This window comes from Actinomadura parmotrematis (assembly GCF_019458805.1).
GTDB lineage: Bacteria > Actinomycetota > Actinomycetes > Streptosporangiales > Streptosporangiaceae > Spirillospora > Spirillospora parmotrematis.
Map to the genome: position 1 here is coordinate 57,672 of NZ_JAIBOA010000003.1, position 109,314 is coordinate 166,985.

Annotated in this window: 117 protein-coding genes, 3 tRNA genes and 1 riboswitch (2 of these 121 running past the window's edge); of the genes, 62 read left to right on the plus strand and 58 right to left on the minus strand. The window is 74.9% G+C overall.

Features of this window, described 5'->3' with window-relative positions; translation table 11 throughout:
- Together K1Y72_RS05270 and K1Y72_RS05275 are read right to left on the minus strand one after the other, a co-directional pair.
- Positions 1-1,862 carry the 5' portion of a sensor histidine kinase gene (locus tag K1Y72_RS05270; RefSeq protein WP_308286912.1) on the minus strand. Its footprint begins 100 nt before the window's first position, so 1,862 of the gene's 1,962 nt are visible here — the first part of the coding sequence; its start codon is at positions 1,860-1,862; its stop codon lies beyond the left edge, outside the window.
- Between the two features lie 108 nt (positions 1,863-1,970).
- Positions 1,971-3,320 (minus strand): purine-cytosine permease family protein, encoded by a 1,350-nt coding sequence (locus K1Y72_RS05275; RefSeq protein ID WP_220163768.1) that lies wholly within the window; start codon positions 3,318-3,320, stop codon positions 1,971-1,973.
- A riboswitch (TPP riboswitch) is annotated at positions 3,313-3,431 on the minus strand. (Overlaps the previous gene by 8 nt.)
- Positions 3,432-3,487: 56 nt before the next feature.
- Here K1Y72_RS05275 and K1Y72_RS05280 point away from each other — a divergent pair.
- Positions 3,488-3,874 (plus strand): hypothetical protein, encoded by a 387-nt coding sequence (locus K1Y72_RS05280; protein WP_220163769.1) that lies wholly within the window; start codon positions 3,488-3,490, stop codon positions 3,872-3,874.
- Positions 3,875-3,883: 9 nt separating this feature from the next.
- Here K1Y72_RS05280 and K1Y72_RS05285 read toward each other — a convergent pair whose 3' ends face one another.
- Entirely contained in the window at positions 3,884-4,216 is a 333-nt protein-coding gene (locus tag K1Y72_RS05285) for a rhodanese-like domain-containing protein (protein ID WP_220164468.1), read from the minus strand.
- A gap of 61 nt (positions 4,217-4,277) precedes the next feature.
- On the opposite strand from K1Y72_RS05285, the gene K1Y72_RS05290 reads away from it, so the two are divergent.
- Complete coding sequence (locus tag K1Y72_RS05290) at positions 4,278-4,715, plus strand: SSI family serine proteinase inhibitor (RefSeq protein WP_258571984.1); 438 nt, start codon at positions 4,278-4,280, stop codon at positions 4,713-4,715.
- A 25-nt stretch (positions 4,716-4,740) separates the two neighbouring features.
- Here the strand turns inward: K1Y72_RS05290 and dapD are convergent, their stop codons facing one another.
- Positions 4,741-5,712, minus strand: coding sequence for a 2,3,4,5-tetrahydropyridine-2,6-dicarboxylate N-succinyltransferase (dapD, locus tag K1Y72_RS05295; RefSeq protein WP_220163771.1), 972 nt, complete (start codon positions 5,710-5,712; stop codon positions 4,741-4,743).
- A gap of 51 nt (positions 5,713-5,763) precedes the next feature.
- Positions 5,764-6,627 carry an Fpg/Nei family DNA glycosylase gene (locus K1Y72_RS05300; protein WP_220163772.1) on the minus strand — a complete coding sequence of 288 codons (864 nt, stop codon included), beginning with the start codon at positions 6,625-6,627 and terminating at the stop codon, positions 5,764-5,766.
- Positions 6,628-6,991: 364 nt separating this feature from the next.
- Here K1Y72_RS05300 and K1Y72_RS05305 point away from each other — a divergent pair, with 364 nt between their 5' ends.
- From K1Y72_RS05305 to K1Y72_RS05320, 4 genes are all read left to right on the plus strand, one after another.
- Positions 6,992-7,198, plus strand: coding sequence for a heavy-metal-associated domain-containing protein (locus K1Y72_RS05305; RefSeq protein WP_220163773.1), 207 nt, complete (start codon positions 6,992-6,994; stop codon positions 7,196-7,198).
- 7 nt (positions 7,199-7,205) lie between these two features.
- Positions 7,206-8,084 (plus strand): DUF8832 domain-containing protein, encoded by an 879-nt coding sequence (locus tag K1Y72_RS05310; RefSeq protein WP_220163774.1) that lies wholly within the window; start codon positions 7,206-7,208, stop codon positions 8,082-8,084.
- Between the two features lie 26 nt (positions 8,085-8,110).
- Positions 8,111-10,420, plus strand: coding sequence for a heavy metal translocating P-type ATPase (locus K1Y72_RS05315; protein ID WP_220163775.1), 2,310 nt, complete (start codon positions 8,111-8,113; stop codon positions 10,418-10,420).
- A gap of 130 nt (positions 10,421-10,550) precedes the next feature.
- A complete protein-coding gene (locus tag K1Y72_RS05320; protein WP_220163776.1) occupies positions 10,551-11,108 on the plus strand; it encodes a GPP34 family phosphoprotein in 558 nt (185 codons plus the stop codon).
- 7 nt (positions 11,109-11,115) lie between these two features.
- Here K1Y72_RS05320 and K1Y72_RS05325 read toward each other — a convergent pair whose 3' ends face one another.
- The 3 genes from K1Y72_RS05325 to K1Y72_RS05335 form a co-directional block, all read right to left on the minus strand.
- Complete coding sequence (locus K1Y72_RS05325; RefSeq protein ID WP_258572023.1) at positions 11,116-11,325, minus strand: hypothetical protein; 210 nt, start codon at positions 11,323-11,325, stop codon at positions 11,116-11,118.
- Between the two features lie 134 nt (positions 11,326-11,459).
- Positions 11,460-11,879: a hypothetical protein gene (locus K1Y72_RS05330; protein WP_220163778.1), complete on the minus strand. Its 420-nt coding sequence runs from the start codon at positions 11,877-11,879 to the stop codon at positions 11,460-11,462.
- A gap of 120 nt (positions 11,880-11,999) precedes the next feature.
- Positions 12,000-12,416 carry a MarR family winged helix-turn-helix transcriptional regulator gene (locus tag K1Y72_RS05335; protein WP_220163779.1) on the minus strand — a complete coding sequence of 139 codons (417 nt, stop codon included), beginning with the start codon at positions 12,414-12,416 and terminating at the stop codon, positions 12,000-12,002.
- An 86-nt stretch (positions 12,417-12,502) separates the two neighbouring features.
- Here K1Y72_RS05335 and K1Y72_RS05340 point away from each other — a divergent pair, with 86 nt between their 5' ends.
- A complete protein-coding gene (locus K1Y72_RS05340; protein WP_220163781.1) occupies positions 12,503-13,579 on the plus strand; it encodes an oxidoreductase in 1,077 nt (358 codons plus the stop codon).
- A 404-nt stretch (positions 13,580-13,983) separates the two neighbouring features.
- On the opposite strand, the gene K1Y72_RS05345 is transcribed toward K1Y72_RS05340, so the two are convergent.
- Both K1Y72_RS05345 and K1Y72_RS05350 read right to left on the minus strand, forming a co-directional pair.
- Positions 13,984-14,592 carry a GNAT family N-acetyltransferase gene (locus K1Y72_RS05345; protein ID WP_220163783.1) on the minus strand — a complete coding sequence of 203 codons (609 nt, stop codon included), beginning with the start codon at positions 14,590-14,592 and terminating at the stop codon, positions 13,984-13,986.
- Positions 14,593-15,753: 1,161 nt separating this feature from the next.
- Complete coding sequence (locus K1Y72_RS05350; protein WP_220163785.1) at positions 15,754-16,365, minus strand: TenA family protein; 612 nt, start codon at positions 16,363-16,365, stop codon at positions 15,754-15,756.
- A 366-nt stretch (positions 16,366-16,731) separates the two neighbouring features.
- Here K1Y72_RS05350 and K1Y72_RS05355 point away from each other — a divergent pair, with 366 nt between their 5' ends.
- Positions 16,732-17,163, plus strand: a complete 432-nt coding sequence (locus tag K1Y72_RS05355) for a hypothetical protein (RefSeq protein ID WP_220163787.1) — start codon at positions 16,732-16,734, stop codon at positions 17,161-17,163.
- A 93-nt stretch (positions 17,164-17,256) separates the two neighbouring features.
- Positions 17,257-17,679 (plus strand): STAS domain-containing protein, encoded by a 423-nt coding sequence (locus K1Y72_RS05360; protein ID WP_220163790.1) that lies wholly within the window; start codon positions 17,257-17,259, stop codon positions 17,677-17,679.
- Positions 17,680-17,787: 108 nt separating this feature from the next.
- Here the strand turns inward: K1Y72_RS05360 and K1Y72_RS05365 are convergent, their stop codons facing one another.
- A complete protein-coding gene (locus K1Y72_RS05365; RefSeq protein ID WP_258571985.1) occupies positions 17,788-18,789 on the minus strand; it encodes a GlxA family transcriptional regulator in 1,002 nt (333 codons plus the stop codon).
- 129 nt (positions 18,790-18,918) lie between these two features.
- Between K1Y72_RS05365 and K1Y72_RS05370 the strand changes: the two genes are divergently transcribed.
- A complete protein-coding gene (locus K1Y72_RS05370) occupies positions 18,919-19,848 on the plus strand; it encodes an NADP-dependent oxidoreductase (RefSeq protein ID WP_220163794.1) in 930 nt (309 codons plus the stop codon).
- Here the strand turns inward: K1Y72_RS05370 and K1Y72_RS05375 are convergent, their stop codons facing one another.
- The 3 genes from K1Y72_RS05375 to K1Y72_RS05385 form a co-directional block, all read right to left on the minus strand.
- The gene (locus K1Y72_RS05375; RefSeq protein ID WP_220163796.1) at positions 19,849-20,346 is read right to left on the minus strand and encodes a DinB family protein; all 498 of its coding nucleotides are present in this window, start codon (positions 20,344-20,346) and stop codon (positions 19,849-19,851) included.
- Positions 20,347-20,374: 28 nt separating this feature from the next.
- Complete coding sequence (locus K1Y72_RS05380) at positions 20,375-20,539, minus strand: hypothetical protein (RefSeq protein WP_220163798.1); 165 nt, start codon at positions 20,537-20,539, stop codon at positions 20,375-20,377.
- A 140-nt stretch (positions 20,540-20,679) separates the two neighbouring features.
- Positions 20,680-22,011, minus strand: a complete 1,332-nt coding sequence (locus K1Y72_RS05385; RefSeq protein WP_220163800.1) for a cytochrome P450 — start codon at positions 22,009-22,011, stop codon at positions 20,680-20,682.
- Positions 22,012-22,102: 91 nt separating this feature from the next.
- Here K1Y72_RS05385 and K1Y72_RS05390 point away from each other — a divergent pair, with 91 nt between their 5' ends.
- The gene (locus K1Y72_RS05390; protein ID WP_220163802.1) at positions 22,103-22,837 is read left to right on the plus strand and encodes a MerR family transcriptional regulator; all 735 of its coding nucleotides are present in this window, start codon (positions 22,103-22,105) and stop codon (positions 22,835-22,837) included.
- Here the strand turns inward: K1Y72_RS05390 and K1Y72_RS05395 are convergent.
- A complete protein-coding gene (locus tag K1Y72_RS05395; protein ID WP_220163805.1) occupies positions 22,782-23,648 on the minus strand; it encodes a hypothetical protein in 867 nt (288 codons plus the stop codon). The two genes, K1Y72_RS05390 and K1Y72_RS05395, sit on opposite strands and share 56 nt — an antisense overlap.
- Positions 23,649-23,736: 88 nt before the next feature.
- Positions 23,737-24,234 (minus strand): GNAT family N-acetyltransferase, encoded by a 498-nt coding sequence (locus tag K1Y72_RS05400; protein WP_220163806.1) that lies wholly within the window; start codon positions 24,232-24,234, stop codon positions 23,737-23,739.
- A 244-nt stretch (positions 24,235-24,478) separates the two neighbouring features.
- Between K1Y72_RS05400 and K1Y72_RS05405 the strand changes: the two genes are divergently transcribed.
- From K1Y72_RS05405 to K1Y72_RS05420, 4 genes are all read left to right on the plus strand, one after another.
- Entirely contained in the window at positions 24,479-25,057 is a 579-nt protein-coding gene (locus tag K1Y72_RS05405) for an NADPH-dependent FMN reductase (protein WP_220163809.1), read from the plus strand.
- A complete protein-coding gene (locus tag K1Y72_RS05410; RefSeq protein ID WP_220163811.1) occupies positions 25,054-26,496 on the plus strand; it encodes a DHA2 family efflux MFS transporter permease subunit in 1,443 nt (480 codons plus the stop codon). The genes K1Y72_RS05405 and K1Y72_RS05410 overlap by 4 nt, the downstream gene beginning before the upstream one ends.
- 56 nt (positions 26,497-26,552) lie before the next feature.
- On the plus strand, positions 26,553-27,032 hold the full coding sequence (locus K1Y72_RS05415; protein WP_258571986.1) for an RrF2 family transcriptional regulator: 480 nt from the start codon (positions 26,553-26,555) through the stop codon (positions 27,030-27,032).
- Positions 27,033-27,108: 76 nt separating this feature from the next.
- On the plus strand, positions 27,109-27,549 hold the full coding sequence (locus K1Y72_RS05420; RefSeq protein WP_220163813.1) for a carboxymuconolactone decarboxylase family protein: 441 nt from the start codon (positions 27,109-27,111) through the stop codon (positions 27,547-27,549).
- A gap of 88 nt (positions 27,550-27,637) precedes the next feature.
- Here the strand turns inward: K1Y72_RS05420 and K1Y72_RS05425 are convergent.
- Positions 27,638-27,720 (minus strand) — tRNA-Leu (locus tag K1Y72_RS05425).
- Positions 27,721-27,848: 128 nt separating this feature from the next.
- Between K1Y72_RS05425 and K1Y72_RS05430 the strand changes: the two genes are divergently transcribed.
- The 7 genes from K1Y72_RS05430 to pknB all read left to right on the plus strand — a co-directional run bounded on the left by K1Y72_RS05430 (position 27,849) and on the right by pknB (position 37,083).
- Positions 27,849-28,604: an FHA domain-containing protein gene (locus K1Y72_RS05430; RefSeq protein WP_220163814.1), complete on the plus strand. Its 756-nt coding sequence runs from the start codon at positions 27,849-27,851 to the stop codon at positions 28,602-28,604.
- Positions 28,605-28,615: 11 nt separating this feature from the next.
- Positions 28,616-29,110 carry an FHA domain-containing protein FhaB/FipA gene (locus K1Y72_RS05435; RefSeq protein ID WP_220163815.1) on the plus strand — a complete coding sequence of 165 codons (495 nt, stop codon included), beginning with the start codon at positions 28,616-28,618 and terminating at the stop codon, positions 29,108-29,110.
- Positions 29,107-30,678, plus strand: coding sequence for a Stp1/IreP family PP2C-type Ser/Thr phosphatase (locus K1Y72_RS05440; protein ID WP_220163816.1), 1,572 nt, complete (start codon positions 29,107-29,109; stop codon positions 30,676-30,678). Before K1Y72_RS05435 ends, K1Y72_RS05440 begins: the two co-directional genes overlap by 4 nt.
- The gene (locus K1Y72_RS05445; protein WP_220163817.1) at positions 30,679-32,325 is read left to right on the plus strand and encodes an FtsW/RodA/SpoVE family cell cycle protein; all 1,647 of its coding nucleotides are present in this window, start codon (positions 30,679-30,681) and stop codon (positions 32,323-32,325) included.
- Between the two features lie 129 nt (positions 32,326-32,454).
- Positions 32,455-33,936, plus strand: a complete 1,482-nt coding sequence (locus K1Y72_RS05450) for a penicillin-binding transpeptidase domain-containing protein (RefSeq protein WP_220163818.1) — start codon at positions 32,455-32,457, stop codon at positions 33,934-33,936.
- Complete coding sequence (locus tag K1Y72_RS05455; RefSeq protein WP_220163820.1) at positions 33,933-35,252, plus strand: serine/threonine-protein kinase; 1,320 nt, start codon at positions 33,933-33,935, stop codon at positions 35,250-35,252. Before K1Y72_RS05450 ends, K1Y72_RS05455 begins: the two co-directional genes overlap by 4 nt.
- Before the next feature lie 22 nt (positions 35,253-35,274).
- Positions 35,275-37,083 (plus strand): Stk1 family PASTA domain-containing Ser/Thr kinase, encoded by a 1,809-nt coding sequence (pknB, locus tag K1Y72_RS05460; protein ID WP_220163822.1) that lies wholly within the window; start codon positions 35,275-35,277, stop codon positions 37,081-37,083.
- A gap of 182 nt (positions 37,084-37,265) precedes the next feature.
- Here pknB and K1Y72_RS05465 read toward each other — a convergent pair whose 3' ends face one another.
- From K1Y72_RS05465 to K1Y72_RS05475, 3 genes are all read right to left on the minus strand, one after another.
- Positions 37,266-37,847: an anthranilate synthase component II gene (locus tag K1Y72_RS05465; RefSeq protein WP_308286913.1), complete on the minus strand. Its 582-nt coding sequence runs from the start codon at positions 37,845-37,847 to the stop codon at positions 37,266-37,268.
- 47 nt (positions 37,848-37,894) lie between these two features.
- Entirely contained in the window at positions 37,895-38,740 is an 846-nt protein-coding gene (locus K1Y72_RS05470; protein ID WP_220163824.1) for an acyltransferase, read from the minus strand.
- A 128-nt stretch (positions 38,741-38,868) separates the two neighbouring features.
- Positions 38,869-39,291: a hypothetical protein gene (locus K1Y72_RS05475; protein WP_220163826.1), complete on the minus strand. Its 423-nt coding sequence runs from the start codon at positions 39,289-39,291 to the stop codon at positions 38,869-38,871.
- Positions 39,292-39,498: 207 nt separating this feature from the next.
- Here K1Y72_RS05475 and K1Y72_RS05480 point away from each other — a divergent pair, with 207 nt between their 5' ends.
- Entirely contained in the window at positions 39,499-40,029 is a 531-nt protein-coding gene (locus K1Y72_RS05480) for a peptidylprolyl isomerase (protein ID WP_220163828.1), read from the plus strand.
- Positions 40,030-40,074: 45 nt separating this feature from the next.
- The gene (locus K1Y72_RS05485) at positions 40,075-40,983 is read left to right on the plus strand and encodes a rhomboid family intramembrane serine protease (RefSeq protein ID WP_220163830.1); all 909 of its coding nucleotides are present in this window, start codon (positions 40,075-40,077) and stop codon (positions 40,981-40,983) included.
- 141 nt (positions 40,984-41,124) lie between these two features.
- Here the strand turns inward: K1Y72_RS05485 and K1Y72_RS05490 are convergent, their stop codons facing one another.
- A complete protein-coding gene (locus tag K1Y72_RS05490; RefSeq protein ID WP_220163832.1) occupies positions 41,125-41,382 on the minus strand; it encodes a cell division protein CrgA in 258 nt (85 codons plus the stop codon).
- A gap of 136 nt (positions 41,383-41,518) precedes the next feature.
- Here K1Y72_RS05490 and K1Y72_RS05495 point away from each other — a divergent pair, with 136 nt between their 5' ends.
- The 4 genes from K1Y72_RS05495 to K1Y72_RS05510 all read left to right on the plus strand — a co-directional run bounded on the left by K1Y72_RS05495 (position 41,519) and on the right by K1Y72_RS05510 (position 44,186).
- Positions 41,519-42,202: a DUF881 domain-containing protein gene (locus K1Y72_RS05495; protein ID WP_308286914.1), complete on the plus strand. Its 684-nt coding sequence runs from the start codon at positions 41,519-41,521 to the stop codon at positions 42,200-42,202.
- Between the two features lie 48 nt (positions 42,203-42,250).
- Positions 42,251-42,913, plus strand: a complete 663-nt coding sequence (locus tag K1Y72_RS05500) for a class E sortase (protein WP_220163852.1) — start codon at positions 42,251-42,253, stop codon at positions 42,911-42,913.
- Positions 42,914-42,972: 59 nt separating this feature from the next.
- On the plus strand, positions 42,973-43,161 hold the full coding sequence (locus K1Y72_RS05505) for a hypothetical protein (RefSeq protein WP_220163854.1): 189 nt from the start codon (positions 42,973-42,975) through the stop codon (positions 43,159-43,161).
- 365 nt (positions 43,162-43,526) lie between these two features.
- Complete coding sequence (locus K1Y72_RS05510) at positions 43,527-44,186, plus strand: NAD(P)H-binding protein (protein WP_220163855.1); 660 nt, start codon at positions 43,527-43,529, stop codon at positions 44,184-44,186.
- 72 nt (positions 44,187-44,258) lie between these two features.
- Here the strand turns inward: K1Y72_RS05510 and K1Y72_RS05515 are convergent, their stop codons facing one another.
- Positions 44,259-45,845 carry a DEAD/DEAH box helicase gene (locus tag K1Y72_RS05515; RefSeq protein WP_220163857.1) on the minus strand — a complete coding sequence of 529 codons (1,587 nt, stop codon included), beginning with the start codon at positions 45,843-45,845 and terminating at the stop codon, positions 44,259-44,261.
- A gap of 260 nt (positions 45,846-46,105) precedes the next feature.
- Positions 46,106-46,564: a rhodanese-like domain-containing protein gene (locus tag K1Y72_RS05520; protein ID WP_220163859.1), complete on the minus strand. Its 459-nt coding sequence runs from the start codon at positions 46,562-46,564 to the stop codon at positions 46,106-46,108.
- A 106-nt stretch (positions 46,565-46,670) separates the two neighbouring features.
- Here K1Y72_RS05520 and K1Y72_RS05525 point away from each other — a divergent pair, with 106 nt between their 5' ends.
- Entirely contained in the window at positions 46,671-47,651 is a 981-nt protein-coding gene (locus K1Y72_RS05525) for a helix-turn-helix domain-containing protein (protein ID WP_220163861.1), read from the plus strand.
- On the opposite strand, the gene K1Y72_RS05530 is transcribed toward K1Y72_RS05525, so the two are convergent.
- Entirely contained in the window at positions 47,618-48,175 is a 558-nt protein-coding gene (locus tag K1Y72_RS05530) for a hypothetical protein (protein WP_220163863.1), read from the minus strand. The genes K1Y72_RS05525 and K1Y72_RS05530 overlap by 34 nt on opposite strands.
- 211 nt (positions 48,176-48,386) lie before the next feature.
- On the opposite strand from K1Y72_RS05530, the gene K1Y72_RS05535 reads away from it, so the two are divergent.
- A complete protein-coding gene (locus K1Y72_RS05535; protein ID WP_220163865.1) occupies positions 48,387-49,292 on the plus strand; it encodes a PrsW family intramembrane metalloprotease in 906 nt (301 codons plus the stop codon).
- Positions 49,293-49,301: 9 nt separating this feature from the next.
- Here K1Y72_RS05535 and K1Y72_RS05540 read toward each other — a convergent pair whose 3' ends face one another.
- The 5 genes from K1Y72_RS05540 to K1Y72_RS05560 all read right to left on the minus strand — a co-directional run bounded on the left by K1Y72_RS05540 (position 49,302) and on the right by K1Y72_RS05560 (position 53,659).
- Positions 49,302-51,737: a tetratricopeptide repeat protein gene (locus K1Y72_RS05540; protein WP_220163867.1), complete on the minus strand. Its 2,436-nt coding sequence runs from the start codon at positions 51,735-51,737 to the stop codon at positions 49,302-49,304.
- A gap of 233 nt (positions 51,738-51,970) precedes the next feature.
- On the minus strand, positions 51,971-52,453 hold the full coding sequence (locus K1Y72_RS05545) for a hypothetical protein (RefSeq protein WP_220163869.1): 483 nt from the start codon (positions 52,451-52,453) through the stop codon (positions 51,971-51,973).
- Between the two features lie 245 nt (positions 52,454-52,698).
- Positions 52,699-52,771 (minus strand) — tRNA-Ala (locus K1Y72_RS05550).
- A gap of 14 nt (positions 52,772-52,785) precedes the next feature.
- Complete coding sequence (locus tag K1Y72_RS05555) at positions 52,786-53,493, minus strand: HAD family hydrolase (protein ID WP_220163871.1); 708 nt, start codon at positions 53,491-53,493, stop codon at positions 52,786-52,788.
- Positions 53,494-53,539: 46 nt separating this feature from the next.
- Positions 53,540-53,659, minus strand: coding sequence for a DLW-39 family protein (locus K1Y72_RS05560; RefSeq protein ID WP_220163873.1), 120 nt, complete (start codon positions 53,657-53,659; stop codon positions 53,540-53,542).
- A gap of 195 nt (positions 53,660-53,854) precedes the next feature.
- Here K1Y72_RS05560 and K1Y72_RS05565 point away from each other — a divergent pair, with 195 nt between their 5' ends.
- The 4 genes from K1Y72_RS05565 (at position 53,855) to K1Y72_RS05580 (ending at position 56,967) form a co-directional block, all read left to right on the plus strand.
- Positions 53,855-54,061, plus strand: coding sequence for a hypothetical protein (locus K1Y72_RS05565; RefSeq protein WP_220163875.1), 207 nt, complete (start codon positions 53,855-53,857; stop codon positions 54,059-54,061).
- Positions 54,062-54,079: 18 nt separating this feature from the next.
- A complete protein-coding gene (locus tag K1Y72_RS05570; RefSeq protein ID WP_220163877.1) occupies positions 54,080-54,871 on the plus strand; it encodes an SDR family NAD(P)-dependent oxidoreductase in 792 nt (263 codons plus the stop codon).
- Between the two features lie 59 nt (positions 54,872-54,930).
- Positions 54,931-55,800 (plus strand): aldo/keto reductase, encoded by an 870-nt coding sequence (locus K1Y72_RS05575; protein WP_220163879.1) that lies wholly within the window; start codon positions 54,931-54,933, stop codon positions 55,798-55,800.
- Between the two features lie 237 nt (positions 55,801-56,037).
- Positions 56,038-56,967, plus strand: coding sequence for a nitroreductase family protein (locus K1Y72_RS05580; protein ID WP_220163881.1), 930 nt, complete (start codon positions 56,038-56,040; stop codon positions 56,965-56,967).
- On the opposite strand, the gene K1Y72_RS05585 is transcribed toward K1Y72_RS05580, so the two are convergent.
- Entirely contained in the window at positions 56,954-57,727 is a 774-nt protein-coding gene (locus tag K1Y72_RS05585) for an SDR family oxidoreductase (RefSeq protein WP_220163883.1), read from the minus strand. The two genes, K1Y72_RS05580 and K1Y72_RS05585, sit on opposite strands and share 14 nt — an antisense overlap.
- Before the next feature lie 152 nt (positions 57,728-57,879).
- Here K1Y72_RS05585 and K1Y72_RS05590 point away from each other — a divergent pair, with 152 nt between their 5' ends.
- Positions 57,880-58,131, plus strand: coding sequence for a cell division protein SepF (locus K1Y72_RS05590; protein WP_258572032.1), 252 nt, complete (start codon positions 57,880-57,882; stop codon positions 58,129-58,131).
- Positions 58,132-58,158: 27 nt separating this feature from the next.
- Here K1Y72_RS05590 and K1Y72_RS05595 read toward each other — a convergent pair whose 3' ends face one another.
- Complete coding sequence (locus K1Y72_RS05595; RefSeq protein ID WP_220163887.1) at positions 58,159-59,079, minus strand: M56 family metallopeptidase; 921 nt, start codon at positions 59,077-59,079, stop codon at positions 58,159-58,161.
- A gap of 8 nt (positions 59,080-59,087) precedes the next feature.
- On the minus strand, positions 59,088-59,462 hold the full coding sequence (locus K1Y72_RS05600; protein WP_220163889.1) for a BlaI/MecI/CopY family transcriptional regulator: 375 nt from the start codon (positions 59,460-59,462) through the stop codon (positions 59,088-59,090).
- Positions 59,463-59,586: 124 nt separating this feature from the next.
- Between K1Y72_RS05600 and K1Y72_RS35960 the strand changes: the two genes are divergently transcribed.
- Genes K1Y72_RS35960 through K1Y72_RS05615 form a run of 3 tightly spaced genes read left to right on the plus strand, consistent with a single transcriptional unit; the run spans position 59,587 to position 61,167 of the window.
- On the plus strand, positions 59,587-59,865 hold the full coding sequence (locus K1Y72_RS35960; protein WP_258571987.1) for a hypothetical protein: 279 nt from the start codon (positions 59,587-59,589) through the stop codon (positions 59,863-59,865).
- Entirely contained in the window at positions 59,862-60,698 is an 837-nt protein-coding gene (locus K1Y72_RS05610) for an undecaprenyl-diphosphate phosphatase (RefSeq protein ID WP_220163891.1), read from the plus strand. Before K1Y72_RS35960 ends, K1Y72_RS05610 begins: the two co-directional genes overlap by 4 nt.
- 49 nt (positions 60,699-60,747) lie before the next feature.
- Positions 60,748-61,167, plus strand: a complete 420-nt coding sequence (locus K1Y72_RS05615; protein WP_220163893.1) for a DUF5959 family protein — start codon at positions 60,748-60,750, stop codon at positions 61,165-61,167.
- 128 nt (positions 61,168-61,295) lie between these two features.
- On the opposite strand, the gene K1Y72_RS05620 is transcribed toward K1Y72_RS05615, so the two are convergent.
- The 3 genes from K1Y72_RS05620 to K1Y72_RS05630 are packed head-to-tail and all read right to left on the minus strand — an operon-like array spanning position 61,296 to position 62,827.
- Positions 61,296-61,838, minus strand: a complete 543-nt coding sequence (locus tag K1Y72_RS05620; protein WP_220163895.1) for a YciI family protein — start codon at positions 61,836-61,838, stop codon at positions 61,296-61,298.
- A 42-nt stretch (positions 61,839-61,880) separates the two neighbouring features.
- Positions 61,881-62,555 (minus strand): NUDIX domain-containing protein, encoded by a 675-nt coding sequence (locus K1Y72_RS05625; RefSeq protein ID WP_220163897.1) that lies wholly within the window; start codon positions 62,553-62,555, stop codon positions 61,881-61,883.
- Positions 62,552-62,827 carry a hypothetical protein gene (locus tag K1Y72_RS05630; RefSeq protein ID WP_220163899.1) on the minus strand — a complete coding sequence of 92 codons (276 nt, stop codon included), beginning with the start codon at positions 62,825-62,827 and terminating at the stop codon, positions 62,552-62,554. The genes K1Y72_RS05625 and K1Y72_RS05630 overlap by 4 nt, the downstream gene beginning before the upstream one ends.
- Before the next feature lie 48 nt (positions 62,828-62,875).
- Here K1Y72_RS05630 and K1Y72_RS05635 point away from each other — a divergent pair, with 48 nt between their 5' ends.
- Positions 62,876-63,634 (plus strand): DeoR/GlpR family DNA-binding transcription regulator, encoded by a 759-nt coding sequence (locus K1Y72_RS05635; RefSeq protein WP_220163901.1) that lies wholly within the window; start codon positions 62,876-62,878, stop codon positions 63,632-63,634.
- Positions 63,635-63,808: 174 nt separating this feature from the next.
- Here K1Y72_RS05635 and K1Y72_RS05640 read toward each other — a convergent pair whose 3' ends face one another.
- Positions 63,809-64,549, minus strand: a complete 741-nt coding sequence (locus K1Y72_RS05640) for a dienelactone hydrolase family protein (RefSeq protein ID WP_220163903.1) — start codon at positions 64,547-64,549, stop codon at positions 63,809-63,811.
- Between the two features lie 782 nt (positions 64,550-65,331).
- Between K1Y72_RS05640 and K1Y72_RS05645 the strand changes: the two genes are divergently transcribed.
- On the plus strand, positions 65,332-65,874 hold the full coding sequence (locus tag K1Y72_RS05645; RefSeq protein WP_220163905.1) for a hypothetical protein: 543 nt from the start codon (positions 65,332-65,334) through the stop codon (positions 65,872-65,874).
- An 83-nt stretch (positions 65,875-65,957) separates the two neighbouring features.
- Here the strand turns inward: K1Y72_RS05645 and K1Y72_RS05650 are convergent, their stop codons facing one another.
- Positions 65,958-66,638 (minus strand): hypothetical protein, encoded by a 681-nt coding sequence (locus tag K1Y72_RS05650; protein ID WP_220163908.1) that lies wholly within the window; start codon positions 66,636-66,638, stop codon positions 65,958-65,960.
- A gap of 821 nt (positions 66,639-67,459) precedes the next feature.
- Positions 67,460-67,549, minus strand: a tRNA-Ser gene (locus K1Y72_RS05655).
- A 64-nt stretch (positions 67,550-67,613) separates the two neighbouring features.
- Between K1Y72_RS05655 and K1Y72_RS05660 the strand changes: the two genes are divergently transcribed.
- On the plus strand, positions 67,614-68,471 hold the full coding sequence (locus tag K1Y72_RS05660; protein WP_220163910.1) for an alanyl-tRNA editing protein: 858 nt from the start codon (positions 67,614-67,616) through the stop codon (positions 68,469-68,471).
- Here the strand turns inward: K1Y72_RS05660 and K1Y72_RS05665 are convergent.
- Genes K1Y72_RS05665 through K1Y72_RS05675 form a run of 3 tightly spaced genes read right to left on the minus strand, consistent with a single transcriptional unit; the run spans position 68,438 to position 71,747 of the window.
- The gene (locus tag K1Y72_RS05665; RefSeq protein WP_220163912.1) at positions 68,438-70,258 is read right to left on the minus strand and encodes a WD40 repeat domain-containing serine/threonine protein kinase; all 1,821 of its coding nucleotides are present in this window, start codon (positions 70,256-70,258) and stop codon (positions 68,438-68,440) included. The genes K1Y72_RS05660 and K1Y72_RS05665 overlap by 34 nt on opposite strands.
- 56 nt (positions 70,259-70,314) lie before the next feature.
- Positions 70,315-70,908, minus strand: a complete 594-nt coding sequence (locus K1Y72_RS05670) for a class F sortase (RefSeq protein WP_220163914.1) — start codon at positions 70,906-70,908, stop codon at positions 70,315-70,317.
- A complete protein-coding gene (locus K1Y72_RS05675) occupies positions 70,905-71,747 on the minus strand; it encodes a DUF4397 domain-containing protein (protein ID WP_220163916.1) in 843 nt (280 codons plus the stop codon). Before K1Y72_RS05675 ends, K1Y72_RS05670 begins: the two co-directional genes overlap by 4 nt.
- Before the next feature lie 192 nt (positions 71,748-71,939).
- Between K1Y72_RS05675 and K1Y72_RS05680 the strand changes: the two genes are divergently transcribed.
- On the plus strand, positions 71,940-72,113 hold the full coding sequence (locus tag K1Y72_RS05680; RefSeq protein WP_220163918.1) for a hypothetical protein: 174 nt from the start codon (positions 71,940-71,942) through the stop codon (positions 72,111-72,113).
- Between the two features lie 6 nt (positions 72,114-72,119).
- On the opposite strand, the gene K1Y72_RS05685 is transcribed toward K1Y72_RS05680, so the two are convergent.
- Positions 72,120-72,875, minus strand: coding sequence for a M15 family metallopeptidase (locus K1Y72_RS05685; protein WP_220163920.1), 756 nt, complete (start codon positions 72,873-72,875; stop codon positions 72,120-72,122).
- An 82-nt stretch (positions 72,876-72,957) separates the two neighbouring features.
- Between K1Y72_RS05685 and K1Y72_RS05690 the strand changes: the two genes are divergently transcribed.
- Positions 72,958-73,368, plus strand: a complete 411-nt coding sequence (locus K1Y72_RS05690; RefSeq protein WP_220163923.1) for a hypothetical protein — start codon at positions 72,958-72,960, stop codon at positions 73,366-73,368.
- A 25-nt stretch (positions 73,369-73,393) separates the two neighbouring features.
- On the opposite strand, the gene K1Y72_RS05695 is transcribed toward K1Y72_RS05690, so the two are convergent.
- Positions 73,394-73,852, minus strand: coding sequence for a MarR family winged helix-turn-helix transcriptional regulator (locus K1Y72_RS05695; RefSeq protein WP_220163925.1), 459 nt, complete (start codon positions 73,850-73,852; stop codon positions 73,394-73,396).
- A gap of 170 nt (positions 73,853-74,022) precedes the next feature.
- Here K1Y72_RS05695 and K1Y72_RS05700 point away from each other — a divergent pair, with 170 nt between their 5' ends.
- The 3 genes from K1Y72_RS05700 (at position 74,023) to K1Y72_RS05710 (ending at position 77,245) form a co-directional block, all read left to right on the plus strand.
- On the plus strand, positions 74,023-75,033 hold the full coding sequence (locus tag K1Y72_RS05700) for a pirin family protein (protein WP_220163927.1): 1,011 nt from the start codon (positions 74,023-74,025) through the stop codon (positions 75,031-75,033).
- A 34-nt stretch (positions 75,034-75,067) separates the two neighbouring features.
- Positions 75,068-75,697, plus strand: a complete 630-nt coding sequence (wrbA, locus tag K1Y72_RS05705; RefSeq protein ID WP_220163929.1) for an NAD(P)H:quinone oxidoreductase — start codon at positions 75,068-75,070, stop codon at positions 75,695-75,697.
- 354 nt (positions 75,698-76,051) lie between these two features.
- Entirely contained in the window at positions 76,052-77,245 is a 1,194-nt protein-coding gene (locus K1Y72_RS05710; protein WP_220163931.1) for an ATP-binding protein, read from the plus strand.
- A gap of 198 nt (positions 77,246-77,443) precedes the next feature.
- Here the strand turns inward: K1Y72_RS05710 and K1Y72_RS05715 are convergent, their stop codons facing one another.
- The 8 genes from K1Y72_RS05715 to K1Y72_RS05750 form a co-directional block, all read right to left on the minus strand.
- Positions 77,444-79,027 (minus strand): fused response regulator/phosphatase, encoded by a 1,584-nt coding sequence (locus K1Y72_RS05715; protein WP_220163933.1) that lies wholly within the window; start codon positions 79,025-79,027, stop codon positions 77,444-77,446.
- Entirely contained in the window at positions 79,024-80,760 is a 1,737-nt protein-coding gene (locus tag K1Y72_RS05720; RefSeq protein WP_308286915.1) for an ATP-binding response regulator, read from the minus strand. Before K1Y72_RS05720 ends, K1Y72_RS05715 begins: the two co-directional genes overlap by 4 nt.
- On the minus strand, positions 80,757-81,794 hold the full coding sequence (locus K1Y72_RS05725; RefSeq protein WP_220163935.1) for an ATP-binding SpoIIE family protein phosphatase: 1,038 nt from the start codon (positions 81,792-81,794) through the stop codon (positions 80,757-80,759). Before K1Y72_RS05725 ends, K1Y72_RS05720 begins: the two co-directional genes overlap by 4 nt.
- A complete protein-coding gene (locus tag K1Y72_RS05730) occupies positions 81,782-82,192 on the minus strand; it encodes an anti-sigma regulatory factor (protein ID WP_220163937.1) in 411 nt (136 codons plus the stop codon). Before K1Y72_RS05730 ends, K1Y72_RS05725 begins: the two co-directional genes overlap by 13 nt.
- A complete protein-coding gene (locus K1Y72_RS05735) occupies positions 82,189-82,566 on the minus strand; it encodes an STAS domain-containing protein (RefSeq protein ID WP_220163939.1) in 378 nt (125 codons plus the stop codon). Before K1Y72_RS05735 ends, K1Y72_RS05730 begins: the two co-directional genes overlap by 4 nt.
- Positions 82,566-83,402 carry an STAS domain-containing protein gene (locus tag K1Y72_RS05740; RefSeq protein ID WP_220163941.1) on the minus strand — a complete coding sequence of 279 codons (837 nt, stop codon included), beginning with the start codon at positions 83,400-83,402 and terminating at the stop codon, positions 82,566-82,568. The genes K1Y72_RS05735 and K1Y72_RS05740 overlap by 1 nt, the downstream gene beginning before the upstream one ends.
- Positions 83,403-83,469: 67 nt before the next feature.
- Positions 83,470-84,450, minus strand: coding sequence for a MauE/DoxX family redox-associated membrane protein (locus K1Y72_RS05745; RefSeq protein ID WP_258571988.1), 981 nt, complete (start codon positions 84,448-84,450; stop codon positions 83,470-83,472).
- A 10-nt stretch (positions 84,451-84,460) separates the two neighbouring features.
- Positions 84,461-85,333 (minus strand): hypothetical protein, encoded by an 873-nt coding sequence (locus K1Y72_RS05750; protein ID WP_308286916.1) that lies wholly within the window; start codon positions 85,331-85,333, stop codon positions 84,461-84,463.
- A 363-nt stretch (positions 85,334-85,696) separates the two neighbouring features.
- Here K1Y72_RS05750 and K1Y72_RS05755 point away from each other — a divergent pair, with 363 nt between their 5' ends.
- The 4 genes from K1Y72_RS05755 (at position 85,697) to K1Y72_RS05770 (ending at position 90,045) form a co-directional block, all read left to right on the plus strand.
- Positions 85,697-86,236, plus strand: coding sequence for a SigE family RNA polymerase sigma factor (locus K1Y72_RS05755; protein ID WP_308286917.1), 540 nt, complete (start codon positions 85,697-85,699; stop codon positions 86,234-86,236).
- 96 nt (positions 86,237-86,332) lie between these two features.
- Positions 86,333-87,955: a long-chain fatty acid--CoA ligase gene (locus tag K1Y72_RS05760; RefSeq protein WP_220163946.1), complete on the plus strand. Its 1,623-nt coding sequence runs from the start codon at positions 86,333-86,335 to the stop codon at positions 87,953-87,955.
- 72 nt (positions 87,956-88,027) lie between these two features.
- On the plus strand, positions 88,028-88,447 hold the full coding sequence (locus tag K1Y72_RS05765; RefSeq protein WP_220163948.1) for a hypothetical protein: 420 nt from the start codon (positions 88,028-88,030) through the stop codon (positions 88,445-88,447).
- A 116-nt stretch (positions 88,448-88,563) separates the two neighbouring features.
- On the plus strand, positions 88,564-90,045 hold the full coding sequence (locus tag K1Y72_RS05770; RefSeq protein ID WP_220163950.1) for a sigma-70 family RNA polymerase sigma factor: 1,482 nt from the start codon (positions 88,564-88,566) through the stop codon (positions 90,043-90,045).
- Here K1Y72_RS05770 and K1Y72_RS05775 read toward each other — a convergent pair.
- Positions 90,042-90,824, minus strand: a complete 783-nt coding sequence (locus K1Y72_RS05775; protein WP_220163953.1) for a MerR family transcriptional regulator — start codon at positions 90,822-90,824, stop codon at positions 90,042-90,044. The two genes, K1Y72_RS05770 and K1Y72_RS05775, sit on opposite strands and share 4 nt — an antisense overlap.
- A 90-nt stretch (positions 90,825-90,914) precedes the next feature.
- Here K1Y72_RS05775 and K1Y72_RS05780 point away from each other — a divergent pair, with 90 nt between their 5' ends.
- The gene (locus K1Y72_RS05780) at positions 90,915-91,922 is read left to right on the plus strand and encodes an adenylate/guanylate cyclase domain-containing protein (RefSeq protein ID WP_220163955.1); all 1,008 of its coding nucleotides are present in this window, start codon (positions 90,915-90,917) and stop codon (positions 91,920-91,922) included.
- 27 nt (positions 91,923-91,949) lie between these two features.
- On the opposite strand, the gene K1Y72_RS05785 is transcribed toward K1Y72_RS05780, so the two are convergent.
- Complete coding sequence (locus K1Y72_RS05785) at positions 91,950-93,707, minus strand: alpha/beta hydrolase (protein ID WP_220163957.1); 1,758 nt, start codon at positions 93,705-93,707, stop codon at positions 91,950-91,952.
- Positions 93,708-93,950: 243 nt separating this feature from the next.
- Between K1Y72_RS05785 and K1Y72_RS05790 the strand changes: the two genes are divergently transcribed.
- The 5 genes from K1Y72_RS05790 to K1Y72_RS05810 all read left to right on the plus strand — a co-directional run bounded on the left by K1Y72_RS05790 (position 93,951) and on the right by K1Y72_RS05810 (position 99,644).
- Positions 93,951-95,015, plus strand: a complete 1,065-nt coding sequence (locus tag K1Y72_RS05790) for a serine hydrolase domain-containing protein (RefSeq protein ID WP_220163959.1) — start codon at positions 93,951-93,953, stop codon at positions 95,013-95,015.
- 323 nt (positions 95,016-95,338) lie between these two features.
- Positions 95,339-95,512, plus strand: a complete 174-nt coding sequence (locus K1Y72_RS05795) for a hypothetical protein (protein ID WP_220163961.1) — start codon at positions 95,339-95,341, stop codon at positions 95,510-95,512.
- 63 nt (positions 95,513-95,575) lie between these two features.
- Positions 95,576-96,550, plus strand: a complete 975-nt coding sequence (locus tag K1Y72_RS05800; protein WP_220163963.1) for an MvdC/MvdD family ATP grasp protein — start codon at positions 95,576-95,578, stop codon at positions 96,548-96,550.
- Positions 96,547-97,527, plus strand: coding sequence for a TIGR04500 family putative peptide maturation system protein (locus tag K1Y72_RS05805; protein ID WP_220163965.1), 981 nt, complete (start codon positions 96,547-96,549; stop codon positions 97,525-97,527). Before K1Y72_RS05800 ends, K1Y72_RS05805 begins: the two co-directional genes overlap by 4 nt.
- An 8-nt stretch (positions 97,528-97,535) precedes the next feature.
- A complete protein-coding gene (locus K1Y72_RS05810) occupies positions 97,536-99,644 on the plus strand; it encodes a peptidase domain-containing ABC transporter (protein ID WP_220163967.1) in 2,109 nt (702 codons plus the stop codon).
- 9 nt (positions 99,645-99,653) lie between these two features.
- Here K1Y72_RS05810 and K1Y72_RS05815 read toward each other — a convergent pair whose 3' ends face one another.
- On the minus strand, positions 99,654-100,484 hold the full coding sequence (locus K1Y72_RS05815; RefSeq protein WP_220163969.1) for a DUF5954 family protein: 831 nt from the start codon (positions 100,482-100,484) through the stop codon (positions 99,654-99,656).
- A 422-nt stretch (positions 100,485-100,906) separates the two neighbouring features.
- Here K1Y72_RS05815 and K1Y72_RS05820 point away from each other — a divergent pair, with 422 nt between their 5' ends.
- Both K1Y72_RS05820 and K1Y72_RS05825 read left to right on the plus strand, forming a co-directional pair.
- Entirely contained in the window at positions 100,907-101,662 is a 756-nt protein-coding gene (locus K1Y72_RS05820) for an SAM-dependent methyltransferase (protein WP_220163971.1), read from the plus strand.
- Positions 101,663-101,719: 57 nt separating this feature from the next.
- Entirely contained in the window at positions 101,720-102,790 is a 1,071-nt protein-coding gene (locus K1Y72_RS05825; protein WP_220163973.1) for an AI-2E family transporter, read from the plus strand.
- Here the strand turns inward: K1Y72_RS05825 and K1Y72_RS05830 are convergent.
- Together K1Y72_RS05830 and K1Y72_RS05835 are read right to left on the minus strand one after the other, a co-directional pair.
- Positions 102,787-103,701 (minus strand): YhjD/YihY/BrkB family envelope integrity protein, encoded by a 915-nt coding sequence (locus K1Y72_RS05830; RefSeq protein WP_220163975.1) that lies wholly within the window; start codon positions 103,699-103,701, stop codon positions 102,787-102,789. The genes K1Y72_RS05825 and K1Y72_RS05830 overlap by 4 nt on opposite strands.
- A 3-nt stretch (positions 103,702-103,704) precedes the next feature.
- The gene (locus K1Y72_RS05835) at positions 103,705-104,193 is read right to left on the minus strand and encodes an LURP-one-related/scramblase family protein (RefSeq protein WP_220163978.1); all 489 of its coding nucleotides are present in this window, start codon (positions 104,191-104,193) and stop codon (positions 103,705-103,707) included.
- Positions 104,194-104,391: 198 nt separating this feature from the next.
- Here K1Y72_RS05835 and K1Y72_RS05840 point away from each other — a divergent pair, with 198 nt between their 5' ends.
- Positions 104,392-104,841 (plus strand): DUF7144 family membrane protein, encoded by a 450-nt coding sequence (locus tag K1Y72_RS05840; RefSeq protein WP_220163980.1) that lies wholly within the window; start codon positions 104,392-104,394, stop codon positions 104,839-104,841.
- 4 nt (positions 104,842-104,845) lie between these two features.
- Here K1Y72_RS05840 and K1Y72_RS05845 read toward each other — a convergent pair whose 3' ends face one another.
- The gene (locus K1Y72_RS05845) at positions 104,846-105,271 is read right to left on the minus strand and encodes a nucleoside deaminase (RefSeq protein WP_220163982.1); all 426 of its coding nucleotides are present in this window, start codon (positions 105,269-105,271) and stop codon (positions 104,846-104,848) included.
- The gene (locus K1Y72_RS05850; RefSeq protein WP_220163985.1) at positions 105,268-106,104 is read right to left on the minus strand and encodes an LLM class flavin-dependent oxidoreductase; all 837 of its coding nucleotides are present in this window, start codon (positions 106,102-106,104) and stop codon (positions 105,268-105,270) included. Before K1Y72_RS05850 ends, K1Y72_RS05845 begins: the two co-directional genes overlap by 4 nt.
- Positions 106,105-106,198: 94 nt before the next feature.
- Here K1Y72_RS05850 and K1Y72_RS05855 point away from each other — a divergent pair, with 94 nt between their 5' ends.
- The 3 genes from K1Y72_RS05855 to K1Y72_RS05865 form a co-directional block, all read left to right on the plus strand.
- Positions 106,199-106,711: an Lrp/AsnC family transcriptional regulator gene (locus tag K1Y72_RS05855; RefSeq protein WP_220163986.1), complete on the plus strand. Its 513-nt coding sequence runs from the start codon at positions 106,199-106,201 to the stop codon at positions 106,709-106,711.
- A complete protein-coding gene (locus K1Y72_RS05860) occupies positions 106,701-107,606 on the plus strand; it encodes an RICIN domain-containing protein (RefSeq protein WP_220163988.1) in 906 nt (301 codons plus the stop codon). The genes K1Y72_RS05855 and K1Y72_RS05860 overlap by 11 nt, the downstream gene beginning before the upstream one ends.
- Before the next feature lie 177 nt (positions 107,607-107,783).
- Positions 107,784-109,314: the 5' portion of a thioester domain-containing protein gene (locus K1Y72_RS05865; protein WP_220163990.1), read on the plus strand. Its footprint extends 167 nt past the window's final position; only the first 1,531 of its 1,698 coding nucleotides appear in the window; its start codon is at positions 107,784-107,786; the stop codon falls past the right edge of the window.

Consider the following 109,314-nt stretch of genomic DNA (forward strand, 5'->3'; position numbering starts at 1 on the left):
GGACCGCCCTCCGGGCCCGCCGGGAGCGCGGTGACGGCGCCGCCCTGCGCCTCGGTCAGCCGCTTCACGATGTAGAGGCCGAGCCCGACGCCGCCGAACCGGCGCCGGTCGCCCGCCTCGCCCTGCACGAACCGCTCGAAGACGCGCTCGTGGTCGCCCGGCGCGATGCCGATCCCCTCGTCCTCCACGGTGACGACGAGGCCGTCGCCCTCCGCGCGGGCCCGCACCCGGACGGCGCCGCCGTCCGGCGAGTACTTGAACGCGTTCTCCAGCAGCTGCCCGAGCACGATGTCGGTCGCCATCGCGTCGCCGCGCGCCGCCGGCAGCCCCGGCTCGACGTCCAGCTCCACCCGGTGCAGCGCCGACAGCGACCGGAAGCCCGCGACGACGCCCTCCAGCACCCGCGCGAGGTCGAACGGCTCGATCGCCACCCGCGGCTCCTCGGCGCCCGCCCGCGACCCGAGCAGCAGGTGCTCGACGAGCCGGCCGAGCGAGCTGGCCCGCTCGGCGATCGTCGCGACGGCGTCGCGGCGCGCGTCGTCGGCCATCTCGTCCCAGCGGCCGACGAGCGTCGCCGCGAAGCCCTGCACGACGGTGATCGGGGTGCGCAGCTCGTGGCTGGTGGTGGCGAGGAACAGGTCCTTGGCGCCCTCCAGGGCCTTGGCCTCCGACACGTCGCGGAAGTCCACGACGAGCTCGCCGGTCTCCTCGATCTCGGCGGCGAGCACGTTCAGCCAGACGCCGGGCGCGTACTCCAGCGTCCGCATGCGCCCCGGCTCGGGCGGGTCGAACGGCAGCCGCCGCCCGAGCGCCTCCCCGGACGGGACGCCCGTCAGCAGGTGCGCGGCCGGGTTCCACTGGCAGACGCGGCCGCCGGGGTCCAGCACCGCGATGCCGTCGGCACTGGAGTCGATCACGGCGCGCTCGTGGGCGCGCTGCCGCACCACCTCGGCGTAGGCGACGGCGTTGCCGACGGCGACGCCGGCGTGCCCGGCGAGCAGCTCCAGCAGCTCCAGCTCGACGTGCCCGACGCGGCGGCCCGAGAACAGCGCGTACAGCGCGCCGTACGGCCGGTTCTGCAGGTAGGACAGGCCGAGCGCGACCGTGTGCAGGCCGGGCAGCTCGGACCAGACGAGGTCGCCGAGGAGCCGCTCGCCGCCCGCGAGCTTCACCGTCTTGCCGGTGCGGAGCAGCTCCCCGACGAGGCTCGGCCGCAGCTCGGCGACCGTGCCGCGCATCCGCTCGGGCAGCCCGGCCAGGCTGACCAGCCGCAGCCGGTCGCCCTCGATCCGCACGAACCCGGCGGCGTCCGCGCCGGTCAGCTCGATCAGCGCGGCGGTGATGCGGTCCAGCACCGTCGCGAGGTCGAGCTCGGTGTTCAGGTCGGCGACGATGTCGTTCAGCCGCCGCACGAGGCGAGCCCGCTCGGCCATGTGGTGCTGGACGGCCTCGTCCTCGCGGACCGGGTGGTAGACGCCGACCCAGCCGAGGTGGCCGCCCGCCGCGTCCTTCAGCAGCGCGGTGTCGATCCGCACGTCCACGAGGCGCCCGTCGCGGTGGAAGCGGCGGGTCGCGATGGAGATCCGCCCGCCCTCGCCGGAGCGGCGGGTGAGCAGCCGCTCCTGCACGGCGTTGTGCTCGGCCTTCAGCTCGTGCGGGACGAGCGGCGGCACCCGCCCGAGCATCGCGGCGGCGGGCCAGCCGAACATCCGCTCGGCCGCCGGGTTCCACACCGTGACGCGGCCCCGCCGGTCCACCGCGATGATCGCGTCCGCCGCGCTCTGCAGGACGGCGCGGGCGATCGGGTCGTGATCGTCGGGCGGGTCGCCGGGGGCGTCGTCGGGGGCGTCGTCGGGAGGCACGCCTGTCATCGTGCCACCGGATCGGGGGGCGGCGCGGGGCAACCGCGAGGGAAAGGTTTCTCCGCGCGACCGGGCGGCGCCGGAAAAACACCACCATGTCGCCCCTGGTCAGTGCGGTGCGTCCGCTCGCCGCCCGCCGATCCGGCCGGCGGCGAGGGCCGCCAGCCCGGCCGCGAGGAACGACAGCAGCGACGCGCTCATCCACGACTGCGGCGTGAAGTGCAGCGCCTCCTGCGCGCGCGTCCAGAGGTCGGTCCACCAGCCGGCCGCGCCCGGGTAGACGAGCTGGTAGACCGCGACGCCCGCCGCCCACGCCGCGATCATGCCCCAGCGGGCGGGGGCGTTGCGGCCCGTGTCCCAGCCGCGCCGCCCGCGGCCGAGGAAGAAGTCCGCGGCGAGGACGCCGAGCATCGGCACGAACACCGACCCGATCAGCGACAGGAACCCCGCGTAGTCGCCGATGTCGAGGACGAGCGCGAGGACCGTGACGCCCGCGCCGAGCGCCAGCGTGAGGACGCGCCGGTCGGCGCGCGGCACCAGGTTCTGGATCGACACCGCCGTCGAGTAGACGTTGGCGAACGACTGGTCGGCCTCGCGCAGCACGAACACCGCGAAGAACACCGCGCCCAGCGTGACGTGCAGGAACGGGTCGAACACCTTGGACGAGTCGCCCGCCACGAGCGCGAGGGCGAGCAGCCCGAGCACGTAGGCGACGATCTGGGTCAGCGAGTAGCCGACGGCCGCCGCGCCGAACGCCGCCTTCGAGCTCCGCGCGTGCCGGGTGTAGTCGGCGGCGACCGGCACCCAGGAGATCGACACCGCCAGCGCCGCGTCCGCGCCGACCCCGAACCCGCTCCACGACCCCGCCGTGAGGTCGGGCAGCGGCTCGCGCAGCAGCTGCACGTAGAAGTAGACGAGCGCGACGAGCACCGCCGCCGTGACGTAGCGGCGCAGCACCCGCACCGACCCGAGCGGCCAGAGCGTCAGCACCGTCGTGAGGACGCCCGCCGCGACGACGTACCCCCAGCGCGGGACGCCGCCCCACAGGGCGCGCGCCGCGTCCGCGATGACGATCAGCTCGAAGGTGCCCCAGCCGACGAGCTGGGCGACGTTCAGCACCGTCGGCGCGTACGACGGGCGGGCGCCGAACAGGCCGCGCAGCAGCACCATCGCGGGCTGCCCGGTGCGCGCGCCGGGCACGGCGGCGAGCCCCAGCATGAGCCCGCCGAGGGCGGTGCCGACGGCCATCGCGACGATCCCGGCGACGATCGACAGCGTCGGCCGGCCCGCCTCGTCGGGCGCCAGCACCGTGTAGGCGCCGGAGAACGCGAACAGGCTGACGCCGAGGTTGCCCCAGAACGCGGCCTGGTCCCAGAAGCCGAGCACCCGCGGGGCGGGTTCGTCCAGCGTGTACGGCGCCTCCGCGCCGCTCGCACGATCATCGACGACGGACGCCATGGCCCACACTCCCTACGCCGGCATTACCCGGACAGGTTCATGCGGTCGGCAGCACCGTCGGACGGCTGCCCTCTCAGCCCGGCTGTGGCCCGAGCTCCCGCGGAAAACGGTCGCACGCATCGTACAACGCCCGGAAAAGACCCGATCGCGGGCTCTATGCTCCCCGGGTGACCGCCCGTCCCCTTCTCGCGCTCGCCGTGCTCGCCTGCCTCGCCGCCGGCTGCTCCTCCGCCCGGCAGCTCGGCAGCGACACCCGGCAGGGCCTCGCGGACGGCAAGCGGCTCGGCATGCTGCAGGCGCACGGCCGCGAGGAGATCGCCGGCCGGGCGCACGTGTCCATCCCCGACCGGCTGCGCTGCCGCGTCACCGGCTCGGGCGGCGGCACGCCGGTGAGCTGCGCGGGCCGCACCGCCGACGGCCGCCCGGTCGCGCTCACCGGCGTGATCACCGAGTCCGGGCCGCTGGACAAGGCCGACTACGTGCGCGGCGACTTCACCGCCACCGTCGCCGGCCGCACCGTCCTCCGGGCCGCCTGCATCGGCCCCGGCTGCTAGCCCGGCCGGTCAGGCGACGCGCGGCGGGCCGTCCTGCGCGGCCTCCATCGGCCGCCCCGCCGCGGCCCAGCCCTGCATGCCGCCGCCGACGTTGCGGGCGGTCCAGCCCGACCGGTTCAGCGCGGCCGTCACCTGCGCGGACCGGCCGCCGGAGCGGCAGATCACGAAGACCTCGCGGTCCTGCGGGATCTCCCCGGCGCGGGCGTTCAGCTCCGTCATCGGGATGTGGACGGCGTCCGGGGCGTGCCCGGCGTCCCACTCGTCCTGCTCGCGGACGTCCAGCAGGTAGCCCTCCTCGGGCACCGCCGCCGCGTCGATCGCCGGGACGTCGTTTCCGTACATCATCGCACCTTCCGTGGAACCGTGCCGGGCCGTACCGCGTCGAACCCTCATGCGGTACCGGATGCTTCTCCTCGCAACGCCCGCCCTCGCCGCGATCCTTTCATCGGCGGCGTGCGGCTCCGAACAGGCGGGCGGCTCCGCCGGCGCGGTGCGCCCGAGCACGGCCGCCGCGTCCCCCGCCGAGACGCTGACCGTCCAGGTCAAGGCATCGCCGGAGGCGCCCGCGAAGAGGTGGACGCTGACGTGCGACCCGGTCGGCGGGGACCACCCGAAGGGCGCCGCCGCCTGCGCGGCGCTCGCCAAGGCGGCCGACCCGTTCAAGGCCCTCCCCAAGGACCGGATCTGCACCAAGATCTACGGGGGCCCCGAGACGGCCACCGTCACCGGCACCTGGAAGGGCGAGCCGGTCGACGCCCGGTTCGCGCGCGCCGACGGCTGCCAGCTCAGCCAGTGGACGGAGCTGAAGCCCCTCTTCGGCGACGTCCCGCCGGTCCGGTAGCACCGGCGGGACGCCCCGCGGCGGTTCAGTCGTTGGCGTGCAGCGCCGCGTTCAGCTCGACGGTGCGGCCGCCGCGGCCGACGGCCTCGACGGCGCCGGACTGGGAGTTGCGGCGGAACAGCAGCCCGGACCGCCCCGACAGCTCCGCGCCCTTCACGACGGCGCCGTCCGGCAGCGCGACCTTCGTGCCGGCGGTCACGTAGAGGCCGGCCTCCACGACGCAGTCGTCGCCGAGGCTGATGCCGATGCCGGAGTTCGCGCCGAGCAGGCAGCGCTCCCCGACCCTGATCACCTCGCTGCCGCCGCCCGACAGCGTCCCCATGATCGACGCGCCGCCGCCGACGTCGGAGTCCGGGCCGACGACGACGCCCGCCGAGATGCGGCCCTCGACCATCGACGCGCCGAGCGTGCCCGCGTTGAAGTTGACGAACCCCTCGTGCATGACGGTCGTCCCGGCCGCGAGGTGCGCGCCGAGCCGGACCCGCGACGCGTCGCCGATCCGCACGCCGGACGGCACCACGTAGTCGGTCATCCGCGGGAACTTGTCCACGGAGTGGACCGTCACCGGGCCGCGCGCCCGCAGCCGCCGCCGGACGTCCTCGAAGCCCTCGACGGCGCAGGGGCCCTGGTCGGTCCACACGACGTTGGCCAGCAGCCCGAAGATGCCGTCCAGGTTCAGGCCGTGCGGGCGGACCAGCCGCGCCGACAGCAGGTGCAGCCGCAGGTAGACGTCGTGGGCGTCCAGCGGCGCCGCCGCCAGGTCGGCGATCGCCACCCGCACCGCGACGGTCTCGACGCCGCGCGCCTCGTCGGCGCCGAGGCGCGCGCCGCCGAACGCCTTCGCCGCCTCGTCCGCGTCCAGCCTTCGGGTGCCCGCCGGGCCGTCGCCGCCGAGGGCGGGCTCGGGGAACCACACGTCCAGGACGGTGCCCTCGCTCGTCAGGGTCGCGATGCCCTCGCCGTACGCGCCGCCGGAAGTCTTCTCGTTCTCGCTCACGCCGTGACCGTACCTACTCCGCCCCGCCGGGGCACACCGGACCCGGCGGCGTCACTTGAGGAGGCGGGACATGCGGCGGTCGGCGAGGGGCGCGCCGCCCGTCTGGCATGAGGGGCAGTACTGGAGCGAGGAGTCGGCGAACGCGACCTCGCGGACGGTGTCGCCGCAGACGGGGCACTTCTCGCCGGTGCGGCCGTGCACGCGCAGGCCGGTCCGCTTCTCGCCCTTCAGGTCCTGCGCCTCCAGCCCGGCCGAGCGCGCGACGGCGTCGCGGAGCGTCCCGACGATCGCGGCGTGCAGGGCGGCGACGTCCTCCCCGGCCAGCGAAGAGGCGATCTTGAAGGGGGACATCCGGGCGGCGTGCAGCACCTCGTCGGAGTAGGCGTTGCCGATGCCCGCCACCACCTTCTGGTCGCGCAGCAGCCCCTTGATCCGCGTGCGGCGGCCCGCGACGATCGCGGCGAGCGCCTCGGGCGTGAACTCCGGCGCGAGCGGGTCGGGGCCGAGCGCGGCGATCCCCGGCACGTCCGCCGGATCCCGGACGACGTGCACGGCGAGGCCCTTGCGCGTCCCGGCCTCGGTGAGGTCGAACCCCGAGCCGTCGTCCAGGTGCACCCGGAGGGCGAGCGGGTTGCGGCCGCCGGGCTTCGCGGGACGCTGCGGCATCTCCTCGCGCCAGCGCAGCCAGCCGGCGCGCGCCAGGTGGACGACCAGGTGCAGGCCGTCCACGTCGACGTCCAGGAACTTGCCGTGCCGGGCGGCGCCCGTCACGGTGAGGCCGCCGAGCGCGGTGACCGGCGGGTCGTAGGTCTTCAGGGCGGAGATCGCGAGAACATCGACGCGGGCCACGGCGTGGCCGGTCGCGCGCTCCCGCAGGAACCCCGCGAGCGCCTCCACCTCGGGCAGTTCGGGCATGCCCCCAGTATCGGTCACGCGGTTGTCCACAGGGCTGTGGAAACCTGTGGACAGAGCTGTGCACAACTTCGGGGAGCGCCGGTTTTCCGCGACGCCCGTCACAACATCCCAGGTGGAAGCGGTCATATGAGGGCATCGTCACCGTCCCCCGGTCCGCCGCGGCCTGTGGATAACTTTGCGCAATATCCCCGTCAAGAGCGCCCGGGCGGGCCGGCCGGCCGGGGTCCGCGCCGGCCGTCGCGCGCTGTGACGTGGATCATGCAATAACCCCTAGGGGGTAGGGGTTGAAGGGGCGGGGGCGGTATGGCAGCATGACGACCCAAGATACCCCCCTGGGGTAAAAGCCGCACAAGGAGGACGCGCCATGGCGACCGCTGTTTACACCGTCACCGGGATGACCTGCGGGCACTGCGAGAGCTCGGTGAAGGAGGAGGTCGGCGGGATCGACGGGGTGACCGGGGTCGACGTCGACCTCGCGTCCGGACGCGTCACCGTCACCTCCGCCGCCCCCGTCGACGACGCCCTGGTCAGGGCCGCCGTCGACGAGGCCGGCTACAAGGTCGAGGAGTGAGGGCGCGGTGAACACCGCGACCCGGCTGGGGGCCTTCGCGGCCGGCCTGGCCGCCGTCTTCGGCGCCGCCCTCGGGCTCGGCGGCCTCGTCGGCCCGGTCGGCGCCACCGCCGAAGACGGCCACGGGTCCGAGCACGGGTCCGGCCATGAGTCAGGGACGCCGGCGGCGGCCGCGCCGCCCGGCGGGCTGCAGATCTCCGCGGGCGGCTACACCTTCCACCCGCGCGCCACCGAGATCGCCGCAGGGCGCCGCACCGACTTCCGGTTCACGATCGACGGCCCGGACGCCCGGCCCGTCACCCGCTACGAGCCGCTGCACGGCAAGCCGCTCCACCTCATCGTGGCGCGCCGCGACCTGTCGGGCTTCCAGCACCTGCACCCGGTGCTCGGCGCGGGCGGCGTCTGGAGCGTTCCGGTCACGCTGGCGGACCCGGGCACCTACCGGTTCTTCACCGACGTCAAGCCCGCCGGCGCCGCGCAGGCCACGCTCGGCGCCGACGTCACCGTCCCCGGCGACCAGCGGCCCGCGCCGCTGCCCGCCGCGTCCCGCACCGCCACCGTGGACGGCTACGAGGTGCGCCTGGACGGCGACCTCGCCGCCGGCCGCTCCAGCGCGCTCACGTTCACCGTGACGCGGGGCGGCGCGCCCGTCACCGACCTGCGGCCCTACCTGGAGGCGTACGGCCACCTGGTCGCCCTCCGCCGGGGCGACCTCGCCTACCTGCACGTGCACCCCGACGGGGAGCCCGGCGACGGCCGCACCCGGCCGGGCCCGCGGATCGCCTTCCACGCCGAGGTCCCGAGCGCCGGGACCTACCGGCTCTACCTGGACTTCGAGCACGGCGGGACGGTGCGCACCGCCGAGTTCACCGCCACCGCCCGATGACGGCGCCGAAAGAGAGGAGCACCGCGATGAGCGACGGCGACCCGGCCGCCCGGATCGAGCTGGCGATCGGCGGGATGACGTGCGCCTCGTGCGCCGCCCGCGTCGAGAAGCGCCTGAACAAGCTGGACGGCGTCACCGCCACGGTCAACTACGCGACCGAGAAGGCCACCGTCGCCTACCCCCCGGGGGTCACCCCGGAGGACCTGGTCGCGACGGTGGAGAAGGCGGGCTACACCGCCGACCTGCCCGCCCCGCCCGCCGGCGGCGACGGCGGCGACGGCGGCGACGGAGAGCCCGACGACGCGCTGCGGCCGCTCCGGCAGCGGCTCGTCACCGCCGTCGTGCTGGCCGTCCCGGTCATCGCCATGGCGATGGTCCCGGCGCTGCAGTTCACCAACTGGCAGTGGCTCTCGCTGACCCTGACCGCGCCCGTCGTCGTCTACGCGGGATGGCCGTTCCACAAGGCCGCCTGGACGAACCTGCGGCACGGCGCCGCGACCATGGACACGCTCGTCTCGCTCGGCACCCTCGCCGCGTTCGGCTGGTCGCTCTGGGCGCTGTTCTTCGGCACCGCGGGCGAGCCCGGCATGCGGCACCCCTTCGAGCTGTCGATCTCCCGGACCGACGGGTCCGGCGCCCTCTACCTGGAGGCGGCCGCGGGCGTCGTCGCGTTCCTCCTCGCCGGCCGCTACTTCGAGGCCCGCGCCAAGCGCCGCGCCGGGTCCGCGCTCCGCGCGCTGCTGGAACTCGGCGCCAAGGACGTCGCGGTCGTCCGCGACGGCCGCGAGCGGCGCGTCCCGATCGCCGACCTGCGGGCCGGCGACGTGTTCGCGGTCCGCCCCGGCGAGCGGATCGCCACCGACGGCACGGTGCGCGAGGGCTCGTCCGCCGTGGACGCCTCGCTGCTCACCGGCGAGTCGGTGCCCGTCGAGGTCGGGCCGGGCGACGCCGTCACGGGCGCGACCGTGAACGCGGGCGGGCGGCTGCTGGTCGAGGCCACGCGCGTCGGCGCCGACACCCAGCTCGCGCGGATGGCGCGGCTGGTCGAGGAGGCGCAGACCGGCAAGGCGCGGGTGCAGCGGCTCGCCGACCGCGTCTCGGGCGTGTTCGTGCCGATCGTGATCGCGCTCGCCGCCGCCACCCTGGGGTTCTGGCTCGGCACCGGCGCGGGCCCGGCCGCGGCGTTCACCGCCGCCGTCGCCGTCCTCATCATCGCCTGCCCCTGCGCGCTCGGCCTCGCCACGCCGACCGCCCTCATGGTCGGCACCGGCCGCGGCGCCCGCCTCGGCATCCTGATCAAGGGGCCGGAGGTGCTGGAGTCCACCCGCGCCGTCGACACCGTCGTGCTCGACAAGACCGGCACCGTCACCACCGGCCGCATGGCGCTGGCCGCCGTCACCGTCGCGGACGGGACCGGCGAGGACGAGGCGCTCCGCCTCGCCGGGGCGCTGGAGCACGCCTCCGAGCACCCGATCGCGCGGGCGATCGCGCGCGGCGCCGCCGAGCGCGCCGGCGCCCTGCCGCCCGTCGACGGCTTCGCCAACGTCGCGGGGCTCGGCGTGGCGGGGACGGTCGAGGGGCGCGCCGTCGTCGTCGGCCGCCCGCGGCTGCTCGCCGACCGGTCGCTGCCGCTCCCGCCCGAGCTGGAGCGGGCCGTCGAGGACGCGCGGCGGCACGGCGTCACCGCCGTCGCCGCCGGCTGGGACGGCGCCGCCCGCGCCGTGCTCACCGTCGCCGACCAGGTCAAGCCGACGTCGGCCGAGGCCGTCGCCCGGCTGCGCGCCCTCGGGCTCCGCCCGGTGCTGCTCACCGGCGACGGGGCGGCCGTCGCCCGCACCGTCGCCGCCGCCGTCGGCATCGACGAGGTGATCGCCGACGTGCTGCCGCAGGACAAGGTCGCGGTGGTGAAGCGGCTCCAGGGCGAGGGCCGCACCGTCGCGATGGTCGGCGACGGCGTCAACGACGCCGCCGCGCTCGCGCAGGCCGACCTCGGCCTCGCCATGGGAACCGGCGCCGACGTGGCGATCGAGGCGTCCGACCTCACCCTGGTCCGCGGCGACCTGCGCGCCGCCGCCGACGCGATCCGGCTGTCGCGGCGCACGCTCCGCACCATCAAGGGCAACCTGTTCTGGGCCTTCGCCTACAACGTGGCGGCGCTGCCGCTCGCCGCGGCGGGCCTGCTCAACCCGATGATCGCGGGGGCGGCGATGGCGTTCTCGTCGGTGTTCGTGGTGAGCAACAGCCTGCGGCTGCGGCGGTTCGCGCCGCTCCCGGACGGCGCGGCGCCCGCCGCCGAACGGACCGCCGGCCCGCGCCCCCAGGTCACCGCCCGCTGATCGCCCCGCCGGACCCCGGCGCCCGGATCCGGACCCCGCCGCGGGACCGGCTCCGGGCGTTTTTTACCTTTGGTAGGGGAACTTCCGTACCGCTGTGCGCCGTCTCACTCCCCGGAACCAGGGAGGCCGGATGAGGATCGCCGACGAGGTGCTGCTGCTCGCCCTGCACGCGAGCGGCGGCCGGCCGCCGGGCGGGGGACCGCTCGGCCCCGCCCTCGGCGCCGCGCTGCTGGCCGAGCTGGCGCTGGCCGGCCGCGTGAAGATCGTCGCGGGCCGCGTCGCCGTCGCGGCCGGCGACCCGACCGGCGACGCCGAGCTGGACGCGGCGCTCGCCCGCGTCGCCGCCGCCCCGGAGCGCGACGCGGCCCGCTGGGCCGCCGAGCTCGGCGACGGCGCGCTGCGCGGCCGCCTCGCCGAGACCCTCGTCGAGGGCGGCATGGTCGCGGCCGAGGAGCACTGGGTGGACGGCGTGCTCGCCTCGTCCGGGCACCCCGAGCTGAACCCGCGCCCGCGCCGCGAGGTCGCCGCCCGGCTCGCCGCGGCGCGCGGCGGCCGTCCCGACGACCGCACGGCGGCGCTGCTCGCCGTCGCCGCGGCCGCCGGGCTCGTCGAGCCGGACGGCGACGGCGACGGCCCCTACGCGTGGGCGGCCGAGGCCGTCGCCGTCGCGGCCGCGCCCGGCGGCTGACCGGCCGTCAGCCGCCCGCCGGCAGCACCTTCACCCGGGTGCCCCGGCAGCCGGGGCAGGACGGGTCGATCCACGGCGGCATGCTCGCCTGGCCGCCGCGCTCCCAGGCCACCTGCCCGGCCCCGCCGTGCCGCGCCCGGAACGGGCGCTCCCACCGGTGCAGGCAGCCGAGGCAGTGGAACCGCCAGAGCTCGTCGACGATCTGGACGTCCTTCATCTTCACGGGTCGCTCCGCTTCTCGATCACGAACGGACGGATCGCGAAAGGGGCGGATTCCGGGCAGGCCGGACGGGCCGGAGAACGCGCGGCCCCGCCCCGGCCCCACCGGAAGGGGCCGCCCCGCGGAGCGGCCTACGTCCGCGAGACGCCGAGCACGACGAGCAGCCGCGCACCGGACGCCCGCCCGGCCGGACCGGCCTGCGGGCCGGCCGCGCGGGCGGGGTGGGCGGCGAAGTCCAGGGCGAGGCGGCGGGCCGCCGCGTCCTCGTCGAGCAGGCCGCGCGGCAGGACGGGCCGCACCACGGCGCGCCGGACCGGCGTGCGCGCCGCCCCGGCGATGTCGGCGGACCCCGCCGCCGGCTGCTCGCGCTCCGGCGCGCCGCCCGCCCGCTCGCCGGACCGCTCCGGCGCCCGCTCGCCCGCGACGGCGTCCGGGACCGGGCCCGCCCCGTCCGGCGGGGGCGCCGCGAGACCGGCGATCACCCCGGCGAGGAGCAGCAGCGCGGCGAGCAGGACCGGCCCTGGCCCGCCGGCCGGCCGACCGGTCGGCACGCGTCGGTACCGGCTCGTCCGCACCCCACCGACCTTACTTCACGCTACGCGCACGGAACATGACTTAAAGTAATCAAAGACCTTCCCGTCCCAGTTCAGGGGCGGTGCGGGGTCGGCGCGTCAGGGGCGCAGGGCGGCGACGAGCGGGGCGACGGCCGTGTCGGCGGCGGCGTCGTCGAGCGCGGCGTGCAGCGCGCCGTCGTAGGTGGGCCCGGCCTCGGCCCGCACCAGGCGGCCGGTGTCGGTGATCACGGTGTAGACGCCGCGCCGGTCCTTCGGGCAGTGCGCGCGGCGGGTGAGGCCGGCCGACTCCAGGCGGGCGACGAGGCGGGTGACCGAGCTCTGGTTCAGGCCGATCGCGTCGGCGAGCTCCTGCATGCGCAGCTCGCCCTCGTCGGCGGCCTCCAGGGCGCAGAGGGCGCGGAAGTCCGACAGCCCGAGCCGGTGGTGCTCCTGGAGCGCCCGGGCGAGCGCGTGCTCGACGCGGCCGTGCAGCGTGACCACCTGGTCCCAGCCGGGCGCGCCGGCGGCGTCCATCACCGAAAGTCCCCTCCCTCGTCCTGTTGACATCAGGATACTCGCTCGTGCAATCTATGTATGTACATGCAAAGAAAGGACGCGCCATGACCGTCTCGCTGCTCGACCCCTACACCGGCCCGCACCTGCGCCTGCCCAACCGCGTCGCGATGGCCCCGGTCACGCGCGGCCGCGCCGACGACGCCACCGGCGTCCCGCACCCGGCCGCCCGCGACTACTACGCGCAGCGCGCCTCCGCCGGGCTGATCGTCACCGAGGGGATCTGGCCGCACCGGCTCGGCAAGGGGGAACCGGGCGTCCCCGGCCTCGTCACCGCCGAGCAGGCGGCGGGCTGGCGCGCCGTCACCGGCGCGGTGCACGCGGCCGGCGGCCGGATCTTCGCGCAGCTCTGGCACGTCGGCCGGATGAGCCACCCGCTCGTCCTGGACGGCGCGGCGCCGGTCGCGCCCTCGGCCGTCCGCATCGAGGGCGAGTACCTCCACACCGCCGCCGGGCGGCGCGACCACGTCACGCCGCGCGCCCTGGAGACCGCCGAGGTCGAGGAGCTCGTCGGAGCGTTCGCCGCGGCCGCCCGCGCCGCCGTCGGCGCCGGCTTCGACGGCGTCGAGGTGCACGGCGCCAACGGCTACCTCATCCAGCAGTTCCTCGGCACCAACACCAACCGGCGCACCGACCGCTACGCCGAGCCCACCCTCTTCGCGCGCGAGGTCGTGCGCGCCGTCGCCGCCGCCGTCGGCCCGGAGCGGACGGCGCTGCGCATCTCGCCCGGCAGCACCGACCACGCGATCGACGAGGCCGACCCCCGGACCGTCTACCGGGCGCTGCTCGCCGACCTCGACCCGCTCGGGCTCGCCTACCTGCACATCGTCGAGCGCGGCGCCTACTGCGCCCTCGCCGACCTGCGGCCCCGCTGGTCGGGCACCCTCATCGGCAACCTCGACGGCCCCGAGCCGACCACCCGCGAGGCGGCCGAGCGCGCCGTCCAGGCCGGTCTCGCCGACGTCTTCTCCTTCGGCCGCCTGTTCATCGCCAACCCCGACCTGCCCGCCCGCTTCGCCGCCGGAGCCCCCCTCAACCCCCTCCGCCCCACCCTCATCTACGGAGGCGGCCACGAGGGCTACACCGACTACCCGCCCCTCCCCACCCCGGCCCACACCCCCTAACGCCCGCGCCTAACCCCCACGCCGCACCGGGCGCGCCCTCACCCGCACACCGCGCCGGGCGCGCCCTCACCCGCACACCGCGCCGGGCGCGCCCTCACCCGCACACCGCGCCGGGCGCGCCCTCACCCGCACACCGCGCCGGGCGCGCCCTCACCTTGCACGTCCTGACGCGAGCGTCTTCACCCCGCGCCGTGCCGGGTGCGCCCTCACCCGCACACCGTGACCGGAACGCCTTCACCGTGCACACCCTGCCGGGCGCACCTTCACCCTGCACACCCTGCCGGGCGCGCCCTCACCCCGCGCGCCGTGATGGGAGCGCCCTCACCCTGCACGTCCTGCCGGGCGCGCCTTAACCCCACCCCTACCGAAGGCACCTTCACCCCCACACCCTGACGGGCGCGCCTTCACTCTCCCGGCGGGAGGTCGTAGACCATCGAGTCCACTGCCGCGAAGCCGAGGAGCCTGCTCAGGTAGGGGGTGCGGACGGTCCGCTCGACGCGGAAGCCGAAGCGCTCGTAGAGGGCTTTGGCGCGCGGGTTGGTGTCGATGACCTCCAGCCGGACCCGGCGCAGCCCGCGCCGGCGCGCCTCCCCGGCGGTCGCGCCCAGCAGCGCCGTGCCGACGCCCAGCCCGCGCGCCGCCGGCGACACCGCGAGGATCTCCAGCAGCAGCTCCCCGTCACCCGGCGCCGCCGAATCGAGAAACCGGGCGAGCAGGCTGCGCCAAGTACCACGCAGCGGCCCGAACGCCCGGCGCAGCAACGCCCCGTCCAGCACCGACGCGGACCCGTCCGCGTCCCGCAACGCCGCGATCCCGACCAGCCGGTCACCGTCCCACGCACCGAGAACCCGCTCCGGCACCAGCGAAGCCCCGAGCAACCGCGCAGGCTCCCCGCCTCCAACAACCGGTGCGAGCTTCCGTGAGAATCCCTCCCAGTACAGCTCGCCCGCCGCCTCGCGAGCCTCCTCGCCCAGCCCGAGCCGGATGTACAACGTGCCGCTCTTGGCGCCCATACCGGAAGAATGCCCCCTGGTCAGGCAGCCAACTCCACCCCCGCCCGCCCCCTCAAGTCACAAAACCACCAAAAACTCCCCCACTGTTCGTCCCCCGTCTCCCCGAACAGAACAGCCGCACCCCCCTTCCCGCCCGCGCTCCGTCCGCGCCCGTCCCGCACTCCGCCAGCGATGACCGCCCGGTCGCCGCTCGTTGAGATGCGGCGTGTTGCGCACTTTCGATCTTCGAAGTGCGCAACACGCCGCATCTCAACTTTGGATGACCGGGCGGTCACGGGCGGCGGGGCATTCAGTTCGTTCATGCACGGTCTGTCCGTCAGCGCTTTGGAACGTCGGCAATCTGGTCGGCTCGGGGCGTACGGGCGTACGGGCGTACGGGCGTACGGGCGTGAACGTGTGTAGGCGTGCGGGGCGCGTGGAGCAGAGGGTGCAGGTTGTGTGGAGCGGGGTGGCATGAGTCGTGTGAGGTGCGGGGCACGCAGGGCGGGCGGGGTGCGCGAGGTGCGCAGGGCATGCAGGGCACGCGGGGTGCGTGGGGCGAGCAGGGCACGCGGAGAGTGCGGGGCATGCGAGGCACGCGGAGTGCGCGGGGCACGCGGGGTGCGCGGGGCGAGCAGGGCACGCGGGGTGCGCGGGGCGAGCAGGGCGAGCAGGGCACGCGGAGTGCGCGGGGCATGCGGAGTGCGCAGGGCGAGCAGGGCACGCGGAGTGCGCGGGGCATGCGGAGTGCGCAGGGCGAGCAGGGCATGCGGAGTGCGCGGGGCATGCGGGGCGCGCGGGGCACGCGGGGCACGCGGGGCGCGGGGGGCGCGGGGGGCACGCGGGGCACGAAGGGCGGGCGGGGTGCGCGGGGCGCGCGGGGCACGCGGAGTGCACGGGGTGCACGGGGCACGCAGGGTGCGCAGAGCGAGCAGGGCACGCGGAGTGCGCGGGGTGCACGGGGCACGCGGGGCACGCGGGGTGCGCGGGGCATGTGAGGCACACGGCGTGTGCGGGGCGTGAAAGGCAGACGGGGTGGGCGAGGTGTGAGACAGGCGGGGCGCGCGGGGTGTGCGAGGCAGGCAGGGTGTGTAGAAGGCGCGGGGGCGTGGGGGTGTGTGGGACGCGTGGGGTGTGAGGTAGGTGGGGGTGCGAGGTGAGTGGGGCTTGTGGGGTGGGGGGTCAGGGGAGGGGGACGGTCCAGAAGGTGAGTTCGTGGCGCATGCCGAGCAGGAAGGCGTCTTCGGCGGCGGGGCGCGGTGGGGCCGCTTCGTCGATCATTTCGCCGATGCGGCGGGCCAGGGCGGCGAAGCCGGGGTCGGCGTAGGTGTCCACCCAGCGGCGGTAGCGGGGTTCGGCGGGCGGGTCCTCGGCCAGGCGCGCGCCGAGGCGGGAGTAGCCCCACATGCACGGGTACAGCGCGGCCAGTCCGGTGCCGTAGTCGGCGGCGGCGTCGAGCAGGAACGCGGTGTAGGCGGCGCACGCCGGGCCCTTGCGGGCGCCGTTCAGGTCGGCGCCGAACTCCGCCGACAGCGTCCGGTGCAGGTCGAGTTCCACGTGGAACGTCGAGTGCGCCAGGTCCACGAGGTCGCCCAGGTGAGCGGTGGGGGCCTGCCAGGCGAGGCGGGAGAAGACGCGCACGTAGTCGAGCAGGAACAGGTGGTCCTGCTCCAGCCAGGAGCGGAACACCGCCTCGTCCAGGTCGCCGCGGGCGATGCCCGCCACCGTCGGGTGGGCGAGCTGCTCGGCGACCAGCGGTTCGCCGAGTTCCTCCAGGTGCGCCGCGAGACTCATGGGCCCAGTGTTCCAGCCGGCCGGCGGCTCCGGGAGGCCAGGAAAGACCTGGGCCCCGTCCGCGAAAGCGGAGCGGGGCCCAGGGTCACGACCGATGCGGGGCCGCCTCTCGGCGAAAGGCACGACACGGCTCCAGCCGGACGGTATTCCGTGAAGGCGATGGGTGAAGCCCGGGGGCACCATCGCATCGGCTGACAGGTGTAACCGGCGGGCGCCGCGGGTTGTTCCCGCCCGGCTAGCACACGGGCGGGATCCGGCGCACGGCCCCGGCGCCACATCCCGCAGGCCGGAGTTCGCCACAGGCCCTCTGGCGCGGCGCGGCGGTCAGCCTCTACGGTGGCGGCGCCACCCCGAAAGGATCTCCCGATGAAGCCGACCCGCCTCGCCGTCCTGGCGCTCGTTCCTGCCCTGGCCCTCGCCGCGTGCGGCGGCGGCGACAAGAAGGACGGCGCGGCGAGCGCCTCGCCGTCCGTGTCCGCGCCCTCGGGCGACGCCTCGGCCCCGGCCGGTGCCGGCGGGCCGACCGGCGCGTCCCCCGCCCCCGGCGCGCCCGCGCCCGGCACGAGCAACGGCGCGGGCGGCGGCACCGGCGGCGGCGCGGGCGGCGGCGGCACCGGCGGCGGCGCGGGCGTCCCGAGCCCCACCCCGACCGCGATCACCCGGTTCATCGCGTGCATGCACCAGCACGGCGTCGACATCAAAGCCGGTCAGACCACGCCCCCGAACGTCGACCAGAACAAGCTGAAGCTCGCGACCCTCGCCTGCGTCCAGTACATCACCGCGACGCCGAAGAGCTGACGCCCGCGGCGGGCCCGCGGATCCCCCGGCGATCGCTATAGAGCGGGCGAACGCGGGTAGAGCACCCAGCACAGCCAGCAAGGCCGACTGGGGGTGATCACATTGCTGGACGACACGCCGCCCGCCGACGCCATGGGCCTGCGCCAGCGGGTCGACGGGCGGTGGGTGATCGTGACGGTGACCGGCGACCTCGACCTGTCCACCGCGCCGCGCCTGGAGGCGGTGCTCGACGTGCCCGAGCTGCCCGGCGGGCGGCGGCACGTCGCGGTCGACGCGGCCGGTCTGGAGTTCTGCGACTCCACCGGAGTGAACGTGCTGATCAGGGCGTGGAAGCGGTTGAAGGCCCTGCAGGGCCAGCTCATCCTGCTCCACGTGCCCGAGCCGATCCGCGAGCGGATCGGCTGGATGGGGCTGGACAAGGTGTTCAGCCTGCGCGACTCGCTGCCCGAGCACACCATCAAGATCAGAGGGCCGGAGTGGGAGCGGACCGGCCCGAGCATCCCCGAGGACGCCTGACGAAGGCCGGCGACGCCTGACCGGCGGGCGCCGCGCCGCCTCCCCATCGCCTCCGTGCGGGCGATGCCGGCGGCCGGTCCCGATCGGCGCGGCCAGGGTCCGGCCCGGCTACGGCAGGGCCGCCGCCCCGCCGCGGAAGGTGTGCCGGTAGGCCGACGGCGGCACGCCGAGCGCCGCCACCACGTGCTGGCGCATCGACGCCGCCGTCCCGAACCCCGCGCGCTCGGCGACGACGTCGACGGGCAGGTCGGTGGACTCCAGCAGCCGGCGCGCGTGCTCGACCCGCTGCCGGGCCAGCCACTGCCCCGGCGTCATCCCGACCTCCTGCCGGAACCGCCGCGAGAACGTCCGCACGCTCATCCGCGCGTGCGCCGCGAGGTCGGCGAGCGACAGCGGCCGGTCGAGCCGCCCGAGCGCCCAGTCCCGCGTGGCGCCCGTCGCCGATCCCGCCTCCGCCGGCACCGGCCGCTCGATGAACTGGGCCTGGCCGCCGTCCCGCCACGGCGCCACCACGCAGCGCCGCGCCACCCGGTTGGCGACCTCGCCGCCGTGGTCGCGCCGCACCAGGTGCATGCAGAGGTCGACGCCGGACGCGACGCCCGCCGCCGTCAGCACGTCGCCGTCTTCGACGAACAGCACGTCGGCGTCCACCCGCACGCGCGGGAACGTCGCCTGGAAGTAGGCCGCCTCGTTCCAGTGCGTGGTGGCGCGCCGCCCGTCCAGCAGCCCGGCGGCGGCGAGCGCGTAGGACGCCGTGCAGATCGACACGATGCGGGCGCCGGGCCGCAGCGTGGCGAGCGCCGCCGCGAGCGGCGCGGGCAGCCACTCGCGCGGGCTGTCGTAGCCGCATCCGAACGGCGGCAGGACGAGGGTGTCGGCGGTCGCGACCGCCTCGGCGCCGTGCTCGACGGTGACGGTGAAGTCGGCGGACGTCCGCACCGGCCCGGCGGCGAGCCCGCAGGTCACGACCTCGTACAGGGGGCGGTCGTCCGCGCCGGCGGCGGTGCCGAAGATGCGGACCGGGATGCTCAGCTCGAACGGGTAGACGCCGTCGAGGGCGAGGACCACGACGCGGTGCGCGGCCCGAGCCGGCGCGGCCTGATCATGCATGGCCGGATTCTTGCACATGATGGCCGTCCGGCCACTCGCCGCTCCCGCCGCCCCCGGCCAGGCTGGACGCGTGCACATCCCCGGGAACGTTCCACCGGAACGTCCCGCGAGCCGGAAAGGGGCGCGGCCATGCGCGCTGTCGGTCAGGACGGGTTCGGCGGACCCGAGGTCCTCGAAATCGTCGAGGTGGAGCGGCCGGTGCCGGGCCCGGCGGAGGTCCTCGTCCGGGTGCGGGCGGCGGCCGTCAACCCGACCGACCTCTGGCACCGCGCGACGGGCGGCCTGCTCGGGGAGCCGGTCCGGCTCGGCTGGGACGTGTCGGGCGTCGTCGAGGAGGTCGGCCCGGGGGTGACGCTGTTCGACCCGGGCGACGAGGTGTTCGGCATGCCGCGCCTGCCCGCGCCGGCCGGCGCCTACGCCGAGTACCTGGTCGCGCCCGCGCGGGACCTGGCGCGCAAGCCGACCGCGCTGACGCACGTGCAGGCCGCGGCGCTGCCGGTCGCGGGGCTCACCGCCTGGCAGGCCCTCGTGGACACCGCGGACGTGCGGGCGGGGCAGCGGGTCCTCGTGCACGCGGCGGCGGGCGGCGTCGGCCATCTCGCCGTGCAGATCGCCGCGCTGCGCGGCGCGCACGTGACGGGCACCGCGCGCGCCGCCAAGCACGCCTTCGTGCGCGGCCTCGGCGCCGCCGAGGTGATCGACCACACGGCCGCCGACTTCGCCGGGCCCGCCCGCGACATGGACGTCGTGCTGGACGCGGTCGGCGGCGAGTACGGGCCGCGCTCGCTCCGCACGCTGCGCCCCGGCGGCCGCCTCGTCGCGCTCGCCTCGCCCGCCGAGGCCGCGCTGGCGCCGGTCGCCCGCGCGCAGGGCAAGCGCGCCGACTTCATGATCGTCCAGCCGGACCGGGCCGCGCTGCGCGAGCTCGGCGACCTCGCCGCCGCCGGCCGGCTGCACGTGGAGATCGCCGCCGAGCTGCCGCTGGCGGAGGCCGCGGCGGCGCACCGGCTGGTCGAGTCGGGCCGCACCGTCGGCAAGGTCGTCCTGACGGTCCCCTGATCACTCGCCGGTGGCGCCGTCGATCCGCTCGCGCAGCAGGTCGGCGTGGCCGTTGTGGCGGGCGTACTCCTCGATGAGGTGGCAGAGGACCCAGCGCAGCGTGAACACCTCGCCGCGCCGCTCGCCGGTGGCGTCCAGGGAGGGCGCCTCCAGGACGGCCCGGTCGGTCGCCGCCCACTCGTCCTTCAGCAGGGCGAGGGCCTCGGCGGGGTCGGCGCCGTCGACGTCCCACTCGCCGGGCTCGCCGTTCACCGTCTCCCAGTAGGGGACGGTGCCGGGGGCGTCGCCCATGACGGCGCGCAGCCACATCTGCTCCACCCGGGCCAGGTGCCGGACGAGGCCGAGCAGCGACATCTCCGAGGGCGGGACCGCCCGCTCCCGGAGCTGCTCGGGGCCGAGGCCGTCGCACTTCAGCAGCAGGGTCTCGCGCTGGTAGCGGAGGAAGGCGAGGAGCATGGTCCGCTCGCCGGCGGCGAGCGGGGGTTCGGTGCGGATCATGGCCCCATCCTGCCGTGGCCGGGTCCGGTCAGGTGCTCGGCTCCTGGCGCCGCCAGAACGCCAGCAGGTCCCGCGCCCGCGGCGGCGCGGCGGCCTCGGCGCGCAGCGCGCGGTTCTGCTGCACGAGCACGATGACGAGGCCGGCGAGCGCACCGGCGGTGACGACCATGAAGGTGACGGCGAGTTCCAGCATGGTCCGCTCCTTTCGGGGACGACCGGGGTGGGCACCGGGGTGGGCAAGGGATGCCCCGCCGGGGAACCGGCAAACCGTGCGAAGTATTCCCCATGCGGGCCTTCCTCGCGCGGCCCTCCCCGGCCGGCGCCCCGCCCGGTTCAGCGCAGCGCGACGGGCAGCCGCGCGAGCCCCCGCAGCGCGCTGTTGGTGTTCCAGACCGGCGCCCCCGTGACCTCGATGCGCTCGGTGCCCGCGACCAGCTCCCGCAGCACCGCCTGCCCCTCGGCGCGCGCGAGGTGCGCGCCGAGGCAGAGGTGGATGCCCGAGCCGAACGCCACGTGCCCCGAGGCGTCGCGCTCGACGTCGAAGGCGTCGGGCGCGTCGAACCGCCGCGGGTCGCGGTTGGCGGCGGCGAACAGCAGCAGCACCCGCGACCCGGCCGGGATCGTGGCGTCCCCGACGGTGTGGTCCTGGACGGCGGTCCGGTAGAAGCCCTGGATGGGGGAGCTGTAGCGGAGCTGCTCCTCGATCGCGGCGGGGACGAGCTCGGGCCGCCGCCGCAGCAGCGCGTACTGCTCGGGGTGCCGCGCCAGCGTGAGCAGCATCGTGGACAGCAGGTTCGTCGTCGTCTCGTTGCCCGCGACGAGCAGCAGCGTGGTGAACCAGAACAGGTCCTCGCCGCTCAGCCGGTCCTCGCCGGGCGCGGCGAGGATGCGGCCGAGGATCCCGTCGCCGCGGGTCAGCGCGCCGGACCGGATCTGCCGGTCCAGGTAGCCGCTCAGCTTCAGCAGCGACCGGGTGGTGCGGGTGAACTGGACCGGCAGCCGCGGCCCGAACTCCAGCTCGAACCCCTCGACGATGGCGTCCGACCAGGTCCGGAACATCGCCTGGTGCTCGGCCGGGACGCCGAGGATGTGCGCGATCATCCGCACCGGCATCGGCACCGCCAGCCGCGCCACCGCGTCCGCGCCGGGCGCGCCGCGCAGGCCGCCGACGAGCTCGGCGGAGAGCCGCTCCATCGTCGGGTTCCAGCCCTGCAGCGCGGGGCGGGTGAAGGCGGGCAGCGCGGTGCGGCGGAGCCGGGTGTGGTCGGGCCGGTCCATGGTGATCATCATGGGCAGCGCGACCCGGAACCGGGTGATGCCCTGCGCCGACGACAGGGCGGCGTCGGCGCGGGCGGCCTCGCGCACCGCTTCGTGGTGGCTGATCACGTACAGGTCGCGGCGCCGGTTGTAGGCGACCGGGCCGTCGGCGAGGAGCCGCCGGTACGCCGGGTACGGGTCGGCGATCACGGCCGGATCGAGCGGGTCGTAGGCGGTCTCGGCGATCCCGCGCGGCAGCGCGCCCGACCGCCGGCGGCGCCGGGCCGCGGCCGCCGCGCGGCCGTTGACCACGGCCATCTCGGTGGCGCTGACCATGATGGTCCGCATCTTGTCGGTCCGGGTGACGGGCACGCCCACCCGGATCTCCGGACGGCTCAGCAGGCGCATGGCGACCTCCTCGCGGCAACGTTCCGGAAAGGAACGTAACAGAAATTTCCGTAACAGAGGAGGCCGCAGTCCGGGACGGTAGTTTGGGGCGATGGACGACGAGGAGCTGACCGTCGAGCAGCTCGCCCAGCGGACCGGCATGTCCGTCCGCAACCTGCGCGAGTGGCAGTCGCTCGGCCTGCTGCCGCCGCCGGAGCGGCGCGGCCGGTCCGGGGTGTACGGCACCGGGCACATCGCCCGCGTCCTGCGGATCAAGCAGCTCAAGGCCGACGGCTTCCGGCTCGACCTCATCCGCCGCATCCTCCAGGACGCCGGCGGCGAGCCCGGCGGCACCGTCCGCCGCGCCGCGACGACGCTGCTGGAGCCGTTCACCGTCGAGGAACCGCTCGTCCTCGGCGCGGACGAGCTCGCCGCCCGGCTCCGCGGCGGGCCCGCGCTGATCGACGGCCTCGCCGCCGCCGGCCTCGTGCGGCGCGCGGACGGCGGCGACGTCCTCGTCCGCAGCCCCCGCCTGCTCGCCACCCTGGAGCGGCTCGCCGCCGAGGGCCTGGACCTCGCCGGGGCGCTGGCCCCGCTCACCGAGATCGCCCGGCACAACGAGGCCATCGCCGCGAACCTCGTCGGCGTCTACCGCGAGCAGGTGTGGGAGCCGTTCCTGGCGTCCGGGATGCCCGCGCAGGGCTGGCCCGCCCTCATCGCCACCACCGAGCACCTGCGCCCGCTGCTCTACGACGTCGTCCTCGGCACGCTGCGGCTCGCCCTGGACTCGGTCACCCACCAGGCCCTGATGGAGAACGCCGGACGCGTCCCGCCCCACCTGCGCTGACCGCCGGCCGCCAGACCGCCATCACCGCCAGCAGCGTCCCGGCGGGCAGCGCGAAGGCCAGTGCGGAGAGCGGCAGGACGGCGGCGACGTCCAGCGCGCGGCCGCCGAGCATTCCCGCGACGCCGAGGTTGTCGCCCTGCCCGCCCGCCGCGAGCGGCACGGCGGCGACGGCGGCGCCGACCGCGGCGAGCGCCGCCGGGACGGCGACCGCCCGCCGCCGCGCCAGGAACGCGACCGCCGCCCCCGCCGCGCCGAGCACCGGCAGCGCCATCACCCCGAACCAGCGCGCCGGCTCCGGCCTCAGCTCGACGTCCAGGACGGGCGGCGGCGCGCCCGCGCGCACCCGCCACGCCCGCGCGCCGGCCGGCCGCGCGCCCGGCGACGTCCGGACGGACGCCGGCACCGAGGGCAGCCCCAGCCGCACCACCGCCTCGCCGAAGCCGAGCGCGGCGAGGCGCCGCCAGGCGGGACCGGTGTCGATCCGCAGCGCCACCGCCGCGCCGGGACGGTAGGCGCGCGCCACCTCGGCCCGCCCGTACGGCAGGCCGCGGCCGTCGCCGGTGCGCAGGCCGATCCGCGCCGCGCCGGGGAAGGTCTCCCGGGCGATCCGGCCCGCCAGCTCCCGCACCTCGGCGTCCGACCTCAGCCGCCCGGCGGCGTAGAGGTCGACGCGGGCGCCGCCGCCGGCCAGCACCGCGATCTCCACGCGGGCGCCGGACCCCGGCCGCTCCCGCGGCGCCGCCCCGCAGGACACCGCCGCACCGAGCACCAGGAGCAGCAGGCCGCACACGACGAGGCGCCGGACGCGCACGACCACCTCCCACCCCCGCCACCGAGATCTCCAGCATCGGTGCGACGGGTCGCGGCCCCGTCTCGTTCCGGTCGCGATGGGATCCGCGTCAGGCGGCGGTCTCGAACAGGATCTCCAGGCCGTCCTCCTCGTCCCACTGCTCGCCGACCCGCACGAAGCCGGCGCCGGCGATGGTGGCGAGGGACGCGGCGTTGCCGGGGGAGATCTCGGCGCGCACGATCCGCACCGCCGGCTCCGTCCGGGCCCGCTCCAGCAGGGCCGCGAGCATCGCGCGGGCGTGGCCGCGCCGCCGGTGCGCCGGGTCGACCGCGTAGGAGATCGACACCCGCCCGTCGCCGTCGGGCGGCAGGTGGAACCCGGCGTGCCCGACGACCGCGCCGTCCACGACGGCCGGGCGGGCGATCCAGTCCAGCGTGCCGGGGTCCGCGGCGATCTGGACGAGCCGCCGCTCCCAGAGGGCGCGCGCCTCGCCGGTGACGAAGTAGTCCGTCAGCGGAAGCCCCGACAGCGTCCGGGCGGCCTCCAAGTCCCCGGCGGCGAGCGCCTCCACCACGGGAACGGCCACCGGAACAAGCACAAGCGTCATGCCCGGACCCTAACCACCGCCCGTCCCGGCCCACCGCCCATGACCACCCGCCCACCCGACGTCGACGTGCGGCGTGTTGCCTTCCTGGAACGTTCCAGGAAGGCAACACGCCGCACGTCAACGAGTGGCGACCGGGTGGTCATCGCGGTTCGCCGACCGGTCACGTGACGGATCCGGCGGGCCTTGCGCCCTTCCTAGCGTTCTTGGTGCCGCACCAACGCGGCGCCGCGAGGAGGGGAACCCCATGCAGGAAGCACGTACGGACGGCCCGCTGAAGCTCGCCGTCATCGTCGGCAGCGCCCGCGCGGGCCGGTTCGGGCCCACGGTCGCCGACTGGTTCGTCGCCCAGGCCCGGACCCGCGCCGACATGGACGTCCGCGTGGTCGACGTCGCCGACACCGTCCTCCCCCATTCCCTGGGCGCGCCGACCGCGCCCGCGCACGAGGACGCCGTCCGCGACGCCACCGCCGCGCTGGGGGAGGCCGACGCCTTCGCCGTCATCACCCCCGAGTACAACCACAGCTACCCCGGGGCGCTGAAGAACCTCATCGACTCCCACTTCACGCAGTGGCAGGCCAAGCCCGTCGGGTTCGTCTCCTACGGCGGGATGTCGGGCGGCCTGCGCGCGGTCGAGCACCTGCGGGCGGTGTTCGCCGAGCTGCACGCGACGACCGTCCGCGACACCGTCAGCCTGCACGACCCGTGGGAGTGGGCCGAGCAGGACGCGGGCCGCGACGCCGCCGCCAAGGCCGTGCTCGACCAGCTCGCCTGGTGGGGGACCGCCCTGCGCGCCGCCCGCCTCGCCCGGCCGTACGGGGCATGACGGTGGTGACGGCGACCGCGCCCGCCGGCCGGGCGCTCCCGAAGGACACGACCGTCGCGCTGGTCCTGGTCCTCGGGTCGATCATGGTGTCGCTCGACATGACCGTGGTGAACGTCGCGCTGAACGGCCTGTCCCGCGAGTTCGACACCTCCCTCACCGCGATCGGCTGGACGGTCACCGGGTACACGCTGGCGCTCGCCGCCGTCGTCCCGGCGAGCGCCTGGGCGGCCGGCCGGTTCGGCGCCAAGCGCCTCTACCTCGCCGCGATCGCGCTGTTCACCGCCGGCTCGGTGCTCGCCGGGCTGGCCTGGGACGTCCCGTCGCTGGTCCTCTTCCGGGCCGTGCAGGGCCTCGGCGGCGGCCTCGTCATGCCGACCGGCATGACGATCCTGGTGCGCGCGGCGGGCCCGGACCGGCTCGGCCGCCTCATGGGCACGCTCGGCCTCGCCATCCTCGTCGGGCCGCTCGCCGGCCCGGCGCTCGGCGGCCGGCTGCTCGACGCCGTCTCGTGGCGGGCGCTGTTCCTGATCAACCTGCCGATCGGCCTCGCTGTCCTGCTGATCGGCGGCCGGATCCTGCCCGCCGACGGCCCCGCCGAGCGGCGCCCCCTCGACCGGGGCGGCCTGCTCCTGCTGCCGCCCGGCCTCGTCCTGCTCGTCTACGGCGTGACGACGGGCGGCGAGCGCGGCGGCTTCACCGCGCCCGGCGCCCTCGTCCCGCTGCTCGCCGGCGCCGTGCTGGTCGCGGCGTTCGCGGTGCGCCGCGTCCCGCACCCGCTGATCGACGTCCGGCTGTTCCGCGAGCGCGGGTTCGCGGCGGCGGCGGCCACCCTCGCCCTGTTCTCGGCGGGCTACTTCGGCACGATGCTGTTCGCGCCGCTCTACCTGCAGCTCGTGCGGGGCGAGAGCGCCACCGTGGCGGGCCTCGTCGGCATCCCGGCGGCGCTCGCGTCGGGGACGGCGATGCAGGTCGCGGGCCGCGTCGCCGACAAGGTGCCGCCCGGCCGCCTCGTCCCGGCCGCCGTCGCGACCGCCCTCGCCGGGTACGCGCTGTTCACCGTGCAGCTCACCGCGGACGCCTCCTACTGGGGGCTGTGGGCCGCGATGCTGCTGATGGGCGCGGGCGGCGGCGCGACGATGATGCCCGCCATGACGGCCGCCGCGCGCGCCGTCCCCCGCGAGCAGGCGGCGGCCGCGAGCACCGCCGTCAACCTCCTCAACACCACGATGAACGCGGTGGGGACGGCGGTCGCCTCGGTCGTGCTGACGGCGCTGCTGCCCGTCGCGGGCGGCCTCCAGGGCCTGCACCGGCTGCCGCCCGGGGCGCGGGACGCGATCGCGCCGGACCTCGCGGCCGCGTTCCGGCACTCCTACGTCCTGGCGCTCGTGCTGATGGCGCTCGCCCTCGTCCCCGCCCTGCTGCTGCCCCGCCGCACGTGAGCGGCGCCCCGCCGTTGCGCCGCATATCCTGGACGTGTAATGTCCAGGATATGCGGATGAGCGAGGGCGTGGAATGGGCGCTGCACACCTGCCTCAACCTCTCCTGGGCGCCGCCCGGCGAGGCGGTGACGGCGGGCCGGCTCGCGGCCTTCTACGACCTGCCCGCCGCCTACCTGAACAAGCAGCTCCAGGCGCTCGCGCGGGCGGGCGTCCTCACCTCCGCCTCGGGTCCGCGCGGCGGCTTCCGGCTGGCCCGCGAGCCCGGGCGGATCACCCTGATGGACATCGTCGCCGCCATCGAGGGCGGCGAGGACGCCTTCCGCTGCGAGCAGCTCGCCGGCAAGGGCCCCGGCGGCCGCGACGACGTCGACTACCGCGCGACCTGCTTCATCTCCCGCGAGATGCGGCAGGCCGAGCTCGCCTGGCGCCGCCACCTGGCGTCCCGCACGCTCGCCGACATCAGGGCGGCGGTCGAGCGGAGCTTCCCCGAGACCCCCGAGAGCACCCGGAACGGCTTCGCCAACGCGCGGGCCTGACGGGGCCCTCCCCACGACCCGATTCTGGACGTCCGAACTCCAGAACGACCGGAAAGGCACCGCCGTGCAGGCACGCATGACCAGCTTCCCCACCCACGCCGCCGACGCCTACAAGGGCCTGCTCGCCGTCGAGAAGTACCTCGCCGCGAGCCCCGTCCCGGACGCGACCCTGGAGCTGGTCCGGCTCCGCGTCAGCCAGATCAACGGCTGCGGCTTCTGCGTCGACATGCACGCCCGCGCCGCCAAGGAGGCCGGCGAGACCGACGAGCGCCTCTGGTCGGTCGCGGCCTGGCGCGAGGCGCCGTACTACACCGACGAGGAGCGCGCCGCCCTGGCGCTCGCCGAGGCCGCCACCCGCATCGCCGACGACCCCGGCGGCGTCCCCGACGAGGTGTGGGACGCCGCCGCCGACCACTACGGCGAGGCCGAGCTCGCCGCGCTGATCGCCGCCATCGCCGCCATCAACGCCTGGAACCGCATCAGCGTCACCCAGCGCACCCCCGCCGGCTCCCGCTGACGCCCGCGGAACGGAAAGAGCCCCGGCGCTACCGCGCAGGGGCTCGTTTCGTCACTGTGAGAAGGCGGCTCGCGTCGCTACTCTGGAGTGGGCGAGGAGGGATTTGAACCCTCACGTCCTTTCGGACACACGGACCTGAACCGTGCGCGTCTGCCGTTCCGCCACCCGCCCGGGTGGTGCCCCCGTTTCCGGGTGCAGGGAAGAGATTAGCACGGTCGCGCGGGTGGTTAGGTATCCAGATACTTCGAGCGAACCATCGCACCGATACGATCGTCTATCACTGGGGAAGGGAGGTGCCCGTGGGCGTCATTCAGCGCTTCGAGCGAAGGCTCGAGGGCATGGTCGAAGGGGCCTTCGCCCGGGCCTTCAAGTCCGAGCTCCAGCCGGTCGAGGTGGCCAGTGCTGTGCAGCGCGAGATGGACGACCGGGCCGCCATCGTGGCGCCGGGCCGCACGCTGGTGCCGAACGACTTCGTCGTCGAGATCTCGCAGACCGACGGGCAGCGGCTGCAGGTGTACGCCGACAGCCTGAGCCAGGAGCTGGCGAACCTGGCCCGCGAGTACGCGAAGGAGCAGGGGTACTCCTTCGTCGGCCCCGTCCGGGTGCGGTTCGAGAACGCCGGCGACCTCGCCACGGGCATGTTCCGCATCAGGTCCGGGGTGATCCGCGGCTCCACCGTGGAGGGCGGCGAGATCCGCCGGCCGGTGAGCGACGTGCCGCAGGGCGGCCGGGGCGGCGCCTTCGGCGGCCATCCGCGGCTGCTGGTCACCACCGCCGTCGAGGGCGCCGACGCCACCCAGCGCACCTACGACATCACCACGCCGGTGACGCTGCTCGGCCGCGGCACCGACTGCGATCTCCGGCTTGTCGATCCGGGCGTGTCACGGCACCATGCCGAGATACGCGTAGAAGGTCCCGAAATCGTTCTTGTGGATCTAGGGTCGACCAACGGCTCCTTCGTGAACGGACAGCCGATCCGGCGGGTGACGCTCGTCGACGGTTCCCGCGTCACGATGGGCCGGACAACCCTGGTCTTCCGCCGCGATAGGGAGTAGCCCCCACTCCGATGTCCGAATTCACCCTCACGCTGATCAAGCTGGCGTTCCTCGCGGTGCTGTGGCTCTTCGTCATCGCGGCCGTCGGCGTGATCCGGGCCGACCTGTTCGGTTCCAAGGCCGCAGCCAGGGCCGCCGACCGGGCCGCGCAGCCGCGCCCGGCGCGCGCGCCGAAACCCCCCAAGCCGCAGCGGGCGCAGTCCTCCGGCGGCGGCGCACCGAGCAAGCTCGTCGTGGTCCAGGGCGAGCGGGCCGGCACCGTCATCGACCTGTCGGGGGCGCCCATCACCATCGGCCGGGCCGGGGACGCCACCCTCGTCGTGACCGATGACTACGCGTCGAGCCGGCATGCGCGGATCTTTCCGCAGGACGGACAGTGGATCGTGGAGGACCTCGGGTCGACCAACGGCACCTACCTCGGGCGCACCAAGGTGAGCCGGCCGATGCCGATCCCGCCGGGCGTCCCGGTCCGGATCGGCAAGACCGTGATCGAGCTGCGCAAATGACCCTGGGAATCCGCTACGCCGCGCGCTCCGACGTCGGGATGCTGCGCGAGGGCAACGAGGACTCGGCCTACGCGGGCACCCACCTGCTCGCGGTGGCCGACGGCATGGGCGGCCACGTCGGCGGCGAGATCGCCAGCGCCGCCGCCATCGACGCGCTGCGCCGCCTGGACACCGACCTGCCGGCGAACGAGCTGCTCGCCGCGCTGGAGCACACCGTCCGCACGGCCAACGACGACCTGCACCGCATCGTGGAGTCCGACCCCGCGCTGCAGGGCATGGGCACGACGCTGACGGCGATGCTGTGGGCGGGCGACCAGGTCGCCCTCGTGCACATCGGCGACTCGCGCGCCTACCTGCTGCGCGACGGCAGCCTCTTCCAGATCACCCACGACCACACGCTGGTGCAGTCGCTGGTGGACGAGGGCCGGATCAGCCCCGACGAGGCCGCCTCGCACCCGCAGCGGTCGCTGCTGCTGCGCGCCCTGGACGGCCGGAGCGAGGTCGAGCCCGACCTGTCGCTGCGCGAGGCCAAGGCCGGCGACCGCTACCTGCTCTGCTCCGACGGGCTGTCCGGCGTGATCACCGCCGAGACGATCTTCCAGGTGCTGACCGAGGTGGACGAGCCCGACCAGGCCGTCCGCCAGCTCATCGACCTCGCCAACCGCGGCGGCGGACCCGACAACATCACCTGCGTCGTCGCCGACGTCGTCGACCTCGCCCACCACCAGGTGCCGCAGGGCCCCGGGCGCGCGGTCGGCGCGGCCGCGAACTCGGGGGGCCCCGGCGCCCCGGGCGGCGGCCCCGCCGCCGCGACCACGGCCGTCGACACCCCCGCCGGGCGCGCCGCGCAGCTGCGCGACACGATGCCGCAGCCGCCCGTCGCGCTGGAGGACCGCCCGAACCCGCACGCCCAGCACGAGGCGCAGCACGGGCCGCAGCACGGGCCGGCGGGCGCGCCGCCCGCCGCCGCGCCGGGGCGCCGCCGCCGCGGCCTCGGCAAGTGGACGTGGCTGGTCGTCGCGGCCGGCGTCGTCGTCGTCGGCATCGCCGCGACCGGCTTCTTCGTGGTCAAGGACATCCGCAGCGGCTACTACATCGGCGCGGACAAGGGCGAGGTGGTGCTGTTCCGCGGCACCTCCGACGACGTCCCGCTGATCTCGCTGTCGCGCAGGGCCGACGCGGACCAGCAGTCCAAGCCCCCGATGAAGGTCGCCGACCTGCCGCAGGCGCAGCAGGAGGCCGTCCGCAAGACCTACGTGGTGAAGGGCCCGTCCGGCATCACCGACCTGCAGAAGATCGTCTGCCGGTACGCGCTGGTCGACGAGGGCGGCAAGGTGGCGGTCGTGCGCGGCCGCGACCAGCCGAACTGCCAGGAGACCAAGGTCAAGGGCAGCGAGGTCGCGCTCGCCGACCTGCCGCCCGCCGACGTCCAGTCCGTCCGCGGCTTCAAGCCCGTCATCGGGCAGGCGGCCGCGGAGGCGGCGCTGAAGACCCTCACCGACCACCAGGCCAAGTGCAAGGCCGGCGACACCTCGGTGAAGGACTGCCCGCAGGGGGCGAAGTCCTAGATGCCCTCCCTCGGCGACCAGATCCGCGCCCACCTGCCCTACCAGCGCCGCAACGCGGCCACCCTGGCCCTGCTGATCTTCGCGATGGTGCTGACGCTGTCGGCGTTCGCCGAGGTCGGCCTCGCCCGCGACGGCCACATCCCGCAGGGCCTGTTCCTGTACGGCGGCGGCCTGGTGGTGCTGGCGATCGGCGCCTTCCTCGCGCAGGCGAGGTTCGCGCCCTACGCCGACCCGCTGCTGCTGCCGCTCGCGGTCGGGCTGAACGGCCTCGGCCTCGCGATGATCTACCGGCTGGACCTGGACACCTCCAACGACCGCAAGATCGCCGAAGCGGCCGGGAAGACCTTCCTGAAGGACGCGGCGGACGCGTCCGGCCAGCTCATGTGGACGTTCATCGGGATCGCGCTGTTCGTCGTCGCGGTGTTCATCATGCGCGACACCAGCGACCCCGACGCCAAGCTGTCGTTCACGCCGAAGACCGCGCAGCGCTACACCTACCTGATCGGCCTCGGCGCGATCGTCCTGCTGCTGCTGCCGGTGGTGCCGGGCATCGGCGCCGAGATCAACGGCGCCCGGGTGTGGATCAACGTGGCGGGCTTCTCGGTGCAGCCGGGCGAGTTCGCCAAGCTGCTGCTGGTCGTGTTCTTCGCCGGCTACCTGGTCAACAAGCGGCAGGCGATGTCGCTGATCGGCAAGAAGATCGGCCCGTTCAGCCTGCCGCGCGGCCGCGACCTCGGCCCGATCCTGGTGATCTGGTTCCTCTGCCTCGGCGTGCTGTTCATGCAGAAGGACCTCGGCACCGCGCTGCTGTACTTCGGCCTGTTCGTGTCGATGCTCTACATCGCGACGCAGCGGGTGTCCTGGGTCGCGATCGGCCTCGGCCTGCTCGCCGTCGGCGTGACGATCGCCACGATGCTGCCGTTCATGGGGCACGTGAACCAGCGCATCGACATCTGGCGGAACCCCGGGCCCTACTTCGACGGCGGCTGCCTGGTCGCCGGCAAGGTCGTCCCGGTCAACCCCGACACCGACATCTTCAAGCGCACCAAGCTCGTCCTGCAGGCCAAGGCCGAGGAGTACGAGAAGGCCGGGCAGAAGGCCAAGGCCGCCAACGCCCGCCTGATCGGCCCCGGCTTCTACGCCTGCACCAACACGCTGAAGGGCGAGTACTCCGACAGCGCCCAGCTCATGAAGGGCCTGTTCGCGCTCGGCCAGGGCGGGGTCCTCGGCACCGGCCTCGGCCAGGGCGAGCCCTGGCGGACACCGCTGTCGTTCTCGGACTTCATCTTCGACTCGATGGGCGAGGAGCTCGGCCTCACCGGCCTGATGGCGCTGCTGCTCTGCTACGCGCTGATCGTGCAGCGCGGCATGAAGACCGCGGTCGCGGCCCGCGACCCGTTCCTGAAGCTGTTCGCGGGCGGCGTCTCGTTCGTCCTCGGCCTCCAGGTCTTCGTGATCGTCGGCGGTGTCACCCGGATGATCCCGCTGACCGGTCTCACCACACCGTTCCTGTCCCAGGGCGGCTCGTCGCTGATGGCCAACTGGATCCTCATCGCGATCCTGGTCCGGATGAGCCACGACGCCCGCAAGCCCGCGCCGCAGGCCATCCAGGACGAGGGCATGACCCAGATCGTGAGCACGAGGTGACCCTCCTTTCATGAACACCGAGCGCGCGGGCGTGCCCTGGACTGAGGAGCGCCGGGAGCCTGCGACCAGAGCGACGAGGGAAGGGCGCGCCTGCCAAGGCGCGCTCGCGGCCGACCGGAGGGAGGCCAAATGAACATGGACAAGCCGGTCCGGCGCGTCGCGATCTTCGGCATGCTGCTGTTCTTCGCGCTGATGGCGCAGATCAACTACGTGCAGGGCAGCCAGGCCGAGAAGCTGCAGACCGACAAGAACAACACCCGCCGGTTCGCCGAGGTGTTCAACTCCCCGCGCGGCGAGATCATCGCGGCGAACGGGGAGGTGCTCGCGCTGTCCAAGCCGACCGGCGACGACAACCCCAAGTACGGCCGCACCTACAAGGACGGCCCGGTGTTCTCCCCGGTCACCGGCTACTTCAACGGCGGCGCGAGCAAGGTCGAGCTGGCCTACAACTCGCTGCTCGGCGGCACCGACAAGCGCATCACCCACCAGCGCTGGTTCGACACCTTCATCGGCAAGAAGGCCGAGGGCGCCAACGTCGAGCTCGCGCTGAACCCGACGGCGCAGCGCATCGCGCACCGCGAGCTGAAGTCCAGCACCTCGCGCCGGGCCGGCGCCGCGGTGATCGACGTCAGGACGGGCGCGGTCGTCGTCCTCGCCACCTCCCAGGACTTCGACCCGAACGAGGTCGCGCCGCAGACCGGCAGCAAGGGCGGCACCCGCCTCGCCCAGCTCGACAACGCGCAGGGCGTCATCAAGCCGCTGATCGACAACGCGATGAGCCAGACGTTCCCGCCCGGCTCCTCCTTCAAGATCGTCGCGACCGCGCTGGGCATCGAGGACCTCGGCCTGAACGCCTCCAGCACCGTCGACACGAGCCCGCTGACGCTGCCCGAGTCCGGCCAGCTGCTGCCGAACTCCCACGACGGCGGCAGCTGCGCGGGCCGCGCCCCGCTGAGCGGCGCGTTCGCCGAGTCCTGCAACACCTCCTTCGGCCGCATCGCCCTCGACCTCGGCATCGACAAGCTGAGCGACGGCGCCAAGCGGTTCGGGTTCGGCGAGCCGGTCCGGCTCGACCAGGACATCCGGGTCGCCACCAGCGACGTGCCCAAGTCGATCAAGGACGTGGCGTCCGGCAAGGACATCCCGACCGGCAAGGACGGCACCGCCCGCTCGGGCATCGGCCAGGAGAACGTGCGCGCCACCCCGCTGCAGATGGCCATGGTCGCCGCGGCCGTCGCGAACAAGGGCAAGATCATGCAGCCGTACCTGGTGCAGAACGTCCGCGCCAAGGACCAGAGCTCGCTGTACGAGGCCAGCCCGAAGCTGTTCTCGACGGCGATGAAGTCCGACACCGCGAGCCAGATCGCCGACATGATGCGCGAGGTGGTGTCCAAGGGCACCGCCACCAACCTCCAGGGCCACGACATCGCCGGCAAGACCGGTACGGCCGAGCAGGGCGCGGGCATCCCGAACGCCCGCTGGTTCGTCGGGTTCGGCCCGTCGGAGAACCCCCGCTACGCGTTCGCGGTGATGACCGAGGGCACCGGCGACGGCGCGCACGGCGCCGGCCCGGTCGCCGCCGCGATCATGGATCAGGTGCTGAAGAAGTGACGTCCGGCCTCGTCCTGAACGACCGGTACCGCCTGCTGGAGTTGCTGGCGACCGGTGGGATGGGCGAGGTCTGGCGGGCCGTCGACGACGCGCTGGCCCGCGAGGTCGCGGTGAAGCTGCTCCGCGAGGAGCTCGTCACCGACGAGGCCGCGCGGCGCCGCTTCGCGTCCGAGGCCCGCTACGCCGCCGCGCTCCGGCACGGCGGCATCGCCGCGCTGTTCGACGCCCGCGAGCACGACGGGCGCGCCTACCTGGTGATGGAGCTGGTGGAGGGCGAGCCGCTGTCGCGGCGCCTCGCCCGCACCGGCGGCCTGCCCGTCGACCAGGTCCTGGACCTGGTCGAGCAGACCGCCGCCGCGCTCGCCTGCGCGCACGGCGCCGGGATCGTGCACCGCGACGTCAAGCCGCCCAACCTGATGATCACCGGCGACGGCACCGTCAAGATCACCGATTTCGGCATCGCGCGCGGCCTGAAGGCGGCCTCGCAGACCCAGACCGGCATGGTGATGGGCAGCGCGCACTACATCTCGCCCGAGCAGGCGTCCGGGCGGCCGATCTCGCCGGCCGCCGACCTGTACTCGCTCGGCGTCGTCGCCTACGAGTGCCTGACCGGGGTGCCGCCGTTCGACGGCCGCACCCCCGTCGAGATCGCCCTGCAGCACGTCCGGGACGTCCCGCCGCCGCTCCCGCGGCGGGTGCCCGCCGGGACCCGCGACCTCGTCGCCGAGATGCTCGCCAAGGACCCGGCGGACCGGCCCGCGGACGCCGCCGGCGTCGCCGCCCGCGCGCGCGTCCTCGCCGGCCGCCCCCCGCCGCCGCGCTCCCCGGGGCCGGCGGCGGGATTTGACGGCGGCGACGCTCCGGATACCCTCACGAGCGGAGAGGTGACCGGGCGGCGCCGCCCGGTCCTCGTCTACTGCTCGGTCGCCGCCGGGCTGCTCCTCGTCGTCGCGGTCGCCGTCGGCTCGGTGTGGAGCGGCGGGGGCAGCGCCGGGCTGGTGGGCGACCGGCGCACCGCGCCCCCGTCGACCGGGCCGGCGACCGACCCCGCGCCCGGGTCCGCGCGGCCGTCCCCCACCTGGTACCAGAGCCCCCGGATCATCCCGAACCGGTCGGCGGGACCGGGCCGGGCGTCAACGCCCGGACGGTCCGGCGCGTCTCCTGAACACAGACCGAACCGCAAACCGAAGAGGGCGGGTCCGGGCGTCCGGAGGCCGGCACCCGGCCGGACGGGGGCCACCACGACTCCGTCAACTCCGAGCCCGGCTCGCCAGTCCGTCCAGGGCGGGCGGCTAGGTTCAGAGGACAAGGTGTAGAGGTACGAGGGAAAGTGCGCATATGAGTCAACCTCGGCTGCTGGGCGGCCGCTACGAGCTCGACGCCGTCATCGGGCGCGGTGGCATGGCCGAGGTCTACCGCGCCCGGGACCGGCGCCTCGACCGCGTCGTCGCGATCAAGACGCTCCGCAGCGACCTCTCCCGCGACCCGATCTTCCAGGCGCGGTTCCGCCGCGAGGCGCAGTCCGCCGCGTCCCTGAACCACCCCTCGGTCATCGCGGTGTACGACACCGGCGAGGACATGATCGGCGAGAACTCCATCCCCTACATCGTGATGGAGTACGTCGACGGCAGCACGCTGCGCGACCTGCTGCGGGAGAACCGGGCGCTGCTCCCCGAGAAGGCCCTGGAGATCACCGACGGGATCCTGCGGGCGCTGGACTACAGCCACCGCGGCGGCATCGTGCACCGCGACATCAAGCCCGCCAACGTGATGCTGACCCGCAACCACGAGGTCAAGGTCATGGACTTCGGCATCGCCCGCGCGATGCACGACGCCGCGTCCACGATGACCCAGACCGCGCAGGTGATCGGCACCGCGCAGTACCTGTCGCCCGAGCAGGCCCGCGGCGAGCGCGTCGACGCCCGCAGCGACATCTACTCGACCGGCTGCGTCCTGTACGAGCTGCTGACGGGCCGGCCGCCGTTCACCGGCGACTCGCCGGTCGCGATCGCCTACCAGCACGTCCGCGAGGAGCCGGTGCCGCCGTCGCAGGTGGACCCGGAGATCCCGCAGTGGGCCGACGCGATGGTGCTGAAGGCCATGGCCAAGGACGCCGACCACCGCTACCAGACCGCCAACGAGTTCCGGCAGGACATCCAGCGCGTCCTGCACGGGCAGCCGGTCACCTCGACCGCCGCGTCCACGATGCTGATGGGCGGCGCGGTCCCGCCGCCGCAGGGCACCCAGGTGATGGGCGCGATGCCCGGCCAGACCCGGATGCAGGGCCCGGGGGGCGCCACCGGCTACGACCTGCCGCCCGCGCGCTACGACGACCAGGACGACTACGGGCGCGGCGACGGCGCCGGCAAGAAGGTCGCGCTCTGGCTCGGCCTCGCCGCGCTGATCATCGGCGGTGCCGCGGTCATCGGGTTCCTGCTGTCCAGCGGGGGCGGCGACGACGGGCCGGTGAAGGTGGCCGTCCCGCAGTCGCTGGTGGGGCAGCCGCAGAAGGACGTCCAGGACCAGCTCAAGCAGCTGGGCCTCACCGTCGGCAGCATCGAGGAGAAGTACAGCGACAAGGTCGACGAGGGCAACGTGATCAGCACCGATCCCGACGCCGGCACGCAGGTCGACAAGGGCAGCGCGGTCAACCTCGTGGTGTCCAAGGGCGACAAGCCGCCGGAGAAGGTGGACGTGCCGTCGCTCGCCGGCAAGTCCATGACCGAGGCGCAGAACGCCCTGGAGGAGGCCGGCCTGAGCGGGACGTTCAAGGAGGAGCACTCCAGCAGCGTCGACGCGGGCAAGGTGACGCGCTCGTCGCCGTCGGCGGGAACGTCGGTGAAGAAGGGCGCCACCGTCACGGTGTACATGTCCACCGGCGCCGCGACGGTGAAGGTCCCGAACCTGGCGAACCAGAGCCAGAAGGCGGCCTGCCTGCAGCTGCGGCAGCTCGGGCTGAAGTGCCAGGTGCAGACCGCGGCGCCGCCGCCGGGGCAGAACGTGGCGCCGGGCGTCGTCTACAACCAGTCGGTGCCCGAGGGCACGACGCTCACCGCCGGCGAGACCGTCGTGATCATCGTGGCGCCGAAGCAGACGCAGCAGCCGACCTCGCCGGCCCCGCCGTCGACGGGGCCGCCGCAGCAGTAGGGGACGTGAAGAGAGGGCCGGCTCCCGTGAGGGGGAGCCGGCCCTCGGCGCTCGACGGGGCCGGTGGGGGCGCCCGGAACGCTGGGAGGGTCTCCGCCACTCGGGGGCAATGGCGGAGACCCTCGACAGGTACTTCGTGCCGGCCTTGGGGGGCGTTACACGGATCTGGAGAACTTTTCGCCCTATGTCCGTACAGCGGGGGCGCGGCAGGCCGCGAGCCAGTTCCCCAGCAGGTCGTGGCCGTGCGCGGACAGCACCGACTCGGGATGGAACTGGACGCCCTCGACGGGCAGCCGGACGTGCCGCAGCCCCATCACGACGCCGTCCGCCGTCCGCGCGGACACCTCCAGGACGTCCTGAGGGACCGTCTCGGGGACGACGGCGAGCGAGTGGTAGCGGGTGGCGGGGAAGGCGTCCGGGAGGCCGCTGAAGACGCCCCGGCCGTCGTGGCGGATCCGGCTGGTCGCGCCGTGCACGATCTCGGGGGCGCGGGCGACGCGGGCGCCGAACACGTGCGCGATCATCTGGTGGCCGAGGCAGACGCCGAGCACCGGCGTGCCGCGCCCGGCCGCCCGGCGGAGCAGGGCGAGGCAGGCCCCGGCGTCCGGATCGGCCGGATGGCCCGGCCCGGGGCTGACGAGGACGCCCGCCGCGCCGTCGGCGTCGCCGGGGCGGACGTCCGCGCGGCCGCGCACGGTGCAGTCGGCGCCGAGCTCGCGCAGGTACTGGACGAGGGTGAAGACGAAGCTGTCGCGGTTGTCCACGACCAGGACGCGCGGCGCGGCGCCCTCGCTCCAGGGGGCGGGCGGGATCAGCCGGCCTCCTCGCGGAGCTCCTCGCGCGGCCGCTCGTCGCCCCGCGCGCGCTGGGCCGTCCGCTCGTCCTGCTCGGCGCGGAGCCGGTCCTGGAGGATCTGCAGGCCGGCCATGCCGTCCACCGACAGCCCGACGAGGTCCTGCAGCGACATGGCCGCGTCCTGGTTGCGGAGCGGCGGCTGCCAGCCGGTCTCGGGGTCGTGGCGGCGCAGCACCTTGGCCGGGACGCCGCCGATCACCGCGTGGTCGGGGAACTCGCCGCGCACGACGGCGCCGCCCGCGACCGCGACGTTCCGGCCGAGCCGGGTGCCGGGCAGGATGATCGCGCCGGTGCCGATCCAGCAGCCGTCGCCGATCACCACCGGGTTGTTCTCCGGCCACTGCCGGCCGACCGGCATGCCGAGGTCGGCGTAGGTGTGGTTCTGGTCGGTGATGTAGACGTTCGGGCCGGTGAACACGTCGTCGCCGATCTCGATCGACTGGTGCCCGACGATGTGCGTGCCGCGGCCGAGCGAGCAGCCCTTGCCGATCCGCACGACGAGGTCGGGGCCGAGGTCGAGGCCGGGCACGAACCCGGCGGAGATGGTGACGTGCGTGCCGACCAGCGTGTGGTCGCCGATGGAGATCCACGGCTCGCCGTACAGGGCGCCGACCGGGAACCCGATGCAGGCGCCCTCGCCGAGGTAGGCGAACCGGCGCCGCCCCGGCGTCCGCGGCGTGATCTCGCCCTGCCGCCGCGTCCACTCCCACCCGCGGTGGACGGCGTTGTGCAGGCCCTGGCGCGCCCGGTCCTTGATCCGCGCGGCCAGCGGCCGCCGCAGGGGGGTGGCGTTCGGCGACATGGCGCCCACCGTACCGGGTGGGGCACGGCGCAGTAATCACGCAGGTACCGCTAGGAAGACCCGATAGCCGTCAAAGGGGTACGGGAACGCCGAAAAGCCCGGCCGGCGGCCGGGCCCTCCGAGCGCGCTCACGGTGCGGGCCGCACCGTCCCGTCGGCGTCGACGGCGGTCGCCGAGTCCGCCACCGGCTCCTCGAACAGCGGGTCGGACTGCGCCGACCGGCGCGTCAGCAGCACGCCGACGACACCGGCGGCCGCCACCGTGGCCACGGCCAGCAGGATGAACTTGCGGCCGCGGCGGGCCGGGGGCTCCGGCTCGACGTACGAGGCGGCGTCCGACAGCAGCGAGCTCACCCGGGGGGCCAGCTCGGCCTCCACGTACTGGGCGGCCTGCTCCAGCCGGGGCGCGCTCCAGCCGCGCGCCTGCAGCAGGCGCTCGGCGGCCACGTCACGCGTGTGCTGCGCCGCCGGGGCGATCCGCTCGGCCGCGTCCGCCGCGTTCTGTTTCGCGAACTCGGAGCTCTGCCGGTAGGCATCCTGAACACGGGCCACTTTGGAGAGCACCTCATCCTGCGGGCTACGGCGAGTACTGAACTTTAGGGACACGCTAACCTCCCTGTTTGCGAGGTCCTGCCAAGCAGCCTTCCCACGGGACGGGCCGTAAACCACGACCGCGCGGTAACTGCACGAAGGTTGGCGAACCGTTCGACCGGCCCCGGTCCGCGGGCGGCACGGAGATCGAGTCCACAGGGAGGCCCCATGGCCGAGTCGGTCCTCGCGACGCTGCGCACGTCGCTCGGCGACATCGTGATCCTGCTCTACCCCGACAAGGCGCCGAAGACGGTGGAGAACTTCACCGGCCTCGCCGAGGGCACCCGCGCCTGGACGCACCCCGCCACCGGCGAGCCCGCGGACGGCCCGCTCTACCCCGGCACGCTGTTCCACCGCGTCGTCCCCGGCTTCATGATCCAGGGCGGCGACCCGCTCGGCACCGGCACCGGCGGCCCCGGCTACGCCTTCCCCGACGAGATCCACCCCGCGCTCCGCTTCAACCGGCCCTACCTGGTCGCGATGGCCAACTCCGGGCGGAACACCAACGGGTCGCAGTTCTTCATCACCACCAGCGTCGGCGCCGCGCAGCACCTCACCGGACGGCACACCATCTTCGGGAAGGTCATCGAGGGCACCGGCGTCGTCGACCGCATCGCCGCCCTCCCGGCGGACGCCGACGGCCGACCCGAGCAGGACGTCACCATCGAGTCGGTGACGATCGAGCGCCGCCGGTCGTAGTACAAGTGTGAACCCCACCCGCCCGGCCGCCACGGAGCCCGTCCGATGACCACCGAACAGCCGCCCGAACACCCGCCCGCGCCCGAGACGGCCGCACCCACCTGCTACCGCCACCCCGGCCGCGAGACGTACGTGCGCTGCACCCGCTGCGACCGGCCCATCTGCCCCGACTGCATGCGCGAGGCCGCCGTCGGCCACCAGTGCGTGGAGTGCGTCGCGGCGGGGCGCAAGAGCGTCCGGCAGCCCCGCACCGCGCTCGGCGCGCGGGCGGCGCGCCGGTCCGCGCCCGTCGTCACCTACACCCTCATCGGGCTCTGCGTCCTCGCCTACCTCGCCGAGATCGCCTCGGACCGGGTGGTGGACGACTTCGCCATGATCGGCCTGGTCCGGGACCGGGCCGGGCTGCCGGTCCCCGGCATCGGCGTCGCCGAGGGCGAGTGGTACCGGCTGTTCACCTCGATGTTCCTGCACCAGCCGCCCACCGGCGGCCCCTTCGGCATCACCCACATCCTGTTCAACATGTGGGCGCTCTGGGCGGTCGGCCCGCAGCTGGAGCAGGTGCTCGGCCGCTGGCGGTTCCTCGCCCTCTACCTGCTGTCGGGGCTCGGCGGCTCGGTGCTGCTCTACCTGGTCGCGCCGGGGACGGCGGCGGTCGGCGCGTCCGGCGCCATCTTCGGCCTGTTCGGGGCGTTCTTCGTCATCGGCCGCAAGCTCGGCATCCCGAGCGGGCCGATCCTGTTCGTGGTGGGGCTGAACCTCGTCATCACCTTCGGCGCCGGCAGCGCGATCTCCTGGCAGGCGCACATCGGCGGCCTCGTCGTCGGGCTCGTGCTCGCCGCCGTCTTCGCCTACGCGCCGGCGAAGAGCAGGCAGGCCGTCCAGATCGCGGGCGTGGCCGCCATGACGGTACTGCTCGCCGCGCTCGTCGCGGTCAAGACCGTCCAGCTCGTCTGACCCGGCGTCCCGGCGCACGGTGAGGCCGCCGCGCCCCCCAGGGGGCCGCGGCGGCCTTCGTCACCCGCGGGGCGCCGCGGCGGCTGTCCCCAGGCTGTGGATAACTTCGGTGGATTGCGCCACCGGGAAAGCGGGTAGAGGTCAGCGCCAGCGCGTGGCCAGGATGACGCCCAGGATGATCGCGACGAACCCGATGCCCAGGTTCCAGTTGCCGAGGTCGCTGAGGTAGGGCACGTTCGTGCCGGTGCTCGCGGTCACGTAGAACGTCGCGATCCAGGCGAGCCCGATCAGCCACAGCACGACCATCGTGGGCGCCAGCCAGCGCGGGCTGACCTCGGGGGCCTTGGACTTCTGCGGAGGCGTGTAGACGGCCTTCTTGCGCACTTTGGACTTGGCCACGGTGGGATCGATCTCCTCGGGCGGCTGGCCGGCCGGAGCGCCGGTCCGCGCATGGTCGTTTTGTCGGTTAGCGTGGTCGCTGGTGAGCAGCGTACGGCGTCGAACGTGGGGAAGCATCATTCCAGCCCTCACGCTGGTGGCGGGAACCCTGTTCGCGGCGAGCGCGAGCACGGCCCGCGGTACCGACCTGCGCGAGGGCGGCCGCACCAGGATCACCGAGCTCATCGCCGCCGAGCAGCGCCGCGCCCGCGCCGACCGCGCCGACTACCGGCGGCTCCGCGGCGAGGTCGACGACCTGTCCCGGCGCGCGGGCCGCCGCGACGCCCGCGTCGCCGAGGCCCGCGCCGAGGCCGACCGGCTCGCCGCCCGCGCCGGCTTCACCCCGCTCGCCGGCCGTGCCGTCCGGGTGTCCCTGGACGACGCGCGGACCTCCGGCGGCGAACCGCCGCGCGGCGCCGCGCCGAACGACCTCGTCGTCCACCAGAGCGACGTGCAGGCCGTCGTGAACGCCCTCTGGGCGGGCGGCGCCGCCGGCGTCCAGGTCATGGACCAGCGGATCATCGCGACCAGCGCCGTCCGCTGCGTCGGCAACACCCTCGTCCTCCAGGGCGTCGTGTACTCGCCGCCGTTCCGGGTGACGGCGGTGGGAGATCCGGCCCGGCTGCGCGCCGCGCTTGACTCCTCACCCGGGATTTCGATTTACAAGAGGTACGTACGCGCCTACGGGCTCGGCTACTCGGTGCGGGCCCTGCGCCGCGCCACCTTGCCCGCGTACACCGGGAACGTGACGATGGGCCACGCGACGGTGCCGTCCGGCTGAGGCGGTACGGTCCGGCGACGGCCGGTGCGGGGCGAGAGGGGGTGCGCGGTGCGGACGGTCATCCGCGGGCTGGGCGAACTGTGCATCACCGCCGGGCTGGTCCTGCTGCTGTTCGTCACCTACGAGCTGTGGGGGACCGGGCGCTACACCCGGCAGCAGCAGGACCAGCTCAACAAGGAGCTGGTGAAGTCGTGGGCGGCGCCCCGGGTGACGACCGAGAAGGTCAAGCTGGGCGCGGGGCTCGCGCTCATCCGCATCCCGCGGTTCGGCGCGAAGTACCACTTCGTGATCATCGAGGGGGTCGAGCTCGCCGACCTGCGCAAGGGCCCCGGCCACTACCCGGGCAGCGCGCTGCCCGGCGCGCTCGGCAACTTCGTCGTCTCGGGCCACCGCACGACGTACTCGGCGCCCTTCAACCGGCTCGGCGAGCTGAAGATGGGCGACCGGATCCTCATCGACACCCGGGACCGGCAGTACGTCTACAAGGTCACCGACCGCAAGATCGTCAAGCCGACGGCGGTGGACGTCACCGACCCGGTCCCCTTCCACCCCGGCCGCACCGCGACCAAGCACCTGATCACCCTGACCACCTGCCACCCGGAGTACTCGGCCGCCCAGCGGATGATCGTCTTCGGCGAGCTGAGCGAGTCCATCCCGCGCGCCGCCGCCGGGGCGGGCGCGAAGCCCGCCGCCGACCGGGTGTCCCACTGACCGGCAGTATCGACCCGCAGTATCGACCCGCAGCGTTGCCCCGACCGGAGGAGGACGGCATGTACGCCTGGATCTGGCGGAGCCTGCCCGGCACATGGCAGGCCAGGCTGGCGATCGCCGCCGGCCTGGTCGCCGCGGCGTGCGCGCTGCTCTGGTACGTGATCTTCCCTTGGCTGGAACCCAAGGTCCAGTTCGACCACGGCGTCGTCAACGGCACCCCCACCGCCCCCGCCACCACCCACCGCTGACCCCACCCACCACCGGCACCCCGCGCGCCGCTGACACCGCCCACCGCTGACCCCACCCACCACCGGCACCCCGCGCGCCGCTGACACCGCCCACCGCCGGCACCGCCCACCGCCGGCCCCCGCGCGCCGCTGACACCCCGCGCCGCTGACACCCCGCGCGCCGCCGGCTGCGATGCGCGGTTATCCACAGGCCGGGTTCTCTCTTCCCCTCGCTGACCTGGGCGTTGGACAATAAGAGAGGGTCAGCCCCCGGGCGGGCGGGGTATCTGCAGGGGGGAGCCGACCCACCACCCAGGCGGGCGGCCATCGCACGGGGAAGCCGACCCGCCACCACGGCGGGCGGCCATCGGAACCGGGGGGCCGAGATGCGGGTTGTGATCGCGGGCGGGCACGGGCACATCGCCCGGCTGCTGGAACGCCGGCTGGCGGAGGAGGGCCACACCGGCGTCGGCATCGTGCGCCGGCGCGAGCAGTTCGAGGACATCACCGCAGCAGGCGGCGAGCCCGCCCTCCTCGACCTGGAGCAGGCGTCCGTCGAGGACGTCGCGCGGCTCCTGGACGGCGCCGACGCCGCCGTGTTCGCCGCCGGCGCCGGCGGCGGCAGCACCCCCGAGCGCACCGACGCCGTCGACCGCGCCGGGGCGGCGCTGTTCGCCGCGGCCGCCGAGCGCGCCGGCGTCCGCCCGTTCGTGCAGGTGTCCTCCATCGGCGTCGACGAGCCGCCCGCCCCGGGCGCCGGCGAGGGCTGGGCCGCCTACGTCGCCGCGAAGAAGGCCGCCGAGGACGACCTGCGCGACCGCGACCTGGACTGGCGGATCCTGCGCCCCGCGTCCCTCACCGACGACGACGGCACCGGCGGCGTCGACCTCGTCGCCGAGCGCGGTGCGGTCACGAGCGGCGAGGTGCCGCGCGCCGACGTCGCGGCCGTCATCGTCGCGCTCCTGGAGCGCCCCGACCTGCACCACGTCACGCTGGAGCTCACCAAGGGCTCCACGCCGGTCGCCGAAGCCGTCAAAACCCTGTAACGACCGGCGGAAACGGCGAACGCGCCGCGCCCCGGGAGAACCCGGGACACGGCGCGTCCGTCACGCGGTGCGTCAGTTGTAGTGCGCGGGACGGCGCTCGCCGCCGCCCTCGCGGCGCGGCCCGCCGCTGTAGGAGCCGCCGCGCCGGTTGCCGCCGTAGGAGGAACCGCCCCGGCGCTCGCCGTAGCCGCCGCGGCGCTCGCCCGAGCCGGGCGCGTGCCCGCCCTCGCGGCGCTCGCCGCCGTAGCCGCCGCCCTCGCGCCGGCCCTCGTAGCCGCCTTCGCGGCGCTCGCCGCCGTAGCCGCCGCCCTCGCGGCGCGGTCCGCGGCCGTTGTAGCCGCGCCCGCCACCGCCGCCGCGGCGGCCGCCCGGACGCCCGCCGCGGCCGCCCTCGCTGCGGCGCGGGCGCTCGGGGATCAGCGGCTCCTCGATCGGGATGCCCGACGGCTCGCGCGCGCCGGTCAGCTCGACGAGGTTGGCGTCGCCGGACGCGACCCGCGTGCGGGGCGCCTCGATGCCGGCGCGGCGCGTCATCGCCGAGGTGGACCGCACCTGGTGCGGCAGCACCAGGGTGACGACGGTGCCCTTCTCGCCGGCGCGGGCGGTGCGGCCCGCGCGGTGCATGTAGTCCTTGCTGTCGGCCGGCGGGTCGACGTGCATGACCAGGCTGACGTCGTCGACGTGGATGCCGCGGGCGGCGACGTCGGTGGCGACCAGCACGCTGATCGTGCCCTCGCGGAACTCGTGCAGGGTGCGGGTGCGCAGCCCCTGGCTCTTGCCGCCGTGCAGCCCGGCGGCGCGGACGCCGACGTCGGTGAGCTGCTTGGCGAGCCGGTCCACGCCGTGCTTGGTGCGGGCGAACAGGATGGTGCGGCCCTCGCGGTTGGCGATCTCCGCGGTGATCCGGCCCTTCTCCTTCGGCGCGACGAGCAGCAGGTGGTGGTCCATCGTGTCGACGGACTCGTCGACCGGGCCGATCGCGTGCGTCACCGGGTCGTTCAGGTAGCGCTTGACGAGGACGTCGACGTCGCGGTCCAGGGTGGCCGAGAACAGCAGCCGCTGGCCGCCGGGGCGGGCCTGGTCGAGGATGTCGGTGACGTCGGGCAGGAAGCCCATGTCGGCCATGTGGTCGGCCTCGTCGAGGATGACGATCTCGACGTCGGACAGGTCGCAGGCGCCCTGGCGCATCAGGTCCTTGAGGCGGCCCGGGGTGGCGACGAGGATCTCGACGCCGCGGCGCAGCGCGTCGATCTGCTTGAACATCGAGGTCTGCCCGATGACGGTCTTGAAGTGCAGGCCGAGGCTGCGGCCGAGCGGCTCCAGGTTCGTCTGGACCTGCTGGGCGAGCTCGCGGGTCGGGACGAGGATGAGGCCGAGCGGGCGCTTGGCGGCGGCGCGACGGCCGGCGAGGCGGGCGAGCAGCGGCAGGCCGAAGGCGAGGGTCTTGCCCGAGCCGGTCTTGCCGCGGCCGAGGACGTCGTGCCCCGCGATGACGTCGGGGATGGCGGCGGCCTGGATCGGGAACGGCGCCTCGATGCCCTGGCGGGCCAGGGCGGCGACGAGCTCGGCGGGCAGGCCGAGCTCGGCGAAGGTGGGAACCTTGGCCTCGTCCTCGTGGGACGCGGCGGTCAGGTCGTGGGCAGCAGGAACGTCGGTCACGCAATACCTTCCGAGAGGGGGGCACGTCTCGGGAGGCACCACGATCTTGTCAGTGGGCGTCAAGGACGAGCCGGACGCGTTGGGCGTCGTAAGAGTGATTCGTCCAGTCTAACGTCGTCGGCCTACCTCCTTATGCCCTGTCCCGGGGTATGCCCTTCGCCACATGTCCCTCTCGGGGGGTTTTCGCCGGGTTCGCGGGGGCGGGAAACGGCCCCGGAGGAGGGTATCCGGGGCCGTTCCGTGACCTCGGCCGGCCGTTCTCAGCAGTCGCAGGTGATCCCCGACACGGGCGCCGTCAGCGGGTCGGGCGCGCCGCGCGTCACCGCGCCGCGGCCGTCCTCGACGGCGAAGCCCTCGCGGACCCAGTACTCGTAGCCGCCGAGCATCTCCTTGACGGGGACGCCGAGGCGGGCGAACTCCAGCGCCGCCCGCTGCGCGCCGTTGCAGCCCGGCCCCCAGCAGTAGACGACGGCGGTCGCGCCCGGCGGGACGAGGCCCGCGCCGCGCGCGGCGATCTCCGCGGTCGGCAGGTGGACGGCGCCGCGCGCGTGCCCCTGCCGCCAGGCCGCGTCCCCGCGCGTGTCGACGAGGACGATCCCGGGCGCGCCCTCCGCGAGGTCGCCGGCGACGTCGGACACGTCGCACTCGAACGCGAGCCGCCCCGCGAAGTGCGCGACAGCCGCCTCACTCCCGGCGGCGGGAACCCCGAGTACCCTCATCATCCACTCCTGACCTGCGACATCACCTGCGAACACCCCCGATCATCGCCGCCCGCGTCGCCCCTCCACCAGTGGCGGCATTGCCATTCCCCGCTAACATCCCGCCATGGACCTCGCCGCCCCCGCCCGCCGCCGCACCGTGTCCGTCCTCGCGTTCGACGGGATGGCGCCGTTCGAGCTCGGCTCGGTCGTGGAGGTGTTCGGGCGGCCCCGGCCCGAGCTCGGCGTCCCCTGGTACGACCTGCGGGTCTGCTCCCGCGAGCGCGGCCCGCTCCGCGCCGTCGGCGGCTTCACCCTGGCCACCGAGCACGGCCTGGACGCCTTCGCCGCCGCCGACACCGTCATGGTCGTCGCCGTCCCCGACGTGCGCGGCGACGTCCACCCCGACGTCGTCGCCGCGCTCCGGGAGGCGCACGCGCGCGGCGCGCGGATCGTGTCGATCTGCTCCGGCGCGTTCGCGCTCGCCGCCGCGGGCCTCCTCGACGGCCGCGAGGCCGCCACGCACTGGCGGTACGCCGACCTCCTCCAGCGGCGCCATCCGGCGGTGCGGGTGCGGCCGGACGTCCTGTACGTGGACGGCGGCGACGTGCTGACCGGCGCGGGCAGCGCCGCCGGCCTCGATCTCTGCCTGCACCTGGTCCGCACCGACCACGGCGCCCGCGTCGCCAACTCCGTCGCGCGCCGCCTGGTGATCCCGCCGCACCGCGACGGCGGCCAGGCCCAGTTCGTCGAGGCCCCGATCGCCGCGCCCGGGACCGACGACGCCGTCGCCCGCGCCATGGACTGGGCGCTCGCGCACCTCGCCGAGCCGATCACCGTCGCCGCGCTCGCCCGCGCGGCCCGCACGTCCGAGCGGACCTTCCTCCGGCACTTCCACCGGCAGACCGGCACGAGCCCGCTCCGCTGGGTGATCGCCCAGCGGGTCGGGGCGAGCCTGGCGCTGCTGGAGGACGGCGCGCTGCCGGTCGAGGAGGTCGGCGCGGCCGTCGGCTTCGAGAGCCCGGCGACCTTCCGGCACCACTTCGGCCGCGCCATGCGCACCTCCCCGTCGGCCTACCGGCGGACCTTCCGCGCCGGGACCGCCTGAACCGCCGCCGGCAGCAGGCCCGCCGCGAGCACCGCGGCGCCGACCGGCAGCAGGCCCGTCCGCACGGTGATGGCGGCGAACCCCGCCGCCACGAGCACCGGGCTCCACCACGGCAGCGCCCGCCGCACCGCGAGCACGACCAGCGTCCCGACGAGACCGACCATGAACAGCAGCGGCCCGACCTCGTAGAAGACGGACGGCAGCACGTGCGGGACGTCGGCGTACCGGTCGGCGAGCACGCTCTTCTCCTCCGGACCCGACGCGCGCAGCCCGACGACGATGTCGACGACCGCGACGCGCACGAACGCCGCGAGCCCGGCGAGCCCGACCGCCGCCAGCACGAGGCTCGCGCGCCGCAGCGCGACCAGCCCCACGCCGAACAGCAGCAGGCTGCCGAGGAACAGGACGTGCCCGGCCGTCCAGGCCGGGCCCGGACCGTAGTGACCGTCCAGGCCATCGAAGATCCGCACGACGCCGTAGGCGAACATCAGCAGCGGAGCGGCGATCAGAGCGAAACGGGACACGGCTACCTCCTCAGGTGAACGCCTTGATCGTCTTCCGCGCCGCACCGCGCCCGGAACCCGCGCGAGAGCCGTCCCGCACCCGCCCCCCGAGAGCTAGGGGACGCCCCTGAGACGCCTCAGGGTCACCCCGCTGACCTGCGCATACCCGCGTTCGTCGCACCACCGCACCGGGTAGATCACCGGAACGGCGGGCGGACCACGGGGGGCGACCATGAAGAGCACCTGGCCGAGGGTGCTGATCGGCGGCTTCGGCCTCTGGGTCCTCACCGTCCTCGTCACCGCCGCCACCGCGAACTCCACGCTCGTCCCGACGGTGGTGCTGCTCGGCAGCTTCCTCGTCCCGGTCACCTTCGCGATCTGGGCCTACGAGCACGGCCGGTCCGGCGAGATCACCGTGCCGCTGCTGTTCACCTCGTTCGTCGCCGGCGGCGTCCTCGGCGTGCTCGGCGCGTCGGTGCTGGAGACCTGGCTGCTGCACCCGGCCTGGTGGCTCTACCTCGGCGTCGGGCTGATCGAGGAGGCCGCCAAGCTGGTCGCCCTGATGATCGTGGCGCGCCGGGTGCGGATCCGCTCGTCCCGCGACGGCCTCGTCCTCGGCGCCGCCGTCGGCTTCGGCTTCGCCGCGTTCGAGAGCGCCGGGTACGCGCTCGACGCCCTGCTCACCGCCGACGGCATGAGCCTGCGGTCGATGCTGGAGACCGAGATCGTGCGCGGCGCCCTCACGCCCCTCGGGCACGGCCTCTGGACGGCGATCCTCGGCGGCGCCCTGTTCGGCGCCGCCCGCCGCCACGGCCGGTGGCGCCTCGACGCCACCGTCCTGCTCGCCTACCTCGGCGTCGCCCTGCTGCACGCGCTCTGGGACTCCATGCACGGCATCGCGATCGGCCTCACCCTCCTCCTCACCGGCACCCCCTCCCAGCGCGGCCTCATGGAGCGCGGCCACCTGCCGGACGCCACCGCCGCGCAGGCGCACCTCATCACCGTCCTCAACTGGACGGGACTCGCCGCGATCTCCCTGCTCGCGCTCGCCTGGCTGCGCGTCCTCGCCCGCCGCTCCCGCGCCGAACCCCCCGTCCCGGCCCGCCCCGACCACCCCTGGCGCGCCGGCCACCGCTGACGCGGCCCGTCACTCCTCCCGAACCGCAGCGGCGGCCGCACGATGCCCGGCCGCCGCGGCCGGGTCCGTCCCGTCGAGCACGGCGGCGATCCCCTCGTGCGCCGCCGCCTCCTTGGCGCTGTATCCGAGCTTCGGCGCCAGCTCCAGCGCCTCCCCGTACAGCCGCAGCGCCTCGTCCGGCAGACCGGCCAGCCGGCACGTCTCGGCATAGGGATTCAGGAAGTGGATCTTCCAGTGCTCCTCGAACAGCGCGTCCAGCAGCGCGAACGCCTCCCGGTGCGCGTCCAGCGCCTCCTCGTACCGGCCCGCCCGCCCCAGCACGACGCCGAGGCAGTTCAGGCACCACGCCTCGTTGTTCCGGTGGCCGTCCTCCCGGGCCGACTCCAGCGCCCGCCGCAGATGCCCGACGGCCTCGCCGGGCTCGTCGTCGGCGATCGCCACCCCGAGCGTGATCCGCGCCGACAGCGTCGGCGGCCACGCCGGATCGGGATGCGGGAACCCCAGCGTCTCCCGGGCCAGCCGCGCCGCCTCCTCCCGGTTCCCCAACTGCAGCATCGCCCACGCCTCGTACGCGGTCGCATGGGCCGTCCCGCTCGGGCAACCGGCCTCCGCGTACAGCCGCCCCGCCCGCCGGAACAGTTCGAGCGGCTCCTCGACGAGCCCCTCGTCCCACTTCAGGTAGCCGCGCCGCAGCGTCAGCTCGGCCTCCGACCAGACGTCCCCGGCCGCCGCCACCAGCGGCGCCGCCGCCTCGTAGGCCGCACCCGCCTCCGCCGTCCGCCCCGCGTTGTACCGCGCGAACCCGAGATCGCTGTGCGCCTCGGCGACCCTCACCGGATCCCCCAGCCGCTCCGCCGCCCCCAGCGACCGCTCGAACAGGAAGTTCAGATGCGTCGTGCCGCACCGCCGCGCGAAGTAGGCCCGCATGAACCGGGGCAGCTCGAACGCATGCGCATCGGCCCCCACCGCGACCGCCGTCTCGAAGGCGCCGATCAGGTTCTCGTACTCGACGGTGAACCAGGCCAGCGCCGCATGCTTGTCCGCGAACCGCGGCAGCTCCGCCGGCGCCCGCCCCGCCGACACCTTCCGCCCACCCGGCAGGAACGGCATCGCCGCATCAGCCGCCGCGGCCGCGTGCACGTAGTAGTCCAGCACCCGCCCCAACGCCCGCTCCCGCTCCGCCTCCGCGTCCTCCATCACCGCCCGCCGCGCATACCCGTGCACAAGATCATGCAGCCGATACCGCCCGCCCGGCGTCTGCTCCACCAGATGCGCGTCGAGCAGATCCTCCAGAACCCCCCGCGCCGCCCGCGGCGTCACATCCGCCAACGCCGCCGCCACGTACTCGTCGAACGACGCCCCCGGCAGCAGCCCGAGCAGCCGGAAGAGCCGCCGCTGCCCCCGATCCAACTGCCGCACCGACATGGCCAGCGCGGTGTCGAACTCCGTCGCCCCCTCAGCCATCCGCTCGACGAGAATCCCGACCGTCCACCCCGGCCGATGCCGCAACCGCGCCGCCGCGAGCCGCAGCGCCAGCGGCAGCCGCCCGCAGAGCCGCAGCACCTCCGCCGCCGCCTCCGGCTCCCGCCCGAGCCGCTCACCGCCCCCGCTCGCCCGCTCCAGCAGCTCCGCGCTCTCCTCCGCCGACAGCACGTCCAGCGACACAGGCGGCACCTCGTCCAACCCGACGAGCCGGTTCCGACTGGTGATCAGCGCAACCGACGACCCCGCTCCCGGCAGCAGATACCGCACCTGCTCAGCGTCCACCGCGTTGTCGAGCACCACCACAGCCCGCCGCCGCGCCAGCTCAGCCCGCCAACAAGCGGCCAACTGCTCGATCCCGTCCTGAGGCACCCGCTCAGAAGGCACGTCCAACGCCGTCAACAACATCCGCAACGCCGGATCGGGCCCCAGCGGCTCCCGCCCCTCAGTGAACCCGTGCAGATCCACGTACAACTGCGCATCCGGATACTCCCCGGCCAGCCGATGCGCCGCATGCACCGCCAGACAGGTCTTCCCGACCCCCGCCATCCCGTCAACGGCAACAACCCGCCCGCTCTTCACAGCCGCGAGCACAGCCGCCAACTCCACCTCCCTCCCGGTGAAGTCAGGCGCATCCCGAGGCAGATCATTACGCGGCGGCGCCCACACCCCCGCAGGCGGCACCTGCCGCTCCACCTGCCGGCTCGCCTTCGGCGGCGCCGGCAACGGACTGGACGCCCGCTCCCACACCGCCCGCAACGGCCGAGGATCCCGCTTCACGAGACGGCACAGGTCGAGGACGGCGGACCACGGCGGCACCGTCTGCCCGCTCAGATACCGTGACAGCGACGACGAACTAAGCCCCGCATCCCGCGCGAGCGCCCGAACCCCCCGCCCCGACACCTCCTGAAGCAGCCGCAGTCGCTCAGCCAACTCGTCCTGCGGATCGGTCCTGACCGCCATCGTCCCCCCAGCCCTCGGTGTCCCGCCCTACCGACAGCCTTCTAGACCGACAGATCCCGCTTCTAGCCCTTTCGACCGCCCCGTGCCATCCCCCGCTGACCACCGCCAACACCTCCTACGGCACCGTCCCGCGGCGCGACCGCCAGCCAGGGATTTTTCCCGCCGCCTGCTCCCCACCGACCGCACACCGCGCGCCCCCACCCGCGAAGCGGATGAGGACGCCCGAGAACCCCTTACTGGGTCTCCATGATCGTGGTGGCGACCTGACCGGAGAAACGCACATTGACGTTGTGCGGCGAGGCCTTGGCCCACTCCTCGAGCCCGTCGATCCCGCACCTGGAACCGTCCGCCGACGCCTCGGACCCGTCCGGGCACGTCCCCCCGGCGACGATCACGACGGTCCGGTCGGCGGTGAAGAAGGCGACGTCGCCCACGGTGAACTTCCCCGGCGCCAGATACCGCAGCCGCCCCCACTTGGACGCGATCGGTCGCGCAGGCGAGGAACTCCCACCCGAAGAAGGCCGAGAAGCGGACGGCTCGCTCGAAGGCCCGCCCGAAGGCGCCTCCACCGCAGGAGACGACGAGGACACGGAAGGCACCGCGGACGGCGACGCGGACGGCGACGACGCCGCCGACGTCCCCCCGTCCCCACCGTCACAAGCCGTCAGCCCGAACGCCAGCACCGCCGCCACCCCGGCCATCACGATCTTCCGCATGGTCCGCCGCTCCCATCCTCAGCGCACGACCTTCGCGATCGTGCTGTGGGAGGTGAGACGCACCCCCTCCCCGACGGTGTTCGCACCCCTGCACGTGATCAATAAGACCCGCCCCGCCCCGAACAAGCCCGCCCCCGACCCCGTCAAGACGATCACCGCACCCCAAAAGTTCACCCCCCACCACGATCTTCCCGCCCAACACAAAACGCCCCCGTCCGCGAAGCGGACGAGGGCGTTGAGACCGGTGGAGCCTGGGGGAATCGAACCCCCGACACCCTGCTTGCAAAGCAGGTGCTCTACCTACTGAGCTAAGGCCCCTGGGCGGGTCCAGCTTACCCGGGGTCGGCGGGCTCGCGCGCCTCCAGAAGGAGCGGGGGCAGGTCGGCGACGCTCGGGAGGATGTGGGTGGCGCCGGACGCGCGGAGGGTGGGGGCGTCGTGGGGGCCGGTGCGGACGCCCGCGACGATCGAGGCGCCGGCGCGGCGGCCGGCGAGCATCGCTTCGGCGGTGCCGCCGCAGACGGCGATGTGCCGGACGTCGTCGGTGCCGGCGCGGAGCGCGGCGGACAGGATGAGGTCGGGCCAGGGCTGGCCGCGGCCGGCGCCGTCGGGGCAGACGGCGAAGTCCGCGCGGTCCCACCAGCCGAGCGCTTCGAGGACGCGGCCGAGCGTGCGGCGGCCGAGGGAGCTCACGAGGCAGATGCGGACGCCCGCCTTCGCCAGCTCGTCCAGGGCCTGCTCGGCGCCCGGGACGGGTGCGAGCCCGTGGCGGCCGACGATGCGTTCGTAGGAGCTCTCGAAGGCCAGGTGCGCGGCCTGCGCGCGGGCCTCGTCGGCGAACACGGCCCGGTAGAGGTCCAGGGCCTCGGCGGCCGGGGCGGCGTCCGCGCGGGCCAGCGCCGCGGCGTGGGCGGACGTGCCCGGCGCGAGGCCGAGCGCCGCCAGCGCCTCGGTGTGGGCGGCGCGCAGCGCGCCGCCGTCCGCGACAGTGGTCCCGGCGAGATCGAGGCAGGCGATGGTGATCGGCGCTGCTCCGGTCACGCCGGGGCCTCCTTCGCGGTGCGGTCTCCGCTTGCGGGAGCCGGTCTCAGCTGTCGGAGGACGTGGCCTCGGTCCACAGGTCCAGCTCGGCGCGGTCCTGCTGCAGGCGGCGCCAGACGGCGAAACCGCCGAGAGCGACAACGGCAAGGACGAGCAGCTTCTTCACGATGGGGACCCCTTCACCTCGACTATGAAGTGCAATCACCGAGGGAGGCGTTGCGGAATGGTGTCTCCCCCAGGGACCGCAGCCTAGCAACCGCTCGCCGACGGTTCGCACCCCGTCGGGGTTATCGGACCCAACGTCCAAGTGTGGCGCGGCGGACATCTCGCCCGGACGCCCCGGGCGCCGCATACTCCGTTCATGGGCGCCCCCGACGACTTCGGCCTGTGGGAACGGGAGCTGCGGCCCGAGCCCGAGGACGGCGACGGCGGCCGCGGCCTGCTGCGCGCCGCCGTGGTGATCGTCTTCGGCTGCGTCCTGGCGATCGTGCTGGGCGACGTGGCGCTCGGCGTGGCGGGCCTGGTGCTCGCGGGGCTCATCGTGGTGCTCTGGCGCGCGGGCCTGTAGACCCGCGATGATCGGTCCATGCGACTGGACGGTGCGCGGGTCCTGCTGACGGGTGCGACCGGCGGGATCGGGAGGGCGCTCGCCGTCGCGTTCGCGGCGCGCGGCGCGCACGTGGTGCTGAGCGGCCGGCGGGCGGACGTCCTCGATCCGCTGGCCGCCGAGCTCGGCGGGACGGCGCTCGCCGCCGATCTCGCCGACCGGGACGCGCCCGAGGCGCTCCTCGCCGCGGCGGGCGAGGTGGACGTCCTCGTCGCCAACGCGGCGCTGCCCGCGTCCGGGCTGCTCGCCGACTACAGCATCGGCGAGATCGACCGGGCGCTGGACGTGAACCTGCGCGCGCCCATCGTCATGGCGAAGCTCGCCGGTGCGGCGATGGCCGGACGCGGGCGCGGCCACCTGGTCTTCGTGTCGTCGCTGTCGGGCAAGACGGCCTCCGGCCACGCGTCCCTGTACAACGCGACCAAGTTCGGGATGCGCGGCTTCGCGCTCGGGCTCCGCGAGGACCTGCGCCCGCACGGCGTCGGCGTGTCCACCGTGTTCCCCGGCTTCATCCGCGACGCCGGCATGTTCGCCGAGGCGGGCGTCTCCCTGCCGAGGGGCGTCGGCACCCGCACCCCCGAGGACGTCGCCCGCGCCACGCTGAAGGCGGTGGACCGCAACGCCGCCGAGGTGGACGTCGCGCCGCTCGGCCTGCGGCTCGGCGCGCTCATCGGCGGCGCCGCGCCCGCGCTGTCGGCCGCGGTGCAGCGCCGCGCCGGCGGCCCGCGGGTCTCGCACGACCTCGCCGCGGGGCAGCGCGCGAAACGCTGACCCGGGTGCATGGACCGCGGGCGGGCGGTGATGGAGTGGTCATCAGAGGGAGGACGACCATGACCACGATTTCCGACCGCCCGGCCGAGGCGAGCGGCACCTTCTCCGTCGGCGGCGACCTGCCGGTGCACCGGCTCGGCTACGGCGCCATGCAGCTCACCGGGCCCGGCGTCTGGGGGCCGCCCGCCGACCATGACGAGGCCGTGCGGGTGCTGCGGCGCGCCGTCGAGCTCGGCGTCACCTTCATCGACACCGCCGACTCCTACGGGCCGTTCGTCAGCGAGGACCTGATCGCCGAGGCGCTGCACCCGTACCCGGCGGAGCTGCTCGTCGCCACCAAGGGCGGTTTCACGCGCAGCGGCCCGAACGCGTGGACGCCGCTCGGGCGCCCCGAATACCTGCGGCAGTGCGTCGAGATGAGCCTGCGGCGGCTCCGCCTGGAGCGCATCGACCTCTACCAGCTGCACCGCATCGACCCGGCGGTCCCGCTCGAGGACCAGCTCGGCGTCCTGAAGGACATGCAGGGCGAGGGCAAGATCCGGCACATCGGCCTGTCCGAGGTGTCGGTGGAGGAAGTGAAGCGCTCCCGCGGCCTCACCGAGATCGCCACCGTGCAGAACCTCTACAACCTGACCGAGCGCAAGTCCGAGGACGTGCTGAAGTACTGCGAGGCCGAGGGCATCGGGTTCATCCCGTGGTTCCCGCTCGCGACGGGACAGCTCGCCGAGCCCGGCGGCGTCCTGGCGGAGGCGGCGGAGCGCCACGGCGCGTCGCCCGCACAGCTCGCCCTCGCCTGGCTGCTGCACCGCTCGCCCGTCATGCTGCCGATCCCCGGCACCTCCAAGGTCGCGCACCTGGAGGACAACCTGGCGGCCGCCGCCATCGAGCTGACCGACGACGAGGTCGCCGAGCTCACCGCTCTCGGCTGAGAGCGCCGTGCCCGGTCCCGCGCGGGCCGGGCACGGCAATTCCCCGCGCGGATCGCATTCCGGTGACGGGCCAATAACGGCTGTGCCCCCATTGTTCCGGTGCTGTTAACCTCGCCCGGATCCGCAACGGTGATCTGGACACGGCGTCGCCCGGATAGTTACCCTCGCAGGGCGGGGGAAAGGAATGCGCCGTCCTGCGGCGCGCCTTTCCGCGTCCCTTCGACGGAGGAGACCCGCGTGCGGCTGAGGGCCTCCCGTCTCGTCGCCTTCCGCATCCGCGAGGGGCACCTGGTCGCCGAGGACCCGTGGCGGCGCCGCCGGTTCCCCCTCGGCGACGCGACGTGGGGACTGCTCGCGCAATTCCGGGAGTGGCGCACACCGGGCGACGGGGAACTCGCGCTGGCCCGGGAATTGGTCGACGCCGGACTCCTCGTCGCCGAAGGTTCCGAACAGCACTTCCGCGAGGAATCCCTCGGCGCCTGGGATATGCGGGCCGATGCGCATTCCGTGACGGCCGGCGGTCCATTCCCCGCGCCGGTGCCGCCGCGTCCGGTCGCCCTCGCGCCGCCCGTCCCGATCGACGTCGGGCTCGCCGAGGCGCTGGACGCGGGCCGCGCCGTCCGCGAGTTCGCCGCCGGGGCGCCCGTCCCCTTCGCCCACCTCGGCACCGTCCTGCACCGGACGGCGGCCGCGGACCGCCCGAACGTCACGGTGTATGCGCTGGTCAGCGCGGTGGAGCGGGTCGCGGCGGGCGCCTACCGGTACGTGCCGGGCGGGCACGGGCTGGAGCGGGTGGCGGGCCCGGTCGACGCCGCGCGGCTCTGCGGCGGCCTCGGCGCGGCGGCGGACGTCGGCGCGCTGCTCCTCTACACCTACCGGGCCGCGCCGGGGCGTCCCGCCCGCGGCCGCCGCGCCTACCGGTCGCTGTTCCTCGACCTCGGCGAGGCCAGCCGGACCGCCCACCTGGCGGCGTGCGCGCTCGGCCTCGGCGCGTTCTTCACCGCCGCGATCCGCGACGAGGCCGCCGAGGCCGTCCTCGGGCCGGAGCGCGCGGGGGAGATCCCGCTCGGCGTGACCGGGCTCGGCGTGCCCGGCCCCGCCGAGGCGCGGCGCCCGCGCGTCCTGACCGGCCCGCCCCTCACGCCGGCATCCGTCACGCCGGCATGATCGGGCCGAGCCAGGTGCCGCCGCACACGTTCAGGGTCTGCCCGGTGACGTAGGCGCCGTCGGGGCCGGCGAGGAACGCGACGGCGCCGGCGATCTCGCCGGCCTCGCCGAGCCGCCCGAGCGCGGTGACCGCGGTCAGCCCGGCGACGGCCGCGGGCACCGCCCGGTGCCCGGCCGTCATGTCCGTGACGACCACGCCGGGCGCGACCGTGTTGACGGTGATGCCGCGGCCGCCGAGCTGGTTGGCCAGCGACGGCGTCATCGCGTCGGCGGCGGCCTTCGACATCGTGTAGGCGATCTGCGGGGACACCGCGATGCGCGTCGAGGCCGTCGACCCGACGGTGACGACGCGGGCGCCGTCGTTCAGCAGCGGCAGCGCCCGCTGCAGCACGAAGAACGGCGTCCGCACGTTCACCGTGAAGATCCGGTCGAACTCCTCCGGGGTGACCGCCTGGACCGGGCTCATCGACGCGATGCCGGCGTTGTTCACGAGGACGTCCAGGCCGCGGCCCGCAAGGTGCGGCGCGAGCCCGTCGAACAGGACGTCGGCGGCGTCGGGGCGGGCGAAGTCGGCGCCGACGGCGAAGGCCCGCCCGCCCTTGCCCTCGATGCCCGCCACGACCTCGTCCGCCGCCTCGCGGTTCGCGCCGTAGTGGACGGCGACGAGCGCGCCGTCCGCGGCGAGCCGCTCGGCCACCGCCCGGCCGATCCCGCGCGAGCCGCCGGTCACCAGAGCCGTCCTGCCGGTCGTCGTGGTCATGTCCTTCTCCTTCTCCCCGGGGGCGGTGCGCCCTCCCGACACCCCGGAGACTGGCCGCGGCGGCTGACCGCCGGCGCACCGCGCACTGACCGCCGCTGACCACGGCGCGGGACTACCCATCGGCGGGGCAAGGTGGGGACACTTGCGTCGTGATGGTGAAGACACTGCGCCCGAACGACTACAACGAGGCGCTGCACGTGGGGCACTTCTTCCGGAACAAGCGCGTTCCGGTCGTCATGGACCTCACGGCCCTCCCCGACCCGGTGGCCCGGCAGTTCGTCGACTTCGCCGCGGGCCTCGTCTTCGGTCGCGGCGGCGACCTGGACCGCCTCGCCCCGAAGCTGTTCCTGCTGGTCCCCGCCGGCATCGCCCGCCCCGCCGTCCCGATCGAGAACGCCGGGTAGGCGGGTCTGGAACGCAAGGGTCCGGGGTCAGGCGCCGGCCGCTTCGAGGAGGTCTTCCAGGTCGCCCGCCGCTTCGGCGGTGCACAGGCCGGTGAGCAGGAGGACCGCGGCGACGGCGGCGATGAGCGGGAGCCGGCGGCGCGGGGGCGCGGCCATCAGCGCGGCGACGCGGCGGGGCAGGGGGCCGCCGGCGGCGAGTTCGGCGCCGGCGATGCCGAGCGCGGTGACGGCGCGGCGGGGGCCGCCGGCTCTGAGGAGGGCGGCCTTGGCGACGGTGCGGGCGACCAAGCGGCGGTCGCCGCAGCCGCGGGCGGCGTGCTCATCGGCCCACCGTTCGATGGTGTAGGCGGTGGCCCGTTCCAGGGGGCGGAGGAGCGGGTTCAGGGACGCGGCCAGCCGGGTGGCGGCGGCGAACCAGTGGTGGCGGGCGTGCAGGTGGACGCGTTCGTGGGCGATGAGGACGCCCCGTTCGGGTCCGGTGAGCCCGGCGAGCATGCGGGTGGAGACGACGATGCGGCCGGGGGCGCCGGGGAGGGTGTAGGCGTCGGCGGGGCCGTCGAGGATGACGACGTCGCCGGTGCCGGGTAGGCGGCGCGCTTCGCGTGCCGCCGCCAGCAGCGCCCGGCCGCGATGCCAGAGCGCGCGGGCGGCGGTGAGGGCGGCGGCGGACAGGGCGAGGCCGGCGGCCAGGGAGACCAGCCGGGCGGTCGGGTCGGTGCCGGCCAGGGCGGTGCGTGAGAGCCTGCCGAGGCTCGCGACCAGCGGGATGCGGACGAGGCCCGCGATGGCCAGCAGGCCGAGCGCGGTCGTGCTGGCGGCGGCCAGGAGCAGCGCGGCGGCGGTGAGCAGCCAGGTCGCCGCGCGCGGATCGAGCCGGGCGGCCAGCCACCGGGCCGACAGCGCGGCGGCCACGGGCGGGAGCAACGGCAGGTAGACGGCCAGGTGCACGACGTCTCCTAGGCAGGTCCGTCATCGGCCAGCAGGCGGCGGAACAGCGCCTCGTCCTGGGGGGACAGCTCGTCCACGAAGCGCATGAGGACGGCGTCGCGGTCCTGCTCGCGCTCCAGGAGCTGCCGCATCCGGCGGGCGGCCGTCCCGGCGGCGTCCAGGACCGGGCTGTAGATGTAGGCCCGCCCGCGCCGCTCCCGGTTCAGGGTGCCCTTGGCGTGCAAGCGGGTCAGTGCGGTGACGACGGTGGAGTAGCCGGCCCGGCCGTCCAGCCGCGCGGCGGCCTCGCCGGGGGAGAGAGGCCCGTCCGCGGCCTGCAGCACGGCCAGCAGCTCGGCTTCCAGCGCGCCCCAGGGGCGCCGCGAACTCGTGCCCTCGCCCATGTCCCGCCGGATCTCCGCTCGCCATCACCATCTACTTGATGTAGAACTTCTACTTCATGTAGAAGTTCTACATCAAGTAGAAGCGACTGTAGTGCCGGTCGGACCTTCGGCGAAACGGGGAACCATGACGGCTGCGCTCGATCCCCTGGACGCGACGTCCCTGCTGTCCGGCCTGGGGACGTTCGGGGTGCTCGCGGTCCTGTTCGCCGAGACCGGGCTGCTGATCGGCTTCTTCCTGCCGGGCGACTCGCTGCTGTTCACCGCCGGGCTGCTGTGCACGCCGCCGGCCGGTCCGTCCCGCCTCTGTCCGGGCGGCCGCGCCCTCGGCGGCGCCCGGCCCGCCCCGCTCCCCGTCCGCCGCCACCGCCGCGCCCGCGGCCGCCACGAAAGCAGGACCGCATGACCGCGATCACCATCGGCCAGGCCGTGATCCTCGGCGTCGTCGAGGGGCTGACGGAGTTCCTGCCCGTCTCCTCCACCGGCCACCTGAAGATCGTCGAAGGGCTGCTGGGGATCCCCGTCGACGACGACGCCGTGGTCGGGTTCACCGCGGTCATCCAGGTCGGCGCGATCGCCGCCGTCCTGCTCTACTTCTTCGCCGACATCGTCCGCATCGCCGGGGCCTGGCTGCGCGGTGTCGCGAACGAGCGGCACCGGGACGCCCACGACTACAGGTTCGCCTGGTGGGTCGTCTACGCCACCGTCCCCGTCGTCCTGGCCGGCCTGGCCGCCAAGCCCCTCATCGACGGGCCGCTCGCCTCCCTGTGGGTCGTCGCCGGATCATTGATCGCCGGCAGCGGCTTCATGTGGGCCGCCGACCGGTACGGCCGCCACGGGCGCGGCGAGGCCGACGTCACCCGCACCGACGCCCTGCTGGTCGGCTCCGCGCAGATCCTCGCGCTGCTCTTCCCCGGCTTCTCCCGCTCCGGCGCCACCATGTCCACCGGCCTGCTGCGCGGCCTGGACCGCGTCGCCGCCACCCGCCTGTCCTTCTTCCTCGGCATCCCCGCCCTCACCGGCGCCGGCCTCTACGAACTCAAGGACGCCCTCGGCGCCGGCACGGCCACCGCCCCGCTCCTGGTCGGCACGGCCGTCTCGTTCGCCGTCGCCTACGCCTCCATCGCCTGGCTGCTGCGCTACGTCGCCCGCCGCACCTTCACCGCCTTCGTCCTCTACCGGCTGGCCGTCGCCGCCCTCCTCATCGGCCTGCTCGCCGCCGGGACCGTCTCCTCCTGACCGCACCGGCGCGGGCCCGGATGTCGGTGCCGCCTCCTACGCTGCCCCCGTGACGAACCCCGCCTTCCCGGACCTCATCGACCTCGCCGACGACCTGGGCGACAGCGTCGTCCTGCGGATCTCCCACGCCGAGGACGGCTGCCTGGTCGGCGAGATCGAGGTGCGCAGCCCGTTCGTCGGCGGCCGCCTGCTCGAAGTGATCCACCCCGACTGCCTGGACGACTGGGAGGTCGTGCTGGACGACCTGGCGCGCGGCGACAACACCGCCTGGCGCGAGGGCAGGGACCGCAACGAGATCTGGATCGAGGAGGACGAGGGCGGGCCCCTGCGCGTCACGGTCGTCGACGCGGCGGGCTCGCTGGCGAGCGCCGAACTCCTGATCGAGGTCGCCGACGACTGGCTCGACGACCACTACGACCGGCTGGACGCCGTCCGGGACGCTTGGAGCGGCCTCGTCGTCAGCGGGTGAGGACGGGCGTCCGGCGGCGAGGTCGTCGTGGGCGTCGCGGGCGACCCGCATCAGCTCGGGGCGGTCGGGGGACGCTGTCATGATCATGCGGGTGGCGCCGGTGAGGTCCATGCCGGGAGCGCGGGCGGCTAGCGGCGCCCGCCGAAGGTCCACCGGTGGACCTCGACGGCGGCGTAGGCGCCCGCGGTGAGGACGGCGCGCGCCGCGTCCGCGTCCGCCGCCCGCAGCAGCGCGGCCGTGCCGAGCCAGGCGGCGCCGTCGTCCGACAGCAGCGGCCCGTAGGCGACCAGGTCGTCCCAGTCGGCGGGCGGCTCCAGGTCGGCGCCGGGGCCCGCGCCGAGGCCGAGCACCAGGTAGTGCTCGCCGCCGCTCCGGCCGCCGGGGAACTCCCACATGGTGCGGCCCAGCAGGTTCCGCCACCGGCGCAGCAGGACGTCCTGGTACACGCCCGCCTGGTAGCCCGGCTCGTCGAAGGCGAACGCGCGGGCCGCCGCGGCGTCCGGCAGGTCGACGATGTGGACGCTCCCCGTCGCCGCCTCGCCGGCGAAGGTCGGGCCGCGGGCGATCAGCTCCTGCGCGAAACGGTCCATGTAGGACCAGTGCGCCTCCACCAGCTCGTCGCGCAGGGACGCCGCCCCGGGCCGGTCGCGGTGGTAGCAGAAGAACTCCATCCCCCCACCCTTCACCACCGCCGCCGCGCGGGCCACCCGGTTTCAGGCGGGCCGGCCGGCGGCGAACGGCCCATCGAGGGCGGCCCACTGCAGCAGCAGGATGGTCTTGCCGTCCGCGATGCGCCCGTCGCGGCACATGGCGAGGGCCTCGGCGAAGGGCAGTTCGAGCACCTCGATGTCCTCGCCGTCCTCCTCCAGGCCGCCGCCGTCGCCGGTGCGGTCGGCCGCGGTGTAGGGGGCGGCGTAGAAGAACAGGCGCTCGGTGACCGACCCGGGGCTCATGTAGGCGTCCAGGACCCGGGTGACCGGGCCGAGCGCGACGCCGAGCTCCTCGGCGCTCTCGCGCCGGATCGCGGCGGGCGGGTCGTCGCCGTCGAGCAGCCCGGCGGCGGCCTCGACGAGCATGCCGTCGGGGTGGTCGTTGACGTAGGCGGGGTAGCGGAACTGGCGGGTGAGCAGCACGAGCCCGCGCTCGGCGTCGTAGGGCAGGACGACCGCGCCGTCGCCGCGGTCGTAGGTCTCGCGCTGCTGGGTGATCCAGCGGCCGTCGCGGCGCCGGTAGTCGAAGGTGGTGCGGCGCAGCACGTGCCAGCCCCGCGAGGTCAGCTCGACGTCGCGGACGACGACGCCGGGGTTGCGGTCCAGGCCGCGCCCGGCGCGGTCGAGCCCGGTGCGGCCCCGGTGGTCGGGGACGTCGACGCCCGGCCGGCCGCTCACCCGGCCTCCTGCGGGACGCGGCGCGGGATCTCGGCGACGTCGCGGCAGACGGGCAGGCCGCGGCGCCGCGCGGCGGCGACGTCCTGGCCGGCGCCGGCGGACGCGCCGGGCGGCGCCGCCCACTCGCCGATCATCGGGACGTGGCCGGCGGCGAGGACCGGCCACGCCGCGGCCTCCAGGCGGGCGAGGTTCGCGGCCATGGCGGCCGGGTCGCCACCGGTGCCGGAGCGGTAAGGCCCGGCGATCGGGATCGGCATCGGCTCATCGATCATGTCCGCTACGATACATGCAGAAACGTGCAACAACGAGAAAGAGTGCGCATGCTGGCTGCTGAACGGCGCGACCACCTGCTCGGCCTGCTCGCCCGCGACGGCAAGATCGTCGCCAAGGAGGTGGCCGCCGGCCTCGGCATCTCCGAGGACAGCGTGCGCCGCGACCTGCGCGACCTCGCCGCCGAAGGGCTCTGCCACCGCGTCTACGGCGGGGCGCTCCCCGTCTCGCCCGCCGAGGCCGACTACGCCGCCCGCGCGTCCGTCGCCCCGGCCGGCAAGCGCAAGGTCGCCGCGGCGGCCGCCGCCCTCGTCCGGCCCGGCGGCACCCTGATCCTGGACGGCGGCACCACCGCCCTCGCCGTCGCCGGCCTGCTCCCCCCGGACCTGGCCTGCACCGTGATCACCCACAGCCCGACGATCGCCGTCGCGCTGCTCGGCCACCCGCGCGCCGAGGTCCTGATGCTCGGCGGCCGGATCTTCAAGCACTCGGCGGTCGCCTGCGGCGCCGCCGCCGTCGAGGCCGCCCAGAACGTCTCCGCCGACCTCTGCCTGCTCGGCGTCACCGGCGTCCATCCCGCCGCGGGCCTCACCACCGGCGACGCCGAGGAGGCCGCGATGAAGCGCGCCCTCGCCGCCCGCGCCGCCGACACCTACGTCCTCGCCTCGGCCGAGAAGATCGGCACCGCCTCGCCCTACCGCGTCCTCCCCTTCGACGCCGTCACCGCCGTCATCACCGACGCCGACCCCGCCCATCCCGTCCTGGAGGAACTCGCCACGAACGGCGTCCCCCTCCTCCCGGCCCCCTGACAGCCCGCGGGTACGGCCTGCTCAGGGCCGGGACGCGGCGGGGACCGCCCTTGCCGAACCCGCCCCCGACCGGCGCGGCCGCGGCCCGCGTCGCCGTGACGGCCGGCCCCCGCCCCTCGACGGCCGGAGGCCGGGCACCGACCCGTCGGCCCGGGGACGGCGCCCGGCCGGCGGTCAGCGGAGGTGCCGGGCGAAGAACCTGGCCGCGTCCTCCCCCGCGAACTGCGGGACACCGGTGTGCCCGCCCATGTTGGCCTGCAGCGTCTTCTCCTTCGAGCCGAAGGCGTCGAACAGGTCCAGGGCCGCCTGCCGGTCGTTGCCCTCGTCGTCCCACTGCAGCAGGACGTGCAGCGGGATGGTGACCCGCCGGGCCTCCTCCAGCACGGCGCGGGGCACGAAGCTCCCGGCGAAGAGGCCGGCGGCCACGATGCGCGGCTCGACCGCCGCGAGCCGGACCCCGATGGAGATCACGCCGCCCGAGTACCCGACCGGACCGCCGATCTCGGGCAGCTCCAGGAGGGCGTCCAGCGCGGCCCGCGCTTCCGGGACCGCCTGATCGACGAGCGGCAGGACGAGCGCGTCGATGATCTCGTCGCCGACCGGCTCGCCGGCCTCCACGGCCCGGCGCATGCCGGCGCGGGCCTGCTCGGCGGACGCCTCGCGCGGCCGGTCTCCGCTCCCGGGCAGCTCGATGGTGGCGGCGGCGAAGCCCCCCGCCGCGCAGCGCAGGGCCCGCCCCGCCAGCCGGGGGTACATCTGGCGCATTCCGAGCGGGGGCTGCCCGAGCAGGATCAGCGGGACCGGCGCGGACGCCGACGCGGACGCGGGCGTCCACAGGATGCCGGGGATCTCCCCGAGGGTGAATTCGCGTTCGAGGACGCCGTCGCCGAGGCGCCGCTCAGAGGTGAAGTGCATGGTCGTGCCTTTCGGGAGTGCTGCGAACGGCGCTCCCGGACGACCTACCGCCCGACCGTGACCCCGGAGGGGAGCACCCATGTCGATACTGCGTTCACGGGTACCACCTCCTCGTCCTCTCGCACGGCCACCCGCAACCTAGCAACGACCCCCACACCCCGCCAACAGGTTTTCCAGCGGCTGAAGGATTCGAACCTACAGGCCGGGAGCCACCGGCCCAGCGGTTCGAAACCGATCAGCCGCTGATCCGGCGTCTCCTGCAACGCGCCGCAGCGCTGCATCGCCTGTCCAGAAACCTGATGAATGATCCTCGGTGACAGGAGGTCATAGGTCGTGCCGGCTGTTCCCATGTCGTTTCCACGATGGCAACGTGCTCAGAAGAGTCGGCGCAGCGGCGATCACCTTCGCCAACACTGAAAGGACTAGGCGGCGCGCAGTTGGGGAGCGTCAGGGATCGTTGGCTCGTCCCGCGCAACGACCGTGAGCGGAGCGAGGTCCTCGATGTCGGCGGGCTCCTTGGCTCGGCGGCTCAGCTTCACCTTAAGGGCGCTCACCCGGCTCTTGATGTGGGGAACCGCTGCCGCACCAGCAGCGCGCACTGCGACGCCCGCGATGTGCTGGCGCATGCTGCCAGAGCTGCCGGTGAACGTCCGAGTGCTACGCGGGCGGGACCTGAGAGAGGGTCTCGCGGGTGTCTGGATCGTGACGGGATGGTCACGGACGCGAACGCGGAACGTGATCCGTCCGTCACATCTGCAATGCCGCACATTAATGGAGCCGACTTGATCACACGCATCCTGCCCGTTGCCGTCGCCGCGCTCACCCTCACTGCCTGTGGCGCCGACACCAAGACCACCGCCGCGGCGCCCTCCAGCGGCAGCCCCGCCACCGAAGCGGCGGCGCCCTCGCCCTCGGAGAGCGACGACCGGACAACGACCGTGGGCCAGTGGGCGCACGCCTCCGACGGTCTGGACTTCCGCGTCTCCCGTATCGAGCGCGGCACCATCTCCGACACCTCCGCCGGCGGACACCCAGGAGGCCCCGCCGTCGTGGTGTTCGTCCAGCTCCGCAACGGCACCGGCGCCCGCTTCGACATGGGCGACCTCACCGTCACCGTCCGCGCCGGAGACGACGGCACCGACAGCGAACGCGTCTACCAGGACGGATACGACTCCCTCGCCGACGGAAGCCTCTCGCCGGCCAGGACCGCGACGTTCAAGCAGATGTTCACGGTCCCGTCCAAGGCCGCGTTCAAGACGATCGCCGTCGAGGTCGCACCCGGAGCCGAGTACCCGACCGCGACGTTCGAAGGAACCGCCTACTAGCTTCCGGCCCGCTGCTCCGTTCGGCCGGAGTTCGCCACAACATTCGGGTGATGCTCGTCGCCGCGCCGAATCCACGCGAACGGTCAGTAAGCGCTGATGGCGTCGTGCGCCCTTTGCATGCTGATCGTTGAGGGGTCGGTGGCCGTGCAGGCGTCGTCCTCGAAGCAGGGGGCGAGTACTTCAGCGGATTGACGGTCGCGGCTGCCCGCGTCGAGTCCCTCTGCACGAGCGGCCATGTCTTCGGCTTGCTGCCGGTCCGTGGCGGTGGCGGGTTCGGACAGAGAGTCGACGAGGGCGTCGATGAAGGAGATCAGGGGTGTCGCAACGCCGAATGAGGCATGGGCGCACATCGCTCCCACCACTATTTTCAGGGCATAGCCGACCAGCGCCGCGCATGCTTCGTCGTCGCTGGTAGCGGCCATGACGTCCAGAGCCGCAGAACCCACGGTCAGCAGTTCCTGCTGTCCAAGGGGAAGCAGGCGCTTGGCCTCGTTGACGACAAGGTCTTTCACGGCTTCCCATGCCTTGGCCGCATTGTCCGCACCGGGCGCCGCAGGATCGTCTTGGATCTTGGAAGAAGGGATGGTGAAGCCGGCCAGGCCTTCGGACAGCAGCCGGGCCGAACCGACGTGCGACAGCTTGATAGCGATCAGGGAAAGGATGCCGCTCGGCTTGTCGCATTCGCGGCTGGCGACGATGAAGGGAAGGTCAGGGCCGCGATCGATGACGACGATGAACTGGCAGACGGCGCGAAGTTCGCTCACACGCAGCAGATCCGATGATCCGTCGGTTGAAGCCGACATGGGATCGTCGCCGCAGAAGCGGCACGGCGCGGTGAGAGGAACGGTCTCGTCACAGCGTCTGCAAAGCCGGGTCAAGCCCCCGCTGGGGCGGCTGCCATCCCGCGTATGTCCTGTGAGGGAACCCGCTCTTGACCTGGCGGGGAGGGGGGACATGGGATTCTGCCTGCTCCGAGACGTATCCGGGAATGGTTCCGCACCCACCCTCCCTGAGCCGCGGACCCTGACGGGTGCTCAGACCGGTCTCCAACGCAGCCAGACTACTGAATGCGGTCACGGCTCAAAGGGCGCTGCCCTGCTCCCAACCTCCAGGATCCGTGCTCCTGACCCTCGGGTGTTCCGCACATGTTCCGGATCATGGAGCCTGCGGCCCTCCAGGAACAGGGGCCGTAACGAACACCCCGACATGCCGGAGTGCTCGTTCGCGCGGACGGCGAGACAGACGGCATCGTGCGAACGAGTGCTTCGGGGCGCGGGGTCCAAGGGGCGACGTAGCCCCTGGTTCGCGCTCGCCCCGTCCAGTTCGGCGACGCACGCGTGACCGGCTCGGCCGACGGGAGCTGCAGGACGCGCGGCCAGGCGCGCGTCTCCTGGTGACCGGCGCCCACGCGGCCACTCCTTGATCCCGGCCACCGTCAGCGGCTCCGGTCATCCCGGGGCTTCTTCGACTTCCTAGGCTGACCTGCGGAGACGTCGGGTTTTCATCCCGCGTATATCCCGCGAGCAGGGGCCGAGCGGGCGCGCACGCCCCTAAAGGGGGTCTGAGCTGAGGTGATGCTGGTGGGCGGAGGCTGTGGGATTCGAACCCACGGGACCGGGGTCACCGGCCCAGCGGTTTTCAAGACCGCCGCACTCGTCCACTATGCGAAGCCTCCCGGCGAGCGGTCACCACGATAGCGGGTCGGGTGGGGCCGGTGGGTGACTGCTAGCGTCGGGGACATGGGGGAAATCGGGGGATCGACCCAGGTGACGTTCCCGGCGGGGGCCGTGGACGGGCGGTCGGTGGTCGTCGCGAGCGTGCCGCTGGACGGGGGGTTCGGGGTGGTCGTGGAGCGGACGCCGTTCCATCCGCTCGACCACGCCTGGCCCGACCAGCCCGCCGACACCGGGGTGCTGCGGGACGCCGGGTGGGAGATGCCGGTCGTGGACTGCCTCACCGGGGCCGTGCGGGACGGCGAGCTGCTGGTCGGCGCGGACGTGCCGGTGCGGCGGGGCGCGGACGGGTGGCACTGGGTCGTCGTCCACGTGGTGGAGCAGGAGGTCGCCGAGGGGACCGAGGTGCTGCTCCTGGTGGACGAGGAGCGGCGGGACGCCCTGTCGGCCGGGCACACCGGCTGCCACCTGATGGCGCTCGCGCTGAACGCGGCGCTCGCCGGGCACTGGCGCAAGGACGTCGAGGCGGACGGGCTCGGCCACCCCGACTTCGACAAGGCGGCGATCGTGTCGTCGCGGATCGTGCCCGATGGCAGCCGGGACGTGTACCGGATCGGCAAGTCGCTGCGCAAGAAGGGGTTCGTGGCGGACGACCTCGCGGGCGTCGAGGCGGACGTCAACGCGCGGCTGGCCGCGTGGGTGGCGGCGGACGCGCCGGTGCGGATCGAGGTGCCGTCGCCGGAGCTGGCGGCGCGGCGGGTGTGGTGGTGCGAGCTGCCCGAGGGGACCGCGGGGATCCCGTGCGGCGGCACGCACGTGCGGCGGCTCGGGGAGCTGGGCGGGGTGGCGGCGCGGCTGGAGCTGGACGGCGCGGAGCTGGCGGTGACGACTCAGACGCGCCAGATGCGCACGGTCCTGTCGTAGCCGCCGCTGATCAGCTCGCCCTGCCGGTAGGCGAGGGCGCCGACGGCGGCGGGCGTCGTCCAGGACGCGACGCGCTCGCGCGTCGCGGCGTTCCACAGCGTGATGGTCTTGCCCGAGCCGGTGGCGATGGTCGAGCCGTCCGGGCTGAAGGCGATCGCGAAGACGGTGCCGTCGGTGCTGAGCGTGCCGAGGCGCTTGCCGGTGTCGCAGTTCCACAGCGTGATCCGGCCGTTCATGGTGCCGACGGCGACGGTGGTGCCGGCCGGGTCGAAGGCCAGGGAGAAGGGGTAGGAGCCGGTGTCGCCGAGCGTGGTGTCGCGGCCGGAGGCGCGCAGCATGTGCACGGTGCCGGGGCCGACGACGCCGAGCCAGGAGCGCCGCGAGTAGGCCGTGATGAAGGAGGTCTGGCCGCCCGGTCTCAGCGTGCGGAGGCGTTTGCCGGAGGCGGCGTCCCAGAGCTGGACGTCCTCGGTGGTCCCGACGGCCATGGTGCGGCCGTCGCGGCTGTAGGACAGGGAGCTGATCCCGTCGCCCACCTTCAGCCGCGCCTTCGGCCGGCGCGTGGCGACGTCCCACCGGTAGACGACCGTGTCGTAGCCGCCGGCGGCGAGGGTGGAGCCGTCGGGGCTGAACGCGGTGGTCCAGATGTTGCTGACCGGCCCCCGCAGGACGGGGAGGGGCTGGTTGTCCTGGAGGTTCCAGAGGCGGACGCCCTTGTCCTCGCCGCCCGCCGCGAGCAGGTCGCCGCTGATCGCGAGCGTCGAGACCTGGCCGCCGGTGGGCAGCGTCGCGAGGAGCCGGGACGGGGTCGTCGCGGCGGTCGGGGCCGGTGCGGCGCGGTCGGGGTGGCGGGGCCAGAGGAATCCGGCGGCGGCGACGAGGGCGGCCAGGGCCGGCAGGGCGGCGGCGAGGCGGCGGGCGCGGCGGGCGCGGCGGCGCGCGGGCGGGACCGCGCCGAGGACGGGGACGCGGTCCTCGGCGACGTCGCGGAGCAGCGTCGACAGCTGGTCGGGGGTGAGGCGGTCCGCGGGGTCCATCCGCAGCAGGCCGCGGATGATCGGGGCGAGGGGGCCGGCCCGGCGCGTCTTCTCCGGCGACCCGTTCAGGATCGCGTGGAAGACCGCGTTGGCGTTGGCGCCCGGGTACGGGCGCTTGCCCTCGACGGCGTAGAACAGCGTCGCGCCAAGGGACCACAGGTCGGACGCGGGGACGGCCGCCTCGCCGCGCGCGCGCTCGGGCGCGGTGTAGGCGGGGGCGCCCATGACGAACCCGGAGCTGGTCAGGGACGCCTCGCCGTCGATGGTGGCGATGCCGAAGTCCGACAGCACGACCCGCTTCGGCCCGATCAGCACGTTGCTCGGCTTGACGTCGCGGTGGACGACGCCGGCGGCGTGCGCGGCGCGCAGCGCCTCCAGCACCGACAGGCCGATCTCGGCGACGCGGCGCGGTGGCAGCGGGCCGTCGCGGCGCACGACGGCGTTCAGCGCCTCGCCGTCGATCAGCTCCATGATCAGGAAGAGCGAGTCCTCGTGCTCGACGACGTCGTAGACGGTGACCGCGGACGGGTGCGCGATGCGCGCGGCGGACCGGGCCTCGCGCAGGCTGCGGCGGCGGCGCTCGGCGAGCTGCCCGGCGTCGAGGTAGGTCGGCAGGAACAGCTCCTTGACCGCGACGGAGCGGTGCAGCCGCTCGTCCTCGGCGCGCCACACGATGCCGAAGCCGCCCCGGCCGATCTCGCTCGTCAACCGGTACTGACCGGCGATCACCCGGTCCTGGCCGTCCGCCATAAACCCACGCTATCGGTCGATAGGGCGTAAAAATAGAACCGGGAAGGTCCTATTGATCAAGCCATTGTGGCATAGACGATGACGTTCTCCACATAGTGTCCGCGCGCCCGGTCGAAGGCGCCGCCGCAGGTGATGAGGCGCAGCTGCGCGTCCGGCGTCGCCCCGTAGACCTCCGCCGTGGGAAAGGCCGCCTTCGGGGCGCTGCGCACCGCGTCGACGGTGAAGGCGGTCCACGCCCCGGCGGCGTCGCGCACCCGGACGGCGGCGCCCGGCCGCAGCTCGCGGAGCCGGGCGAAGACGGCCGGGCCGGTGCGCGAGTCGACGTGGCCGGCGATGACGGCGGGGCCCTGGTCGCCGGGCCGGACGCCCGCCGCGTACCAGCCCGCCTTCATCGGGTCGCGGGGCGTGCCGAGGATCCCGCGGGCGTCGGTGCGCAGCCGCTCCAGCCGGGTCCGCACCCCGATCGAGGGGACGGCCAGCTCGACGGGCGCGCCGTGCCGGACGGCCGGGGCGGCGGACGGCGGCACCGCGACCTGGCCCGGCACCGGGCGCCAGCCGGTGGGCGTGGCCGCGGCGTCCGGGCCGGGACGCGCGCCGCACCCGCCGGCGAGCAGGGCGCACAGCGCGGCGGCGAGGGCGCGGCGGATCACGAAGCGCGCCGCCGCCTCAGCGCGTACAGCCCGAGGCCGAACGGCAGCGCCGGCGCGGCGAGCCACCAGGGCGAGGCGCCCGCCGCCGCGGCGGAGCCGGCGGTGGCGGTGCCGCCGAGGCCGGTGTCGACGCCGCCGCGCGGCGCCGTCCCGGCGGCCTTGGCGGCGTCGCGCAGGTCGAGGAGGCGGAGGCCCTTGGCGCCGTCCAGGGCGATGACGGTGTGCACCGTCCCGGCGGCGAGCGCGACGCGGGTGGACGCCCTGGCGCCGGGCGCCGCGACCTTGACCGCGACCTTGCCGGGCGCGAGCGTCCGGTACGGGGTGGCGGTGCCGAACCGGACCTGCGGGATCAGCGTGCGGCCGCCCGCGGCGACCTTCAGGTCGGGGTGCTTCAGCGAGGCCGCGATGACGCGCAGCCCGGTCCGCCCGGCGGGCAGCGTCGCGGTGTCGTGCAGGACGTCGAGGCGGATGCCCTTGTAGGGGCCCATGCCGGCGACGGTGTAGGACGCGCCGGCGCGCACCCGCACGTGCGCGGACAGCACCGGCTTGGACGCGGCGGACGCGTCCGCCGGGCGCATCGCGACGGTGTACCGGCCGCCGCCGAGCCGCTGGTAGGGCGAGAGCGCGCCGTAGGCGACGTGCCGCAGCACCAGCTTGGGGTTCTTGGCGCCCTCGGCGTACAGGTAGACGTCCACCGCCGGCGTGTCCGGCGACAGGTGCGCGAGCCGGACGTAGCCCTGGCCCGGGGCGGCGGCGGCCGGCGCGGCGGGCACGGCGGCGAGGGCGGTGCCCGCCAGCAGGACGGCGCAGGTGCGCGCGTGGGGGACGGTGTTGCGCATGGTCACTCCACCGATCGATGCGAGGACGACAACCGAGAGTGGCCATACCAGCACAATGCGCCCCGGGCGGCAATGTGTTCACGCTTTCAAACAGATAACGTCACATAGCGTGAGGAAGGATGGCGTCATGCGGCCGCATTAACCCCACAAACGCCACTATCCGCACGGAAGTCATCCGTTACAGTCATCGCCATGTCAGAGACCCCCCAGGATCCGGCCGGAACCACGCACCAGTTCCGGGCCTTCGCCAATCAGGAACAGCAGCAGGCCGAAAAGTCCGGCCCGAGCGCCGCCTTTCTCGCCGGCATCGCCGTCGTGGTGATCGTGGTCGCCGCCGCCGTGGTCGGCCTCCTCCTCGCCCTCTAAGAGGGGTCAGCGGCCGGTGCTGGAGAAGTGCTGGTAGTCCTTGATGCCGCTCCAGGTGCCGCCCCAGCCCCAGCCGATCGCCCGGAACGCCTTCACGGTGCGGTCGCCGGCGTGGATGAGGCCCGGGTCGCGCCGGCTCCGGTCGCCGAACTTCACGCAGTCCTTGTGGTCGATGTGCCCGCTGGAGTCCACGTAGGGGTTCTCGCACGGGTTGAGGTCGACGGCGAGGCCGTAGGCGTGCTGCGACCAGTTGCCGCTGCCGGTCGCGTTCCGGCAGTTGAAGGCCGAGGTGTTGTCGGCCTCGATCGAGTCGTAGTCGCTGCCCTTGTAGGCGTCCACCGGCTCCATCCGGTGGATCGGGTACCGCTGGCCGTACAGCGTGCGGAAGACCTTGACGAGGTCCGCGGCGGCCTTGGCGTTGACGACGAGCCGCCCGTTCGTGTGCGCGCGGTGGTCCATGCCCCAGTAGGTCATCTCGATCATGCGCAGGCCGGACGGCGCCACCGGGCAGCCCCGCCGCCAGGAGTGGGGGAGGTCGCCGGCGTCCACCCGGACGATCCGCGCGGCGAACGCGGGCGTCCCCGACGGCGAGGGCGAGGCGGACGACGCGCCCGGCGAGGCGCTCCCGGACGCGCTGCCGGACGCGGTGGGCGGCGTCGCGGAGGAGGAGGCCCCGGAGTCCGAACCGCCCTGGCCGCAGCCGGTCGCGGTGGCCAGGGCGGTGGCGAAGGCTGCGGCGCGCAGCGGAAGTCGGCTCGGCATGACAGCAGGATGACACGGCGTGATCACTTCGCGTCGGACCCCCGATTCGCTACGGTGCGTTGGAGAGGCCGAAGGAGCCGGTATGGCGGATTCGCAGGAGGCGGGGCTCCCGAAGGAGAGCCACAGCCTGGAGGACGACATCTTCGCGGTGGCGTCCAGCGTCGAGCGCGAGGCCCCCGGCGCGGGCCCCCGCGTGCACGTGCGCCGGCCCGAGGTCCGGGCGCCCGCCGCGCGCGACCTGCGCGCCGGCGCGGCCGGGTTCGGCACCTTCCTGTTCGTCGACCTGGTGATGATGTGGGCGCCGGTCATGATGAGCGACCGCCCGAGCACCACCCCGCAGATGGTCACGCTGCTGGTGCTGGCGTTCGGGCTCGGCGGGCTGCTCGCCTGGAAGGTCGGCGGCGCCTGGCGGCCGTTCGGCTACGGGATGATGACCTGCTGGCTGTTCCTCACCCTGGTGTCGGTCGGCTTCCTCACCGGCATCGGCCCGTGACGGCGGCCCGGTCCCGGGGCGCGCCTCAGCCCTCGTCGATGCGCGCGATGACGGCGCGGAACACGCGGCCGAGCGCCGCCAGGTCGCCGGGGGCGATGACGTCGACCAGGTACGCGCGGACCGTCTCGACGTGGTCGCGCGCGGCCCGGTCGAGCGCGGCGAAGCCCTCGCCGGTGAGGTGGGCGTACACGCCGCGCTTGTCGCCGGGGCAGCCCGCCCGCTTCACCAGGCCCTTGGCCTCCAGCCGCGAGCAGGTGTGCGACAGGCGGCTGCGGGACTGGCTGGCGTGCTCGGCGAGCTCGGCCATGCGCAGCCGGTGCTCGGGGGCCTCCGACAGGCGGACGAGGATCTCGTACTCCGACAGCGACAGCCCGTGCCGGGACTTCAGGTCGCGGTCCATGACCTCGGTGAGGCGGACGCTGCCGTCCACGAAGGCCCGCCAATCACGCTGCTGTGCGGCATCGAGCCAGCGCGGTTCGCTCATGCGGGCCAGTATACGCGGAAATTGAACTTTCAACTATGAGGGGGTGCCGGCCCGCGCGCCGGTCCCGCGCGGCGCCCCCGCCCCCGGGAATAGTTTAAGATTCAATCAGGTTGCAGGGGTCAGCGCGCCGCTCCACCGGGCGGCGCGGGACGAACCCGAGGGAGACCGCGATGCCCGCCGTGACCGCCGACCCGATGGCGCTGCCCCGCCTGCCGCACCTGTCCGGCACCGAGACCGGCCGGCGCCGCGTCGCCAAGGTCGTCACCGCCGCCCGCCACCTGGAGGGCGAGGGCTTCCAGGTCCGCCGCCCCTTCCCGGGCGTGGACCTGGCGATGGCCGACCCGTTCCTGCTCCTGGACCACATGGGCGCCGTCGAGTACGCGCCCGGCGAGGCCAAGGGCACGCCCTGGCACCCGCACCGCGGCTTCGAGACCGTCACCTACATCATCGACGGCGCCTTCCAGCACCACGACACCACCGGCGGCGGCGGGCTCATCACCGACGGCGCCACCCAGTGGATGACCGCCGCGTCCGGCCTGCAGCACATCGAGCAGCCGCCGCCGGAGCTCGTCGCCAAGGGCGGCCTGTTCCACGGCGTCCAGCTCTGGGTGAACCTGCCGCGCTCGCAGAAGTGGGCGGACCCCCGCTACCAGGACATCCGGGCGAGCGACGTGAAGCTGCTGTCGTCGGCGGACGGCGCGTCGCTGGTCCGCGTCATCGCGGGCTCGGTCGGCGGCTTCGACGGTCCCGGCGTCACCCGCACCCCGATCAACTACCTGCACGCGACGATCGCGCCGGGCGCCCGGCTCGAACTGCCGTGGCCGCGCGAGTTCAACGCGATGGCCTACGCGCTGTCCGGCCGCGGCACCGCCGGCGTCGAGGAGATCGCCGTGGACGAGGGGCGGCTCGCCGTCTTCGGCGGGTCGCACCACCAGGGCGACGGGGACGCGCTGGTGCTCCGCGCCGCCGAGAGCCAGCCGCAGGCGAGCGCGCAGGGCTGGGAGGTCCTGGTCCTCGGCGGCCTGCCCCTCCGGGAGCCCGTCGCCCGGTACGGCCCGTTCGTCATGAACACCCGGGAGGAGATCGTGCAGGCGTTCGAGGACTTCCAGGCCGGCCGGATGGGAACGATCCCCGCTGAGACGGTCCCGCATCTGTCCAGCGCGGACGCCTCGCTCTCCTGAGCATCCAGATCACCGTCGAAAAGGGGATACGACCATGGCCGAGCTCGACCGCCCGGTGAACGTCGCCGTCATCTACTACTCCTCGACCGGCTCGGTCTTCGCGCTCGCGAAGGCCGCCGCGACCGCCGCCGAGAAGGCGGGCGCGCAGGTGCGGCTCCGCAAGGTCCGCGAGCTGGCCCCGGGCGAGGCCATCGCCGCCAACCAGGGCTGGGCCGACCACGCCGCCGCCACGCAGAACGTCGTCGAGGCGTCCCTGGACGACCTGGAGTGGGCCGACGTGATCCTGTTCGGCTCGCCGACCCGGTTCGGGCTGCCCGCCGCGCAGCTCAAGCAGTTCATGGACACCGCGGGGCCGCTCTGGGGCCAGGGCCTGCTCGTCAACAAGGTGGGCAGCGCGTTCACCTCGACGGCGACCGCGCACGGCGGCCAGGAGTCCACCATCCTGGCGATCAACAACGTCTTCTACCACTGGGGCGCGGTCATCGTGCCGCCCGGCTACGCCGACCCGATCCAGTTCCAGATGGGCAACCCCTACGGCACGAGCCACGTGTCGAACAACGGCGAGGTGCCGCCCGGGGACGTCGAGCTGGACGCCGTCCGGTTCCAGTCCACGCGCGCCGTCGAGATCGCGGCGGCGCTGAAGAAGGGCCTCGGCGGGCTCTGACCGCCACCGCTCTGACCTGCGAAAACGCCCTGGCCGCAGCGCTCGCTGCGGCCATCGGCGTTTTCCCGGGGCCGGGGTGACGGGCGGGGGGCGATGCGCTACTGTGTTCGAACAGGTCGAACACAGGTTCGAGCTGTTCGGGCGCTCGACCGGGGAGTCGGCATGGTGGCAACGGCGACCGCGCAGGGGGCCGCGCGGAACCGGGAGGCCGGGCAGGGCGCGGCGCGCTGCCGTCCGGACGCCCGCGCGGGCGCTCGTGCGGACGCCCGTCCGGGCGCGCGCGGCGCGACACGCCGTACGGCTTTCTACGCAAATCTACGGCCGCAGCTATACCGCCTCATAGAGTCCGAGACCGTGGACCCCGTGCGCAACCCCTACGCCCCCGGTGCCGGGCAGCGCCCGCCGGAGCTGGCCGGCCGCGACCGCGAGCTGCGGCAGTTCGAGGTGGTCCTCGAACGCGTCGCCCGCGGCCGCCCCGAGCGCAGCATGATCATCACCGGCCTGCGCGGCGTCGGCAAGACCGTGCTGCTGAACTCCTTCCGCTCGCTGGCCATCCAGCGGCTGTGGGGCACCGGCAAGATCGAGGCGCGGCCGGACCAGTCGGTCCGCCGCCCGATCGCCGCCGCCCTGCACATGGCCGTGCGCGAGCTCGCGCCCCGGCACCGCGCGCCCGACCGCATCGAGGAGTTCCTCGGCGTGCTGAAGGCGTTCGCGCAGGCCGGCCCCGAGGACGACGCCAAGGGCAAGGCCCGCGTGCACCGCTGGTCGCCGGGCATCGACGTGCCCGCAGCGCGCGGCCGCGCCGACTCGGGCGACCTGGAGATCGACCTCACCGAGCTGCTCAGCGACGCCGCGTCGGTCGCCACCGACGTCGGCTCGGGCATCGCCCTGTTCGTCGACGAGATGCAGGACGTGCCCGCCGACGACGTGTCGGCGCTCTGCGCCGCCTGCCACGAGCTGTCGCAGAACGGCGGCCCGCTCATCGTCGTCGGCGCCGGGCTGCCGCACCTGCCCGCCGTCCTGTCGGCGAGCAAGTCCTACTCCGAGCGGCTGTTCCGGTACGCGCGCATCGACCGGCTCGACCGCGCGTCCGCCGACGTGGCGCTCCTCGCGCCCGCCGAGCGCGAGGAGGTCACCTTCACGCCCGAGGCGCTCGACGCGCTGTACGCGGCGGCCGACGGCTACCCCTACTTCGTCCAGGCGTACGCCAAGGTCGTGTGGGACGTGGCGCCCGACTCCCCGATCACCGCCGAGGACATCCGGGTCGCCGCGCCCGAGGCCGAGAGCGAGCTCGCCGTCGGCTTCTTCGGCAGCCGCTACGAGCGCGCCACCCCGGCCGAGCGCGACTACATGCGCGCGATGGCCGCCCTCGGCGACGAGCCGGTGGCGACGTCGGACGTCGCGGCCGAGCTCGGCCGCAAGCCCTCCAGCCTGTCCCCGGCCCGCGACGGCCTCATCAAGAAAGGGCTGATCTACAGCGCCGAGCGCGGCCTCGTCGCGTTCACCGTCCCGCACTTCGGCACGTTCCTGCGGACCCAGACCGCCTGAGCAGGAGAATCTACAGCTCTCTAGCGCGAATGCTAGAGAGGCATATGGCGACGCATCGGCGCGGCATGATGTCCCTCTCTACGCTTCTCTAGCGGAAGAGTTAGAGAACCGTAGACATCGCGATGGGCGCGCGCCTCTGCGTCCTTATAGCCATGTCTAGGGAGAACCGTAGAGAGCGGTATCGCGGGGTGGGGGCCCTCAGCGGGCGCGGTGCAGCACGACGAGCGCGACGTCGTCCTCGCGGTGCCCGAACGCGCTGATGACGCGGTCGCTCGCCTGCTCCAGGTCGCCGTCCAGGTCGGCGCCGAGCGCGAGGACGCGCAGCCGCTCCATGTTGACGCTGAGCGGCACCCCGCGGTCCTCGATCAGCCCGTCGGTGTAGAGCAGCACCGACCCGCCCGGCGGGACGGTCGTCCGCTCGACCGCGACGCCGTCCACCGGGAACCCCAGCAGCACGCCGCCGCCCTTGCCGTAGTGCGCCTCGCCGTCCCCCACGTAGAGCGGCGCCAGGTGCCCGGCGTTCGCGACGGCGAGCTCGCCGGTGCGCGGGTCCAGCGTCATGATGCACACGGTCGCGGTCTGGTCGTCGTGGTAGCGCTGCATGACGCCGTTCAGCAGCCCGAGGATCGCGACGGCGTCGTGGCCCTCCTCGGCGAACGCGCGCAGGGCGTGCCGGATCTCGGCCATGACCGTCGCGGCGTGCAGCGAGTGGCCCTGCACGTCGCCGATCGCGACGAGCACCTCGTCGCCGCGGTCCAGCACCTCGTAGAAGTCGCCGCCGACCTCGGCCTGGTCGCTGGACGGCTCGTAGCGCACCGCGAACCGCCAGCCCGGCACGTCTGGGACGCCCGCCGGCAGCAGGCTGCGCTGGAGCGTCAGCGCGATCTGGTGCTCCTCGGTGTAGGAGCGGAGCGCCTCCATCGCGAGGGCCAGCATCTGCCCGAGCTGCCGCAGCAGGTTGAACTCGTCCTCGTCGAGGACGCCGCGCGCCTCCACGCACACCAGGATCGGCGGGCGGCCCCGCTTGGTCCGCACCATCACCATGGCGGCGTCGTCGTCGGTCGCGGCGTCGGGCAGCACGGCGCGCAGCCGCTCGCCCGGCACGAGCGCGACGGCCGTGCCGGTGCCGTCGCCGAGCGTCAGCAGGCCGCCGAGGTCGGCGAGCGCGGACGGCGGGCACTCGCGGTACCAGGGCGGCTCCCCGACCCGGCTGACGGTGCGGCGGCCGCGGCCGTCGGGCGGCAGGATGAACACCGCCGCGGTCACCCCGAAGATCTCCGCGGCGCCGGCCGCGGCGATCGCGGTGAGCCGGTCGAAGCCCTCGGCGGAGTTCAGCGCGAGGCTGGTGCGGGTGAGCGCGGCCATCCGCGACGCCATCAGCTCGGCCCGCCGCCGCGCCCGGTAGTAGCGCAGCACCGCGTCGACCGTCGCGATGAACTCGCCCGGGTCGATCGGGTCGGTCATGTAGGCGTCGGCGCCCTGCCGCAGCCCGTGCGTGCGGTCGGCGACCTCCACCGCCGCCGCCGAGATGTGGATGACCGGGATCGCGGCCGTGTCGGGCGCCGCCTTGATCCGCTCGCAGACCTCGATGCCGCTCATGTCGGGCAGCATCACGTCGAGCACGATGAGGTCGACGTCGGTCTCGGCGAGCCGCTCCCACGTCCCGGCCGCCGACGCCGCCTCCACGACGGTGTGCCCGGCGCGGCGGAGCCAGCTCCCGATGATGTAGCGCTTGGTGTCGTTGTCGTCGACGACCAGCGTGGTGCAGCGTTCGGCCGTCACCGCTTCTCCCCGCTCCCGCCCCGCACGGCGCGCCAGGCGGCGTCCGCCAGCATCGCGGGGCCGATCCTGCCCTTGTCCAGCACCGCGCCCGCCCGGTCCAGCCGGTCGTCGGCGAGCGCGGTGACGTCGATGGAGGTGACCAGCACCACCGGCACGTCCGCGGGCAGCCCGGCGAGGACGTCGTAGCCGTCGCCCGCGGGCATCCGCAGGTCCAGCAGCACCAGGTCGGGGCGGTCGGCGGCGGCGAGCTCCAGCGCCTCGTGCCCGCCGGACGCCTCGGTGACCCGCGCCGCGTCCCCGACCAGGCGCCGCAGCAGCGCCCGCGCCGGCTCCTCGTCGTCGACGACCAGCACGTGCCGCAGCCCGAGCGCGCCGAGCTCGCGCTGCGCCGGCAGCCGCAGCGTCACCGTGGTGCCCTCGCCGAGGACGCTGTCGAGGGACAGGTCGCCGCCGAGGGTCTGCGCGAGCCGCCGCGCGTAGGGCAGGCCGAGGCCGGTGCCGCCCGAGCCGGTGCCGGGCACCTGGTAGAACTCCTCGAAGACCCGCTCGACGTCCTCGGGCGGGACGCCGATGCCGGTGTCGGAGACGGTGAACTCGACGCCGTCGCCGTCCGCGCCGGTGCGCCGGACGGCGAGCCGCACCTCGCCCTCGCGGGTGAACTTCACGCCGTTGGCGAGCAGGTTCCGCAGCACCCGCGTCAGCATCGTCTCGTCGGTGACGAGCGCGGCGGGCGCGTCCGCGACGTCCACCGCGAGGGTGAGGCCCGCCTCGGCCGCCATCGGCTCCAGCAGCGCGGCGAGCCGCGCGACGAGGGCGGGGACGTCCACCTCGGACTGGTCGGCGACGAGGCGGCCCTGCTCGGCCTTGGCCATGTCCAGCAGCTCGTCGACGAGGGCGCGCAGCGTGCCGCCCGCGTCGGCGATGAGGCCGATCTGGTGGCGCTGCTCGGCGGTGAGCGGCTCGGCGGCCGGGTCCAGCAGCAGCCGCGTCAGGCCGATGACGCCGTTCACCGGGGTGCGCAGCTCGTGGCTGATGTTGGCCCAGAACCGGTTCTTGGCCTCGCTCGCCTCGCGGAGCTGGTCGGACTTCTCCTCCAGCTCGGCGTACAGCGCGACGACGCCGCGGTTGGTGTCCTCCAGCTCCTGGGACAGCTGGTTGTACAGGGCCATGACGCCGTGGTTGGTCTCCTCCAGCTCGGCGTTCAGCGACCGCAGCTCCTCGCGCTGGCGGCGGACGTCCTCCAGCGCCCCGACGAGCTCGGCGTTCTGCGCGCTCAGCTCCTCCAGCGCCCGCGTCGGCGCGAGGTGCCCGAGCCGGTCGCGGACGGCGACGACCGCCGCGTCCGCCATGCCGGGGCCCGCCGGCAGCGTCTTGCGGATGCGGATGACGACCTGGTCCTCGACGTCGACGTCCTCCTCGACCAGGTCCATCAGCCGGGACGCCGCGCGGGTGCCCTCGGCCGGCGGCCGGCCGCCCGCGCCGGGGGAGAACCGCAGCTCGACCAGCAGCGCCGACGCCGCGCCGCGCTCCAGCAGGAACGCCGCCTCGACCTGGCCGGCGTGCGCGTACAGGTCGCGGCCGACCTCGCTCAGCGCGGTCGCGACCCGCACCTGGTCCTGGGCGTCCAGCCCGACGGCGGCGGCGACCTCGCGGCCCGCGCGGCGCACGGCGAACACGCCGTCCTCGTCGCGGATGTCGACGCGGAGCAGTTCCTCGGCGGCCACCGGGATCACGCGGCCACCGCGAGGACGGACCGGTCGTCGTGGCGGACGCCGGCGTCGCGCATGAGCGCGGCGGCGACGAGCAGCGGGTCGCGGTGGAACAGGCCGGGCCGGTCGGCGGGGTTCCAGCGGTCGGTGAGGCCGTCGGAGTGCAGCACGACGGAGGCGTGCGGCGGCAGCTCGTAGGACTGCTCGCGGAACGACCGGGCCTGGTGGCCGGCGATGCCCGGGGTGGAGATCATGCCCTGCCGGCGGCCGTCCCCGACGATCCAGCCGGCGACGTTGCCGAGGCCGGCGTAGCCGACGCGGCGGGCGGCCCGGTCGACGACGGCGACGGCGACGGCGCCGCCGCGGGTCGGGGCGAGGCGGCGGTGCACGAGCTGGAGCAGGTCGGCGGGGCGGGCCGGCAGCGCCGCCGCGGTGATCGCGCGGACGGCCTCCTGCGCGGCGCGGGCGGCCAGCGGGCCGTGCCCGAGGCCGTCGCAGAGCAGCGCGTAGACGACGCCGTCGACCTCGCGGACGGCGAACGCGTCGCCGCACTCGGTCTCGCCGTCCAGGGGGCGGGTCAGCCCCGCGAACGGCGGCGTGCCGCCCGGGCCCGTGCCGGGCTGGCGGAACCGGGCGAAGGTGACGGTGCCGGTGCCGGGCACCGAGTACAGGCCGCTCTGGTCGGCGAGCCGCTCGATGGTGCCGAGGCCGATGCCGAGGGTGCCGCTGGTGGAGAAGCCGTCCAGCCGGGACCGGGCCGGGTCGGCCATGCCGGGGCCGCGGTCGACGCAGACGAGCTGGAGCAGCGCGGCGGTGCCGTCGCGGACGATCGACAGGGCCACCTCGCCGTCCGAGGCGTGCTTGACCAGGTTCGTGGCGGCCTCGGTGGCGGCGAGCTGGACCTGGCCGAGGCGCTCGCCGGCGAACCCGATCCGCTCGGCGAGCTCGGTCGCCCGGCGGCGCACGCCGGACGGGGAGCTCTGCTCCTCGGCGCGGATCCACAGGGTGTCGCCGACCGGCGGGCTCACCGTCCACCCGGTCCCGCTCAGCGGGTCCACTTGGTCACCGTCACCGTGGTGCCCTTCCCGACCTCTGTCTCCAGTTCGAACTCGTCCACCAGGCGGCGCGCGCCGGACAGACCGAGACCGAGGCCGCCCCCGCTCGTCCACCCCTCGGTGAGCGCCTGGTCCACGTCCGGTATGCCCGGACCACGATCGCTAAACGCGATGCGCACCCCGGCGCGGCCCCGGGCGTTGACGACGTGCTCCACCCGGACGGCGCCGCCGCCGCCGTAGACGAAGGTGTTGCGGGCCAGCTCGCTCGCCGCGGTGATCAGCTTGGTCTGGTCGACCAGGGACATGCCGGCGTGCCCGGCGGCGGTGCGGACGAGCTGGCGCACCCGCACCACGTCGTCGCCGGAGCCGATGGCCAGCTCCTCGGGGGGCGGTGTCGTCACCGGCGACCGGCCCCGGTATCGGGCAGCGCCGCGCCGAGCAGCCGCATGCCCTTCTCCAGGTCCAGCGCGGTGCGCACGCCGCCGAGCGACAGGCCGAGCTCGACCAGCGTGATCGCGACCGCCGGGCGCATCCCGACGACGACGGTCTCGGCGTCCATCAGCCGCGACATCGACGCGATGGTGGCGAACATCCGGCCGATGAAGGAGTCGACGATCTCGACGGCGGTGATGTCGATGATGACGCCCCGCGCCCCGGTCTTGACGATCTTGTCGGCGAGGTCCTCCTGGAGCGACAGCACGCTCTGGTCCTGCAGGTCGATCTGGATCGACACCAGCAGCACGTCGCCGATCTTCAGGATGGGCACCCGCTCCATCAGGCGCCCGCCTTCGCGTCGACGGCCACGCCGCTGTGGTCGAGGGCGTAGGCGAGGGCGTCGGCCAGGGTGGCCTTGGTGACGATGTCGCCGAACTCGATGCCGAGGGTGACGATGGTCTGCGCGATCTGCGGGCGGATGCCGGAGATCACGCACTCGGTGCCCATGAGCCGGGCCGCCATGACCGTCTTCAGCAGGTGCTGGGCGACCTCGGTGTCGACGGCGGGCACGCCGGTGATGTCGATGACGGCGTACTCCGAGCCGGTGTCGACGAGCATCTCCAGCAGCGCCTCCATCACCACCTGGGTGCGGGCGGAGTCCAGGGTGCCGACGAGCGGGACGCCGAGGATGCCGTCCCACAGCTTCACCACGGGGGTGGACAGCTCCAGGAGCTGCTCGGCCTGGTCGGCGATGACCTGCTCGCGGGCGGCGGCGTAGGTCTCGAAGGTGACCAGGCCGAGGTCGTCGACGCTCTGGGAGAAGGCGATGAAGGCGGTGTAGGTCGCGGGGTCGCCGGCGTTCTCGATCTGCTCGTAGACCGCCTGCTTGAGGGTGAACACGCTGATGGCGGTCTCGCTCGGGCTGAAGCCCTGCCGGGCCCGGGACCGGGAGATGTCGGCGAGGGCGGCGTGCAGCTCGCCCGACGCGGTGCCGTCGCCGCCCGCGGCCCGCTCGATCAGGCCGTACAGCTCGGTCAGCTCGCCGCGCAGCTCGCCCTCGGTGAGCCGGCCGCGGAGGCCCGCGACCACCAGCGCGACCCAGCGGTCCAGCACCGACTCCCTGTGGTCGCGCAGCAGCTCGCCGATGCGCCCCTGCCCGCCGTCCTCGCCGCTCATCGGTCCCACTTCCGGTACGTCATGCTGCTCTGATCGTGCGTCACGTCCGGAGGTTACCGCCCGCCGGTCACTTCATTTGCCGTGCGGCAAGAGTTCGCGCGGGGATCTCGGGCTCGGGCCGGATCAGCGCGGCCCGCACCGTCCGGTCGCGCTCGGCGGTGGAGACGGCGAACACCAGGTCGGCGGGCGCGCCCCCGTCGCGGGCGGGGAACAGCAGGAACCGCCAGCAGCCCTCGCGCCACACGTCGAGGGGCGCGGCGGCGCCGACGGCGGGCGCGTGCCGGCGCCAGGCGGCGGAGGCGTGCAGGGTCTCCAGCGTCTCGGCGAGCGGGCTCGGCCGCCGCTCGCACGGCATCACCTTGCGGCGGCGCCGGCGGAGCGCGGTGATCTCGGGGGAGAGCGCGGCGAGCACCGCGAGCTCCAGCGCCGCCAGCGCGAGCGGCAGCGGGCCGCCGGCGAGGACGCGGAGGCCCGCGTCGGGCGCGGCGAGGGCGAGGAGCGCGGCGCCCGCGAGCAGCACCGCGCGGGCCACGCCGCGCCGCCCGACGCCCTCGTCGCTGAGCGAGCCGAGGCAGCCGCAGCCCGAGCCGGGATGGCGCACCCGCAGCTCGCCGACGACCCAGACCGACGCGCAGAAGACCGCGGTGACGGCGACCCGCGCCGCGAGCGCCGGCGTCGCCAGCAGCGCGGCGGCGAGCGCGCCCTCGGCGAGCGCGAGCGCGACGCCCGCGCGGCGGCTGCGCCGCCACGGCAGCACCCGGCCGCCGTCCCGGGACGGCACCCCGATCACCCGGTGGCGGCCGGTCGCGTCCACCGGCGCGGACACCGGCTCGCGGAACACCAGCTTGGCGGCGCCCGCCAGCAGCAGCACCGCCGCCAGCAGCGGCACCTGCGCGTTCCCGACGCCGGCCAGGACGTCGGTGTCCAGCACGCCCGCGTGCGCCGTGCCCGTGTCCAGCACGCCCGTGTCCAGCACGCCCGTGTCCAGCACGCCCGTGTCCAGCACGCCCGTGTCCAGCACGCCCGTGGTCAGCAAGCCCGTGTTCATCATGCCGTCCTCACCATGCCCAGCCCCGTCGTCGTGCCGGCCCGGCGGGCGGGGCGGGCGCCCCGGGCCGCAGGACGGCGTTGAAACAGCCCTTCTCCAGGTCCCCGCCGAGCGCCACGAACGCCTCGGGGGTGAGCTCGGCGAGCCGCCCCCGCGGCGACGTCCCGCACTCCACGCAGCGGTCGCACCAGCGGGCCGCCGCGCACCCGCACTCGGTGACCGGCACCGTCCCCTCGTGCCCGCCGCACTCGTTGTGCACACCGATCTCGCTGCCGAGCGACAGGTAGGGCAGCGGCACGCAGCCGCGCGGCGCGGCCGCGCAGCCGCCCGCGTCGCCCTCCGGGTCGACCGCCGGGTAGGCGGCGCCCCGGCCGGGCGCGCTCACGCAGTCGCCGAACCAGGTGACGGTGCCCTGCACGAGCTCGGCGGCGGGGGCGCTCCGGCTCGCCGCCGCCGGGCGGCCGGCCCGGTGCGCCGGCTGCGGCGTGCCGGGCCGGACCGCCCGCGGCCCGTCCGGCGTCCGCACGCAGATCGCGTCGAACAGGAACCCCGGCTCCAGCCGGGGGTGGCGGACCTGCACCGGCCCCCGGGCGGCGGGCGGGACCACCACGGTGGCCCGGCCCCGGTGCGGGCCCATCTCCACCTCCACGGTGCCGCGCCCGCACGCCAGGATGGTGCCGGCGATCCGGGCGGGTTCCACCCAGAGCCGCTCGGCCGCCGGCCCCTGCGGGGCCTGCCGGACGACGACCGAGCAGCCCGCGGTGAGCGCGGCGAGGCCCCCGGACAGCCCGCCGTGCCGCACCGAGGTCTCCCCGGTCATCGCCAGCCGCCGCTCCCCGTCCGCGGTGTGCAGGACCAGCAGGTGCGGGCTGGCGTCGAGCACGACCCCGGACAGGACGCGCTGCGGAGGGCGCCGCGGCCCCGCGGTTCCGGGACCGGGCGCCGGCGGGGCGCCCAGCGCGGCCTCGCGGTCGCGGCGGCGCCGCGAACCTCTGGAGCGGGGTGGCTTCACGTCGGCTCTCCGGCACGGCTGTTAGGACAGTGAGTCAAGGGTCACTCGGGGTGACCCCGCTGTCGACGGATTTGTCGCCATAAGTCAGAAGTCGCCGGAAGGCGGGAGGGAAAAAGTGCACCGGGGTTAATCATCCTCCTCCGGTTGACCCGAATATGTTGTTTCGGTTGACCTCGTATGACGGTCTCCGTGCCAGGCTGGAGGACGGCCCGCAGCCCTGGAACCGGTGGTGATGTGAACGGCGCGCCCCACGAGGAGTTCCGCGAGTACGTCGCGGCCCGCGGCCCCGCCCTGCTGCGCACCGCCACCCGGCTGACCGGCGACCGCGCCGACGCCGAGGACCTGCTGCAGGCCGCGCTCGCCAAGACCTACCTCGCCTGGGAGCGCATCGGCGACCGCGCCGCCCTCGACGGCTACGTGCGCCGCGCCATGGTCAACACGCAGATCTCCTGGTGGCGCCGCCGCCGGCTGGAGGTCTACCCGACCGACCGGCCGCCCGACCGCGCCGTCGACGACCACACCCGCCGCACCGAGATGCGCGACGTCCTGGAAAGGGCGCTCGGCCGCCTTCCCGCGCAGCAGCGCAAAGCGATCGTGCTGCGCTTTTACGCCGACATGCCCGAGGCCGAGGTCGCGAAAGCGCTCGGTGTCAGCGTCGGCACGGTCAAGAGCACCGTCTCGCGCGCGATGGCCCGGCTCCGCGACGACGACCTGCTCGGCCGCGAGTTCCCCCGCCCCGCAGGTCACGGCGGGGCGGGTACGGGGCGGGGGTAGAGACAAGCCGGGGGCCGGACGGGAAGAATCCGGTTCGGGAGGTGTGACCGGCTTCACTCCTCCCGCCCTGACCAGCCGCTGAGCAGGAGGCGCGCCGTGCTGAGCACCATGCAGGACTTCCCCTTGACGATCGCCGCGATCCTGCGGCACGGCACGACGGTGGCGGGCGCCGCCGAGGTCGCCACCTGGACGGGCGACGGCGTCCGGCGCCGCACCTACGCCGAGGTCGGCGAGCGCGCCGCCCGGCTCGCCAACGTGCTGCGCGGCCTCGGCGTGGACGCCGACCAGCGCGTCGCGACGTTCATGTGGAACAACGCCGAGCACCTGGAGGCGTACCTGGCGGTCCCGTCCATGGGCGCGGTCCTGCACACGCTGAACCTGCGGCTGTTCCCCGACCAGCTCGTCTACATCGCCGAGCACGCCGAGGACGACGTCCTGATCGCCGACGCGTCGCTGGTCCCGCTGCTGGCGCCCGTGCTGCCGCGCATGAAGACCGTCCGGCACGTCCTGGTCGTCGGGGAGGGCGACACGGCGCCGCTGGCGGAGGCGGGCAAGGAGCTGCACTCCTACGAGGAGCTGCTCGCGGCGGCGCCGGCGTCCTTCGACTGGCCCGACGTGGACGAGCGGTCCGCCGCGGCCATGTGCTACACCTCCGGCACCACCGGCAACCCCAAGGGCGTCGTCTACTCGCACCGCTCGGCGTACCTGCACTCGATGGCGGTGTCCACGGGCAACGCGTTCGCGCTGTCGGCGGACGACCGCGTCCTGCCGGTCGTGCCGATGTTCCACGCCAACGCCTGGGGCCTGCCCTACGCGGCGGTGATGGCGGGCGCCGACCTGCTCATGCCCGACCGGTTCCTGCAGGCCGCGCCGCTCGTCGCGATGATCGAGCAGGAGCGCCCGACGATCGCCGGCGCCGTCCCCACGATCTGGGCGGACCTGCTGCGGCACGCCGTCCAGCACGGCAGCGACCTGACGTCGCTCCGCCTGGTCCCGTGCGGCGGGTCGGCGGTGCCCGAGGGGCTGCTGCGCGGCTTCGACGAGGTCGGCGTGCGGATCGTGCAGGCGTGGGGGATGACCGAGACGTCCCCGGTCGCGACCGTCGCGCACCCGCCGCGCGGCGTCGCGGGCGAGGAGGCGGTCCCGTACCGCGTCTCGCAGGGCCGGGTCCTCGCGGGCGCGGAGATCCGCCTGGCCGGCGACGGGGACGTGGCGGTGCCGCACGACGGGGAGGCGGTCGGCGAGGTCCAGATCCGCGGCCCGTGGATCACCGGCGCCTACTACAAGGGCGACGACCCGGACCGCTTCCAGGACGGCTGGCTCCGCACCGGCGACGTCGGCACCCTGTCGCCCGCGGGCTACCTGACGCTGACCGACCGGGCCAAGGACGTCATCAAGTCCGGCGGCGAGTGGATCTCCTCGGTGGAGCTGGAGAACCACCTCATGGGCCACCCCGACGTCCTGGAGGCCGCGGTCGTGGGCGTCCCCGACGACCGCTGGCAGGAGCGCCCCCTCGCCTCCGTCGTCCTCCGCGAGGGCGCCGAGGTGACGGCCGCGGACCTGAAGGAGTACCTCGCCGGCCGCATCGCCCGCTGGCAGCTGCCCGAGCGCTGGACCTTCATCGAGGCCGTCCCCAAGACCAGCGTGGGCAAGTTCGACAAGAAGGTCCTCCGCCGCCACTACGCCGACGACGCCCTCGACGTCGAGCGCGTCGACTGACCCGCCGGCCCTTGGCGAAGGCCGCCCGGCGTGTGACGGTGGAGGGACCAGGGCGAGGGGGCGGGCTGCGCGGTGCCGGGTTACGTGTCGGTCGGGACGGGGGCGGCGCTGCCGCTGCCCGCCGGGGAATGGATCACGCTGGACTGGGACCGGGAGTACTCCGACGCCGCCGGCCAGCACGTCGACCAGGGCGGCCCGAGCGTGCTCGCCGGTCCCGCCCGCTACAGCCTGACGGTCGCGCTCGACGTGCGCGGGCTGCCCGCCGGGACGCGCGGTCAGGTGCGCGCGATCGAGGTGGACGCCGACGACACGTCGCGGTTCGAGAGCGGCCCCGTCCTGGACTTCGCGGTCACCGGCGGTGACGCCGCCCTGCTGTACGCCGTGGCCGCCGGGGCGCTGGCGGACGGCCGGCGGCTCCGCGTCCAGGTGCTCCAGTCCGGGGACACGGCCGGCACCGTGGGCGGCGGCGCGAAGGTGCTGTTCTGGCGCTGACGGACGGGCGCGGCGAGGTCTCGATTCGAGCGACCCGGTGGTGCGGGCGGGCCGCAGGGGTGTATGCAGGATGGACGTGATTGTCCGGACCGACCGCCCTTTGCGGGGGAGCCTAGATGACCAGGTGGTCAGCCTGCGGCCCGGCCGCCGACCGCGCGCTGGTCCACGGGCTGCACGGCGGCGGTGAGCAGGCGCTCGGCGAGCTGTACGACGCCTATGCCGAGCGCCTGTACGACTACGTCCTGTCACTGAGCGGGGACGACCGCGTCACCGCCGACGTCGTGCACGACACGTTCGTGGACGCCGCCCGCCGCGCCCCGCGCATGCGCGACCACCTGAACCTGCGGCCCTGGCTGTACGCGGCGGCGCGCCGCCGGGTCCTGCGCCGCGGGCGGCCGCGCGAGCTGTCGTGGGACGCCGCCGCGACCGGCGAGTGCGAGGCGGGCCTCGACGCGCTCCGCGCCGCCCTGTCGGCGCTGAGCGCCCCCGACCAGGAGCTGCTGCTGCTCACCGAGCGGCACGGCCTGACGGGCGGCGAGCTCGCCGCGCTGCTCGGCCTGTCGCCGCGCGCCGCCGCGTCCGACGTCGCCAAGGCCCGCGCCCGGCTGCGCGCGGCGATCGCCGAGCTGCCCATCACCGCCCCCGACGGCGGCCCCGCCGGCGACGAGCACGAGGACGACACCGAGCGCCTGCCGCTGACCGTCGCCGTGCAGGCGGCGCGGCGCCCGCTCGCGCCGCCGCGGCTGCTGGCCCGCCGGCCGCGCCGCCCCGCGCCCGGCACCGATCCGGCCGAGGTGCTGCCGCTCGCCGACGTCCCGAACCCGATCCTGCCCGCCGCGCTGCGGCACCGCGTCGTGCACACCGCGACCGATCCCGAGCTCGCCGGGTACCGCGCCGACATCGTCGCGCGCGGCGGCGGCCTCACCCCGGCGGGCATGCCGACGCAGCCGGACGTGCCGTCGCCGTTCACCCGCCGCTGGCTGTTCGCGGCGGGCGGCACCGTCGGGGCGCTCGCGACGGCGCTCGCCGTCGCGCAGCTCATGGGCCTCGGCCCGGCGCCGACGACGCTCGTCTGGCCGGGCCGCCCGGACCGCGGCCCGATCGAGGCGTCGCCGACCGCCGGCGGCGCCGCGCCGCCCGGCGCCCGCCCGAGCGGCCGCGCGCCCGTCCCGGGCGGCGGGGAGGGCGGCCGGTCCGGCGCGCCGGCCACCGGCCCGGACGCGCGCACCGCGACCGTGCCGCCGCCGGCGCGGACGCCGGGCGCGGCCCCGACGACGCCCGCCGAGGACAAGCCGCAGCTGCTCCTCAGCGGCCGGCTCGTCGTCGCGCCCGCGAAGGTGTCGATGTACGGCACCAAGACGGCGCGGGTGACGATGAGCGCGCAGGGCGGGCCGGTGCGGTGGAACGCGATCGTGAACGACGCGCAGCTCACCGTCAGCCCGGCGGACGGGGAGCTGCCGGCCGACGGGACGGGCGAGCTCACCGTGGAGTTCCACGGGACGCTGCTCAACCTGCCCGGCAGCGCCGTGCTGACCGTCATGGACGGCGCCGGCAACCAGACCGAGATCCCGGTGGAGTGGGGCGCGTCCCTCCTCTAGCGGTTGGCCCGGCGGTCCCGGTCGTTCGCGGCGAGGTGGTCGCGGATCGTCTCCATCTGGTCGCCGAGGGCGGCCTGCACGCGGACCTCCATGGCGCGGGCGACGAAGGGGTCGACCACCATCTTCACCAGCGGCCGCATCCGGCGGACCACCTCGGCGATCTCGTTGAGGTCGTCGCCGCCGAGGTCGGGCCGGTCGTCCAGCCGGTCGAAGACGTGCTCGGTGACCAGGCCGACGAACCGGCCGGCGATGACGTCGCAGTCGTCGCGGATCTGCCCGGCGATGTCGAGCACCGACTCCAGCGGGATGCCGGCGGCGACGAGCTCGGCGCCGACGTGCAGCAGCCGCGGGCTCGGCACCCGGAAGTGGTCGCCGGCCGGCTCGATCAGGCCGAGCGCGATGGTGCGCGCGACGATCCGGGCGATGTAGTCGGCGTCGTCGGTGCCGCTGCCGAACCGCTCGACCAGCTCCTCGACGGTGGCGGTGCCGGGCAGCTCGTCGGACCAGGGGTCGGTCAGCACCTTCTCCAGGCCGAGGACGTCGCCGACGTCGCGGCCGGTCTCCCAGGCCGCCACCAGGTCCTTGATCACGCCGGCGTTGTAGCCGCGCGCGAGGAGCTTGCCGATGAGCCGCAGCCGGGCGAGGTGGGCGTCGCCGTAGAGGCCGACGCGGCCCTCCAGCCGGGGCGGCGGCAGCAGGCCGCGGTCCTGGTAGGCGCGGATGTTGCGCACTGTCGTGCCGGCCGCGTGCGCCAGCTCGTCGATTCGGTACTCGGCCATGCCCCGCCCGCCGGACTCGTTTCCTTGACCACCCGGATCCTACTTCGGCAGAATTCTTCCATAACCTGATGGCACATTGAGGGATGTCACATGCCGGATCCGCGGCTCACCCGGGACATCGAGGAGACCCTCCTCGGCGGCCCGGTCCGCTACACGCGCGACCAGGTCGAGAAGCTCGCCGAGGTGGACGGGGAGCACGCCCGCCGGATCTGGCAGGCGCTCGGGTTCCCCGCGCCCGCCGACGGGGAGGTGGCCTTCACCGACGGCGACGCGCGGGCGCTCCGCGAGATCCGCGCGCTCATGGACAGCGGCCTCGTCGACGAGGACATGGTGCTCCAGCTGTCGCGCGCGGTCGGGCAGACGATGGGCCGCCTCGCGAGCTGGCTCGGCGACGTGTGGCTGCGGCGGCTCGCCGCGCTGCTGCCCGCCGAGGAGGAGGTCACCCCGGACGCGGTGCGCGCCGCGCTCACCGCGACCGAGGAGCTGCTGCCGGCGTTCGAGCGGCTGATGCTGCACGGCTGGCGGCGCCAGCTCGCCGAGGCGGGCCTCCGCGCGGCCGCGTCCACCGGCACCGCCACCGACGACCCGGCGGCGGGCCTCGCGACCGTCGCGGTCGGGTTCGCCGACGTCGTGTCGTTCACCCGGATGAGCCGCCGCATGGACGGCGACGAGCTCGCCGCGTTCGTCGAGCGGTTCGAGGGCGTGGCGACGGAGGTCGTCGCCGAGTGCGGGGGCCGCGTCGTGAAGACGCTCGGCGACGAGGTGCTGTTCGTCGCCCGGGAGGCGGGGGCGGCCGCCGAGATCGGGCTGCGGATCGCCGAGCGCTGCGACACCGACCCCGACTTCCCGCGCGTCCGGGTCGGCCTCGCCCACGGCGAGGTGATCATGCGGCTGGGCGACGTGTTCGGCACGCCGGTGAACCTGGCGGCCCGCCTCACCGCGACCGCGCACGCGGGCACCGTCCTCGTGGACGGCGCCCTGGCGGCCGAGCTCGCGGACAGCGGCGGCTACGACCTCACCACCACCCGCCCCCGCGCGCTCCAGGGCATCGGCCGCGTCCGCCCCCGCGTCCTGCGCCGCGGCCGGTCCGCCCCCTAACGGGCGGACCGGCCGGACGTCAGGACGTCAGGACTTCAGGCCGAAGTGCTTCGCCAGCACCGCGGCGCGGGCGATCGGGTCGGCGGGCAGGGACGCGAGGCCGTACGCCTTGGCCCCCATCTCCACCATCGGCGGCTCGCTGCCGTCGCCGAGCACGGAGTTCAGCGACGGCGCCGTGCAGGAGGTGTCGCCCTTCGGCAGGACGCCGTTGATCAGGTAGGCGTCGACGGCCTTGTCGACGCAGGCGAGGCCGCTGGCGTAGAGGCCGTGGTCGCCCTCCCGCTTGACGGTGAGCAGGCGGGACCCGGCGAGCGCGCGGTGCGTGCGGACGGCGCCCTCGTACGGCGTGGCCGGGTCGTGGGTCGACTGCACCATCAGGACGGGCGGCGCGCCCTTGCCGGTCGGCTTGCGCAGCGCGAGCGCCCCGGCGGGCCGCTTCCAGTACTGGCAGGGGTCGGAGATGGTCGAGTACCCGATCAGCGGGTACTTCTTGCCGAGCTTCGCCGACCGCGCGACGTTCGCCTTCACCGTCCCGGTGAACTTGGTGTCGTTGCAGGTGACGGCGGTGAAGGTGGCGTACTCGGAGTCGTAGTAGACCGAGGGACCGCTGAAGTGCGGCGCGGGCGCGGCGTGCACGCGCTTGGCGACGGCCGCGAGGTCCGCCGGGACGCCGCCGCCGAGCGCCGTGGAGCGGACCTTGACGCCGGTGTAGCGCCTCAGCACGCGCAGGTCGTCGGCGAGCTGCGGGAAGCTCCACTTGGAGTACATCGCCGACGCGGCGTAGGCGTCGAGGTCGGACGCGTGCAGGTCGCCGCCGCCGAGCAGGGGCAGCGGGTCCTTGGCGATCGCCTTGCGGACGCCCTCGAAGGTGCGGCGCACCTGCGCCTTGCTGCGGCCGAGCTTGAACCGCTTGTCGTGCGCGGCGGCCCAGGCGGTGAAATCGCTGCTGAAGCGCCGCTCGAAGCCCTTGGCCTGGAGGCCGGTCAGCCCCTGCCAGGTCCCGGTGACGTCGGTGTTGGAGTCCAGCACGAACCGGCCGGCGTGCTTCGGGAACACCGCCGCGTACTGGGCGCCGAGCCAGGTCCCGGCCGAGTAGCCGAGCCAGTGGATGCGGTCCTGGCCGAGCAGGGAGCGCAGCAGGTCGATGTCGCGGACGGTCTGCGCGGTGGTGACGTACGCGGCGAGCTTGCTGCGGCAGGCGGCGGCGTTCTTCTTGGCGGCGGCCAGCAGGCGCTCGACGTTCTTGGCGCGGCGGTCGCGCGGGTCCAGCGTCGAGCCGTAGTACTTGCCGTCGCAGGTGATGCTGTCGCTGGCACCCGTGCCGCGCACGTCGAACCCGACGAGGTCGAGGTCCTTGCCGAGGGCGCTCGGGTTCCCCTTCTGGTCGGTGGCGAAGGCCAGCGGCATGTCGATCCCCGACGCGCCGGGCCCGCCGGGGTTGATGAGGACGGCGCCGCGCGCGTGGCCGCTCGCGGCGCGCAGCCGGCTGACGGCGATCTCGATCTTCTTGCCGCCGGGGTTCTTCCAGTCGAGGGGCGCGGCGTAGGTGCCGCAGTCCATCCGCTTCATGAACGGCGGGAGGGACGGGGGGGCCTCGCCGTCGTCCCCGTCGCCGCCGGGGGGCTCCTCGAAGCAGGGCTCCCAGGCGATCTTCTGGGCGGCCAGGCCGGCGGGCACGGTCCCGGCGGCGCGCGCCGGGTCCGGGGCGGCCGAGGCCGCGGTCCAGGCCGGGACGGTCCCGGCGATGAGCGCGAACGCTCCCACCGCGAGGGTGAGACGGCGCATGCGACCTCCTTGGGGGGCGCACGACGGACGAGGCCCCCGTGGTGGCGGGGGCCGCTGGCGTGCGATGACAGTGAGCGGATCATAGGGGTAAAATTCCTGTAAAGCGACACTTAGCGCCCCTATTGATCATGGTGGGGGGTGGAGCCAGGTCCACCCCCGGGCGGGTGTGCAGCCCCATGTCGGGGCGCGGCCCGCGGCGGAAGAGTCGATCACGTCAGCGCCCCACCGGCCCGGGAGCCCACCGTGATCCGCACCCTGCTCGCCCTGTCCACCGCCGCCGCCGCGGCCGTCGGCCTCGCCGCCGCCCCGGCCCAGGCGGCACCCGCCCCGGCGCTGCGCGAGCGCGCGCAGCGCCTCGTCGCCGACGGCGCCCCCGGCGTGATCGTCATGTCCCGGCGCGGCGCCCGCACGCGGTACGCCGCCGCCGGCTACGCCGACACCGCCACCGGGCGCCCGATGAGCGGCGGCCTGCAGTTCCGCATCGCCTCGGTCACCAAGACCTTCACCGCGACCGTCGTGCTCCAGCTCGCCGCCGAGCACCGGCTCCGGCTGGACGACACCGTGGACCGCTGGCTCCCCGGCCTCGTCCCCGGCGCGCCGATCACCGTCCGGCAGCTCCTCCAGCACACGAGCGGCCTGCCGGAGTACGCGCTCGACCCGCGCATCCAGAGCGACCCGGCCCGCGACTGGACGCCCCGCGAGCTCGTCGGCATCGCCCTCGACCAGCCGCGCTTCACCGACGGCGGCTGGCACTACGCCAACACCAACTACATCCTGCTCGGCCTCATCGCGGAGAAGGCGACCGGCCGCTCCTTCACCGCCGAGCTGAACCGCCGCATCATCGGCCCCCTCCGGCTGACGCACACCGCGCTCCCGGCCGGAACGTCCTTCACCGCCCCCTACGTGCACGGCTACTACGGCGACTACGGCGACGTGAGCACGCTCGTCAGCCCGTCGAGCGGCTGGACGTCCGGCGGGATGATCTCCACGGCGGGCGACGTCGCGCGCTTCCACCGCGCCCTGTTCGGCGGGCGGCTGCTGCCCGCCGCCGAGCAGCGCGCGCTGACCGCGACGATCCCGGTGGTCGACGAGGGCCGCGCCGAGGACTACGGCCTCGGCGTCTACCGGGTGAGGCTGTCGTGCGGGTACGCCTGGGGCCACGACGGCGGCTGGCCCGGCTACCGCACCTGGACCTACACCCGGCCCGGCCGGCAGGCCGTCATCACCTATAACAGCAACGCCGCCGACGCCGTCCCCGCGTTCCAGAAGGACCTCGCCGCGACCGCCGACGCCGCCGTCTGCGGCTGACCCGGGACGCGGCCCCGCCCGCGCGCCGCCCGCGACCGCCCCGCGCCCCCGCCGACCAGGCACGACGCGGCACCCGGGACGTCCCGGCCGCCCGGGACGATCTTGTCCCGGGCGGCCGCGCCGCGCGCCCCGCCCCCGCGCCGCCGCCACCCCGCCGACCTGCGCGGAAGCGCCCCCGCCCGGCCAGGCGATTCCTCCCGCCGAGGGGACGGCCGCCCCATGAGGGCAGGACGTCCGGCGGGCCAGTCTCTGGTCGTCGGCCCCGCACGGGGCCGGCAGGGGGCACCGCCGGGGGACCGGCGGTGCGGACACAGGGAGAGCGCGTGAAGCGACCGGAGAAGATCCTCATCGAGGACCTGCCCGCGGGCGTGGCGGAGATCGCCGGCACCGAGCTGGACCTGCTGGCCGGCGGCCAGAAGGACGCCTCGATGATCAAGTCCTGGGGCATCGCGGCGGGCGGCGTCGAGTCCGCCTCCGCCGAGTGGCGGATCGACTAGCACCGACGCCGGCAGGGCGCCCCGCGCACCGCGCGGGGCGCCCGCCCTCCCGGGACGGAAGCCATGATCCTCATCCTGAGCGAGCCCGCCGATCCGACCGTCCGCCTCGTCCTGCCGAAGCTGCTCGACCGGGGCGCCGACGTGCTCTGGTGGGATCCCGCCGACTTCCCCGCGCGCGCCCGCCTCACCGCCGTCGTGGACGGCCCCGACCCGCGGCTGCTGCTGCACACCGGCGACGCCGAGCACGACCTGTCGGCCGTCACCGCCGTGTGGAACCGGCGCCCCGGCCGCCCGCGCGCCGCAGCCGCCACCGATCCCGAGCACCGCGACCGCGCCGAGAGCCTCGCCCGCATCCACCTCGCGGGCTTCCTGGACCTGCTGGAGGCGCGCTGGCTGCCCGCGCGCGGCCGCGTCCTCGACGCCGTCCACAACAAGCTGACCCACCTGGTGCCCGCCGTCCGGCACGGCTTCACCGTCCCCGAGACGGTCTTCACCAACGACCCGGGCGCGCTCGTCCCGGCCTGGCACCGGCACGGCGGCCGCCTCGTCGCCAAGCTGCTGCAGCCCGAGGAGTGCCGGGTGGACGGCGAGCGGCACCTCGTCTACACGACCGAGGTCGGCCGCCGGCAGCTCGCCGGCCGGCACCGCGTCCGGCACGAGCCGGTGATCCTGCAGCCCTACGTCGACAAGGACGTCGAGCTGCGCGTCACCGTCGTCGGCGACCGGGTGTTCGCCGCCGCCATCGACTCGCAGGCGTCCCGGCTGACCCGCGTCGACTGGCGCCACTACGAGGACGAGTCGGTGCCCTACACCGCCTGCGAGCTGCCCGCCGACGTCGCCGCGCGCTGCGCCGCCTACGTCGCGGCGTGCGGCCTGAGCTACGGCGCGCTCGACCTCATCCGCACCCCGGCGGGCGAGCACGTGTTCCTGGAGATCAACCCCAACGGGCACTGGGGCTGGATCGAGGACGAGACCGGCCTGCCCATCGGCGACGCGATCGCCGGCTGGCTGCTGGCCGCCGAGGAGGACCCGACATGATCACCGAGACCGGTCTCGGCGCCGCGCTCGGCTCGGCCGCCGAGCTGCTGCGCGGCCTGCCCCGCCGCCGCGACGGCGAGAGCGCGGCGCGCGCCGCCGTCCGCGCCTGGGCCGCCGACCATCCCGGCCTGGACGCCGAGCTCGTCATCGCGCCGCACCCGTCCTCGCCGGTGGTGGACTACGACCTCGTCCTGGCGCACCCGGACGGCGGCACCGTCACCGTGACCGCGCAGCCCGAGGACGGCGTCCCCTGGCTGGTGGACCACTCCACCCACTGGGCCGCCAACCGGGTCCTCACCGTCGACGGCTTCGACGTGACCGTCCCGCAGGCGCTCATGGCGGTGCGGGCCGCCGGGGCGCGGCGCCCGTCGCTGCACCGCGAGCTCGTCGACCACTGCCTGCTGTACGCGCTGGCCGCCGGCGACACCGCGCCGGTGACGCGCGAGGAGACGCAGGCGGCGGCCGACGAGTTCCGGCGCTCGCGCGGCCTGCACGACCGCGCGGTGACCCTTGCCTGGCTCGCCGAGGCGGGCCTCACCGAGGACGACCTCGCCCGCCACGTCGACCGGTACGCCCGCGTCCGCCGGCTGCGGCGCCGCAAGGAGCGCGAGCTCGGCCCCGCCCTGCTCGCCGCCGACCCCGGCCGCTTCGACCGGGTGGACGCGCTCTGGGCGCTCACCGACGGCGAGGTGACCGCCGCGCGCGTCGCCCGCACCCTGCCGGTCGTCCCGACCGTCCGGATGGAGCTGACCTCCGTCGAGACCGTCGCGGACGCGCTGCCCGAGCCGATGCGCGGCGCCGCCGCCGACGAGCGCGTCGGGCCCGTCCCCTACGAGGGGCGCTGGCTCGCCGGGCTCGTCCGGTCGCGGCGCCCCGCCGCCGCCGACGTCGCGGCCCGCGCCGCCGAGCGCGCCGCGTTCGACGCCTGGCTCGCCGAGCGCCGCGCGGCGGCCGACATCCGGTGGCACTGGCTGTGAGGCGGCGGGTGCCGCGGCTGCTCCAGCAGTCCCGGTCGGACTGCGGGGCGGCCTGCGTCGCGATGCTGCGCGCCGCGCACGGCCGCCCCACCACCGTGCGGGAGGCGGCCGCGCTGCTGCCCGACGGCCGCGACGGCGCGTCCCTGCGCGACCTGGTGGACGCGGGCGCCGCCCTCGGCCTCGGCCTGCGGCCGCTCCGCGCCCCGCTGAACGCGCTGGCGGGCCTGCCGCTCCCGCTGGCCGTCCACTGGGAGCAGCGGCACTACGTCGTCGTCGAGCGGATCGGGCCGCGCCGCGTCCGCGTCGTCGACCCGGCGCGCGGCGCCCTCACCCTGACCACCGAGGAGTTCGCGGCCGGCTACAGCGGCACGGCCCTCGCCGTCGCCGCCGTCCGCCCGGTGCCGGACGCGCCGCGCGCCCGCTGGTGGCGGAGGCCCGTCGCGCGGCTGCTGCTCGGCGCCCTGCGCGACCCGCGGCTCATCGCCGCCGTCGTCCTGGCGTCCCTGGCCGTGCAGGCGTTCGGGCTCGCCGTCCCGCTCCTCACCCGCGCCGTCGTGGACGCCGCGCCCGCCGGGCGCTTCGACGGACCCCTCATGCTCGCCGCCGCGGGCGCGGCCGTCGCCGCCCGCACGCTGGTGTCGCTGCTGCGCGCCGCCGCCCTCATCCGCCTGGAGAACCGGACGTCGGCGCTCCTCATGCGGCGCCTCGTCCGGCACACCCTCGCGCTGCCGTTCCGCTACTTCGACGCCCGCAGCAGCGGCGACGTCCTGGAGCGCCTCGCCTCGGTCGCCGGCATCCGCGACCTGGTCACCGAGCGGTCCCTGGCGTTCGCGTTCGACCTGCTGACGGCCGCCGGGTACCTCGCCGTCCTCGCCGCCGCCTCCCCGCCCGTCGCCGCCGTCACCCTCGCGGCCGCCGCCGCGCAGATCGCCGTCGCCCTCGTGGCCGGCCGCGTCACGCTGCACCGCGCGCGGGCCGCGCTGAACGCCCAGACCGACGCGCAGAGCACCCTGGTCGAGAGCCTCCAGGGCATCGAGACGCTGAAGGCGACGGGCGGCGAGCCGGTCGCGGCGGACCGCTGGAGCGGCCGCTTCGACGCCGAGCTCGCCGCCGTCCGGGCCCGCGACCGCGCCATGGCCGCGGGCCAGGCGGCGACCGACGCCGTCCAGCTCGCCCTCGCCCTCGGCCTGCTGCTCGTCGTCGCGCACCTCGTCGCGGGCGCGTCCGGCGGCCTCGGCACGCTCCTCGGCGTCGCCGCGCTCGCCGGGTCGGCGACCGCGCCCCTCGCCGGGCTCCTCGGCACCCTCCAGCAGGTCAGCCTCGCCGCCGCGCAGGCCGGACGCGTCGGCGACCTGCTGGAGGCCGCGCCCGAACCGACCGGCACCGCCCGCCCCGCCGAGCTGCGCGGCGACATCGAGCTGGACCGCGTCAGCTTCGGCTACGACCCGCGCGCCCCCGTCCTGCACGAGGTGACGCTGCGCGTCCCCGCCGGGCACCGCGTCGCCGTCGTCGGGCCGTCGGGGTCGGGCAAGACGACGCTCGGCCGCGTCCTGCTCGGCCTGCTCGAACCGACCGGCGGCACCGTCCGCTTCGACGGCGTCCCCCTCGCGGACCTCGACCGGCGCTGGCTGCGCGGCCGCGTCGGCGCCGTCCCGCAGCAGCCGTTCCTGTTCCGCGGGCCGGTCGCCGGCAACATCGCGATGGGCCGCACCGGCGGCGACGTCGCGGACGCCGCCCGCCTCGCCGGCATCGCCGCCGACGTCGAGCGCTGGCCGATGGGCTACCTGACCGACGTCGGCGAGGCCGGCGGCCGCGTGTCCGGCGGCCAGCGCCAGCGCCTCGCGCTCGCCCGCGCCCTGTACGGGCGGCCCCGCGTCCTGCTGCTGGACGAGCCGACGTCCAGCCTCGACGCCGCCGCCGAGGAGCACATCCGCCGGTCCCTCGCCGGGCTCGGCTGCACGCAGATCGTCGTCGCGCACCGGCTGTCGACCGTCCGCGACGCCGACCTGATCGTCGTGCTGGACGCCGGGCGCGTCGTGGAGACCGGCACCCACGACGAGCTCGTCGCGCGGGACGGCGCCTACGCGCGCCTCACCGCCGCCCAGCGCGCCGGCTGACCCGCCGCGTCACGCGCCGTCGCTCGGGCGGGCGGGCTCCGGCCCGTCCGCGCCGACCCGGATCATCCGCACGATCCGGACGATCCGCAGCCGGCGGCCGTCCACCGCGAACTCGCTGCGCCCCTCGCCCGCCACCGCGTCCGCGGCGCCGGGGACCAGGACGGCGAGCCGCTCGCGCACCACCCGCGGCCCGGTGCCGCCGGTGAGCGGCGCCCACGAGCCGTCCCGCTCCTCCATCGCGGCGTAGTCGAGCGGCAGCAGCACGATCCCCGGATACGCGGCGAGCGCGTCGCGGGCCTCGCGCAGCGCGTCCTCGGGCACCGTGCCGCGCGCCGGCGCGAGGTTGGCGAGGTCGAGGCGGAGCGCGGCGTCCGTCGAGGTCGTCGGGGCCGCCGGATCGAGGACGAACCCGCGGTCGGGGTAGGGCACGGCGGGCTCCTCGTCGGTGGCGCGGAGCGGCTCGGGGCCGTCCTCGCCGAGCCGCACGAACCCCTGCACCCGCACGATCCGGAAGCGGCGCCCGCGCAGCGACCACTCCGTCTCGCGGCCGCGGTGCCGGGCGACCTCGGCGGCGAGCGCGGCGGCGTCCGGGTCCTCCTCGGCGCGCAGGGCCGAGGCGAGCAGCGCCCGCGCGCTCATCGGGGTGGGGCGGTCCAGGCCGGCGATCCGCCAGCGCCCGCCGTCCTGCTCGGCGACGCCGAAGTCCGCGGTGCCCGCGCCCGCGAGCCGCGGGTAGACGAGCACCCGCTCGGTGGCCTCCTGCTCCCGCACCGCCGTGACGGGATCGACTTCCGACCTGAGGTTGATGACGTCATATCCGGCCATACCGTCGAACGACATGCCTCCATCGTGCGTCCGTTCCGGCCCGTCCGACACCCCCCGCCTCCAGATCCCCGGCCGTACCTGAGCGCGTCCGGCATCCGGCGCCCCGCATGGATATGCGTTCGGACGCCGGCGGCGGAACGGCATTCCGGCCGCCGGGCGGTAACTGCAATTCTCACATCTCCTCACTCCGGGTGCCTTTTCCGGCTTCCCGCCGGAAAGGCGTGGAGGCCGAATGTGGTCATATGTCAAGGCGAGTAAGGCGGGTCGTTGCAGGACACGGCCACGGTACCGAATGGCGTCCCGAGGTAAATATCCACCACTTCCGCATCGGCGCCTCCCCACCGCTTAGCGTGTTCCTCCAGCGTCCGAGGAGGGACGGCCATGCATCCCCTGGGGGACTCGTCAGACCGCGGCGGCAGGCGCGCCGCCGGGACGCCATGAGCGCCGCCAGTCCCGCCCGCGTCCACGACCACCTCCTCGGCGGGAAGGACAACTACCTCGCCGACCGCCGCCTCGTCGCCGAGCTCCTGGAGCTCCAGCCGAACCTGCGGACGGCGGCCCGCGCGAACCGCGCCTTCCTCGGCCGCGCCGTCGCCGCCCTCGCCGCCCTCGGCGTCGACCAGTTCCTCGACGTCGGCTGCGGGCTGCCCACCCGCGACAACGTCCACCAGATGGCGGCCCGCCGCCTCCCCGGCGCCCGCACCGTCTACCTCGACAACGACCCCGCCGTCGTCGCCCACGCCCGCGCCCTCATGGCCGCCGACGCGGGCGTCGAGGCGATGACCGCCGACCTGCGCAAGCCCGAGGAGCTCCTCGGCCTCGCGGCCGGCTCCCTGGACTGGCGGCGCCCGGTCGCGCTCGTCCTCACCGCCGTCCTGCACCTGCTGCCCGACGCCGACGGGCCCGCCGCCATCGTCGCCGCCCTGCGCGGCGCGCTGCCGCCCGGCAGCGCCCTCGTCGTCAGCCACCTCACCGCCCCGCTGGCGCCCGGGGTCGCCGACCTGTACGCCGAGCGGTGCGGCGTCCCGCTGACGGTCCGCCCGCCCGCGACACTGCTCGGCTACCTCGGCGGCTGGCCGCTGCTGCCGCCCGGCCTCGCCCCCACGGCGGCCTGGCAGCACCCGCTCCCGCCGCCCGACCCCGCCGCCTGCCTCTCCCACGGCGCCGTCGCCCTCTCCCCGGCGCGCGGGTAAAGCACCGCCGCCACAAAGATCAGCTTGCCCGGGGGCGGCCCCGGGCAGGGCCCCGGTATGCCTTCCGACCCCGCGGGCCCGCCGGCCGGGCCGCCGCCGCGGCTGCGCTCGGCGGCCCGCACCACCGCCTGCCTGCTCGTGCTCGCCGCCGGCGTCGCGCTGGTCGCGTGGATCCTCGCCGAGCTCGCCGCCGTCACCCTCGCGATCGTCGTCGCGCTCCTCATGACCGCGCTGATCGAGCCCGTCGCCCGGCTGCTCCGCCGGTTCCGCCTCCCGCCCTGGCTCGCCGCGCTCGGCGGCCTGCTGACGATCCTCGTCATCGTCGCGCTGCCGCTCTGGCTCATCGTGGACCGCCTGGCCCGGCAGTGGTCCGAGCTCACCACGGCGCTGCGCGGCGGCGTCGAGCGCCTCGGGTCCTGGCTCGTCGACGGGCCGCTGCCCGTCACCGACGAGCAGCTCCGGTCGCTCGGCGCGAACCTGCGCGAGACCGCCCTCGACTCCGCGCCGCGCCTGCTCAGCCGGGCGAGCACCGTCACCCAGGTCGTCACCGGCGCCCTCACCGCGTTCGTCCTGCTGTTCTTCCTCCTCAAGGACGGCCCCGGCATGTGGGACTGGATCGTCCGCCGCACCCCGGCCGCCCACCGCGACCGCGTCCGCGCGGGCGGGCAGGCCGGCTGGACGACCCTCACCGCCTACATCCGCGGCGAGCTCGTCATCGCCCTCGTCGACGCCGCCGGCATCGGCCTCGCCCTCGTGCTGGTCGGCGTGCCCCTCGCCGTCCCGCTCGCCGCGCTCACCTTCATCGCCGCGTTCGTCCCGATCGTCGGCGCGCTCGCCTCCGGCGCCGTCGCCGTCCTCATCACGCTGGTCGGCAACGGCCTCGGCGACGCGATCCTGGTGCTCGTCGCGATCATCGCCGTGCAGCAGATCGAGGGCAACCTGCTGCAGCCGGTCATCATCGGCCGCGCCCTGGACCTGCACGGCGCCGTCGTCCTCGTCGCCGTCACCGCCGGGACCCTCGTCGCCGGCATCGCGGGCGCCGTCCTCGCCGTGCCGCTCCTCGCCGTCTGCTACCGCGTCACCCTCGTCCTGACCGGCGAGCGCACCCCCGACGGCGGCGTCCCCTAGACCTGCGGCGCGTCCGGCGTGGACGCCCACACCGCCAGCGACAGCAGCAGCCGCGACAGGCCGCTGACCCACAGCATCAGGCCGATGACCACGAGCGGCAGCCCGTACAGCGGATCGGTGAGCGCGTGCCGCAGCAGGAACAGCGCGGCCACCGCCATCGCCGTCAGGCCCGCGCCGCCCGCCCACGACGCCTGCGCCACCCGCGCGTCGCGCGGCGCGCCGCCGAGCCGCCGGAACAGCCACCCGCAGATCAGCGCGCCCCACCCGGCCGCCAGCGCCGCACCCGCGACCCGCGCCGCGACCTCGCCCCACAGCGGCACCGCGTGCCCGTCCGACGCCGCCAGCCGGAACGGCCCGCCGAGCGCCAGCACCGCCAGCCCGAGCAGCACCAGGACCGCCGCCAGGAACACCACCAGCACCACCAGGTCCCGCACGTACCCCCGCACGAACCCCGGCTCCCGCGCGGAACCCGGCCCCCACACCGTCCGCAGCGCCCGCCGCCCCGCGTCCACCCACAGCCGCCCCGCGTAGAGCAGCCCGAGGACGCCGAGCGTCGTCGTGACGGCCCGCACCGACGCCTTCGCCTGCGCGGCGAACACGCTCGCGCCTAGATCAGCGTCCACGCCGAGCGTCTGCTGGATCGACCGGTCGAGCTCGGCCTGCAGCTGCGGCTGGCGCGCCACCACGTGCCCGGCGACCGCGTACACCAGCGCCACCAGCGGGAACAGCGACAGGATCCCGAAGTAGGTCACCGACCCGGCCACGTGCTGCATCCCGAGCGTGTAGTAGCGCTGGTAGGACCGCACGGCCCGCCCGATCCCCGGCCGCGCGTACGCGCCGTCCCGCACCGCCTCGACCCGCGCCCGCCCCGCGGCGTAGCGGTCCCGGTAGCGCCCCCGCCAGGCCCCCACGCGTCAGCGGTGCTCGTGGCTGATCGCGTCGACGCACACCACGACCGCGAGGAGCAGCGGCACGTCCTCGCCCTGCGCGATCGCCACGCCGTAGGTGTCGCGGACCTTCATCCAGTGCTTGTTCACCTGCGCGACGACGTCCCCGCCCCGCGTCACCGTGTACTCGTGGTCCACGATGTTCCCCTGCGCGTGCAGCTCGCCCGCGTCCCCGAGGTCGATCGCGTACCGGTCGCGGAACCCCACCAGCGCCTTGTGCAGCGTCGCGACCGTCTCGCCGCCGCGCTCGATCACGAACGTCTCGCGGACCCGCAGCACCTTGCTGTGGATCTTCAGCAGCTCGGTGCCGGCGGCGTCCTCCAGCACGAACGTCCTGCGCAGCCGCAGCACCTTGCCGTCCACCCGGTAGGCGTGCTGCCCGAGCCCGTTGTCGATCCAGTAGTCGTCGCCGACCGACAGCATCCGCTGCCGCATCTGGAACATCTCCGTGGCCACCGGAGCGGCCTCTCTGTGACCGAACATCGCAGCTCCCCCGCCCGTCCCCGGCCTTTCCCCCTTCGTTCCCGCAGGCCGTCAACCGCGCCCCAAACCTCCCCCGCACTCCCGTCAAGACGCGCCGGAAACCGTTTCCGACCCCATTTCCACCGGAAATGAGGTGATCACCTGTATTCGGACGAGACGGGGGAGACAACGATGGCGACCAACATGGCTCCTGGCGGCACCCCATCCGCCTCCACGACCCACGGCCGGACCGCCGCGCACGGCCGCCCGACCTCCGGCTGGCTGACCTTCGCCGGCCTCGTCGCCGTCGTCCTCGGCGGCTTCAACGTCATCGACGGCCTGGTGGCCCTGCTGAAGCCCACCTACTACCTCGTCACCGAGGAGCGGGTGCTGCTGTTCAACTTCACCGCCTGGGGCTGGATCTGGCTGATCGTCGGCATCGTGCAGCTCGCCGTCGGCGCCGGCATCCTCGCCGGCCAGACCTGGGCCCGCGCGGCGGGCATCGGCCTCGCCGTCCTCGCCGCTTTCGGCCACCTGGTCTTCCTGACCGCCTACCCGGTCTGGTCGGTCATGGCCATCGCCCTCTGCGTGCTGCTCATGTACGCCCTGACGCGGCCGGCCCACGACTCCGTCGCGGCCTGACGCCTCAGGTGTAGTAGCCGTCGACCGGGACCCGCGCCTCCTCGGGGAGCGCGGGTCCCTCCTGCGGGACGCGCGGGAAGCCGCCGCCCGGCTGGAGCGCGGCGTGCTGCTCGGCCGACAGCGCGTACACGACGCGGCCGAGCCCCGACCGGTCGATCGCGCCCGTGCACATCGGGCACGGCTGGCAGCTGGTGAACATCGTGGTCGCCGCCGCCGCGGCGGGATCGAGCTCGCGCGCCGCCCACCGGGCCAGCTTCAGCTCCGGATGGGCGCTGATGTCCCGGTCGGCCCGCACGGTGTTGTGCGCCTCGACCAGAACGGTCCCGTCGGCGCTCGCCAGCAGCGACCCGTAGGGCGCGTGCCCGTCCTCGCGGGCCCGCCGCGCCAGCTCGACGGCCCTGCGCAGCAGCCGCTCCTCGTCGGGTGTCATGCGATCTCCTTCCGGCGCGCCGCCACCGCGGCCAGCGCCCGCCAGGCGTCCTCGGGACGCCGTGTCTCCTCCGGATCCCCGCCGAACGGATCGAGCAGCACGCTCGCGGCGCCGAGCCGCCGCAGCCGCGCCAGGTCTCCCACGACCTGGTCGATCGACCCCTCGCCGGCGCGGCGCTCGGCCAGGTCCGCCGCGGTGACGCGCAGCACGATCCGCGGGGCGAGAGCGGGGACGGGCCGTCCCTCGGCCGCCGCGACCGCCGCCAGCCGCCCGGCCCGCTCCTCGAACCAGGGCATGGTGAAGCGCAGCGGATGCCAGGCGTCGCCGAACCGCACGGCGCGCCGCAGCGCCGCGTCGCTGTGCCCGCCGACCCACAGGGGGATGCGGCCGCACCGGTATCCCGGGTCCTCCCACGTCGCCCGCAGCGTCCGGAGCAGCTCGTCGGTCGACCGCCCCCGCTCCTCGAACTCCGCACCGAGCGCCGCGAACTCCTCCCTGGCCCACCCCGCGCCCACTCCGAGCACGAGACGCCCGCCGCTGAGCGCGTCCAGGTTCGCGGCCATCCGCGCCACCAGCAGCGGATGCCGGTACGGCGCCACCAGCACCGTCGTCCCCAACCGGACCCGCCGCGTGACTCCCGCCAGCCACGACAACGCCGTGAACGGTTCGTAGAACGGCGCCGGATACTGCGCCGCCACGTCCGGCGTGATGACCACGTGGTCGGACACCATCAGCAGGTCGAACCCGAGCCCTTCCACGACCTGCGCCCAATCCCGCAGCCGTCCCGGATCGGCCCCTGGCCCGAAGTTCGGGACGTTCACCCCCAGTTCCATGCGCCACAAACTATCCAGCCCGCACGTGCCCTTTGAAGAGAGAACCCACGGCATCCCCACCCTGCCGCCGCGATTTCCCCGGTACTTTGCCCCCATGACCGTGAATCTCGACGCGACCGATTGGGCCATCCTCACCGAACTCCAGCGCGACGGCCGCGTCTCCCTCACCGAGCTCGGCCGCCGCGTCAGCCTCAGCACCTCCGCCGCGACCGAGCGCGTCCGGCGCCTGGAGACGGCGGGCGTCATCACCGGCTACCACGCCCGCGTCGACCTGGCCAAAGCCGGCCTGCCCGTCACGGCCGTCGTCCGCCTCAAGTACCCCGGCAACCGCCACACCCCGCTCCACGACCTCCTGCGCGATCGCGAGGAGATCCTGGAATGCCTCCGCACCACCGGCGAGGACTGCTACGTCCTCAAGGTCGCGGCCCCGTCCCTGGCCCACCTGGAACGCACCGTCGACGAGCTGTTGGAGCTGGGCAGCACCACCACGAACCTCGTCTACAGCGAGCCCCTCCCGTACCGCGGCCTCCCCGCCCGGCCCCCGGCCCCCCTGCCCGACGGTCGCGGGGACGCGGCCGCTCTGCGACACTCCCGGGGTGACCGGTGACGACCCGATCGGGACCGCCGCGAGCCCCGTCCCCGCCGCGTCGGAGGAGGAGTTCGTCCAGGCCCTGCGGCGGATGCGCGAGCGCAGCGGCCTGACCTTCAAGGAGATCGAGCGGCTCACCTCCCGCGGCGGGCCGCTCGCCCTGCCCGCCTCGACGCTGGCGACCGCCCTGCAGCGCCGGACGGTCCCGCGCGCCCCGCTCGTCACGTCCCTGGTGCTGGCGTGCGGCGGCACCGACGAGGACGTCGCCGGCTGGCTGGCCGAGCGCGACCGCCTGCTGCACCCCGAGACGGGCGCGCCCCCGCCGGAGCCGCCGCCCGAACCCTCGCCCGCGCCCCGCCGGCGGGTCCTCCCGGTCGTCCTCGCCGTCGCCGCCACCGCGGCCGTCGCGGGGGCCGTCGCGTGGACGTCCCGGCCGTCCGGCGCGCCCGGGCACGCCGCCCCGCCCGCGCGGACCGCGCCGAGCCCGTCGCAGCCCCCGGCGGCGGCGCCCGCCGGCGACCGGCTCCGCCTCGGCGGCCTCTGCCTGACCGAGCGGCGGCAGGACAAGGCCGGGCTCATCTACCTGGCGCCCTGCGCGGACGCCTTCCCGCCGCGCCGCCTCGCCCGCGACGGCGCCGGATGGCGCGTCACCACCCGGCACCCGACCTACGGCGCGGGCTGCATGGGCGTCCTGGACGGCTCGCCCGAACCCGGCAAGGCCCTGTCGGACGACGTCTGCGGCGGCATCCAGACCGACCGCTACACGCTGCGGCGGGTGCCCGGCGGCTACCGGCTCCAGCCCGGGAACGGCGACCTCTGCGTGGGCGTCCGCGGCCGCCCGTCCACGGGCGCCCAGGTCTTCCAGCTCCCCTGCACCGCCGGCGACCCGGGCCAGACCTTCACCATCCCCTGACCGGCGGTCCGGACCGCCGGGGAGCGCCCCATCGAATGATCATGAAAGCGGCGGCCCGGACCCAAAAGATCATCCGTGCCGTTGGGGCCGATCCCCGTCCGGGCAGGACGACGCCACGGGACGAGACCGGCGGAACGCCGCCGGCCGGCCCGGAACCCGACGGGAGCGTGAAGCGGCATGGTGGTCAGGGGATCCAGGGCGGCCCGGCGTCCGGCGCGCCTGCTGGCGGCCGTGCTGGCGCTCGCGTTGACGGCGGCGGGCACGGCACCGGCATCGGCCGCCCCGGCACCGGTCCCCGCGCCCGCACCGCTGCGCGTGCCCGTCCCCGACACATCGGTCGGCGCCGAGCCCGTCTTCTCCAGCGACGTCCAGATCACCGCCCTCGGCGCCGGTGCGACCGTCCGCACCGCCTACGACGCGCCCGCCGCCCTGAACCCGCTGGACGGCTACCCCGCCGCACTCCCCGCCGGGTCGACGCCGCACGGCACGCTCACCGCGCGCCTCATCGAGGTCACCGACCAGGGCCCCGGCGGCGCGACCGCCCTCACCTACTGCATCGACCTGCACACCTCCACCCAGGTCGGGGTGAACTACAAGCTCGGCACCTGGAACTCCGCCAACGTGCCCAACGTCGGCTACGTCGGCTACATCCTGGGCCACTACTTCCCGACCACCGGCGAACCCGCCGGCCTCGCCGGCGACAACGAGCGGGCCGCGGCGGTGCAGCTCGCGATCTGGTTCCTCACCGACAAGCTCGTGCTCGCACCAACCGACGCCCGCTACGCCGCGGTCGCGGCGATCGTCACCGACGCCCTGGCCAACGGCCCGTCCCCCGAACCGTCCCCGCCCCGCATCGGCGTCGTCCCCGCCACCGCCGAGGCCCCCTCCAACGGCGGCCTCGCCGGCCCCTTCACCGTCTCCGGCGACGGCCCGGCCACCCTGCAGACCGTCGGCGGCACCCAGGTCTTCACCGACGCCGCCGGCCGCCACCGCCTCGACGACGGCGACACCGTCCGCCCCGGCGACCGCCTGTGGGCCCGCAGCACCACCACCGCCACCCCGCAGGGCTTCGTGCTGAACCGCTCCGCCGACATCACCGAGAGCGCCGTCTACCTCTACGACCACACCAACCCCGGCGTCGACGACGCGCAGAAACTGATCCTGGCCAAGAAGGAGCACCTCACCGCCAGGGCCGGCGTCCGGCTCACCCGCTACGACGCCGGCGACCTCGTCCTCGCCAAGGCCGTCACCGGCGCCGCCGCCGGCCTCCAGGGCGCGATCACCCTCCGGGTCTCCTGCACCGGCCCGGACGGCGGCATCGTCCACCACACCCGCACCCTGCCCGCCGGCGCGTCCCCCGGCCGCCACCTCCTGCACGTCACCGGCATCCCCGCCGGCAGCACCTGCACCGTCACCGAGACCGCCACCGGCGAGAACGGCCGCACCGACGCCCGCCGCCCCGTCATCGTCCCCTCCCGCGTCACCGTCCCCACCGACGGGACCGTGACCGTGACGGTCACCGACACCTACGACCGCGCCACCGGCGCCCTCCGCGTCACCAAGGCCGTCCGGGGCGACGGCGCCGGCCTCCAGGGCCGCATCACCGTCCGGGTCCGCTGCACCCGCCCCGGAGCCGCGCCCCTGACCCGCACCTTCCACCTGTCCGCCCACCGCAAGCGCGGCACCTACACCGTCGCCCTGCTGACGG

Bases quoted from the DNA above. Each gene is read 5' to 3' on its own strand.
- K1Y72_RS05405 (WP_220163809.1), top strand. From the start codon at position 24,479: ATGCAGGAAGCACGTACGGACGGCCCGCTGAAGCTCGCCGTCATCGTC.
- K1Y72_RS05275 (WP_220163768.1), bottom strand. From the start codon at position 3,320: ATGGCGTCCGTCGTCGATGATCGTGCGAGCGGCGCGGAGGCGCCGTAC.
- K1Y72_RS35960 (WP_258571987.1), top strand. From the start codon at position 59,587: ATGACGGCTGCGCTCGATCCCCTGGACGCGACGTCCCTGCTGTCCGGC.
- K1Y72_RS05740 (WP_220163941.1), bottom strand. From the start codon at position 83,402: ATGAGCGGCGAGGACGGCGGGCAGGGGCGCATCGGCGAGCTGCTGCGC.
- K1Y72_RS05290 (WP_258571984.1), top strand. From the start codon at position 4,278: ATGCTTCTCCTCGCAACGCCCGCCCTCGCCGCGATCCTTTCATCGGCG.
- K1Y72_RS05370 (WP_220163794.1), top strand. From the start codon at position 18,919: ATGCGCGCTGTCGGTCAGGACGGGTTCGGCGGACCCGAGGTCCTCGAA.
- K1Y72_RS05590 (WP_258572032.1), top strand. From the start codon at position 57,880: ATGGTGAAGACACTGCGCCCGAACGACTACAACGAGGCGCTGCACGTG.
- K1Y72_RS05620 (WP_220163895.1), bottom strand. From the start codon at position 61,838: ATGGAGTTCTTCTGCTACCACCGCGACCGGCCCGGGGCGGCGTCCCTG.
- K1Y72_RS05660 (WP_220163910.1), top strand. From the start codon at position 67,614: ATGGGGGAAATCGGGGGATCGACCCAGGTGACGTTCCCGGCGGGGGCC.
- K1Y72_RS05825 (WP_220163973.1), top strand. From the start codon at position 101,720: ATGCCTTCCGACCCCGCGGGCCCGCCGGCCGGGCCGCCGCCGCGGCTG.
- K1Y72_RS05415 (WP_258571986.1), top strand. From the start codon at position 26,553: ATGAGCGAGGGCGTGGAATGGGCGCTGCACACCTGCCTCAACCTCTCC.
- K1Y72_RS05640 (WP_220163903.1), bottom strand. From the start codon at position 64,549: ATGCACTTCACCTCTGAGCGGCGCCTCGGCGACGGCGTCCTCGAACGC.
- K1Y72_RS05340 (WP_220163781.1), top strand. From the start codon at position 12,503: ATGACCGTCTCGCTGCTCGACCCCTACACCGGCCCGCACCTGCGCCTG.
- K1Y72_RS05545 (WP_220163869.1), bottom strand. From the start codon at position 52,453: ATGCGGAAGATCGTGATGGCCGGGGTGGCGGCGGTGCTGGCGTTCGGG.
- K1Y72_RS05305 (WP_220163773.1), top strand. From the start codon at position 6,992: ATGGCGACCGCTGTTTACACCGTCACCGGGATGACCTGCGGGCACTGC.
- K1Y72_RS05485 (WP_220163830.1), top strand. From the start codon at position 40,075: ATGACCACCGAACAGCCGCCCGAACACCCGCCCGCGCCCGAGACGGCC.
- K1Y72_RS05335 (WP_220163779.1), bottom strand. From the start codon at position 12,416: ATGGACGCCGCCGGCGCGCCCGGCTGGGACCAGGTGGTCACGCTGCAC.
- K1Y72_RS05780 (WP_220163955.1), top strand. From the start codon at position 90,915: ATGCCGGATCCGCGGCTCACCCGGGACATCGAGGAGACCCTCCTCGGC.
- wrbA (WP_220163929.1), top strand. From the start codon at position 75,068: ATGGCCGAGCTCGACCGCCCGGTGAACGTCGCCGTCATCTACTACTCC.
- K1Y72_RS05505 (WP_220163854.1), top strand. From the start codon at position 42,973: ATGTACGCCTGGATCTGGCGGAGCCTGCCCGGCACATGGCAGGCCAGG.
- K1Y72_RS05575 (WP_220163879.1), top strand. From the start codon at position 54,931: ATGACCACGATTTCCGACCGCCCGGCCGAGGCGAGCGGCACCTTCTCC.
- K1Y72_RS05690 (WP_220163923.1), top strand. From the start codon at position 72,958: ATGGCGGATTCGCAGGAGGCGGGGCTCCCGAAGGAGAGCCACAGCCTG.
- K1Y72_RS05700 (WP_220163927.1), top strand. From the start codon at position 74,023: ATGCCCGCCGTGACCGCCGACCCGATGGCGCTGCCCCGCCTGCCGCAC.
- K1Y72_RS05805 (WP_220163965.1), top strand. From the start codon at position 96,547: ATGATCACCGAGACCGGTCTCGGCGCCGCGCTCGGCTCGGCCGCCGAG.
- K1Y72_RS05850 (WP_220163985.1), bottom strand. From the start codon at position 106,104: ATGGAACTGGGGGTGAACGTCCCGAACTTCGGGCCAGGGGCCGATCCG.
- K1Y72_RS05610 (WP_220163891.1), top strand. From the start codon at position 59,862: ATGACCGCGATCACCATCGGCCAGGCCGTGATCCTCGGCGTCGTCGAG.
- K1Y72_RS05695 (WP_220163925.1), bottom strand. From the start codon at position 73,852: ATGAGCGAACCGCGCTGGCTCGATGCCGCACAGCAGCGTGATTGGCGG.
- K1Y72_RS05285 (WP_220164468.1), bottom strand. From the start codon at position 4,216: ATGTACGGAAACGACGTCCCGGCGATCGACGCGGCGGCGGTGCCCGAG.
- K1Y72_RS05635 (WP_220163901.1), top strand. From the start codon at position 62,876: ATGCTGGCTGCTGAACGGCGCGACCACCTGCTCGGCCTGCTCGCCCGC.
- K1Y72_RS05375 (WP_220163796.1), bottom strand. From the start codon at position 20,346: ATGATCCGCACCGAACCCCCGCTCGCCGCCGGCGAGCGGACCATGCTC.
- K1Y72_RS05435 (WP_220163815.1), top strand. From the start codon at position 28,616: ATGTCCGAATTCACCCTCACGCTGATCAAGCTGGCGTTCCTCGCGGTG.
- K1Y72_RS05845 (WP_220163982.1), bottom strand. From the start codon at position 105,271: ATGACACCCGACGAGGAGCGGCTGCTGCGCAGGGCCGTCGAGCTGGCG.
- K1Y72_RS05315 (WP_220163775.1), top strand. From the start codon at position 8,111: ATGAGCGACGGCGACCCGGCCGCCCGGATCGAGCTGGCGATCGGCGGG.
- K1Y72_RS05855 (WP_220163986.1), top strand. From the start codon at position 106,199: ATGACCGTGAATCTCGACGCGACCGATTGGGCCATCCTCACCGAACTC.
- K1Y72_RS05440 (WP_220163816.1), top strand. From the start codon at position 29,107: ATGACCCTGGGAATCCGCTACGCCGCGCGCTCCGACGTCGGGATGCTG.
- K1Y72_RS05675 (WP_220163916.1), bottom strand. From the start codon at position 71,747: ATGCGCAACACCGTCCCCCACGCGCGCACCTGCGCCGTCCTGCTGGCG.
- K1Y72_RS05525 (WP_220163861.1), top strand. From the start codon at position 46,671: ATGGACCTCGCCGCCCCCGCCCGCCGCCGCACCGTGTCCGTCCTCGCG.
- K1Y72_RS05510 (WP_220163855.1), top strand. From the start codon at position 43,527: ATGCGGGTTGTGATCGCGGGCGGGCACGGGCACATCGCCCGGCTGCTG.
- K1Y72_RS05815 (WP_220163969.1), bottom strand. From the start codon at position 100,484: ATGTCGTTCGACGGTATGGCCGGATATGACGTCATCAACCTCAGGTCG.
- K1Y72_RS05745 (WP_258571988.1), bottom strand. From the start codon at position 84,450: ATGAACACGGGCTTGCTGACCACGGGCGTGCTGGACACGGGCGTGCTG.
- K1Y72_RS05820 (WP_220163971.1), top strand. From the start codon at position 100,907: ATGAGCGCCGCCAGTCCCGCCCGCGTCCACGACCACCTCCTCGGCGGG.
- K1Y72_RS05385 (WP_220163800.1), bottom strand. From the start codon at position 22,011: ATGCGCCTGCTGAGCCGTCCGGAGATCCGGGTGGGCGTGCCCGTCACC.
- pknB (WP_220163822.1), top strand. From the start codon at position 35,275: ATGAGTCAACCTCGGCTGCTGGGCGGCCGCTACGAGCTCGACGCCGTC.
- K1Y72_RS05350 (WP_220163785.1), bottom strand. From the start codon at position 16,365: ATGAGTCTCGCGGCGCACCTGGAGGAACTCGGCGAACCGCTGGTCGCC.
- K1Y72_RS05520 (WP_220163859.1), bottom strand. From the start codon at position 46,564: ATGAGGGTACTCGGGGTTCCCGCCGCCGGGAGTGAGGCGGCTGTCGCG.
- K1Y72_RS05410 (WP_220163811.1), top strand. From the start codon at position 25,054: ATGACGGTGGTGACGGCGACCGCGCCCGCCGGCCGGGCGCTCCCGAAG.
- K1Y72_RS05570 (WP_220163877.1), top strand. From the start codon at position 54,080: ATGCGACTGGACGGTGCGCGGGTCCTGCTGACGGGTGCGACCGGCGGG.
- K1Y72_RS05420 (WP_220163813.1), top strand. From the start codon at position 27,109: ATGACCAGCTTCCCCACCCACGCCGCCGACGCCTACAAGGGCCTGCTC.
- K1Y72_RS05535 (WP_220163865.1), top strand. From the start codon at position 48,387: ATGAAGAGCACCTGGCCGAGGGTGCTGATCGGCGGCTTCGGCCTCTGG.
- K1Y72_RS05785 (WP_220163957.1), bottom strand. From the start codon at position 93,707: ATGCGCCGTCTCACCCTCGCGGTGGGAGCGTTCGCGCTCATCGCCGGG.
- K1Y72_RS05325 (WP_258572023.1), bottom strand. From the start codon at position 11,325: ATGAAGGACGTCCAGATCGTCGACGAGCTCTGGCGGTTCCACTGCCTC.
- K1Y72_RS05320 (WP_220163776.1), top strand. From the start codon at position 10,551: ATGAGGATCGCCGACGAGGTGCTGCTGCTCGCCCTGCACGCGAGCGGC.
- K1Y72_RS05840 (WP_220163980.1), top strand. From the start codon at position 104,392: ATGGCGACCAACATGGCTCCTGGCGGCACCCCATCCGCCTCCACGACC.
- K1Y72_RS05735 (WP_220163939.1), bottom strand. From the start codon at position 82,566: ATGGAGCGGGTGCCCATCCTGAAGATCGGCGACGTGCTGCTGGTGTCG.
- K1Y72_RS05345 (WP_220163783.1), bottom strand. From the start codon at position 14,592: ATGGGCGCCAAGAGCGGCACGTTGTACATCCGGCTCGGGCTGGGCGAG.
- K1Y72_RS05365 (WP_258571985.1), bottom strand. From the start codon at position 18,789: ATGCATGATCAGGCCGCGCCGGCTCGGGCCGCGCACCGCGTCGTGGTC.
- K1Y72_RS05800 (WP_220163963.1), top strand. From the start codon at position 95,576: ATGATCCTCATCCTGAGCGAGCCCGCCGATCCGACCGTCCGCCTCGTC.
- K1Y72_RS05400 (WP_220163806.1), bottom strand. From the start codon at position 24,234: ATGACGCTTGTGCTTGTTCCGGTGGCCGTTCCCGTGGTGGAGGCGCTC.
- K1Y72_RS05600 (WP_220163889.1), bottom strand. From the start codon at position 59,462: ATGGGCGAGGGCACGAGTTCGCGGCGCCCCTGGGGCGCGCTGGAAGCC.
- K1Y72_RS05445 (WP_220163817.1), top strand. From the start codon at position 30,679: ATGCCCTCCCTCGGCGACCAGATCCGCGCCCACCTGCCCTACCAGCGC.
- K1Y72_RS05540 (WP_220163867.1), bottom strand. From the start codon at position 51,737: ATGGCGGTCAGGACCGATCCGCAGGACGAGTTGGCTGAGCGACTGCGG.
- K1Y72_RS05390 (WP_220163802.1), top strand. From the start codon at position 22,103: ATGGACGACGAGGAGCTGACCGTCGAGCAGCTCGCCCAGCGGACCGGC.
- K1Y72_RS05770 (WP_220163950.1), top strand. From the start codon at position 88,564: ATGACCAGGTGGTCAGCCTGCGGCCCGGCCGCCGACCGCGCGCTGGTC.
- K1Y72_RS05450 (WP_220163818.1), top strand. From the start codon at position 32,455: ATGAACATGGACAAGCCGGTCCGGCGCGTCGCGATCTTCGGCATGCTG.
- K1Y72_RS05565 (WP_220163875.1), top strand. From the start codon at position 53,855: ATGGGCGCCCCCGACGACTTCGGCCTGTGGGAACGGGAGCTGCGGCCC.
- K1Y72_RS05685 (WP_220163920.1), bottom strand. From the start codon at position 72,875: ATGCCGAGCCGACTTCCGCTGCGCGCCGCAGCCTTCGCCACCGCCCTG.
- K1Y72_RS05775 (WP_220163953.1), bottom strand. From the start codon at position 90,824: ATGGCCGAGTACCGAATCGACGAGCTGGCGCACGCGGCCGGCACGACA.
- K1Y72_RS05585 (WP_220163883.1), bottom strand. From the start codon at position 57,727: ATGACCACGACGACCGGCAGGACGGCTCTGGTGACCGGCGGCTCGCGC.
- K1Y72_RS05300 (WP_220163772.1), bottom strand. From the start codon at position 6,627: ATGCCCGAACTGCCCGAGGTGGAGGCGCTCGCGGGGTTCCTGCGGGAG.
- K1Y72_RS05665 (WP_220163912.1), bottom strand. From the start codon at position 70,258: ATGGCGGACGGCCAGGACCGGGTGATCGCCGGTCAGTACCGGTTGACG.
- K1Y72_RS05380 (WP_220163798.1), bottom strand. From the start codon at position 20,539: ATGCTGGAACTCGCCGTCACCTTCATGGTCGTCACCGCCGGTGCGCTC.
- K1Y72_RS05355 (WP_220163787.1), top strand. From the start codon at position 16,732: ATGAAGCCGACCCGCCTCGCCGTCCTGGCGCTCGTTCCTGCCCTGGCC.
- K1Y72_RS05480 (WP_220163828.1), top strand. From the start codon at position 39,499: ATGGCCGAGTCGGTCCTCGCGACGCTGCGCACGTCGCTCGGCGACATC.
- K1Y72_RS05470 (WP_220163824.1), bottom strand. From the start codon at position 38,740: ATGTCGCCGAACGCCACCCCCCTGCGGCGGCCGCTGGCCGCGCGGATC.
- K1Y72_RS05680 (WP_220163918.1), top strand. From the start codon at position 71,940: ATGTCAGAGACCCCCCAGGATCCGGCCGGAACCACGCACCAGTTCCGG.
- K1Y72_RS05630 (WP_220163899.1), bottom strand. From the start codon at position 62,827: ATGATCGATGAGCCGATGCCGATCCCGATCGCCGGGCCTTACCGCTCC.